Below are 115,343 nucleotides of genomic sequence, written 5' to 3'. Positions count from 1 at the left end.
CAGCAAGGAAATCGGCGGCTTTGCCAAGCCGGAGCTGATCCAATGGGCGCCGGCCTTGCCGAAAACCCGTTCAGGCAAGATCATGCGGCGTATCCTGCGCAAGATCGCCTGCAACGAACTGGACAGCCTGGGCGATACCTCGACCCTGGCCGATCCGAGCGTGGTCGACGGCCTGATCGACAAGCGCCTGAACCGATAGGAACCCCCAAGCCACCATGGAATTTCTGCGCAACCGTATCGAATCCCAACTGATGAGCCTGACGGGGCTGTCCCTGGGCAATCTGGACCTGGAAAGCCCCAAGGGCGACCCAGGGCTGTTCGGCCCGGACTCGGTGAGCTGGAAGGTCCATGGTGACTTCAGCAGCATGCTGATCGGGGGTATCAGCGCCTTGATGTTGCAGGCGCTTCATCCCCTGGCGCTGGCCGGTGTGTGGGACCATTCGAATTTTCGCCAGGACATGCTTGGGCGTTTGCGCCGCACTTCGCAGTTTATTTCCGGTACTACGTTTGGCTCGCGCCGCGACGCGTTATGGCTGATCGAAAAGGTGCGCACCATCCACCTGCAAGTGGTCGGGCACGCACCTGACGGGCGCCCCTACGCGGCCAGTGATCCTGAATTGCTGACCTGGGTTCACGTCGCCGAAGTCAGCAGCTTTCTGGCGGCGCATTTGCGCTACAAAAACCCGGATCTATCGCCCAGAGACCAGGATCGGTATTACAGCGAGATTGCCCTGGTCGCCGAACAACTGGGGGCTCGCCACGTGCCGCGTTCAAGGCAGGAAATTGCTGATTACCTGCAACGTATTCGCCCACAACTGCTGTGTGACGAACGCAGCCGCGAAGTACTGCGCCTGTTGCTCGATGCCCCGGCTCCCAGCGCCCTGGCCAAGCCGTTCGGGGCGCTGATGATGCAGGCCGGGATCGACCTGCTACCGGACTGGGCGGGTGACATGCTGGGTCAACAGCAAAGCCCGCTGCAACGCCAACTGATCCGCGCCGGGGTCAGGCGCAGCGCGCCGCTGCTGCGCTGGGCGATGCGCAATGGTTCGGTGCAACGGGCCCACAGGCGGATGGGCCTGCTGTAACGACACACACCCTGTGGCACCTGGCCTGCCCGCGATACTGATCGACCTGCACCCGCGCCATCGCCGGCAAGCCGACGCCCACAGGAGCTGTTAAACTTGCGCGCTTAAATTCCCCAGCAAGGCGCGCTCCATGTCGTCCCTGAATCAGGCGCTGCGCGCCGCCCTCGATCACCGCCAAGACCTGCTCGCCGAGCTGCATGCCCAAGGCACCGATTGCTATCGGCTGTTTCATGGCAGCCAGGAAGGCGCGGGGGGCCTGACCATCGACCGTTACGGCCCGCAATTGATGGTGCAGAGCTTTCACCAGTCCCTGGACAGCGATGCGCTCCTGCAATTGCACCTGACGATCAACCAGTACCTGGGCCTGGAGTTGCTGCTGGTCTATAACGACCGCTCCCGAGGCAACTCGCGTATCGACCGCGAAGACACGGTGTACCGCGCCGAACCTGCGGCCCTGGAAGACCTGGTTGGCCACGAATGGGGCCTGAACTATCGCGTGCGCGGTCGCCACCCGGGGCAGGACCCGCTGCTGTTCCTGGACCTGCGCAATACCCGCGGCTGGGTCAAGGCGCACAGTGCCGGCAAAAGCGTGCTGAACCTGTTTGCCTACACCTGCGGCGTCGGCCTCAGTGCAGCGGCCGGCGGGGCCCGCGAGGTGTGCAACCTGGACTTCGCCGAGGGCAACCTGGCAGTCGGTCGCGAAAACGGCGAGTTGAACCCGCAACTGCCAGCCATGACGTTTGTACAGTCCGATTACTTCCCGGCAATCCGCCAACTGGCCGGGCTGCCGATCACCCAGCGTCGCGGGCAAAAACTGCCGAGCTACCCGCGCCTGGAGCAACGTCAATATGACCTGGTGCTGCTCGACCCACCCGCCTGGGCCAAGAGCGCCTTTGGTACCGTGGACCTGATGCGTGACTACCAGAGCCTGCTCAAGCCGGCATTGCTGGCCACCGCGCAAAACGGTGTACTGATCTGCTGCAACAACCTGGCAAAGGTCAGCATGGATGACTGGCGCGAGCAGGTCTTGCGCTGTGCTGAAAAGGCCGGCCGCCCCGTACGCGACTGGACAGTGATGACACCCGGCGCTGACTTTCCCTCACAAGACCAGCAGCCGCCGCTGAAGACCCTGATCCTGCAGTTGTAGGATTGCCCTGAAAGAACCTGTCTGGCGTAATAAAGGCGCGGTTCTTCGGAACCGTAAACCCGTGCCATACTCCAAGGCACTCCTGATCGACATAGATGGCGTCACCCATGCCCAAAGGATTGATTCGCGCCACAGGCGCCTTGCTGACCGCCCTTGCACTCTACAGCTTGCTGGGCTTTTTGATTCTGCCCGGTATTGCGCTTCGCGTGGCCAACCAACAGTTGGCCAATTACGCTACCGTGCCGGCCCGTATCGAGCGTATCGAGCTCAACCCGTTCAGCCTGGAACTGACCCTCTGGGGCCTGAAAATCGGTGAGCCGGGCAAGGAACAGGTGGGCTTTGAACGCCTCTACGCCAACCTGCAGATCGACAGCCTCTGGACCCGCGCCCTGCACCTGGCCGATGTGCAGTTGGACAAGCCGAAGACCGAAATCCTCTTCGACAAGACCGGTACCCTCAACCTGGCACAACTGTTCAAGTTGCCGCCGAGCGAACCGACACCCGATGACCCCGAAAGCAAACCGTTCCCGCTGCGCATCGAACGCATCAAGCTGGCGAGCGGTTACGTGCACTTCGAAGACGTGCGCCCCAGCGAGCCTATCGAGTTCCTCTACGACAAACTCGACTTCGAGCTGAAAAACCTCAGCACCCTGCCCGAAGACAATGCCGACATGACCCTGGTCGCCGCAGGCCCCGAGGGCGGGCAGATCGACTGGACCGGCAATTTCAGCCTGGTGCCAATCGCCTCTGAGGGTAAGTTGAAGGTCACAGATGGCAAGATGAAAGTCTGGTGGCCCTATGTGCGGGACGCCGTGCCCCTGGTCTTGGAAGACGGCACCCTTAATTTCAGTACCGACTACAAGCTGAACCTGGCCAAAGAAACCGAACTGAACCTGACCAACGTCTCGGCGAGCATCGCGCCGTTCGCGATCAAGGCCCCGGATGGCCGGCCACTGGCCCGCCTGGAGCGCCTGGATGTCAGCGAAACCTCGATCGACCTGGCCAAGCAGCAAGTGATCGTGGGCAAAATCCGCAGTAACAAGCTCGAAACCTGGGCCGCCCGTGAAGCCGATGGCCAACTGGACTGGCAGAAACTGTTCGCCAGCCAGCCGAGCAAGCCAGCCACCAAGCCTGAACCAGCAAGCGCTCCCGCCGCGGCCGATTCGCCAAAACCCGAGTCGACAGCGCCGAGCAAGCCTTGGCAAGTGCTGCTCAAGGATGTGCAACTGCGTAACTATCAGGTGCACTTGGCTGATCGCCAGGTAAAACCTGCGGTGGCCCTGGAGCTGGGCCCGCTGAATGTCGGTGTACAAGACTTCGACAGCCTCAATCAAAGCCCCTTCACCCTCAAGATCGACAGTGGCCTGGGCAAGCAGGGCAAGATCCAGGCGAGCGGCCAGGTCAACCTGAACCCGGTCAGCGCCAAGTTGAAAGTCGACACCAAGGATATCGACCTGCGGGTTGCCCAGTCCTATATCAGCCCCTTTATCCGCCTGGAACTGCGCAGCGGCATGCTCGGCAGTAACCTCGATGTGAACCTCAAGAGCACCGAGCCCCTCGCGCTGCAGATCACCGGCCGCGCCCAAGTGGATCAGCTGCACACCCTGGACACGCTCAAGACCCGCGACTTCCTCAAGTGGCAGCGACTGGTGGTGGAAGGCTTGAACTACCAGCACGGCAACAGCCTGTCGATCGACAAGATCAACCTGCTGCAACCCTATGCGCGCTTTATGATCAACGATGATCGCACCACCAACGTCGATGACCTGCTGATCCCACAGCCTGCCGACAGTGGCGCCAAATCGACGGCCAAATCCAGCGCGAGCAATGAAAAACCCCTGGGCATCCGTATCGGGCAGATCGCGATCAATGACGGCTCGGCCAACTTTGCCGACTTCAGCCTGACGCCGAACTTTGCCACGGCGATCCAGCAACTCAATGGCCAGATCGGCACCATCGACAGCCGCCAGGCCAAACCGGCCAGCGTGGACATCAAGGGTAAGGTTGACCGCTATGCACCCGTGACGATCAAGGGCAGTGTCAACCCGTTTGACCCGATGGCCGCGCTGGATATCGCCACCAGCTTCAAACGCGTCGAGCTGACCACCCTGACACCGTACTCGGGCAAGTTTGCCGGGTTCCGTATCCGCAAGGGCCGACTCAACCTGGACCTGCACTACGTGATCACCAAGGGCCAGTTGAAGGCCGAGAACAAGGTGGTGGTGGAGCAACTGCAACTGGGCGAGAAAGTCGACAGCGCGGACGCGGTGGACCTGCCGATTCGCCTGGCAATTGCCCTGCTCAAGGACACCGACGGCAAGATCTCCATCGAGTTGCCGGTGACCGGCGACTTGAACAACCCGCAGTTCAGTGTGATGCCGATCGTCTGGCAGACCCTGCGCAACCTGGTAGTGCGCGCGGCAACGGCGCCGTTCAAGTTCATTGGCGGGCTGGTGACCGGTGGAGGCTCGCAAGACCTGGGCAACGTGTCGTTCGCCGCAGGCTCCAGCGCCCTGAGCAAAGACGCCGAGTCGGCCCTCAACAGCCTCGCCAAAGCCCTCAAGGAGCGCCCTGCCCTGCGCCTGGAAATCGAAGGCACTGCGGCAGCCAGCAGCGATGGTCCGTTCCTGGCCGCCGAGCGGCTTGAGCGTGAGTATCAGTACAACTACTACAAGATACTCCAGCGCCGTGGCGATAAAGTCCCGGCCCAGGCGTCATTGCTTGTAGTACCGGAAAAGGAAAAGGCGCCACTGCTCGAAGGCATCTATCGCACCCGCTTGAAGCAACAGCCACCGGCTGAGTGGAAAGACCTGGGCAGCGATGAGCGCTCGGCGAAGCTGCGCGACGGCGTGATCAAGTTCTGGAGCGGCAGTGATGTGCTGCTACGCAAACTGGGCCAGGACCGCGCGAGTGCAATCAAGGACTATCTGGTCGACAAGGGCCAGTTGGAAGACGATCGGGTGTACTTCATTGATGCCAGCCTCGGCCAGGCCGAGAAAGATGGCCGGGTAATTACGCCAATGCACCTGGATGCCGAGTAACTACCGGCACCATAAGTCCAAAGTGTGGGAGCTGGCTGCCTGCTCCCACACTTGATCTGCATAATCCGCAGACATGTATTCCCCGCCACAATAAAACGGGCCCCGACACAAGTGTCGGGGCCCGTAGTGACCACATCCCTGTGGTCGGTCGCATGAACCTGTAAGGTGCATTGAGCGGATATCTGCCTCGCTCGTGGCCGCCTTGCCTAAGTCCAGTCGAGTCGTTGCGCGTTACTCTGCTTTCAGGCCGTCGGCCGATACAGCTTTAACGCCTTTGATTTTCTTGGCGATGGCTACTGCCATTTCCTTTTGTGCATCAGTCACAGCAACAGTGGAGGACAGGGAGACCACACCTTTGTTGGTTTCGACTTTGATGTCGGTGCCAGGAATGCCTTTCTCGGTAACCAGGTCAGCTTTGACTTTAGTGGTGATCCAGGTATCGGTGGTCGCTTCTTTGGCCTTGTCCACTTCACCGGCGGCTACAACCATTGGAGCCTGGGAAGTTTGGGCGAACGCAACGTTAGCCATGGTCAGGGTCAGCGCGGTGGCAGTTGCAGCAGCGATAGCGAACTTCTTCATACGAGTAACTCCTGTTTTTTCGAAGGTCTGCAGCGTTTCAACGTTAATGCTGCAGGGTTACCAGTACTGTTGCAGGCGCTGTGCCAACTTTCGCATAAGAATAAAAACCTTTAAATTCAATAGCTTATGTTTTTTGTCGAAATTCAGAATCGTGCAACTTGCATGAAGCCCATCGTGCCTGCATGCAAGTTGCGGCTTTTGTCCTGGGCTAAACGGCTGATTTACCTTCACTTTCCTGCAGCCCAAAAAAAGGACTCCGAAGAGTCCTCTTTTTCAGCGTAAAGCCTGGGAGTAATTAAACGCCCGAAGCCTTGGCTGCTGCTACGTCCTTGATGGACAGCTTGATACGGCCGCGGTTGTCCACGTCCAGTACCAGCACTTCCACTTCCTGGCCTTCTTTCAGGATGTCGGTCACTTTCTCTACGCGAGCATCGCTCAGCATGGAGATGTGAACCAGACCGTCCTTGCCCGGCAGGATGTTGACGAACGCGCCGAAGTCGACGATGCGCTCAACCTTACCGACGTAGATCTTGCCGATCTCGGCTTCAGCGGTGATGCCCAGGACGCGCTGGCGTGCAGCTTCAGCCGCTTCCTTGGTTTCGCCGAAGATCTTGATCGAACCGTCGTCTTCGATGTCGATCGAAGCCTTGGTTTCTTCACAGATCGCACGGATGGTCGCGCCGCCTTTACCGATGACATCACGGATTTTGTCGGTGTCGATTTTCATCGCGATCATGGTCGGAGCATTTTCCGACAGCTCGGTGCGGGACTGACCAATGATCTGGTTCATCTGGCCGAGGATGTTCAGGCGCGCTTCCAGGGCTTGGCCCAGAGCGATTTCCATGATTTCTTCGGTGATGCCCTTGATTTTGATGTCCATCTGCAGCGCGGTAACACCTTTGGCGGTACCGGCTACTTTGAAGTCCATGTCGCCGAGGTGGTCTTCGTCACCCAGGATGTCGGTCAGGACGGCGAACTTCTCGCCTTCTTTAACCAGACCCATGGCGATACCGGCAACTGGCGCCTTCATCGGCACACCAGCGTCCATCAATGCCAGGGAAGCACCGCAAACGGAAGCCATGGAGCTGGAACCGTTGGACTCGGTGATTTCCGACACCACACGGATGGTGTACGGGAACACGTCGGCGGCAGGCAGCATGGCTGCAATCGAACGACGGGCCAGGCGGCCGTGACCGATTTCGCGGCGACCAGCACCCCCCATGCGACCACACTCACCTACCGAGAACGGAGGGAAGTTGTAGTGAAGCATGAACGGGTCTTTTTTCTCGCCTTCCAGGGTGTCCAGCAGTTGTGCGTCACGGGCAGTACCCAGAGTCGCGACTACCAGGGCCTGGGTTTCACCACGGGTGAACAGGGCCGAACCGTGGGTCTTCGGCAGAACGCCGACTTCAATATTCAGCGGACGTACGGTGCGGGTGTCGCGACCGTCAATACGTGGCTTGCCGTTAACGATATTTTCGCGAACGGTGCGGTATTCGATTTCGCCGAAGGCTGCTTTGACTTCGCTGGAAGAAGGCTGGCCTTCTTCACCGGACAGCTTGGCAACAACCTGATCCTTCAGTTCACCCAGGCGAGCGTAACGGTCGGCCTTGATGGTGATGGTGTAGGCGTCGGAGATCGCAGCACCGAACTCGGAGCGGATAGCGCCCAGCAGTTCAGTGGCTTCTGGCTGAGGAGCCCAGGTCCAGGTCGGCTTGGCGGCTTCGGCAGCCAGTTCTTTAACAGCGTTGATCACAACCTGGAACTCGTCGTGAGCAAACAGTACAGCGCCCAGCATCTGGTCTTCGGTCAGCTCTTTGGCTTCCGATTCAACCATCAACACGGCTTCCGAAGTACCGGCAACGACCATGTCCAGGCTCGAAGCTTTCTGTTGTTCGTAAGTTGGGTTCAGCAGGTAGCCGGTGCTTTCGTGGAAAGCAACGCGAGCTGCGCCGATCGGGCCATCGAAAGGAATACCGGAGATGGCCAGGGCAGCCGAGGTGCCGATCATCGCAGCGATGTCCGGATCGGTCTTCTTGCTGGTGGAAACGACGGTGCAGACAACCTGCACTTCGTTCATGAAGCCTTCTGGGAACAGCGGACGGATCGGACGGTCGATCAGTCGGGAAGTCAGGGTTTCTTTCTCGGAAGGACGGCCTTCGCGCTTGAAGAAACCACCAGGGATCTTACCGGCAGCGTAAGTCTTTTCCTGGTAGTGAACGGAAAGAGGGAAGAAGCCTTTGCTTGGGTCAGCGGTCTTGGCGCCTACAACGGTTACCAATACGGTAACGTCGTCGTCAACGGTGACCAGCACTGCGCCGGAGGCTTGACGGGCAATACGGCCTGTCTCGAGGGTAACGGTCGACTGACCGAACTGGAATTTTTTGATTACCGGGTTCACGGTGTCCTACCTTCTTTGTGGCTCTTGGGGAACTTGTCTTCTTGCGAAATTCTTGGGCAATGTCGGGAATCGGCCCAACCCTTGTCCAGGGTAAAACGTGTATCCAGATAAAACTTGAGGCTGGGAGCCTGCCATGGGCCAGCGGGAAACCCACTGACACACGGCAAACAACCAACCTCTAGCGCAATCGCTGATTAGCGACGCAGACCCAGGCGACCGATCAGAGCCTGGTAACGGCCCAGATCCTTGCCTTTCAGGTAGTCCAGCAACTTACGGCGCTGGTTTACCATGCGGATCAGACCACGACGGGAGTGGTGATCTTTACCGTTGGCCTTGAAGTGACCCTGCAGCTTGTTGATGTTGTGGGTCAGCAGTGCAACTTGCACTTCTGGCGAACCAGTGTCACCAACAGCTTGCTGATAGTCAGCTACGATTTGTGCTTTTTCTTGAACGTCGAGAGCCATGAGGCAATCCTTTTTTCAGGAAACCACCCAAAGGGCAGTTTCAACAGGCCAGGGACAAATCCCTGTATCTAAAAATGAGTGTTGACCGTGCCTGTTAACAGCCACACTCGTTCGGTCATTCTGACCGAATCAGCCGACGCGGCGCGATGCGCCCGTCTTCGCTCACTTCACCGATACCGATAAAGCGACCGTTATGATCTTGTACCCGCACCATGCCGAACTTCGGAGCATCCGGTGCGCGGACCGGCTGGCCGTTGAGCCAGTAGAACGCGCTGTGTTCCGAGAAGTGCAGCAATGGCCAATCCAGCAAACCGCTGTCCGATGGCATCAGGAAGCGATCAACTGCTTCATTGCCGCCTTCGGCATGTACAGCTTCCAACTCTTCCAACGTGACCGTCTGGGCCAGGGTGAAAGGGCCAGCCTGGGTGCGTCGCAGTTCTGCAACGTACGCGCCGCAACCGAGCTGTTCACCAATATCTTCCACCAGGGTACGGATATAGGTGCCTTTGCTGCAGTCCACGGCCAAGCGGGCGGTGTCGCCTTCACAGGCGAGCAATTCCAAGCGCGCAATAGTAACAGAACGCGGTTCACGCTCCACTACTTCGCCCGCACGTGCCAGCTTGTAAAGAGGCTGGCCATCACGCTTGAGAGCCGAGTACATCGGCGGTATCTGACTGATTTGCCCACGAAAAGCGGGTAAGGCAGCCTCGATATCTGCACGACCAACGGTCACGTCGCGAACCTGCAGAACATCACCTTCGGCGTCTGCCGTGGTGGTGGTCTTGCCCAGCTGCATAAGGGTTTCGTAACCCTTGTCCGAATCGAGCAGGTATTGCGAGAACTTGGTGGCCTCGCCAAAGCACAATGGCAACACGCCAGTAGCCAGGGGGTCGAGGCTACCAGTGTGCCCGGCCTTTTCGGCATTGAGCAGCCAGCGGACCTTCTGCAACGCCGCATTGGAGGTAAAACCAATGGGCTTGTCGAGCAGGATGATGCCGCTGACGTTACGACGGATACGTTTGACCTGAGCCACCGCTTACTCCTTGGCGTCTTCAGGTGTGGACGGATGCTGATTGTCTTCAGCCACGGCGCGCTCGATCAGGGCCGACAGGTGCGCACCACGCACGACGCTTTCGTCGTAGTGGAAGTGCAACTGGGGCACGCTGCGCAGCTTCATCTCACGGGCCAACTGCATACGCAGGAAACCTGCAGCGGAGTTGAGCACCTTGATGCTTTGCGCGATTTCTTCGCTGTTGTCCTGACCCATCACGGTGATGAAGATCTTGGCGTGACCGACGTCACGGCTCACTTCAACAGCGGTGATGGTGACCAGGCCAACGCGCGGGTCTTTGACTTCGCGACGGATCAGTTGGGCCAGCTCGCGCTGCATCTGATCGCCGATACGTTGGGTACGGCTGTATTCTTTTGCCATGTCTTGTTACCTGTTACTGCCACACGGTGAAACCCGTGGGGTCTGAAAGCGGCAAACGCCCGGCCTGACAAAAGCCAGACCGGGCGTTGCGTTTAGAGTCCGGACACTGCGCGGGGCATTTGCATGCCCACACGCGGCGTGGCTCCTGAAGTGCGCGAGTTAGAGGCTGCGAGCAACCTGAACCTTCTCGTAGACTTCGATCTTGTCGCCAGGCTTGACGTCGTTGTAGCTCTTGACGCCAATACCGCACTCCATGCCGGCACGTACTTCGGAAGCGTCATCCTTGAAGCGGCGCAGGGATTCCAGCTCGCCTTCGAAGATAACGATGTCTTCACGCAGTACACGGATTGGACGGTTACGGTGCACAGTACCTTCGATAACCATGCAACCGGCGATCGCGCCAAACTTCGGCGAACGGAACACGTCACGGACTTCGGCGACACCCAGGATATTTTCCCGAACGTCACTGCCAAGCATGCCGGTGAGGGCTTTCTTGACGTCTTCGATGATGTCGTAGATGACGTTGTAGTAACGCATGTCCAGGCCTTCCTGCTCGACGATCTTCCGTGCGCCAGCATCGGCACGCACGTTGAAGCCGAACAGTACAGCGTTGGAAGCCAGTGCCAGGTTGGCGTCGGATTCGGTGATACCACCGACACCGCCACCGACAACACGCACTTGCACTTCGTCGTTACCCAGGCCATTCAAGGCGCCGTTCAACGCTTCGAGGGAACCACGGACGTCAGATTTGAGGACGATGTTAAGCGTCTTCTTCTCTTCCTGGCCCATGTTCTCGAAGATGTTTTCCAGCTTGCCGGCGTGAGCACGGGCCAGCTTGACTTCGCGGAACTTGCCTTGACGGAACAGAGCCACTTCACGGGCTTTCTTCTCGTCAGCAACTACGCTCATCTCGTCGCCAGCGTCCGGGGTACCGTCCAGGCCGAGAATCTCGACAGGGATGGCTGGACCGGCTTCCTTGATTGGCTTGCCGTTCTCGTCGAGCATGGCACGTACACGGCCGTAGTTCGAACCGACCAGCACCATGTCGCCTTGGCGCAGGGTACCGTCTTGAACCAGAACGGTCGCAACCGGGCCACGGCCCTTGTCGAGGCGGGATTCAACCACAACACCACGGCCAGGAGCCGATGGGGTAGCGGTCAGTTCCAGGACCTCGGCTTGCAACAGGACTGCTTCGAGCAGTTCGTCAACGCCGGTACCCATCTTCGCCGAGACCGGTACGAATGGAGTGTCGCCACCCCACTCTTCGGAAGTCACGCCATGAACCGACAGTTCGCTACGGATGCGATCGAGATCAGCGCCCGGCTTGTCGATTTTGTTCACGGCAACCACCAGCGGCACGCCAGCTGCTTTAGCATGCTGAACGGCTTCGATGGTTTGCGGCATCACGCCGTCGTCCGCTGCAACCACCAGGATCACGATGTCGGTCGCCTTGGCACCACGGGCACGCATGGCGGTAAACGCGGCGTGACCAGGGGTGTCGAGGAACGTCACCATGCCACGGTCGGTTTCAACGTGGTAGGCACCGATGTGCTGGGTAATGCCGCCGGCTTCGCCCGCTGCAACCTTGGCACGACGGATGTAGTCGAGCAGGGAAGTCTTACCGTGGTCAACGTGGCCCATGACGGTCACGACTGGAGCACGGGAAACCGCTTCACCTTCAAACTTCAGGGACTCGGCCAGGGAATCTTCCAGGGCGGTGTCGCTGACAAGGGTCACTTTGTGGCCCAGCTCTTCAGCAACCAGTTGGGCAGTTTCCTGGTCCAGTACCTGGTTGATGGTGGCTGGAGTACCCAGCTTGAACATGAACTTGATGATTTCAGCAGCCTTGACCGACATCTGCTGAGCGAGATCGCCAACAGTGATGGTCTCGCCGATCTTCACTTCACGCACGACAGGGCCGGTTGGGCTCTGGAAACCGTGGGCGTTGCGTTTCTTCAGCTTGGCCTTGCCGCGACCACCACGACGGAAGCCATCGCTTTCTTCGTCGGTAGTACGTGGGGCAACGCGCGGAGCAGGCGCTTTCTCTTTGACCGAAGCACGATGTGGAGCGTTTTTACGCTCGCCATCGCCACCGCCGCTACGACGATTGTTATCGTCGGCACGTGGTTTGTCCGGACGACGAGGTTCGTCGCGCTTGCGAGCGTCAGCAGCAGGCGCTGGTGCAGCGGCAACCGGAGCGGCCTCACGCACAGCTTCTACAGGCGCGCTAGGCGCAGCGACTGCGTCAGTACCAGCAGGTTGCGCAGCAGCAGGCTGGCGACGCGCTTCTTCTTCGGCGCGACGCTTGGCTTCTTCTTCAGCCTTCTGACGTGCAGCATTTTCTACTGCGCGACGTTCGTCCATCTCGCGTTTGCGCTCGGCTTCGATTTCTTCCGGGCTGCGCTGTACGAAGACTTTCTTCTTACGCACTTCAACGCTGATGCTCTTGCTACCAGCCACCCGCAGGGTGCTGGTTGTTTTGCGCTGCAATGTAATCTTGCGCGGTTCTTCCACTTTCGCCTTGTGGCTGCTTTTCAAGTGAGTCAGCAACGATTGCTTCTCACTGTCGCTCACATGTTCCTCGGCGGCGGTGTGCGGCAGACCTGCCTCACGCATCTGCTGCAACAGGCGCTCTACCGGTGTTTTGACCTCATCGGCCAGTTGTTTCACCGTGACTTGCGTCATGCACTTCTCTCCTCAGGCCGCGCCTAATTACTCGAACCAATGGGCTCGGGCGGCCATGATCAACTTGCCGGCACGATCATCGTCAATGCCGTCGATGTCGAGCAGGTCGTCAATAGACTGCTCGGCCAGGTCTTCGCGGGTAATTACGCCGCGCACCGCCAGTTCCATCGCCAAATCCTTGTCCATACCCTCAAGCGAGAGCAGGTCTTCGGCCGGATGGGCGTCTGCCAGCTTTTCCTCAGTAGCGATGGCTTTAGTCAACAAGCGATCCTTGGCCCGAGCGCGAAGCTCGTTGACGGTGTCTTCGTCAAAGCCGTCGATGTTGAGCATTTCCTCCACCGGTACGTAGGCAATCTCTTCCAGGCTGGTAAAGCCTTCATCTACCAGCACCTGTGCCAGATCTTCGTCGACTTCCAGCTCGTCGATGAAGTTGCGCAGGATGTCGCCGGTTTCTGCTTGCTGCTTAGCCTGGATGTCCGATTCGGTCATGACGTTCAGGGTCCAGCCAGTCAACTGGCTGGCCAGACGCACGTTCTGACCACCGCGACCGATGGCCTGGGCCAGATTGTCTGCGCCAACGGCGATGTCCATTGCATGGGCATCCTCGTCAACAATAATTGCCGCGACTTCAGCCGGGGACATGGCGTTGATCACGAACTGCGCCGGGTTATCGTCCCACAGCACGATATCCACACGCTCACCGCCCAATTCGCCCGACACTGCCTGGACGCGCGAACCGCGCATACCAATGCAAGCACCCTGCGGGTCGATGCGTTTGTCCTTGGAGCGGACCGCGATCTTGGCGCGCGAACCCGGGTCGCGGGACGCAGCCATGACTTCGATCAGGCCTTCGGCAATTTCCGGCACTTCGATACGGAACAGCTCGATCAACATTTCCGGCGCGGTACGCGACAGGATCAGTTGAGGGCCACGGTTCTCAGTGCGGATTTCCTTGAGCAGCGCACGCAAACGCACGCCGACACGGAAGGTTTCGCGGGAAATGATGTCTTCACGGGCCAGCAACGCTTCAGCATTGTTACCCAGATCGACGATCACGTTGTCGCGGGTCACTTTCTTCACGGTGCCGGAGATGATTTCCCCCAGGCGCTCGCGATAGGCGTCAACGACTTGAGCGCGCTCGGCTTCACGGACCTTTTGCACAATGACTTGCTTGGCAGTCTGTGCAGCGATGCGGCCGAACTCGATGGACTCGATCTTTTCCTCGACGACGTCACCCACCTGGGCGCCCGGATGCGTTTGCGCAACCTTGCTTGGCCAGGTTTCGATGGCCGGATCATCAAGATCGGCTTCTTCAACGACTGTCCAGCGACGGAAAGTCTCATAAGCTCCGGTATGGCGATTGATTTCCACACGCAGATCAACTTCGTCTTCAAAACGCTTTTTGGTAGCAGTGGCCAGGGCCAACTCCAGCGCTTCAAAAATCACGTTAGCCGGTACGCCCTTTTCATTGGATACCGACTCAACAACCAGCAGTACTTCTTTGCTCATCGTACGCCTCGCCTTTCGCAAGCCATTGGATCCGCGGGATCCGCAGTTTCTGGCACGTCTCAGTCAAAACTGGGAATAATGTTGGCCTTGTCGATCATATCGATCGGCAACAGGAACTCGTGGTCTTCTACCTGCACCACTACATCCTGTTCTTCTACACCGCGCAGAAGGCCCTGAAAGTTGCGTCGCCCTTCGAAAGGGGATCGCAGCTTGATCTTCACTTGTTCACCGACATATTTAGCAAACTGCTCAATAGTGAACAGTGGGCGTTCCATGCCTGGCGAGGAAACTTCGAGGGTGTATTCAACGGCGATCGGATCTTCAACATCCAGGACACCGCTGATCTGACGGCTGACGATGGCACAATCGTCCACCAGCACACCGCCCTCTTTATCGATATAAACGCGCAACATTGAGTGGCGACCTTGAGCCGAAAACTCAATACCCCAGCATTCATAGCCTAGGGCCACGACCACCGGGGCCAGCAAGGCCTGCAACTCTTCTAGCTTGCTCGACACCTGAACCCCCTCGTGCATGTATGTGCATGCTGTGCAAAATAAAAAAATGGGCGAAACGCCCATCCTTGAAACGCCGTCGAACAGCGGCGTTGAAAGTGTCCAGCTAACAAAAAGCCCCTTAAAAGGGGCTCCGCTAAAACTGGTTGCGGGGGCCGGATTTGAACCGACGACCTTCGGGTTATGAGCCCGACGAGCTACCAGACTGCTCCACCCCGCGACAAAGCTGGGGCGGAAGTATACGACCGATCCCTTACAGGGTCAATGTAACCTTCCACCTACAAGAAAGCCCGCAACAGCGGGCTCTCCTGATAATTGGTACCGAGAAGGGGACTCGAACCCCTACACCCTATGGGCACAACCACCTCAAGGTTGCGTGTCTACCAATTCCACCACCTCGGCAATACAGCGTTTACAACCTTCTTACTTCTGCTCTTGAGCTGGAGGCACGTCAGTCGCTGGAGTAGCCGACTTTTGCTCTTGAAGCACCGGGACATCATCAGAAGCCGGTTTTGCTTTTGGAACTTCCAACACTGCTGGATCTGGCAAACCTGCTTGAGTCAGCACATGAGCTTTCTCTTTAGCAAAGTAACCTAACCCCAGGCTGGTTATGAAGAAACCGGCGGCAAGTATAGCAGTAAACTTACTAAGAAAGGTAGAGGAACCTTGGCTTCCGAACACAGTATTTGAAGCACCTGCCCCGAAAGACGCACCAGCGTCCGCACCTTTACCCTGTTGCAGCAATACCAGGGCAACAACGCCCAGTGCACCCAACAGATGAAAAACGACTACGACTGTTTCCAGCATTTTCTCAGTTTCCCGCGGCGCGACAAATCGCACCGAACTCATCTGCATTCAGGGAAGCTCCACCAATGAGCCCCCCATCGATATCCGGCATGCCGAACAGTTCGACCGCATTGGCCGCCTTCACGCTGCCGCCGTATAGAAGCCGCACACCTTGTGCGACCTCAGAATTCTCTGCCGCCAACTGCGCGCGAATGGCTGCGTGCACATCCTGCGCCTGTTGCGGTGTAGCAGTCAGCCCGGTGCCAATGGCCCAGACCGGCTCGTAAGCAATCACTGCCTTTGCAAACGCACCAACACCCAACTCCTCGATGATGCTGCCCAGCTGACGCGAGACAACTTCAAGAGTCTTGCCCGATTCACGCTGCTCAAGGGTCTCCCCTATGCACAACACCGGAATCAGGCCACAAGCCTGTGCTGCTGCGAACTTGCGATTGAGTATCCCATCACGTTCGCCCATCATCTGACGGCGCTCGGAGTGCCCAACAAGCACATAGGAACAACCCGCATCCACCAGCTGACTCGGTGCAATCTCACCGGTCAACGCACCCTGCATGGCTTCCACCGCAGAATTCTGCGCGCCGACCTGGATCGACTTGCCTTTCAAGCCATCAACCACTTGGTTGATATGCAAGCAAGGCGGGAATACCGCGATATCAACACCGCTCGGCAGGGCCAGGTGACGAAGGCCATTGACCAGCTCAGCGACACTGGCGCGGGTACCGTGCATCTTCCAGTTACCAGCTACCATAGTGCGACGCATGCTGTACCTCGTCGGTCAAAGTGGGCGCAGATGTTACCCAACCACATCAACACTGGCAAGCCGAATTCAGGCGCAAACTTCAGTTACCAGTTTTGCCAGCTCTTCGGCGTAGCCGCGAACCTGTGTTTCATCATCGCCTTCGACCATCACACGCACCAAAGGCTCGGTCCCCGACTTGCGCAACAAGACCCGACCACGCCCCGCCATAGCGACGGTAACGCGCTCACAGGCTTCCTTGATCGCCGGGTGCTCGATAGGGTTTTCGCCACCCGAAAAGCGCACATTGAGCAGCACCTGCGGGCACTTGCGCAGCGCCTGGCGCGCCAGGGCCAGGCTTTCGTCACGCCGACGCAGGGCCAACAGCACCTGCAGCGCCGCAATGATCGCATCCCCGGTCGTGGTGTGCTGGAAGCACACGACATGCCCCGAATTCTCGCCACCTACCAGCCAGTTGCGCTCCAGCAGCTCGGCAATCACGTAGCGGTCGCCCACATTGGCCCGCACGAACGGGATCCCCAGGTCTGCCAGGGCCAGCTCCAGCCCCAGATTACTCATCAGGGTACCGACCACGCCACCTTGCAGCTTGTTACGCTCATGCAGGTCGCGGGCAATGATGAACAGCAGGTCGTCACCGTCGACGATGGCGCCGGTATGATCGACCATCAACACGCGGTCACCGTCGCCATCGAAGGCAATACCCAGGTCCGCGTGCTCGGCCAATACCGCTGCCTGCAATTGACCCATATGGGTCGAACCACAGTTATCGTTGATGTTCAGGCCGTTGGGCTGGGCCGACAGCACTGTAACCTCGGCACCCAACTCCTTGAATACACTCGGAGCAACCTTGTAGGTTGCACCATGGGCACAGTCGATGACCACCTTGAGCCCGGCAAAATTAGTGCTGGTAGGCACGCTGCTTTTGCAGAATTCGATATAACGGCCAGACGCATCGTTAATCCGTGAGACCTTGCCCAGCTTGCTCGATTCGACGACGGTCATCGGCGCATCCAGCAACTCTTCAATCATGTGCTCGATCGCGTCCGGCAGCTTGGTGCCCTGGCCCGAGAAGAATTTGATGCCATTGTCATCATGGGGATTGTGCGAGGCACTGATCACAATACCGGCTTCAGCGTGAAAGGTACGCGTCAGGTAAGCGATCGCCGGCGTAGGCATCGGCCCCAGCAACATCACATCTGCCCCGGCGGCAGACAGGCCCGCCTCCAGCGCAGACTCGAACATATAGCCAGAAATCCGCGTGTCCTTACCCACCAGGATGCGGCATGCCCCCATGCTGCGGAAGGCCATCCCGGCCGCCCAGCCCAGCTTGAGCATAAAGTCCGGAGTGATCGGGAATTCGCCGACCCGACCACGAATACCGTCGGTGCCAAAATATTTCTTTGTCATAAGTGCTCCATCATTCTTATTCGGCTGATTCTACTGCTTCGATCATCCGTACAACATCAACTGTCTCGGCCACATCGTGTACCCGCAGAATACGCGCACCCTTGGCCACGGCAAGCGCCGCCAGGGCCAGGCCACCGTACAGACGCTCACCCACAGGGCGATTCAGGGCCATGCCTATCATGCTCTTGCGCGACACCCCAACCAACAGGGGGCGACCAAGGGCATGAAGGGATTCCATATGTTTGAACAGGCTCAGATTGTGCTGCAGGGTTTTGGCAAAACCAAACCCGGGATCGAGAATGATCCGCTCAGGGGCAATTCCCACAGCGGCGCATTGGGCAATGCGATCGCCAAGAAATTCCGTCACTTCTGCGACCAGGTGATCATAGTGCGGCGCGTCCTGCATCGTCCCGGGCTCGCCGAGCATATGCATCAGGCAGACAGGCAACCCGGTGGCCGCCGCCGCATCCAGCGCGCCGTCGCGCTGCAGCGAGCGCACGTCATTGATCAGCCCGGCCCCAAGCCGCGCGGTTTCGCGCATGACCGCCGGGGTCGAGGTGTCTACCGAAATGATGACATCCAGTTCGCGGTGAATACGCTCGACAATCGGCGCAACACGCTCCATTTCCTCCACAGGGGAAACAGCACGCGCGCCAGGCCGGGTCGATTCGCCCCCCACATCAATAATGGTCGCACCTGCAGCTACCATTGCCGCCGCATGGCGCAACGCCGCATCCAACTGGCTGAAGCGACCACCATCGGAAAAGGAATCAGGGGTTACATTGAGAATGCCCATTACATGCGTATGGGCCAAATCAAGAACCCGGTTGCCGCAAGGCAACCGGGCGGAGGACAACACAGAAGTCATTTCAAGCCTTAAAGGTCGGCAGCCGGGCCGCCGATTGGGTTTTCCGGGCGTTCGTTCTGTACCACTGGCGGTGTGCCTGAAGTACCCGAACCACCTTCCCAATCACGAGGCTCGCGAGGCGTACGACCAGCCATGATGTCGTCGATCTGCTCGGCATCAATGGTCTCGTACTTCATCAGGGCATCGGCCATGGCGTCGAGCTTGTCACGGTTATCGGTGAGGATCTGCTTGGCCGTGCCGTAGCACTGGTCAATGATGCTGCGCACTTCAGAGTCGATCAGCTTGGCAGTCTCGCCGGAGAAGCTGGCACTTTGACCGCCACCACCACGACCCAGGAACACTTCGCCTTCTTCCTCGGCATACATCAGCGGGCCGAGTTTTTCGGACAGGCCCCACTTGGTAACCATATTCCGGGCAATCTGGCTGGCACGCATGATGTCGTTGGAAGCGCCGGTGGTCACACCGTCAAAGCCCAAGGTCATCTCTTCAGCGATACGACCGCCGTACAGCGAGCAGATCTGACTGATCAGAGCGCGCTTGGAGAGGCTGTAACGATCCTCTTCCGGCAGGAACATGGTGACACCCAGTGCCCGGCCGCGAGGAATGATCGACACTTTGTAGACCGGGTCGTGCTCAGGCACAACGCGACCGACAATGGCGTGACCAGCCTCGTGATAAGCGGTGTTCTGCTTCTCTTTCTCGGACATGACCATGGATTTGCGCTCGGCACCCATCATGATCTTGTCTTTGGCCAGCTCGAATTCTTTCATCTCGACAATGCGCTTGCCGGTACGGGCAGCGAACAGCGAGGCCTCGTTCACCAGGTTGGCCAGGTCGGCACCGGAGAAACCAGGGGTACCGCGAGCAATCACGCCTGGAGCGACGTCGTCGCCCATTGGCACTTTGCGCATGTGGACCTTGAGAATCTGCTCGCGGCCACGGATATCTGGCAAGCCAACCACAACCTGACGGTCGAAACGGCCCGGACGCAGCAGCGCCGGGTCAAGTACGTCAGGACGGTTGGTGGCGGCAATCACGATGATGCCGTCATTCATTTCAAAGCCGTCCATCTCGACCAGCAACTGGTTGAGGGTCTGCTCACGCTCGTCATGACCACCGCCCATGCCGGCACCACGATGGCGACCGACAGCGTCGATTTCGTCGATGAAGATGATGCATGGCGCGTGCTTCTTGGCCTGCTCGAACATGTCACGCACACGGCTGGCGCCCACACCGACGAACATCTCGACGAAGTCGGAACCGGAAATGGTGAAGAACGGCACCTTGGCTTCGCCGGCAATCGCCTTGGCGAGCAGGGTTTTACCGGTACCCGGAGGACCGACCATCAGTACACCGCGAGGAATACGGCCACCCAGGCGCTGGAATTTGCCCGGATCGCGCAGGAACTCGACCAACTCGCCAACTTCTTCCTTGGCTTCGTCGCAACCGGCAACGTCAGCCAGGGTGGTTTTTACCTGGTCTTCGGAAAGCAGGCGGGCCTTGCTCTTGCCGAAGCTCATCGGTCCGCCCTTGCCCCCTGCGCCGCCTTGCATCTGGCGCATGAAGAACATGAACACGGCGATAATCACCAGGATCGGGAAGCTGGCCACCAGGAGCTGGGTCCAGATGCTCTGCTGCTCAGGCTGCTTGCCCTCAACGACCACCTTGTTGTCCACCAGGTCGCCGATCAGACCATTGTCCTGGATCGCCGGACGGATGGTCTTGAAGCTGTCGCCATCGTTGCGCTTGCCAGTGATCACGTAGCCATCAACCGCTACGCGCTCGACCTTGCCATCCTTAACTTGCTGGATGAAGTCGGAATAGTTGAGGGTCTGCGGCTCGTTAGGGCTGGAGAAGTTGTTCATCACCGTCACCAGGACAGCCGCGATGATCAACCACAGGATCAGATTCTTTGCCATATCGTTCAATTAACTACCCTCTGAAGCAAGCTCCGCTACTGGCGCGCGCTTCGCATGATATTCACCGGCCTAACTTACTACATTACCTACAACTCTGGCAGGCGCCGTCTGTAACCCTTTGTGAAACTTTGACTACACAATATTCGTAAAGCTTCGTGACGAAAGCGATATAAAAAAACCTATCGACTCCCTTAAAACCTTTAAAGACGCTCATCACTGGCAGCGCCTTCGACACCGCGATAGCCGCGGCCCAGCAAATACTGCTCGCGAGACCTGTCCCTCGAGGAGTCAGGCTTGCGGGTCTGCACCTTGTCGAACAGCTTGCGCATGTTCTTGTGGTACTCGTCAAAACCTTCCCCAAGGAAGACCTTGACCAGAAAATCACCACCCGGACGCAGAACCCTTCCTGCCAGATCCAGTGCCAATTCGCACAGGAACATGGCGCGTGGCATATCCACGGCTGGTAATCCACTCATATTGGGGGCCATATCCGAAATCACAAGGTCTACCTGCGAATTTCCGACAGCCTCGAGGATCTGTGCCAGTACATCATCACGGGTAAAGTCGCCATGCACGAAGGTCACATCAGGGATGCTATCCATTTCCAGGATATCGGAAGCGATCAAACGGCCTTGCCCACCAATCAGACGACTGGTCACCTGGGACCAGCCACCGGGGGCTGCGCCGAGATCAATTACGCTCATGCCGGGACGGATCAACCGGTCCTTTTCCTGGATTTCCAGCAGCTTGTAGCTGGCCCGGGAACGGTAGCCATCCTTTTGCGCCTTTTTGACGTAAGGATCGTTGAAATGCTCTTTAAGCCAATTAAGGCTAGTTTTGGAACGGGCCACGGGCCACCTCGAAAATAAAACGGGTCGTGATTAACTGGGCGGTCCCGGACTCGCTCGGGTAAACTGGCCGCCGCTTTTTACAAGATCAGACGCAGGGGTCAGATTATGCCGCTCACTCAAGAGCAGAAGAAACAGTACAAATCCATTGGCCACCATCTGAAACCAGTTTTGATTGTGGCCGACAACGGTTTGACTGAAGGTGTGTTAGCCGAACTTGAACGCGCATTAGGCGATCACGAGCTGATCAAGATCAAGGTCAACATCCTTGATCGCGAAGCGCGCCTGGCCGCCATTGCAGAACTGTGCAAGGTGGGCAAAGCGGACCTGGTTCAGGTCATCGGCAAGATGGCGCTGCTGTATCGCAAGAATTTCAGCGCCAACAAGCAACTGTCGAACGTTCATCGCTTCAAATGATGCAAGGGTCACGGGCGCGCTTCGCGCGCCCTGCCACTCCATCCCGGCGCAGGCTGTACCACCAGCACCAAGCCAGAAAACCCTAGCACAAGATAGCTGAACAGCTGCCAGCGCAACGCTTCCGGCAGCAATATGCGCACCACGCAATACATTGCGCACGCATACAGCGCCATCAACAGCAGTTGCCCGCGCATATCCCGCCACAAACTCCCCAAGCCCTCGGCCTTGACCAGCACCAATGCCTGGAGAATCACGCACGCCGCCGCAAATCCCACCAGCAGCGCACTCAATAATCCGCCGATCTCATCGATCAGCAACGGCGCCAGGCCAATCATGCCCAGCACCGGCAATACACCAAGATGCAGCAGCCATAGCCCGCCAACCCAAAGCATCTGGGCCAACTGCCAAAGCATGGCGCCCGCTCGAAGCGGGCGCCGTTTTTCAGATGTGACGAACTTCGACAATCTCGTACTCGATCACGCCACCGGGCGTCTTGACGGCCACCACATCACCCTCTTCCTTGGCAATCAAGGCGCGGGCCAGGGGCGAACCGACGGAGATCTTGCCGAGCTTGAAGTCAGCCTCGTCCTCACCCACGATGTGGTAAGTCACGCTTTCATCCGTCTCGACGTTGGCGATTTCTACAGTCGTGCCGAAAATCACCTTGCCGGTCTTGGGAATAGTCGTGACATCAATGATGACCGCATTCTGCATGCGCCCTTCGATATCACGGATCCGCGCCTCGACCATCCCCTGCTGCTCACGGGCAGCATGGTATTCGGCGTTTTCCTTCAAGTCGCCCAGCTCACGGGCCGTACCGATGTCCTGGCTCAGCTTTGGACGTACGACCTTGGTCAGATGGGCGTGCTCCTCTTCCAGGGCCTTGGCGCCCTGGACAGTCATTGGGTATTTGATCATGCCTTCAATCCTGCGTGTAGATCCTGCAAGCGACGCACGGTCTTTTCCGGACCGAACTTGAGCGCTTCACAGATGGCTTCGCCAGCAGCAATGGTGGTGGTGCAGTAGATCTTGTGCTGCAAGGCGTTACGACGAATGGAGTAGGAATCCGCGATCGACTGGCGACCTTCGGTGGTGTTGATGATCAGGGTGACTTCGTCATTCTTGATCATATCGACCACGTGCGGACGACCTTCCGTTACCTTGTTCACGCGACGCACTTTCAGGCCAGCGGCTTCAATCAGCTTGGCGGTCCCGGCGGTGGCCACGACTTCGAAGCCCAAGTTGATCAGATCACGGGCCACGCCTGCAACCAGCGGCTTGTCATCATCACGCACGCTGATAAACGCAGTACCGCCGGTCGGCAGCACTTCGCTGGCGCCCATCTGGGCCTTGGCGAATGCTTCGCCGAAGGTATCGCCCACGCCCATCACTTCACCGGTGGACTTCATCTCTGGGCCCAGGATCGGGTCCACACCAGGGAATTTGGCGAATGGGAATACCGCCTCTTTCACGCTGTAGAAGTTCGGAATGATTTCCTTGGTGAAGCCGATTTCCTTCAAGGTCTTACCGGCCATGACACGGGCGGCAATCATCGCCAGGGACACACCGATGCACTTGGAAACAAACGGCACGGTACGCGAAGCACGCGGGTTGACTTCGATGACGTAGATGTCTTCGCCTTGCAGCGCCAACTGTACGTTCATCAGGCCGACCACGCCCAGCTCCAGGGCCATTTTCTTGACCTGCTCGCGCATCTCGTCCTGGATGTGCAGCGGCAGCGAGTACGGCGGCAGGGAGCACGCGGAGTCACCGGAGTGAACACCCGCCTGCTCGATGTGCTGCATGATCGCGCCGATCACCACGTCGGTACCGTCGCAGACCGCATCCACGTCCATCTCGATGGCGCAGTTGAGGAAGTGGTCCAGCAGCACCGGGCTGTCGTTGGACACTTTCACCGCATCACGCAGGTAACGCTTGAGTTCTTCTTCTTCGTAGACGATTTCCATCGCCCGGCCGCCCAGCACGTAGGACGGACGCACCACCAACGGGTAGCCGATCTTGCTGGCTGCACGGATGGCTTCGTCTTCGCTGCGCACGGTCGCGTTTGGCGGCTGGCGCAGGTTCAGGCGCTCGACCATTTGCTGGAAGCGCTCACGGTCTTCGGCACGGTCGATGGCGTCAGGGCTGGTACCGATGATCGGCACGCCAGCCGCTTCCAGGGCACGCGCCAGTTTCAGCGGGGTTTGCCCGCCATACTGCACGATCACGCCTTTTGGCTTCTCGACGCGACAGATTTCCAGCACGTCTTCCAGCGTTACCGGCTCGAAGTACAGGCGGTCGGAAGTGTCGTAGTCAGTGGAAACAGTTTCCGGGTTGCAGTTGACCATGATGGTCTCGTACCCGTCTTCGCGCAGGGCGAGGGCGGCGTGTACGCAGCAGTAGTCGAACTCGATGCCCTGACCGATACGGTTTGGACCGCCGCCCAGGATGATGATCTTGTCGCGGCCCGACGGCGCGGCTTCGCACTCTTCCTCGTAGGTGGAGTACAGGTACGCGGTGTCGGTGGCGAACTCTGCGGCGCACGTGTCAACACGCTTGTAGACCGGGAAGATGTCCAGTTTGTGGCGGTGGGTGCGCAGGTTTTTCTCGGTCACGCCCAGCAGTTTGGCCAGACGCTGGTCGGAGAAGCCTTTGCGCTTGAGACGGAACATCAGGTCGCGATCGATAGAGGAAAGACCCAGGGTCTTGACCTTCTCTTCTTCCTTGATCAGATCCTCGATCTGCACCAGGAACCACGGATCAATCATGTTCATGCCGAAGATGTCTTCGACGGTCATGCCCGCGCGGAAGGCGTCAGCCACATACCAGATACGCTCGGCGCCCGGCACGGTCAGCTCGCGCTTGAGGATGCTCATGCTTTCCGGGTTGCTCAGGTCGAGCTTCTCATCCAGGCCGCAAACGCCCACTTCCAGGCCACGCAGGGCTTTCTGCAGGGACTCCTGGAATGTCCGGCCAATGGCCATGACTTCACCGACCGACTTCATCTGGGTGGTCAGGCGGGCGTCGGCTTTCGGGAACTTCTCGAAAGCGAAGCGTGGCAGCTTAGTAACTACGTAGTCGATCGACGGCTCAAAGGACGCCGGCGTAGCGCCGCCAGTGATTTCGTTTTGCAGCTCGTCCAAGGTGTAACCGATCGCCAGCTTGGCAGCGATGCGCGCAATCGGGAACCCGGTAGCTTTTGATGCCAGCGCCGAAGAACGCGACACACGCGGGTTCATCTCGATCACGACCATACGGCCTGTGTTCGGGCAAATACCGAACTGAACGTTGGAACCACCGGTTTCAACGCCGATCTCACGCAGTACCGCCAACGAGGCGTTACGCATGATCTGGTATTCCTTGTCCGTCAGGGTTTGCGCAGGAGCAACGGTGATCGAGTCACCGGTATGCACACCCATCGGGTCGAAGTTTTCGATCGAGCAGACGATGATGCAGTTGTCCTTTTTATCGCGGACAACTTCCATCTCGTACTCTTTCCAGCCGATCAGGGATTCGTCGATCAGCAGCTCTTTGGTCGGCGACAGATCCAGGCCGCGGGCGCAGATTTCTTCGAACTCTTCACGGTTGTAAGCGATACCGCCGCCGGTGCCGCCCATGGTGAAGGACGGCCGGATAATGCACGGGAAGCCGAGCTTTTCGAGAACCGCGTTGGCCTCTTCCATGCTGTGGGCGATACCCGAGCGCGGGCAATCAAGACCGATAGACTTCATGGCCTTGTCGAAACGCGAACGGTCTTCAGCCTTGTCGATGGTGTCGGCATTGGCGCCGATCATCTCTACGCCGAACTTTTCCAGGACGCCTTCGCGCTCCAGGTCCAGGGCGCAGTTCAGTGCAGTCTGGCCACCCATGGTCGGCAGCAGTGCGTCCGGACGCTCTTTCTCGATGATCTTGGCAACGGTCTGCCACTTGATCGGTTCGATGTAGGTGGCGTCGGCCATGTCCGGGTCGGTCATGATGGTGGCCGGGTTGGAGTTCACCAGGATGACGCGGTAACCCTCTTCGCGCAGGGCCTTGCAGGCCTGGGCGCCGGAGTAGTCGAATTCGCAGGCCTGGCCGATCACGATCGGGCCAGCGCCGAGAATCAGGATGCTTTTTATGTCTGTACGTTTTGGCATGGGTTTGTCACTCAAATCCGCAGGTCAGTCGGCAAGCCGTCTTGAACAATCTTTGAAGAGCCTGCGGGGGCCACCGAGAGTCGGGGCCGCCCGCAAGCCACTCAGTCAGCGTCGCTTGGCCATCTCATTGATGAAACGGTCGAACAGCGGCGCTACGTCGTTCGGGCCCGGGCTCGCTTCAGGGTGGCCCTGGAAGCTGAACGCGCTCTTGTCGGTGCGCTCGATACCCTGCAGGGAACCGTCGAACAGCGACTTGTGAATGGCACGCACGTTGGCCGGCAAGGTGGCTTCATCCACCGCAAAACCGTGGTTCTGGCTGGTGATCATCACGACACCGGTGTCCAGGTCTTGTACCGGGTGGTTGGCACCGTGATGGCCGTGGCCCATTTTCAGGGTCTTGGCGCCGGAGGCCAGGGCCAACAGCTGGTGGCCGAGGCAGATACCGAATACCGGGATCTCGGTGTCCAGCACTTCCTTGATGGCCTTGATCGCGTAGTCGCATGGCTCAGGGTCACCCGGGCCGTTGGACAGGAACACGCCATCCGGTTGCAGGGCCAGCACATCGCTGGCCGGGGTCTGGGCCGGGACCACGGTCACACGGCAACCGCGCTCGACCAGCATGCGCAGAATGTTGTACTTGATGCCGTAGTCGTAGGCCACGACGTGATACGGCAGCTCAGCCGCTTCGATGGTCGCGTGACTGTCGGTCTTCAAGTCCCAGACAGTGGAGCGCCACTCGTACTTCTCTTTGGTGCTGACGACTTTCGCCAGGTCCATGCCTTTGAGGCCAGGGAAGCCCTGCGCTGCAGCAATTGCCGCTTCTTCGGAAATATTGTCACCGGCCATGATGCAGCCGTTCTGCGAGCCTTTTTCACGCAGGATGCGTGTCAGGCGGCGCGTATCGATACCGGCGATCGCCACAACATTGTTGGCTTTCAGGTAATCGGACAGCGACATCGTGTTACGCCAGTTGCTCGCAACCAGTGGCAGGTCACGAATCACCAGACCGGCCGACCAGACACGATCAGACTCGACGTCTTCCGGTGTAGTACCGGTGTTGCCGATATGTGGATAAGTCAGGGTAACGATCTGTTGGGCGTAGGAAGGATCGGTAAGGATTTCCTGATAGCCGGTCATGGCGGTGTTGAACACCACCTCTCCAACGGTCTGACCGTCGGCTCCAATGGCTTCGCCGCGAAAAATGCTGCCATCAGCAAGGGCGAGTATGGCTGGCTTAGTCAAGAAGACCTCCCGTAAATAAAGCCTGAAAGGGCGATCGCAGGTTGCAAAAAAGCGGAGTGACGTATGGACACGTCACCCCGCTTCTTCACTGAATTATTCTGCGCGCTTTTAGTGGACACACTAAAGCTGTAGCTTACAGAAAAAGGCTTTTTGGGTCCACCGCTAATGAGCCGAAAAGGCAGGAGAATGCGACAGGACGTCGCTTAGCGGGTAAAAACGGGGCCCTAGAGTAATCCTCCGGGCCCGTTTTTGCTACTGATTAACGCAGATCCAGCACGTCTTGCATGTCGTAGAGACCCGCTTCGCGACCTTCCAGCCACAATGCGGCACGCACCGCGCCCTTGGCGAAGGTCATGCGACTGGAAGCCTTGTGGGTAATTTCCAGGCGCTCACCTTCGGCAGCAAACAGCACCGTATGGTCACCCACCACATCACCACCGCGCACGGTGGCAAAGCCAATGGTTTCACGCTCGCGCGCCCCGGTATGACCTTCGCGACCATATACCGCAACCTTCGACAGATCACGCCCCAAGGCATCGGCAATCACTTCGCCCATGCGCATGGCAGTGCCCGATGGCGCATCGACCTTGTGCCGGTGATGCGCCTCGATGATCTCGATATCCGCGTCATCACCCAACACCCTTGCCGCCATGTCGAGCAACTTCAGCGACAGGTTGACGCCTACACTGAAGTTGGCGGCAAACACGATAGGAATGTCCTTGCCTGCCGCGACGAGCAATTGCTTTTGCTCGGCATTCAGGCCCGTGGTACCGATAACCATGGCTTTGCCCGCCTTGCGGCAGAACGCCAGGTTTTTCAGCATCACTTCGGGCAGGGTGAAGTCGATCAATACATCGAACTCATCAGCCACCTGCTCCAGGCTGCCGGACAATGACACACCGATCCGCCCCAGGGAGGCCAGCTCGCCAACATCGGCGCCGATCAGCGTACTGCCCGGGCGCACGATCGCCGCAGTCAGCCCCGACAGAGGCGAGCGCTGCTGCACCGCCTCCACCAGGTTCTTGCCCATGCGCCCGGCGGCGCCCATCACTGCTATACGTCGCATATCCACGTCCTTACAGGTCGCCGAAGAAGCGCTTCACGCCTTCGAACCAGCCAGCGGTCTTGGGCGAATGGGAGCCATCACCGGCCAGCGAACCGCGCAGCTCTTCGAGCAACTCACGCTGACGACGATCCAGGTTGACCGGCGTCTCGACAGCCACACGGCACATCAAGTCGCCCGCACCACCACCACGCACCGGCGCTACACCTTTGCCACGGATCCGGAACTGCTTGCCGGTCTGAGTCCCCTCGGGGATCTTCAGCTTGACCCGCCCTTCGAGGGTCGGAATCTCCAGCTCGCCACCCAGGGCCGCATCGACAAAACTGATCGGCACTTCGCAGAACAGGTGCTTGCCGTCACGCTGGAAGATCGCGTGCTCGCGCACATTGATCACCACGTACAGGTCGCCCGTCGGGCCACCCTGCGCGCCCGCCTCGCCCTCGCCCGACAACCGGATACGGTCGCCAGTATCAACACCGGCCGGCACTTTCACCGACAGGGTCTTGTACTCTTCGACGCGCCCTTCGCCGTGGCAAGAATCGCACGGATCGGAAATGATCTTGCCCTGGCCATGGCAGCGCGGGCAGGTTTGCTGCACCGAGAAGAAACCCTGCTGCATGCGCACCTGGCCAATACCGCCACAGGTTGGGCAGGTGATCGGCGAGGAGCCTTTCTTGGCGCCCGAACCGTCACACGGCTTGCAATTGACCAGCGTCGGCACGCGGATATTGACGCTGGTGCCGCGTACGGCTTCTTCCAGGTTCAGTTCCAGGGTGTAGCGCAAGTCGCTGCCACGCTGGGCACCGCCGCGCTGACCACCACGACCGCCGCCGAAGAAGTCGCTGAATACATCACCGAAAATATCGGAGAAGTTCTGCCCGCCAAAGCCGGCACCGCCGCCGCCCATGCTTGGATCGACACCGGCATGGCCATACTGGTCGTAGGCTGCACGCTTGTTCGGATCACACAGGCATTCGTAGGCCTCATTGGCCTCTTTAAACAATTCTTCGGATTCTTTGTTATCCGGATTACGGTCCGGGTGGTGCTTCATCGCCAGGCGACGGTAAGCCTTCTTCAGGTCCGCCTCGCTGGAACCGCGCTCCACACCCAATACTTCGTAATAGTCACGCTTTGCCATAAGTCTTTGCACTCTTAAGGACGTCCGGCAAAACCCTCCTGAGCCTGCCAAACTCGTTGAGCCCCAATACAGGCCCGGACCCAACTCACGTCAAATTCAACGATCCTGGTCTTTACTGCTTTCAGCCGAGACCCAGCCAAAAACGCGGTGCCTGTCGATCGCAAAGCAGGAGCATTCCCGATCACACCGCCAACATCCGAACCTTGTCGCATGCTGTAAAAATTCGCGTACCCCAGACACGCCAACGCGGGAGCAAGCTCCCGCGCGGCGACATCCTACCAGTCACCGCTTGATAGCGGTCAACCGGGCGACCAAGTTACTTCTTCTGGTCTTCTTTTACTTCTTCGAACTCGGCATCGACAACGTCGTCGTGCTTGGCTTCAGGTTCTGCCTGTTGCGCAGCACCGTCACCTTGCGGAGCCTGCTCGGCGTACATCTTCTGAGCGACCGGCGCGGAGACTTTCGACAACTCCTCAACCTTGGCTTCGATGGTGGCCTTGTCGTCGCCTTTAACAGCGGCTTCCAGGGCAACCACGGCGGCTTCGATTGCGGTCTTCTCTTCAGCAGTCACTTTGTCGCCAGCATCCGCGATCATTTTGCGAGTCGAGTGAACCAGTGCATCACCCTGGTTGCGGGCAGCGGCCAGTTCTTCGAACTTGCGATCTTCCTCGGCGTTCTTTTCAGCATCGTTGATCATCTGCTGAATTTCTTCCTCGGACAGACCGGAGTTGGCCTTGATCACGATCGACTGAGTCTTGCCAGTAGCCTTGTCCTTGGCGCCTACGTGCAGAATGCCGTTGGCGTCGATGTCGAAGGTCACTTCAATTTGTGGCACGCCACGTGGAGCGGGTGGAATCTCGGCCAGGTCGAACTTGCCCAGGGACTTGTTCTGCGCAGCCTGCTTACGCTCACCTTGCAGCACGTGAATGGTCACAGCGCCCTGGTTGTCATCGGCAGTCGAGAACACTTGCGATTTCTTGGTAGGAATCGTGGTGTTTTTCTCGATCAGCGCGGTCATCACGCCACCCATGGTTTCGATACCCAGAGTCAGCGGGCTGACGTCCAGCAGCAGCACGTCTTTCACGTCGCCGGCCAGTACCGCACCCTGGATGGCAGCACCCATGGCAACGGCTTCGTCCGGGTTCACGTCTTTACGTGCTTCTTTACCGAAGAACTCGGTGACCTTCTGCTGTACCAGTGGCATACGGGTCTGACCGCCAACCAGGATCACGTCGTTGATCGAACCAACGTCGATACCCGAATCTTTCAGGGCGATGCGGCAAGGTTCGATAGTGCGCTGAACCAGATCTTCAACCAGCGATTCCAGCTTGGCGCGCGAGATCTTCACGTTCAAGTGCTTAGGACCGGTGGCATCTGCAGTGATGTACGGCAGGTTCACGTCGGTCGAATTGCTCGAAGACAGTTCGATCTTGGCTTTTTCAGCAGCTTCTTTCAGGCGCTGCATCGCCAGCGGGTCACCCTTGAGGTTCATGCCGCTTTCTTTCTTGAATTCGTCAACGAGGTAGTCGATCAGACGAATGTCAAAGTCTTCACCGCCCAGGAACGTGTCACCGTTGGTCGCCAACACTTCGAACTGGTGCTCGCCATCGACTTCAGCGATTTCGATCACGGAAACGTCGAAAGTACCGCCACCCAGGTCATAAACGATCACGGTGTGGTCGCCCTTGGCCTTGTCCATGCCGTAGGCCAGAGCGGCCGCGGTAGGTTCGTTGATGATACGTTTTACGTCCAGGCCCGCGATGCGGCCGGCGTCTTTGGTCGCCTGGCGCTGGCTGTCGTTGAAGTAGGCCGGAACGGTGATCACCGCTTCAGTCACTGCTTCACCGAGGTAGTCTTCGGCAGTCTTCTTCATCTTTTTCAAGATTTCAGCCGAGATTTGCGGTGGCGACATTTTCTGGCCGTTCACTTCAACCCAGGCGTCACCGTTGTCAGCCTTGGCGATTTTGTACGGCACCATCTTGATGTCTTTCTGTACGACTTCTTCGTCGAACTTACGACCGATCAAACGCTTCACCGCGTACAGGGTGTTATGCGGATTGGTCACAGCCTGACGCTTGGCGGACTGGCCTACCAGGATCTCGCCGTCATTGGCGTAAGCCACGATGGACGGAGTGGTACGCGCGCCTTCTGCGTTTTCAATAACCTTGGATACGCCGTTTTCCAGCACGGAGACGCAGGAGTTGGTAGTCCCCAGGTCGATACCGATAATTTTGCCCATGATTCACTCTCCCGAAACTTTGGATTTGGTTGCCGCAGCAGTGGTGGCTAACTGCGGTAGCACTTAAACGCTTGACTTATAAATGGGGTCGTTACGAACGATTTCAAGCCTGCTCGTCAATCGACGGCGAAACCAGTGCGGGAGCCTTGCTCACCACCACCATCGCCGGGCGCAACAGGCGACCATTAAGCTGGTAGCCCTTCTGGAACACCTTCAACACGCTATTAGGCTCAAGGTCAGCATTTTCCTGCATGGCCATGGCCTGGTGATGCTCCGCGTTGAACGGCTCGCCGCCTTGCGGATCGATTGCTTCCAACTGATAACGCTTCAGGGTGTCCTGGAACATTTTCAGGGTCAGTTCGATCCCTTCGCGCATGGCACGGATGTTTTCGTCGTCCGGACTGGACAGCTCCAGGCCACGCTCCAGGCTGTCGATGATCGGCAACAGATCACCGGCAAACTTCTCCAGCGCAAACTTGTGGGCTTTCTCTACATCCTGCTCGGCGCGGCGGCGGACGTTCTGCAGATCGGCAGCAACACGCAAAGCCTGATCCTGAGCGCCTGCCAGTTGCTCTTCGAGCACTTGCACACGAGCCGCCAGGTCTTCACCCGCTGCCTGCGAGGCCTGGTTGGCGTCTGGGTTTTGCGTATCCAGCGTCTGTTCGTCAGCCATAGTTTTCTCCTTTCGAAATCCTGCGCGAACTCAACTCGCGCTTCTGTTCCGGTATATGGGGCCACAATTTCCAGGTTCAAGGGCGGACATACCCCGACTCACACTTTCCCGCACATTCCACATAGAGCTAAAAAAACCCTTTATCCAAGCAAATTGAGCTAAGTCGCAGGATTGTCAGCGCCAAACAAAACACTGTATAAATAACCAGACCTAAAGCCTGGGAGCGGCCACTATGCTGGTTCACCTGTCCGTACATAACTACGCCATCGTTGAGCATCTGGATCTTGAACTGGATCGCGGGATGAGCGTAATCACAGGCGAAACCGGCGCCGGCAAGTCGATCATGCTCGACGCCCTGGGCCTGACCCTGGGTGATCGCGCCGACAGCGGCGTGGTTCGCCCCGGCGCAGACAAGGCCGATATTCTGGCGACCTTTGACCTGGCAGATATTCCGGAAGCCAGCGCCTGGCTGGCCGAGCGCGACCTTGACAGCGATAGCCCGTGCATTCTGCGCCGGGTGATTACCGCCGAAGGCCGCTCGCGGGGCTACATCAATGGCACGCCCTGCCCCCTCGGCGACCTGAAGGCCCTCGGCGAGTTGCTGATCGACATCCACAGCCAGCACGAACATCAATCCCTGCTGAAAACCGATACCCATCGCCGACTGCTGGATGAATACGCCGGCGCCACCGACCTCGCCCGCCAGGTGCAATTGGCTGCACAACGCTGGCGCCAGACCCGCCTGGAACTGGAGCGCCTGTCCAATTCCGGCGACGAGCAACGCGCCCGCCACCAACTCCTCAGCTATCAGTTGGAAGAACTGGAAAGTCTGGGCCTGGGCGAAACCGAGCTGGAACAGCTGGAGCAGGAGCACAAGAACCTGACCAATGCCGAAACCCTGCTGGGCATCTGCCGCCAGGTTGTCGAGCAATGCAGCGAAAGTGACTCCGGCAATGTACTGAACGCACTGACGGCAAGCCTTAACCGCCTGTCGAGCGTAAACAGTGGCTCTGGCTCCCTGAATGAAGCCACTACCCTGCTGACCAGTGCGCAGATTCAGGTCGAAGAGGCCGTTGGTGAACTGAACCGCTTCCTTGACCACTTCGATGCTGACCCGGCCCGCCTGCAAGAGATCGAAGAGCGCCTCGACACTATTTATACCCTGGCGCGCAAACATCGGATCCAGCCGACCGAAGTGGCGGCCATGCAGCAAAAGCTGCTGGACGAGATCGAAACCCTGAATGCCAATGATGAATCCATCGAGCGCCTGGGCGATGAACTGGCTTCCTTTGCCCGTCATTACCAGGAAAAGGCCCGGGAACTGAGCGACCTGCGGCACCAGGCCGCAACCGGACTGGCCTGCGCCGTTGAGCAGGAGATCCAACGCCTGGGCATGCCGGGCGGACGCTTTACCATCGAGTTGCACGCCAACAGTGGCAACGAACTACAGCCCAATGGCCTGGAACAGGTCGAATTGCTGGTAAGCGCCAACCCGGGGCAACCCCTGAAGGCTCTGGCCAAAGTCGCCTCCGGCGGTGAACTGTCACGGATCAGCCTGGCAATCCAGGTTATTACCGCCCAGACCTCGCGCGTACCGACCCTGGTCTTCGACGAAGTGGATGTGGGGATTGGCGGGCCGACCGCTGAAATTGTCGGCCAATTGCTGCGCCGCCTGGGGGAGCGCGGACAAGTGCTGACCGTTACCCACTTGCCACAAGTTGCAGCCCAAGGGCATCAGCATCTATTTGTGCACAAGGTACGGGGCAGCGACGCGACACATACCGCCGTGTCCAAGCTGAACAAGACCGAACGGGTGGAAGAAGTCGCGCGCATGCTTGGCGGCATCGACCTGACCAAGGAGTCCCTGGCCCACGCGAAGAAAATGGTGGTAACGGCGAAGGTTTGAATCCTTTTTTATCGGATTTTCTCTGGCGGCAGATAGCATGAAGGCGACCCTAGGGTCGCCTTCGATCGTTGCGCAGAGCGAATCTGCAGCGCTTTTTTACTTTTTCTTACGGATGTACAACACAAGATTGTGGTCAACCAAATCGAATCCATGCTCCTCAGCGATTTCGTGCTGAAGCTTTTCGATTGCCGGGCTGGTGAACTCGATAACCTCATTGGTATCCAGGTCAACCATGTGGTCGTGATGACCACCGTCAGCCAATTCAAACACCGCATGACCGCCGTCGAAATTATGACGAACCACCAGCCCTGCGGCTTCGAACTGGGTCAGTACACGGTAAACCGTGGCCAGGCCGACGTCCTCGTTAGACTCCATCAGCGCCTTGTAAACATCCTCGGCACTCATGTGGCGCTGCTCGGCGGAATCGAGCATTTGTAGAATCTTGACTCGTGGCAGAGTCACTTTAAGACCGGCTTTGCGTAGTTCGCTATTTTCAACCATGGTTAGCTTTCTCGCGGATGCTGCTTCGCAGCTTCTCTTAATACGGGTATGATCGGCGTTTACGTTGTCCCAGCCAAGATAGTGGAAGTCGCCCACCGATGCAAAACACCAAGCTCTTGCTAACCAGTTTCACCCTTGTGGGACTGCTCGCACTCGCCGGTTGTTCATTCCCCGGGGTTTACAAAATCGACATCCAGCAGGGCAATGTCGTCACGCAGGACATGATAGACCAGTTACGCCCGGGAATGACCCGACGGCAAGTACGGTTTATTATGGGCAATCCCCTGCTGACCGACACATTCCATGCCGATCGCTGGGATTATCTCTATAGCCTGCAGCCTGGAGGCGGAGAGCGCCAACAGGAGCGCGTCAGTGTCATCTTTAATGGCAACGACCAACTGGTCAGCCTTTCCGGTGACTTCATGCCCGGCGTGAGCCGTGATGAAGCCCTGTTGGGCAAGGACAGCGGGACCAGCGTCACTGCGCCAGCGCAGAATGCTGAAAAACCCAAGTCCGAGCTGCCGGCCAAGCCTGGCTCCTTGCTGGATACCATCCAGAAAGACATCGACAGCGTGGAAACCGTTCCGGTGCCAACGCCAGAACCTCTGGATACAACCCCGCAATAATTTGTATCGTTCAACAAAAAGCCCGGCATGCCGGGCTTTTTGTTGCCTGCTATTTCACAGGTTATGAATTTTGCCGCCGGGCTTCAGCCGCTTTAGCTGCTCGCAGGCGCCTGACCTCTCTGGGATCCGCCAGCAAGGGGCGATAAATCTCGATGCGATCGCCGACCTGGACATTACGGGTTTCAGCGTCGGCCACAACCTTGCCGAAAATCCCCAAGGGGCAAGCGGCGATATCCAGCTCGGGAAACTGTGCCGCAATGCCCGACGCCAGCACCGCAGCCCTCAGGCTCGTACCCGGCGCAACCGCCAGGCTCAACAACCGTTGCCGGTCTACCGCAGCGTAGACCACCTCAATTTCGATCAACGACTCAGCCATGCAGTTGCTTGGCCCGCTGGCAAAACGCATCCACCAGGGTATTCGCCGCCTGATTGAACAGCGGCCCCAAGGTCGCCCGCACAATGGAGCCCGCGTAATCAAACGTCAGGTCCAGGCTGATCTTGCATGCCTTCTCTCCCAGCGGCTTGAACACCCAGACGCCGTGCAGTTGAGTGAACGGCCCTTCTTCCAGATTCATCTCAATCGACTGACCGGGAACCAGCACATTACTCGTCACAAACTTCTGACCAAGCCCGCCCTTGGATACCTCCAGGCTCGCGCGCATATGCTCATCGCTGCTCTCCAGCACCGTGGATGAGGAGCACCAGGGCAGGAAATCCGGGTAGCTCGCCACGTCATTGACCAGGTCATAGAGCGCTTGCGCCGGGTAAGGCAGCAGGGCCGAGCGTTGAATATGCGTCGTCATGGGAGCGTTATTTCCGAAGCTGAGCGGCAAACATCGCGAAAAGACTGCCCGATTCGCGAGAGAAAAAAACCAGAAAACTGGCGGTATTGTCCGGGATTCATCCAACACGCTCAAGCACGCAGGTTGACCGTAGCCGACACGCTCGCAACTGCCTATAATGCCGCCCCTATGGCTAAACAAAAGAAACACCCAACAGGGACCATCGCGCAGAACAAAAAGGCGCGACACGATTACTTCATCGAACATCGGTTCGAGGCTGGTCTGGTCCTGGCCGGCTGGGAAGTAAAAAGTCTGCGCGCCAGCAAGTTGCAACTGGTCGACAGTTACGTGCTGCTCAAGGATGGCGAGGCCTGGCTGCTCGGCAGTCATATCACGCCGTTGATGACCGCCAGTACCCACGTTATTGCCGACCCGGTGCGCACACGCAAGCTGCTGCTCAATGCCCGCGAACTGGAAAAGCTCGCTGCTGCGGTCCAGCAGAAGGGTTATGCCTGCGTCTGCCTGTCGTGGTACTGGAGCAAGCACCTGGTCAAGTGCGAGATCGCACTGGGCAAGGGCAAGAAGGAATACGACAAGCGTGATACCGAGCGCGAACGCGACTCCAATCGGGAATTGCAGCGCGCCGTACGCAACAAGGGCAAGGAAGACTGATCTTCCCCGCCTCTTGAAGCGAGCCGATGTGGCCAGGGAGCCTGCTCCCTGCGCCGCAATTGCAGGCTATATCCCCTTGCGCCGCTCTGCCCGAGCCATACGCTGCACTTCCTGACGCACCTCTTCCAACACTTCCTGCACGTACAGCAGGTGACGTGTTGAGACCTCGCGCGCCTGTTCCGCCCGCCCCTCGATAATCGCCAGATACAAATCCCGATGCTGGTTGATCAGCATATCCCGGGTTTCGGTGCGTTGCTGGTACATGCCGCCGATATTGGTCACCACGTTACGCTTGAGCAAATCAAACAAGCCCCGGATGGTGTGCAGCAATACCGCGTTATGGCTGGCTTCGGCGATAGCCAAGTGAAACCTGGCGTCGGCCGCGCCTTCCTCAATGCGACTCACCTCATCATCCCGTGCATAGCAATCCTGCAAGGCGTCAAAGGCGGCAGTCAGCCGTTCGCGATCCACTTCCGTGGCACGCAAGGCGGCGTAATAAGCGCAAGACGCTTCAAGCGTCTGACGAAATTCCAACAGATCACGCTGGGCTTCGGGGTTGCTTTCCAGCAGATGCAACAATGGATCGCTGAAGGTTGAACCCAGCGTCTCCACCACATAATTGCCGCCGCCCTGGCGACTGACCAGCAGCCCCTTGGCCGCCAGCTTCTGGATCGCCTCGCGCAATGACGGACGCGACACACCGAACTGTTCAGCCAGTGCGCGCTCGGCAGGCAATCGCTCACCCGACTTCAACGTGCCCTCAAGGATCATCCCCTCAAGCTGCTCGACAATATCGTCGGACAAACGGCGCTGACGCACCTGATCAAACGCCATAACTGACTCTCCACGATCCCGGCCACTCGCCGGGCCCTCTATTCTGGCCTATTGCGGCGGCGTCGGCACCTATCAGAACCCCTTTGATTGCACCGATCAGACCCCGCCCCGCCGACATACGACCAAAGTTTCTCAAGCGGCAAATTGACACGCCACCCCGAAGGCTCTTAACCTAGCCCACAGCGATTGTAAATTGGTCTTACCAATTATCCAAATCAGCTGAGCATGCATGACCAACAACAATTAGGGGCCACCCCATATGCAAACCTGGCAACAGCTCTACAGCCCACTCGGCAGCCTTGGCCTGTCCGCACTGGCCGCCGTTATCCCGATCATATTTTTCTTCCTGGCCCTGGCGGTGTTTCGCCTTAAAGGCCATGTTGCCGGGAGCATCACCCTGGCGCTGTCGATCCTGGTGGCGATATTTGCCTTCCAGATGCCGGTCGATATGGCATTCGCCGCTGCCGGCTATGGCTTTGCCTACGGCCTGTGGCCAATCGCCTGGATCATCGTCGCCGCGGTATTCCTCTACAAACTGACGGTCAAGAGTGGCCAGTTCGAAGTGATCCGCAGCTCGGTGCTGTCGATTACCGATGACCAGCGCCTGCAAGTGCTGCTGATCGGCTTCTGCTTCGGCGCATTCCTGGAAGGTGCCGCCGGTTTCGGCGCCCCCGTGGCGATTACGGCCGCGCTGCTGGTCGGCCTGGGGTTCAACCCACTGTACGCCGCCGGCCTGTGCCTGATTGCCAACACCGCGCCAGTGGCTTTCGGCGCCCTGGGGATCCCGATCATCGTGGCCGGCCAGGTCACCGGCATCGACGCCTTCAAGATCGGCGCCATGACCGGTCGCCAGCTGCCGCTGCTGTCGCTGTTCGTGCCGTTCTGGCTGGTGTTCATGATGGACGGCCTGCGCGGCGTCAAGGAAACCTGGCCTGCGGCACTGGTGGCCGGCTTGAGCTTTGCCATCACCCAGTACTTCACCTCCAACTTCATCGGCCCGGAACTGCCGGATATCACCTCGGCCCTGGCCAGCCTGATCTCCCTGACTCTGTTCCTGAAAGTCTGGCAGCCCAAGCGTACAGCGGGCGCACAGATTGCTGGTGCCACCTCCAGCGTTTCGGTTACCGGCAGCGTCGGCGGTTTCGGCCAGCCGCGCACTTCCGTGGCTTCGCCTTACAGCCTGATGGAGATTTTCAAAGCCTGGTCGCCGTTCCTGATCCTGACCGTGCTGGTGACCATCTGGACCCTCAAACCGTTCAAGGCGATGTTCGCCGCCGGCGGCTCGATGTACAGCTGGGTGTTCAACTTTGCGATTCCGCACCTGGACCAGATGGTGATCAAGGTTGCACCCATCGTCACCAACGCGACGGCCATTCCAGCAGTGTTCAAGCTGGACCCGATTTCCGCCACCGGCACGGCGATCTTCTTCTCCGCACTGATCTCCATGCTGGTGCTGAAGATCAATTTCAAAACTGGTCTGACCACTTTGAAAGAGACCTTCTACGAGTTGCGCTGGCCGATCCTGTCCATCGGCATGGTGCTGGCGTTCGCATTCGTGACCAACTACTCCGGCATGTCTTCGACCATGGCTCTGGTACTGGCCGGCACCGGCGCGGCATTCCCGTTCTTCTCGCCGTTCCTCGGCTGGCTGGGTGTGTTCCTCACGGGTTCCGATACCTCGTCCAACGCCCTGTTCAGCTCCCTGCAAGCTACCACCGCACACCAGATCGGCGTCAGCGACACCCTGCTGGTAGCGGCAAACACCAGTGGCGGCGTAACCGGCAAGATGATCTCGCCACAGTCGATCGCCGTGGCCTGTGCCGCGACCGGCCTGGTCGGCAAGGAATCCGACCTGTTCCGCTTTACCCTCAAGCACAGCCTGTTTTTCGCCACGATTGTCGGCCTGATCACCTACGCCCAGGCGTACTGGTTCACCGGCATGCTGGTGCATTAAGACCACAGGCAATACCGTAAGAACCGACGCCGCAACCGCTTTGCGGCGTCAGCTATTCACAACCCAGTCTGCAGGACCGTGGCGCCAAGGCTCCCCAGACTGGGTGCTGCTGATCCTGGAGGCCCCATGAGTCTGCCCATCGCGTTCCTGGATGCCGTCGCACGACTGATCCCGAAAGATCGACGCTTCGACGATCCTCTTTCCACCCTGGCTTTCGGCACCGACGCCAGTTTTTACCGACTGATCCCACAACTGGTGGTGCGCGTCGAATCGGAAGATGAAGTGGTCGAGTTGCTGCAACTGGCGCAACGTGACCGCGTGCCAGTGACCTTTCGCGCAGCCGGCACCAGCCTCTCCGGCCAGGCCATCAGCGATTCGGTGCTGATCGTGCTCGGCGATAACTGGAACGGGCGTGAGATTCGTGGCCAAGGTACGCAAATCCGCCTGCAGCCCGGCGTCATTGGGGCCCAGGCCAATGCCTGGCTTGCGCCGTTCGGGCGCAAGATCGGTCCGGATCCGGCGTCAATCAACGCCTGCAAGATCGGTGGGATTGTCGCCAACAATGCCAGCGGCATGTGCTGCGGCACCGCCCAGAACACCTACCACACCCTGGCCGGGATTCGCCTGGTGCTGGCCGACGGCAGCCGCCTCGATACCGAGGACGCCACCAGCGTCGCAGCGTTCCGCCAACAACACAGCCAGTTGCTTGAGCGCCTGGCCACCCTGGGCCGCGAGACCCGGGCCAATCCTGAATTGGCGGCAAAAATTCGCCATAAATACCGTCTGAAAAACACCACCGGGCTGTCACTCAATGCCCTGGTGGATTTCGACGAGCCACTGGATATCCTCAGCCATCTGCTGGTGGGTTCCGAAGGCACCCTGGGCTTTATCAGCGCAGTGACCTACGACACCGTCATTGATCACCCGAGCAAAGCTTCGGCGCTGATCGTATTCCCGGATGTAGAAACCTGCTGCAACGCCGTAACCGTGCTGAAAACCCAGCCGGTGTCAGCGGTTGAGCTGCTGGACCGACGCAGCATGCGCTCGGTGCAGGACAAACCCGGCATGCCCGCTTTCGTACAACAACTATCGGAAAGTGCCTGCGCGCTATTGATCGAATCCCGCGCCGCCTCGTCCACATTGCTGCATGAGCAACTGGCGCTGATCATGGCCTCGCTGGCCGACTTCCCGGTCGAGAAGCAAGTCGACTTCACCGAAGACCCGTTGGAAAACGCACGCCTGTGGGCGATCCGCAAGGACACCTTCCCCGCCGTCGGCGCCGTACGCAAGACCGGCACCACGGTAATCATCGAAGACGTGACCTTCCCGGTGGAGCAACTGGCCATTGGTGTGAACCGTTTGATCGAGCTGTTCGACAAACATCACTACGACGAAGCCATCCTTTTCGGACACGCCCTGGAAGGCAATCTGCACTTTGTGTTCACCCAAGGCTTCAACAGCGCCGAAGAAGTCACACGCTATCAAGCGTTCATGGATGACGTGGCACAACTGGTGGCCGTGGAGTTCGGCGGCTCGCTGAAAGCCGAGCACGGCACCGGTCGTAACATGGCGCCCTTCGTCGAACTGGAATGGGGCAGCGATGCCTATCAGTTGATGTGGCAACTCAAGCGCCTGCTCGATCCCAACGGCATTCTCAACCCAGACGTGGTGCTCAGCGAAGATCCGCAAATCCACCTTAAAAACCTCAAGCCCCTGCCCGCCGCCGATGAGATTGTGGATAAGTGCATCGAGTGCGGTTTCTGCGAGCCGGTATGCCCCTCCAAGGGCCTGACCCTGAGCCCGCGCCAACGCATCGTGATCTGGCGTGATATCCAGGCGCGCAAACGCGCCGGCATCGACACCACCGAGCTGGAAGCGGCGTATCACTATCAAGGCATCGACACCTGTGCCGCCACCGGGCTGTGTGCCCAGCGCTGCCCGGTAGGCATCAATACCGGCGACCTGGTGAAAAAACTGCGCAGCCGTGAAGCAGGCAGTACGAAAACCGCCGAGTGGCTGGCCAGCCACTTCTCTACCGCACTGCAAGGCGCACGCTTCACCCTGCATGTGGCCAACGGCGCCCGCATGCTACTGGGCGCGCCACGCCTGGCGAAACTCTCGGCCTCCATGACCAAGCTGTCCAAGGGGCAAATCCCGCAGTGGACCAGCGCCATGCCACAGCCGGAAAAAGCCATCCGCTTCAGCCCCGCCGTCAACGATGAACGCCCACGGGTGGTCTACCTCGCGGCCTGTGTATCGCGGGCAATGGGCCCGGCGGCCGGGGACAAAGAGCAAATGTCGCTGTACGACAAAACCCGTGGCCTGCTGGAAAAAGCCGGTTACCAGGTGGTCATCCCGGACAACCCGGACAGCCTCTGCTGCGGCCAGCCCTTCGCCTCCAAAGGCTACGCCGAACAGGCCGAACACAAACGCCAGGAACTGATCGGCGCCCTGCTCCACGCCAGCCGTGGCGGTCTCGACCCGATCTACTGCGACACCAGCCCCTGCACCCTGCGCCTGGTCCAGGACCTGGGGCAAACGCGCCTGGACCTCTACGACCCGGTCCGGTTTATCCGCACCCACCTGATGGACCGCCTGGACTTCACACCCCAGGATGCACCGATTGCCGTGCATGTGACCTGCAGCACCCAGCACCTGGGCGAAAGCCAGGCCCTGATCGACCTGGCGCGGCGTTGCAGCAACAACGTGGTAGTCCCCGAAGGCATCCACTGCTGCGGGTTTGCCGGCGACAAAGGCTTCACCACCCCGGAACTCAACGCCCACTCCCTGCGCTCCCTCAAGGACGCCGTGCAGTACTGCAGCGAAGGCATCTCCACCAGCCGCACCTGTGAGATCGGTCTGACCCAGCACGGTGGGATTGATTACCACGGCCTGGTCTACCTGGTTGACCGGGTAACCCAGGCCCGCGCAATAAAAACGAACCCCTGCGAACTGGCGTAGTCACTTGCTTAAGCCCCGGGCAACCGGGGCCGACCCATGACCTCGCCGGCTGCCCGCACGTACCGCGCAGCATCGAGACCTCTTTGCACAAGGAGATACCCATGAAGCGTTCCGTACTGGCTGGTGTATTCGTTACCGCTGCGATGCTGGCCTCCCCCGTGTTTGCCGCAGGCAACGAAGCAGATCTGTGCCAGATCAACCTGGATAAAATCAACAACGGCAAAGCACTGCTCGCCACGGACACCAGTGGCAAAAGCGGCGAGATCGACACGGCCGTCTCCCAAGCCAAAGCAGCCCACGCGGCCGGTGATGAGAAGAAGTGTATCGAGATCACCTCCAAAGCCCTGCAAGACCTGCAGAACCTGGACAAAGGCGGCAACCCATAACCCGCCAACCGCTCAAGGCCAACCTTTCGGGTTGGCCTTCTGTGACCGATTGACGTACACTGCACAGGCTTGTCGCTCACGATCACATCGAGCAACAAGCACGGGGCCGTTTAGGATTCGACGCCGGTTGCGAACCTTTAGGTGCATGCCGAGTTGGTAACAGAACTCGTAAATCCACTGTTGCAACTTTCTATAGTTGCCAATGACGAAACCTACGGGGAATACGCTCTCGCTGCGTAAGCAGCCTTAGCCCTTCCCTCCTGGTACCTTCGGGTCCAGCAATCACCAGGGGATGTCTGTAAACCCAAAGTGATTGTCATATAGAACAGAATCGCCGTGCAGTACGTTGTGGACGAAGCGGCTAAAACTTACACAACTCGCCCAAAGCACCCTGCCCTTCGGGTCGCTGAGGGTTAACTTAATAGAAACGGCTACGCATGTAGTACCGACAGCAGAGTACTGGCGGACGGGGGTTCAAATCCCCCCGGCTCCACCACTTCATCATCTAAAGACGTCCACGGACGTCTTTTTTTGTGCCTGCGATCCAGTAAATACGCGGCCTCCAGCGCTTTTGCGGTCTTCTGAGATTTTTTCAGTTCTAGCCATTCGGGTATTCCAAAGGGTATTCCAACCCATTCGGTGCTAACCTTTGGAATACCAAATCAGTGCCTGAGGAAAATCTCATGCCTGCTCCAGCCCTCCGCCTATCTGATCGACAGCTCAAGGGAGTCAAACCCGCGTCCAAGGATTACGTCCTCACCGACGGTGACGGTTTGCAACTCCGTGTACGCAGCAACGGCTCTCTGCTGTGGAATTTCAATTACCGTGAACCGGTGACCAAGAACCGCATCAACATGGGCTTGGGCACCTACCCAGAGCTCTCGCTGGCGAACGCCCGAAAGATGGCGGTCGAAGCACGCGAGCTGCTCGCCCAAGGCATCGATCCGAAGGTGCAGCGCGATACGCTGAATGAGGCCAAGCGCGCAGAAACGGAACACACCTTCGAGAACGTGGCCACCGCCTGGTTCGAGCTCAAGAAAGACTCAGTCACCCCGGCCTACGCCGAGGACATCTGGCGGTCGCTCACGCTGCACGTGTTCCCCGATTTGAAGACGACACCACTCACCAAAATCACCGCGCCGATGGTGATCGGACTGCTTCGCCCAATTGAAGCGAAAGGCAGCCTGGAGACGGTCAAGCGTCTTAGCCAGCGGCTAAACGAGATCATGACCTACGGGGTGAACTCCGGTCTGATCTTCGCCAACCCGCTCAGCGGTATACGAGCGGTATTCAAGAAGCCCAAGAAAGAGAACATGGCCGCGCTTCCACCCGAAGAGCTCCCCGAGCTCATGCTGGAAATCGCGAACGCCAGCATCAAACGTACCACCCGCTGCCTGATCGAATGGCAGTTGCACACGATGACTCGCCCCGCCGAGGCGGCGACTACTCGCTGGGCAGACATCGACTTTGAAAGGCGTGTCTGGACTATCCCACCGGAGCGGATGAAGAAGCGCCGTCCACACAGCATCCCGTTGAGTGATCACGCTGTCGCACTGCTGGTGTCACTGAAGACTCACAGCGGCCATCGCGAATACGTCTTCCCGGCAGACAGAAATCCACGCACCCACGCCAATAGCCAAACGGCCAACATGGCGTTGAAACGCATGGGCTTCCAGGATCGCTTGGTCAGCCACGGCATGCGCTCGATGGCGAGCACCATCTTGAATGAACATGGGTGGGACCCGGAGCTCATTGAGGTCGCACTCGCGCACGTCGACAAGGATGAGGTGAGGAGCGCCTACAACCGAGCCGACTACATCGAGCGTCGGCGTCCCATGATGGCCTGGTGGAGTGAGTACATCCAGAAAGCCGCCACTGGTAGCCTGCTTGCCTCAGCGTACGGCCAAGTCAGAGACAAGAACGTGGTGCCGATTCGCTAGCGCTGTACTGGCGCAAGAACTGCAGCAACAACTGAACGTTCAAGATTCGGGGCAAGCAGCCTCACTTATCCGCTTCTAAGCGCGGGTCCATCCAAACAGGGCTGCAAAGCCGCCCTGTTTGGATGGACCTTACTTTGAAGAGCTAAAAGCGACCACGTTGTCCAGGATTTACCACGGAATTCCATCGGTGGATAACCGTTCTTCAAGTCCAGAGTGGCGCTGAATTTCGAACCTTGACCGGGTTTATCCACAGGCGTAGAACTGGCCGTGCAAGCGCTGTCGATGACAGCAACCCAGGTGGCCCGAACCTTGAAGGTCACGCCGCTCCCGCGGTGGTTCCCCCCAGAAGGCGATTCGCATCCGGCAGCTCGCCCGGTCACCTCCCCGGTGATGGATGCTCTCTAATCTCATGGCCCTCGTGCGCCAGCTACACCGTACTGTGCTGCCCTGCAGCAACCTATCCGCTTGGCCGAATTTTGCGCCAACCTGTGCCCGTCTCTTTCTTCTGGAAAGAGACGGGCGCTCCTACCACTGCTGCAGCCTACCTCGTACAAGGCATTGCGGCATTTCCCCTCGTGACAATCGGCGTGACAAACACCGAAGTCACCAGCAACAGCGATGCAGATGATGGTGCCGCAGCCTAAGGAATGGACTGCACCTGACTGACAGTCAGGCACGCCCCGGTCATCGCTTCACTGCCTTCACCCGACTCAGGATCTCGCGGCGCTGGTCTCGTCCGCCAGCGCAGCCTCCACCCGCCCACTTCCTCGCAAGTGTTAAGGAGGCCAGATCATGAGATGCCCAAGCTCCCGGTCGTAAGGAGCCGCCAGTCCCGCGTTAGTGGACAACCCTCACAGGTCGCAGGGGCCTTGATCCCTGATAACACTCAACATTCTTGGCGGGATGACGTGGGGGAAGGTTTTAAGAGTTTGGCTTCGAGAGGAATGTGATCATGGCGTTGGTCGGTAGACGGGATGGGCGCAATTTTGGCTATGGTCGGCAGCTGAGCTATGCCGGGTCGCAAGCGCTAAAAGATCTGTTTGGTGGCGGGCATTACGGTACGGTCAAAGCGCACAGTGATCGGTGGCAGGCATTCGTCAAATGGTGCCGTTCCGAACAGGGGCCAGGAATCAATGATGCGCGCCAGATTGATCGGAAGGTGTTGGCCGTCTATGCGGCGTATCTGCGCGACGTGGTTGGGCGCGGTGACCTCGCCGTCAGCACCGCACAAAACCGGTTATCCAGCGTTAACAGGACCATGGCGGCGCTTCGCGGTGATCAGTATGTGAAAGTACCGAGTCCGAGCAAGGCGTTGGGTATGCAGCGCACCAGGGTTCGACATTCAGTGCCGCAGGGCCAAGACCGCGAACAGGTTAAGCAAATCGTCGATGCGCTTTGCAGCCAACACCAACTACGGGCCGCCGCGATTGTTTTGTTGGCGCGAGCCACCGGCATGCGCTTGCGTGAGGCCATCTTGGCTGACCTACCACGACTATGCCGCGAGGCTAACGACTTAGGCAGGATAAACATTCAGGATGGCACCAAGGGTGGGCGCGCCGGCGCCTCGGCGCCACGTTGAATTACGGTGGATGATCATGTTCGGGGGGCACTTGAATTTGCACGACAGGTTTCGCCTGTGGGTAGCCGCAACCTGATCGCACCCCACCAAACCTACCTGAATGTCCTGCGAGAAATCATCCGCCCTGCGAGAGACATCATGCATGCACTCAACCTCAAAGGCTTCCATGAGCTACGAGCGGCATACGCATGTGGGCGCTATGAGCAAATCACCCAACTTTACGCGCCTATCAACGGCGGCCAATGTTGCCAGGTAGATAGAGACCTTGATCGTGAGGCCCGGAGACAAATCAGTTATGAACTGGGGCACAGTAGGATCGACGTGGTCGCCGCGTACATTGGAGGGCGGTCATGAGTAAGCCATTCCACATGGAGCTGTTCTTGTCTGCGGTGTTGACGGGCTCGCACGCAACTCGACAACGCCATATACGACAGGCGAAAATCATCCAGGCTGAGATTGCAGAACGCTGGCAGCGAGAAACGCCTTGGGCTTGGCAGCGGAAGCATGTGATTTGGTTCCTTGAAAAGCGCCTAGCCCGACGCAGCAACGCAACGCGTTATTACTACCTCCTAACCCTGCGACTGCTCGCTCGTCGCTTAGAAAAGTCATGGGTATGAATATGCTAGGCAGCGCGTTGAGATCAGCAATTTAGCTCACTAAGGCAAAGTGCAGTCGCTGAGCTACTACGTTGGACTAAGCCTCTCATCAGGAATAGAAAGAGCCATGTCAGTCCCGACCTACGACCAGTTCATAGAGCCCATCCTACGTTTTCTCGCCACACATCCTGACGGTTCCACCGCGAGCGAGGCTCACGAAGCCGCCGCCATGACGCTTGGCCTGAGCGAGTCGCAGCGGCAGGAGACCATCGCTAGTGGCCAGGCCACCTACAAGAATCGATCAGGCTGGGCGCATGATCGGCTAAAGCGTGCTGGCTACTCCAGCAGCGCCAAGCGTGGCTACTGGCAGTTGACCGACACCGGCCGCGCATTCGCCCAAGCCAACCCGACCCCGTTGAGCCCAGAGCAAGTCGAGCACCTAGCTGTGAACTTCATGAGCGTGAAGCTGAAGACAGCACCGGATGCCGCCTCGCTGGATGAAAGCAGCGACACGTCAGAGCCTATTGCCAAGACCGACCTCGCCACTAGCAGCCCGCAGGAGCGCCTAAACCAAGCCATCCTCGAGCTGCGCACCAGCGTCGCGGGCGACCTGCTGGACAACTTGCTGCAAGCCAGCCCGACGCGCTTCGAGCACATCGTACTCGACGTGCTGCACAGCCTGGGCTACGGCGCGAACCGGCAGGCGCTGCAACAAGTCGGCGGCAGTGGCGACGGCGGCATCGACGGCGTGATCTCGCTGGACGCACTGGGGCTGGAAAAGGTTTACGTGCAGGCCAAGCGCTGGCAGAACACCGTCGGGCGTCCCGACCTGCAAGCGTTTTATGGCGCCCTGGCCGGGCAGAAAGCCAAACGCGGTGTATTCATTACCACCTCTGGCTTCACCGCCCAGGCCGTTGACTTCGCGCGCTCGGTCGAGGGGCTGGCACTGGTCGACGGTAAACGCCTGGTAAACTTGATGCTCGACCACGAGGTGGGGGTCAGCTCGCAGCTTTACAAAGTGCCCAGGCTCGACAGTGACTACTTCGACGAATCGCTCGGCTGAGCCGACGCTCGACAGCCCAATTCCATTTCGCCACTATGGCCTCGACAAGCTCGCAGGCCGTCGGCGTCCTGCGCCTGTCGAACGCCCATCCAATGCCAGTGAGGCCCTATGAACGCCCGAGAAGCCAACCTCATCGCCAAACGCTACCAAGCACGTAAACAAGCGTTCGACGATTTGCACGCGCTATTGCTGCCTTTCTTCCGCCGCACTTACCTGGCGGACAGCATGAAAGAGATCAGTGAGTGCGTCTCCGAAGCCCTGCATGCCAATACCTTGTGCGGCTGGCTGTCGGATTACGGCGATTTCGATGAGCTGGATGCTCTGATTGGCGAGATACGCCGGGACGGAGGACGCAAGCGTTTTACCAGCCTGAACGACATCCCCGCCTCCCTGCGGGAGCACTTCGACGAGACCGACGCGGACTTTATCGAATTCGCCAACGAAATGCGCGAAGAGTGCCGCGAGGGTTATGACTCATTGCTCGAACAGCAAGAAATGCTAGACGAACAGTTGGAGTTCGCCCGATTCGATGAGGTGTTCGCGTTCAATGAAGACTACCTGGAAGTTGAAACCATAAGGCTGTTTAACCAGGTGTTCGACCACCTGCGCACTCAATGGGTTGCATACGAAAAGCTGGCTCGCAGCCTCGTCGGCATGGCCCACCTCTTCGATGAACCGGACCCTGACAAGGGGCTAACCGAGGCGCTGCTGTTCGATTAGCCTCGTGTCACACTAACGACCTAGACAGGATTAACATTCAGGATGGCACCAAAGGCGGTCGCCCCGGCCTCGGTACCACGTTGGACTGTGGTGGACGAACATGCTCGAGGTGCACTTGAGTTTGCACGGCAAGTGTCGCCTGCGGGTAGCCGCGATCCTTTCACCAAACGCCAGGGTGCTTATCGCCCCCTAGCAGCGCAAACACAGCATCATGTCTAACGAATTTTCACCATAGTCCTAGCCCCTGGTAACGCTGCCGTTTCGCCACCAACTCGACAGAGTTATTTGATATGCGCAATGCGTGCTTTAAATACCCTACCGCGGCGGGGTAGTCACGCACTTGCTCACAAACCTGGATCAAGCGGATTAAAACGTGAGGCTTACTTGGGCACTTTCTATTGATTCTCTCAAGCGCTTCGCGCGCCTCGGAAAAATTAGCCTCCAAGCCAAACAAGGTCGCACGCAAAAAATCAAGCTCTAACGATTCTCCATCCTGTCTCGCGGCATCTTGAATGAGACCTTTCGCAAAATTTGTTTTACGAAGCGTAAGGAATGCCTTAATGCCAAGCAACCGGATCAGCTTTTGATCGTCGTCATGCAAGTCGCCTTTGTACTCTCGATGGAATACTTCTTCAAACTCGAAAAGCCTGTTTGCGCGATAGAGGGCATTAAGCTGTTGCAGCAACGCAGCGGAATCGTGGGTACGGGCGAACTCCTCTTCCGCAACTCTTGCCGCCTTTAGGTAGTCTTTTGTCTCCAGAGACTCGACAACTGCCGTCGACCAATCAACCGAAGCCTGCCCGCCAAATGGCGTTATGGAATACTGAGGCGCGTCTAATTGTTGCTGCCTCGCCAGCTCAAAAGCACTGCGAAGCGAAGCAATATCGTGATATCGAGCGGAGGGGACCTTTTCCATGCACCTAAGGATTAAGGCGTCAACCATGGGTACGATGTTGGCGTTGATTTCGCTGGGGCGCTTAAATGGCGCATGACGACGCACTTGAGATGGCGTGTCGTGAGGGAGCTGTCCCGTTAGCAGTTGGTACAAGAGAACGCCGAGACTGTAGATGTCGCCTCTTAGCAAGTCATCAAAAGTCCCCTTACGTGAAACACTGTCGGAAAACTCTGGCGCAGCGTACAGAACAGTGCCACCGTTCTCTCTAGTTCGAACATAAATTTCTTCGGGCAGCGCGGAGCTCCCGAAATCAGTCAACTTCACCAAATCTCCCGCACCCACGAGAATATTGTGCGGCTTGATATCGCCGTGTGAGATAGGTGTCGTCAAGGTCGCCAAAAAACCAACAGCGTCGAGCACCTGCTCGTAGATGTCGAACAGGCGCTCAAACGTGTTTCCAAAATTCTGACTTCTCTGCTCAAGCTTTTGGGCAAGACTTTGGCTCGGGAAGTATTCCATTTCGATGAAGAACCATTCGTTCTCCGGTGGAATCCTCCCCATATCGCAAATCCGAACAATATTGGGATGTGGATCTATTGCTAGTAACTCTTTCCCTTCAGCCAGCAGACGATCATCCTTTGTCAGATCTTTAGGAATCTTCACTGCGACGATGGTACTGTCCGATAGCCTCTCCGCCCGCCAAACCCAACCATGACTGCCGTCACCGAGGCATTCAAGCAAGAGATACCTATCCCCTAAGCGCTTATTAGTTCCCGGCAGAAAGTGTGCGGATTTTATATTCACAACAACCTCTCACAGCGCATCTGTTTTAGAAGCAGCGTTCCACTGCACTCAATCTCAAAAATAAACCGGCTGAAAAGAACTGCTGTATTTCTAAGTGGCGGCACCTGCGCACCAACCGACGATTTGAAACCTTGCCGACATCGCTGTGCAAACACTTCTTTATTTGGCGCGGAAACAACTCCTTTGTTCCATGCCGAAAGGATTAGCACAGAAGGGGCATCACCCCATCTCATCGAGGCCTCCAGTAAATTACAAAGCTTCTCGTCAATCTTCTTTTGTCCCCGATCGGTACCATCAAACCGTTCAAACTCAATCAAGACATCAGGTGTGCGTTGCGTTCGACTAAACCAAGTTGAGTCAGCCCGAATGTCTGCCCCATGCGTCATCGGCACCGGACATTCCGACACCGCCATAAAGCCAAGCTTAGATCCAAGCTCATTCCAGGCACTGCAACCCAAGCTGTGCACCATTACATCCTCGTCACGAACGCCCCAACCCGACAGCATGGGATAGCTGCGATCGACAAACTCCAGAGTGGACATTGCAGAACAAATGCGCTCTGGAAGGTCAGTCACCAAAACTCCCCCAAACGCGCAGCACTTCAGGAGACTCACCACCGTGTATCAGTGCCTTGCCACCAACTTTAACTAGTAGAGATGCCGGAATAGATCGGCCACAGACCAAGGCCTCACCCGTTGATAAGTTTGGCAACTCATCCAGGTCGGCCTTACTTACCATGTCAGATGCTTTTGCAATAAATCGCTGGTCATCCGGGTTCTTCAGACGCATGGTGATCAAGGTATTGCACTGCGACGTCACGTCAGCATCGAGCTTCGATGGGCGCTGGCTAACGATGGCGAAACCAACACCGAACTTGCGACCTTCGCCGGCAATTTTCTTGATGATTCGATGGCTGACGGCATTTCCACCCGCTGGCGCGAAATTATGTCCTTCCTCATAAACCAGGAAACAAGGGCGTAGAGGATCTGTTTTGCTGGAGGCTGCGCGCAAGATTTCACTGGAAAGCAGTGCGCAGATTACCTGTTTGGCCGTATCACTCAGTCCTTGCAGATCGATCACAACGAGTCGCCCTTGCTTATTCGAAGGACGCCCGATCATTTTGTAGATGTCGGTTGGAGCGGACATGGCAGCAGAGTAAAAGCTTTGCGCTTCGTTGAGCACCCGCGACAGCTTCATCGATGTCACAGCGGCACTGCGTCCATTCAATGCTTTGCCTTCTGCCTCGGAAAGGTCATCCCACTCACGCAACTCTTCGATACCATCTCCGAGAAGATGTCGAAGGCGATTGATGTCCCGCGGCTCGGTCTTGTCAGCTGTCCGCCAATAGCGCAACGCAACATCAAGCACCCTCTGTTGGGGTTCGGTCAGCCCGGGCAGAATTTCTGCCACATCATCCATTTCAAAGTGATCGAACTGCAGCGCAAGCTGGACGTTTTTGCCTGCGTACTTGTGTTTGAACGATTCATTTTGTGGCGTGTAAACATGGATGCCTGCACCGGCTTCCTGCAATCGTTCCAAGGTATCGCGAATTTTGGGTAGTGCCGCACGATCGCGTCCGTCTTCGCTCTCCGCTAGACCTCCCGAGAAATTCAATTGCCCCTTCGCCAAGGCCTTTCCATACTCACCATGCGGATCAAAAACAACTACGGTTCCGTTGTTCAACGCTACCAATCGTTCAATGATGCGGCCAACGGTGTAGGACTTTCCCGATCCCGTCATCGCGAGTACGGCCATATGCTCAGTGACCAGTTTGTTTACGTCTAAAAAGACCGGCACCGTGTTATCGCCGCGCTCATAGCCAACCAGATTACCCAGGTGCAAACTGGTGTGTTCGTTAAACTCGTAGAAGTCGCTTAGAAATTGGAAATCCACTGTTTCAACGGCAGCACCTGGGTCTAGCGGGCGGCGTGGAATTTTTATCTGGCGAGAAACCGGATCGCGATAGCCGACCAGTTCGACATTTGCGTATAGGTTCTCGCCTGTGACACTGGCCCCGGGGAGCAACTCAAGTTCAGTTACTCCATCACCAAATCCAGCGTTGAACAGTATATTGGTCCGGGAAATCCTGGTGACTCGTCCAAGCACCGGCACCACGCTTTCATCCGCGCGCTCCTGATGCATGATGCGGACAAACTCTCCACGACGAACGGAAAAGGAATTCTGAACCACCATAGTCAGCTGTGCCGCGTCGCCGGTGTTACCGACCAGCTTTCCAAGTACCTTGTGTTTCATGATTCAAACCCCTCATCGAGACCGGATAACCACGTGCTTTCCACGTCGTTACTCCGCAATGCTTCATTTAGCCCCTGCCGGTAGTAGGCAGAGAACTTTTCGAGAATATTGAGTTGCTGCCGACTGAGTAGCTGCGGTAGTGGCATGGCTTTTTTCTGACTTTGCATGTCCAAAATCATCAGCCGAGATGCCACAGTATCTAACAAGGCGGAATCCCAGTCCGACTCTTCGCCGGCCAATTGAGCCATCTTTATTTGACTTGCACGCGCACTGCGGAAGTGAAAGCCGATAACGCCTTGGCTTACTTCACTAGCAGGTTCCATCCGAGAGCGATTTTCAGTCATCCGAAAAGCAATAGTTCGGGTGAAGTTGCCCAATATTCCATTAATAAAACGCGTATCACCAATGCCGCTCAGTCGAGCCTCTAGGCCTTCGAGCATGGCGGCCGATTCCGGTGCAAAACCATCGTTGATCAAAATGTGCTTGCGGCCGTCTTCAGTTCGTAAGTCCTGACGAGCGATACTGACAATGGCAGAGAATCGCTCAGCCAGAATGCTAACGAGCACAGGACCTTCCGGATTCCATGGAAATAAAGCTTTCCGGTTTTTCTGCCAAAATTGTTCAATTACATCTCTGGTCTTTTCAAACTCGGCCCAGTGCCGTGCATTCCGCTTCAGAGGCACCATTTCCCGGTCAATGAACAACGGGGTGTCGATCAAAATCAAGTTGGCAAAACCACCCTGTTTTAACAGTCGCTCGACAAGGGCATAGCAGTGCCTCATCTCCACCAAGTCCAAGCGCTTTCTCTGAGCTTCGAAATCTATGTCGTCTAACTCTGATACTGAATCGGACCCAGCTGTGCCGACCTTATTGTCCTGGATGGTGAGATCTGTCCGCACAGCTGCGGATGCGTAGATAAATCCCCCCAGAGCACGGTGAATGCATGAGTGACTCGCAATGCCTGAAACTGTGAGGTTGACGACAGCTGGCCGCTTGACCCCCTTAATTAAGCCGGCATCCCGAAACATGGGAGCCACATGTTCAATATCACGAATCTGTTTGAGCAAACGCCCAGCACTGCCCGGCAATCCCAGCTGACTATCAATAGCCAATGCTTGCGCAAGAGTTTTTGCTTTCATTGGCTAGGCCTCATTTCTCAAGCTTTCGGCAAATGCCCAGTATCTACACCCCATCAGATAGACCAATCCCTGCTCAGTTAATCCATGGTCATTGATCAGCCCGGCATTTTTAAGGCGAACCATGCTTTCCGGAAAATCGAAGCTGGCCAAGTTCAACAGCGGCACGGCATATGCCTTCAACCTGCTTAGCACGCCCTCGGCTGTCGCGACATTGAATCCGTAGCAGCATACCAACACGGTGACATCCTCCGGGGGTATCGCATCAGTTCCTTGGGGCTTTATTTCTTCGGCACTAACAGAGGGCAGCCCACAATGCCGCTCAATATTGGCCAGAAAGTCATGAACCAACGACGCCTGATCCAACAAACTGATGGACCAAAGCGGTAGCGTTGTGGCAGCGATCAGGCCGCTATTTGAATGCGCCTTCCAATAGCGTGTATGACCGGTCAGCTCCCCCGGCGTCATCTCCCCTGTAAAAGCGCCATCTATCCCGCGCAGATTGAACGCCACCTCGCCCTCTAGCATGCTCGTAAGCGATGCCTGTTTGGCCGCTAGTGAATTGGACCGTGCCAACTCAACCACCCAGTCCAGAAAATGAAAAATACTCCCTTCCTTGTATGGCGGGAGCAGCAGCAACGAACAACCGGGTTGGCGTACCCAGGCAGCACACTCCTCCTGAGTCTCTCTTGATGCTTGCAAAGCTTCGCCTGTCATCAACACAAAACCGGTCTTCGGTAAGCCAAGCTGAGACGACTGGGAGATTCCCAGCAAGCTGGCCAAGAAACGCCCTCTGCGGTGTGCCTGCAATTCCGGAGTCAAATAAAGCTTCACGAATTTCCCCCGAAATAGAGCTTCATTTTCAGGATGCCCTTGGCTACCAAAGCCTCTTGAGCGACTTGTGACAGTACCGGGCTTTTGCCCTCGGCTATCGCCTTCACCAAATCTTTCCAGCCCGCGAAGTCAAGGCCTGTCCCGCTTAGCAACTGAGTCGCTTTGGCTTCCCACTGCGATTGCTGCACATCTATCGTCACATGCAGGTCATGCAAGGAAAGTGGAGATACGTAGCTCAGGCTAATTGCCGCTGGTGCAGCTTCGTTGCAAGCACTGAACAATGGCATCAGCACTGGAAGGAAGCGCTCATTGGTCTGACTAACCAAGGTTTCGCGATGCAGCAGGATCGTGTTTTCAATCTTAGTGATGGCACCGCCAATAACATTCAATTGAGTTTGAATTGGATTCAATAAACGATCCGGAACATCACGGATGGTGCTGAACTGACCCTTGCGTGCTTGCTCCCGAAACTTCTCACGTTCACTTTTGGCCATCTCGGCCAAGTCTTCAAACGCATCGCCAATCAAAATCAATTTTTGTGCAAGTGTTGCAAGGTCTTGGGCGTTTTCTGGCGTTGCATAGTCTGCTGGCATGGGCTCCAAAACACGTGCAGCCGCTACACATCGTGTTTGCAATTCCGCGAGGTACCCGGTGATCTCAACAAATTTTTTCTTGCCCGCTCGATAGCTACTGGCAATGCAGCCAAGGTTATCGGCCAGTCCCAAAGCCGTTCCATTGTCGATATTGACGCCCGCTTCCTCGGCGAGCAGGCGCAGGCGATCCGCCGCCTTGTCCAGTTGAAGTGAGCGCAGGTAATGAAGCAAGGTGTCTGAGCTCGCAGTACCCTCTGCCGCCGCAGTGCCGCTGGCGTTGTGTTGCTGCAAAGCCCCATCAAGAATGTTGGTCACCGTCTGTAGCGACAGGGTGAATAAGCTACGCGGGAACAAAGCCAGATGCTTAGCCTCAGCTTCGATGTCGGTGATCAGATGATCGATGCCTTGTTTGATTTGGGATGCCGCCTTCTCCACGTAATCTGCGAACAGCCGGGCCTTTTCGATGCGCTGATAGAGCGATTTGCTCTTATCGTCGAGGCGCAGGGTATTGATATTGCCCAAGGTGATATCGGGCACGTGCTCCGGTTTAACACCCGCAACGCGCTGCAGCACTTCAAAGCGCCCGGCAAGCAAAGTGGGCATCTTGCGAGCAATAGCAGACAAATCATCGGTGCCTTGCAAAGCGAGCGCTTCTTCGCCGAGCTTCAGCGCGTCAAAGGCGGAGCGGGCCGCTTTGAGCAATTCGTGCGCTTCGACCGTTTCAGTGCCGGTGGGTGACTTGCCCAAGGGTGCGAAGAGCCCAGGGATGCGGTCATAGCCGAAAACACGTTCCAACTTGGCAACCACAGCCTTGTAGCCGTCAGCACCGTTGCCGTTAAACCAGTTCTGCGCCTCGTTGATGGCGTTATCCAGCTTGGCCCGTGGCAGACTTTCCCATTTGGCTGTTGCGGCCGTGGCATCTTGCAGCTGCAACAAATGCAACTCCCCGCACCACCACATCCAGTCATCGAACACGTTCTTGGCAGTTACGTTGGCATGTTGCAAGTAGCCCCAGTACCAGTCGCGCTTGGCCTTCTCCAGTGTCCATTCCTGTGTGCTGGCAGGGTTTGCTATATGTGCCAAGAAGAAGGGGAACTTGGCTTGCGCCTGCTGAGGGTTGGCCAAATCGCTAAACAAGCCTGCGTGCTCATCCTTCGTAAAACCCAGGCTGAGCAGCTTGCTTGGCAAGGCCAGGCGCTGCATCAGCGATGCCACTTCTTCGGCATCAATGCCGTGCGTGGTTTCCAGATCATTCAGACCAGAAAGGGTCGGCTCCTTGAACCCAAACAAAGTCCAGGACTGCAGCAGCAGATCGCGATCTTGCGCGTTGATCTTGCCGGTTGGCTTGAGCGGCCAAGCAATCAAGCCGCGCTCATTCAAGCGGGCACGCCATTGATGGATCGCTTGATAGGCAAAGTCACGCAGGGCGTTGAGCTTGTTCTTGAACTTGCTGGTCAGTCGCGCCTCATCCAGTACCAAGCCCTTGCACTGCTCGGCCAACAGGCCGATGCGCTCCAACTGGTCCACTTCGCTAGGGTTCAGGTAATAAAGCAATAGATCGTCTTTGAGCTCTTCTTCTACATCGCCCCGGTTGTACTGCTCCATCAAGTGGGTGGAAGCCGTGAAAGCCATCACCGGGAAGCGCCCTTCATCGGTATGGCGCATTGCCGCCAAATGATGCAGGCGCTCAAGCTCCTCACGGTTGTTCACCCAGGCAAACCACGCCAGATTATCCGGGTGCAGCTTCAACCCCTCGCAATACAACAAGCCACCACGCTGACCTGCGCCTTGCCCACGCGGGCTAGTTTGAATGTAGAGATTCTCTTTGTTGGAGCGGCCGGTCTGTGCGTACTGCCAGTTCTTGTCCAGTAAACGCATCAAACCCATCAGACGTGCCGTCCAGCGCAGGCCCGGGTTGTGGCCGCTGGCCTGTAAGAAGGTCTTCACCGCGGCTTCGTGCACAGCCGCATCCGCCGGGTCTCGGAAGATCATCGAATTGTGTTGCTGGTTGCGGTAGCGCAAGTCCAATCGCAGCAACATGGCCACGCTAGGACCAATATGCGTGGCCTCTTCATTCGGAATGAACTGGTCCCCACCAATCAGCTTTTGCCACAGCGCGTCGGCGGCAAATTCCACCGCAGGGTGGTCGTAGAGCAAACTCAATAGATGCTTGAACTCCCCGCGCGACAGCGGCATCAGCAGCACATCCTTCTCGGCCTCATTGATGGCAAAGGTACGCAGGTTTTGCAGCAAGGCAGTGAGGCTGAGTGCCTGCTCGACAGCGGGGTACAGCCATTCGTCCTTTTCTCGTTTGAACTTGGCCTCTTCCAGCGCCTGGCGGCATTGGAACGCGTCAAAAGGCATCTTGCGATACAGGCTGGCGACTGGTTCGCCATCCTCATTGGTCAGCTGCAACAGCTCTTTGCAGCGCACGGATGAGGCATCCAGTGATACAGGCAGTTGGCCGTACAGCAACGACTGCGCGATGGCGCGCAGATCGTGATCACCAGTCTTGATGCCCTCGATGGCGTGCTTGTCCAGCACATGTTCAGCGACACGGCCAGAGCTATCTACCACCGCATCGAACAGCACGCCCATATCGGTGACTTGCTTACCCACTGCCGCGTACTGAGCCAACACCGCATCCACATTGGCCATGATCACGTTGAACCAACCAAAGTTGGCTCCGCTCATGGCATAGGCGGCTTCAACCAGCCCTGTAGGGTAGTCGTGTGCCAACTTGCGCTCGACCTTAAGCTGGGCCACATAGTCAGACACATCGGCAAAGGCGTTGTGCTCCAGCTCCACCAGCTCAAAACGGCGAGCGACGGATTGAATCTCCCGCAACTGCTGGCCCAGCAAGGGCGAGCACAAAGCCACATAACGCAGCCAAGGCAGCTTGCGTCGCGGGTCCTCCTCCTTGATGGCTTTGCCAATCAGGCGGATGGCTTGGCCATCGAGGCGCTTGGCGTCGTCTTGCTCCAATCCAAAGGTGGCCGCCTCGGCCACGGTTTCCAGCTCGTCCAGCACTACCAGCACATAGCCGATGCCAAATTTTTCCAGATAGCTGTAGGCAGCCTGCACCAGGCGCACGACCAAGCCTTCTTCCTCGTAGAGTGCCTCCTCAGAATGGGCCTGATCCAACTCCAGGCATTGCGCCAGCTGCTGCGGGTCGAAGCCTGCCGGATTCAAACGATGCAGCGCCTGCTCGGCAATCTTGCTTTGAATCGAACCATCAAACTTGCCGGTCGCCAGCGGCAACAGCGCCCTGTAAAGCCCAAAACCAAACCAGTTGTCTGAGTTCTGGTAGTCGGAAGCCACTTGCGAATAGCGGATATACAGTGCCAGGTACTTATCTTGCGTGGCCTGATCAAACAGCTTTTTATCTTCCAACTGCGCGCCGTCTTCGCGCACAAACCAGCCTTTGGAGCAATCATTGATCTGGGCGATCAGCTCATGCCCCAGGCGCGATTTACCGCGCCCCCATTCCGCCTCCACCGCAAAAACATGGGCAAAGTTGTCCGCCTCCTGATCCACAGTGTGGATGAAGGTGCGATAGCGTTTGAAGAAGCGACTCTGGCCAACCAAGGGATCACGCGGCGGATAATCGGAAACACCGGTGGCTGCCCAGCTATGGAGACGGGCCAGGTCGACAATATCGGCGGCGGTAAGCTGATCGTTTTTATTCATGCAATAGGTTCCCCCTGAACCAAGTACGCCGCCTCCGGTTCGCGGACGGAACGGTGTTGATAGACCTGTTTGTGCTCCTGATACAGTGCCTCGGCAGCCAGGCGTGCGGCCTGCCATAGCAACTTGCCGGTACGATTGAACACACGGCTCGCGGGCAGGCTATAGCACTGATCAGAGAACTGCGGATGAATCTGGTACTGGCCCAATTGGCTACTGGCCCCATCCTGATAACGCCAGATCGCGTACCTGAGCAACAAACCCACCAGCGGCGAAAGTTGCGCATTCAACTCTGCTGCTGTGGACTGCTGCGGAAAGCACGCAACTCCCAACCTTGCCAGCATGCCCAGCAGCAGGTCGGCCAGTGTGCCACAGCGCACCTCGTCGCCCTCAGTGCCAATCACCGTGACGGCAATTTCAGCGGGAGCAAATGCGTTCTGGCCTGCTGGTAGTTCCAGCAGCAAACCACCACGGCTCTCAGCCCGCCAGGCATCCTGCGCAAAGGCGAGCATGGCCAGCAGCAGCGCCCAGGGCTGGGCTAACACCCAGCGCATCACGGTCTGGCCTTCGATGATGACGCGCGAAATGCCACCCGCCAAAAGCACTTGCTCGGCGGCCTTTGTGGTTGCGGTTTCAGGTTTTTGATCGTGCGTGGTAGCCTCAAGCACAAAGGGCAAAGCCAACAGCCTTCCCTTGACCCAGTTCTGCTGCGCATCGACGCCACTGGCATCCACCTTGGGCAAGGGAGGGAGCGCATCCTGGAACGCAGCCAACTGAGCGGCGACAGCCAGAGTCCGCACCAGTGCCGGCGTTGCAGCCGCCTGCTCAAAGCCCACGCCCAGCAATTCCCGCTCAATCGCAGCGTAGGGGCTGGCAGTGAGTAGCGCGCTTTCCAAGGCCGCTTCCACCCAAGTAGCGGCTGGCCCCAGGCCGGATATCAACTCGACCAGCGGTGCAGTGTTGTTGCCCTGAGCTGCCGATTGACTAGCCATCTGCCCCGCCTCTTTACAGCGTGCAGCGGCAATCACCAACCACGCATGGCGCAGCTCGATGTGCTGCGCCAACAAGGCACAGAGCAGCTCAGCGTCAGACGCCAAGGCAGGGCGCACGGCCAGTAGGCGCCGGCTGATGATCCAACCTGCGCTGGTCCCTAGACGACCCTGCATCCCCTTTCCATTGCTTTGGTCGCCAGCGTCTTCCGCCGCTAGCGGATGGGCCAGGTTGCTCAACAGCGCCGAGTCGTCACGCTCATTGGCAACGGCAGCCATGAAGCCTGTCGTGAGCAAGGCTCGCAAACGTGGGATCAAGGCAACTAACCTGGCATGGGGGCTTGCCATCAATCCCCCTCAGCTTGCACGAGCAAGCAGTACAGCTCGTCCAGATCGTTAAACAGTGTAGACCCTTGGCCATCGATACCATTAGTATTCAATCGGCTCAGAATAAAGCGATCCAGTCGGTCGTTGCCCGCTTGCAGTGCCTTTTCGGCGGTGAGCAATTCAGCTTCGGTGAGTTGGCCTTCGATCAGGGCTTCGACGAGAAGTTTGGCGGCAACTGTAAGTTCACTAGCTAAGAAATAGGCTGATTGGGCTATTTCGAGCGCTTGCCCAAGAGTTTCTTGCTCGTCTAAGACGGGCACAACCAAGTCATACACGTCGTACTGATCAATACGGGGATGTGTTGCCCCGGTTGCCAATGGGCGAAGCTGCTTTAAGGCTAGCTCTGATTTTAATACGCCGTAGAGATACCATCCCGAATAGTGGTCTCGTGGCGTAATACATAAAAGCTCCGTAGAGCCAACAGCCCCTACGAAGCGCTTAGGAATGTAGGAAATCTTGTTCAAATATGGACGTAATTTGGAAATTACAGGTCCCTCACCCAATAAACGGCAGGTACCCGATATTTCAGCCTTTTCCACCGTTGATGGTTTGAGCTGACAGGTAGCAGATGATATTGCGTCCAGTCCGATGTAGGTCGCATCTGGTTTATAACTACTTGATGTTGGGCCAGAAATGTCCGCCAGTTTGCTAAAGCGCTTCCCGCCAAGACCCAAAAGGTAATGCTGAACCCGTAGGCGTTCCTCGTCGAAGGCTCCTGGATTGAGCGTATAGGAAATATCGGCAACCGGCGCTCTAGAGTACTTCTTGCCTGCCCCCTTATTCTCAAAAGCCTCTGACACCGCCTTCTTAAGGTTTAATTCAAACTTCGCCTCAAGCGCCTTCGCCCAAGCCCGAAGCCGCTCCGCTTGGCGGATTTTGTCCCCGATGTATTTTTGTGCAAGCTCAGCTGGCGTGTATAACGTAATACCTTTGATGTGCTCATTCGATAGATTGAGCTGCCCCGTCGATCCTGAAACGCCTGCCTCGAGAAGGCGATGCCCCCAATAGGTATTGAGGAACGCGCAAGTGTAATGACTATCGACGGCATCCGTTCGGACAATGAACAAATGGTCGTTGGTGTAAACCTCTTTTTCGGACAGGAAAATTGAGGCACGGCCAATTGTTCCTGAGCCAGATCGGGTGATAACAATATCGCCCATTTGTAGCCGTTGTCCGGCGACTTCGTCTTTGCTCGCCTGTTTGATGTAACTCAGTTCCTCCAATGAAACGATCATCTCATTGGTGTTCTTCGGCTTAATGCAAAGTAGTCCCGCATCTTCCGCGTAGGAAGGTGATTTACCTTGTCTGATTGGTCGTTTACAAACGCTTTGCAGGAATACCCAGGGTAGTGATTTTATCTTTTCTTTAGCCTCCGTGATTCCTGGGCGATATGTTTGTGCCGTCAGAAAATCCTGGATCTTGTCTGGAGCAACCCGGTTTATATGAAAGGTTTCTCGCAAGGTATCAACAGACATCACTCACCCCGCTTATAAGCGCCAACAATCTTGTCGAGGTCATTTGGCACGCCCACAGAGTAATCTTCGATATTGTTCTTCACCACATAGCCCAGCGTTTCTGCCACCGCCATGAATACATCGCCTTGCGGCTCAGGTAGGAACTGCTCGGGGCGCTCCTTGCTGGCGTGGCGTTTCTGAAGGTACAGCACGGAGGTCTTGGCACCGGTGCCGGAGAGTTTGAAGGTGTCCGCCGGGAGGGAGAGCACCGCTTTGACGATGGCCTTGCCGCCCACAAACTGGCCAGTTTTTTCGTCCTTGGTCCCCATGATGTATTCGCGGACATAGCGGTCGCCGGAGTTACACAGCACACCATCTGGCAACACGATTAGCAGGCGGCCACCGGGGCGTAGCAGCTGCAGACAACGGTCGATAAAGAGCACGGCAGGGTCGATGGTGGCGCCCACCGGCTTCCAGTTGCCTTTGCCATCGGGCTTGCTGCCTAGCGCCAAACCGCTGGTGGTGGGGACCAGATTGTAGACGGCCTTTTTACCGGTGGAAAAATTGCGCAAGTCGGTGCGATAGCCTGGCCACTTGGGGCTGCCATCTTTGTCCAGGTAGAGACCGCCTGTGTCTTGCCAGGTTTTTTTGATGTAATCGTAATAAGCAACGTACTCGGATTCGAGTTCAGCGGGTCGGAAGCCACCAAGGATCTGTTCCATTTCTGCTTCATAGTGCTGCTTGGCCTCCTGCTCCTTGGCGCCAAATTTTGGTGTGCCAAACGGTGGGTTGGTGCAAATCAGGTCGAAGCTATTGGGTTTGAGAAGCTTGGTCGTGAGCGAGTTGGCCCAGAAAATCTTGGCTTTTGGTGCGCCTTGTAATGCCATATTGACGCGTGCCAGCGTCACCATGTTTTCTGCTGAGTCAGAACCGACGAAGCTGTTGGCCAGCAATTCCTCGATCATCTGATCTTTTTGACTGTCTGAAACACCACCCAACCTGCTGATCAAATTCTTGAGATGGCTGAGTGCAACAGAGCCAAAGCCATAGGAACCGCAGGTAGGGTCGCAGTAGCGAAACTGCCCGGAGGTTAGTCTCTCCATGATCTCGTTGTCATTGGCAATGTCATGCATGGCTATTTCGAGCATGGCTTGCTTGACAGGGTTAGGCGTCAGGTACTGGCCCAGCCCACCTTTCGACTCGAATTTAGCGCGTAGGAAAACATCGAACACACGCCCCAGCAGATCCCCTGGCATATCCCGCAAAGATCCACACTCTTTGACGACCTGGCCTTGGTTGTTAGTGACTTGGCCAAGATCTTGAAAAACTCGCAGCAAGGTTTCGTAGTTTTTCCAGTTGCTCAGATGCAGGTCTTTGTTTTTACCAACAAAAATTGGCTCTTGCGTCCCGTCCTCCAACGTTATGACGTAGTCTGGATGGTCACGAAACTCTGCAAACGCAGATTTGATCTGTTCAACTGCCAAGTCCTGATGCTTGGCGACATAGGAATAATTGAAAACCTCCTGAAAGCTCAGGTTTTTTCCTTCGTGCTTAAACGTAAGGGCTGGGTCATGACGCACCCGAAAGGTTTCAAGGAAAAGGATTTTTGAGACTTCGGAGATGATGTCGTTCTTGTTGCCAATACCTCGATCTTTATCAATCTGATAGACACGCTCGTGGAAGTTATCCAAGCCCTTCATGAGGCGGGTATAGGTCTTCATTGCCCAACGGAAGGTCGGGACCTTTTCCAGCTGTTTGTGCTCCCTGATCAACTCTAGTGGTGGCACCGAGTCGACCGAGTGGGTACCTGCGCCACCAAACAAACTGAAGTGAGCGACATTACTGTCATCTTGAAGATGCGCAAAAATCGGCCACTCGTCCCCATTGACACTTGCAAGTAGGTCATAGGCAAGCAGATCAAGTTCGTCCTCTTTGGAATAATTCCAATGGCCTTTATCAAGAGCTATCAACAAGATTGACGGTGTTCGATTACCTTCCACTGAGCCCCAGATCAAGCCTGCTTTCACGAAATCGTGATCGCTATTCAGCGGGGTGTGCTCGGTGTAATCGTTGTATTTGGTGCGAATGGCTTGGTAGCGTTGATCCAGTGTTTGTTCGGTTGCCATGGGTTCTTCTGTCCTGTGTATCCGTTAAGCCAGCTTGAGTAGCGGGCCTTTTAATTCGATTCGAGCATCTTGTTGTGCTGCACTGCGCAGCATCGGCTCGGTGACCACCCAGCCTGTCGAAAATTTGCTGATGAGCTGGGCCAAGGGCATGGGGCGGTCGGCCTTTTGCAATAGCGCCACCATTTCGTCGGCCAGGCTGGAGGCGGCATCGCCTGGGCCAGCATTGAGAGACCACGCTAGTTCACCACTGGGCAATTCACAGCGTTGCAAGGACGGCGTACAGGCCAGCCATAGACTCAACTGCGCACGACTCCATCCCAGCTGATGCCATTGCGTGCCATGGTCCACCCACAACTGGTCCAGTGTGACAGGGCCGGATTTCATGCCCTGCCGAACGACGCCTAAAAGATCAAAGCGAGTCATGCAGCCCCTCCGCCGATTGGGTGGGATGTCGGGGCTCGATAACCTGGGGCAAGCGTTGCATTTGCAACGCCATAAAGCGCCAGATGGTCCTTTAGCCAGAGCCGGTACTCATGCCCACGCAGACTGTGGTCAGGAGAGCAGTCCACACTCCATCTACGCAGAATGTATCCGGCTGTTGCGGCACGCAGCTTCATCCGCAGAACGCCGCCCTGCATGCTGTAGTCCATCTCGGTGATTTCTGGTCGAGGTTGATCCGGGTGTGGTACCAACTCCAGCTCGACGACTCGAGTCCATTGAATGTCTTGGTCGTTTCTCTCGTGCGGTGCTACCGACAGTCCCTTGAGCACGGCAGGGCTTTTGATACGGGTTATGACGAAATCCCGGAACTCCTGAGATTTTCGGTCGAAGGCGCGAACGTGCCAGCGGAGGCCGTTATCGATCAATGCGAACGGGATAATCTCTCGCTCAGTGTGGCCACTGGAGATGGAGTGGTACTCAATGCCAAGCGGGCATTGCTGGTGAATTGCCCGGGTCACGCTCGCCAGCACATCCAGATCTGGGTAGGTGAGGCAAGACGGACGCTCGCTGATCACCCAGGCGCTGATATGCATGGGCTCGCCGTCGCCGAAACCTTGAGTCAGCCACGACATTACTCGCCCTGGGGGAAAATCAAAGACCGGCCGGAAAGTCGTGCCCAGACCGTAAGCCTTTGCTTTGGTGTCGTAGTCGATGTTGCCGGGAGCGATCTCTTTGTACAGAGCCAAGTCCCGTGTGGCGGCGGCAGATTGGATGCCAAACCGCGACACTAAGCCCTGACGGCGAATCTCCCCGATGAAGCGTATGCTCAACTCCACAAACGCGAGACGGTCGCGTTGCGGTTGGGTCAAGTCGGCAAGTTGTGTTATTGACATCCTGACTAGCTCATCCAGCTCGGCAATTGTTGGTTCAGCTTAGTGCGAAGGCATGTTAGTCACCCAATGGATCTAGTGTCGAGTCTTAATAATGCATATATTCGATGCATTGTGATTACCATTGCGTGACTGGAATAGGCTAGATCATCCTCTTGCGGGGAGCCTGGGAGACGCGGTGAGTACCAGTCAGGGACAGGATGGGGAAAGAAATGGATCAATTGGCCAGACCGCACATCAGCGGCTCGTACACCGCGAACCTGCTTGGAAACATCAGAAGCCACCTGGCGGGACTTCAAGGCTATGACGTCATGGCCCTTGAACTCATTCAGAACGCAGACGACGCGAAAGCGGAGTCGGTGGTTTTTGACGTCACCGATCAGGGACTCGTTGTATTCAATAGCGGTCAGTTCACCTACTGTGGCGGCCTGGACAGGCCGTGCGCCTTTCTTGCCGAAGGTAGCTATAAGTGTGACTACCACCGAATCACGGATGTCGGCAGCGGTGGAAAGCTCACTCGTGGTGAGAACATTGGCCGCTTTGGTATCGGCTTCGTCTCGACCTATCAGGTCACGGACCACCCAGAGATCCGATCCGCTGGGATCAAACTGACATTGCACCCCGAAAAAGGGCAATGGTTCATCGAACCACTCCAGCAGCCCGAGGGCACCACTTTCTTCTTGCCCTGGGCAGACGACCCGAATACTGATGCACGCTTGGCGCTCGGGGTGTCACACGTCAGCACCGCACACATTGATCAACTCGTAGACGATTTTCAAAAGGTCCTGCGCAAAAGCTTGCTGTTCCTGAGGCATGTTCGGACTGCAGAGCTGCGGCGAAATGGCGAACTGCTGTTGGCTTGCGATCTGGAGCGCGGGGACGGGTCTGATCTGATCATTAGTTTTCGCCCGAGTGGTGAGGTGGAGCAGTGGCACATCTTGCGGGCTGATGCTGCGGAGTCTGCGGCTCGTCTGTATGCCTCACACCCCCGACTTGAGTCCCTTGGTCGAGGCACCAAGATCAGCATTGGCTTGAGGATCGATCCCGAGCCGCTCGCCGAGGGACTGCTCTACGCGTTCCTGCCAACCGAACAGTCGACCGGTCTGCCTCTGCATATCAATGCAGACTTCTTTCCAGAGTCTGATCGAAAGGCCGTGATTTTTGCTGGGCACCAGCATGAACAGGCCTGGAATGAGATGCTCATTGATGTCGCGGCAACAGAGCTGGCCAGAGACCCCGAGGGTCTTCTCAGGATGCTCGGCGACGTTCAGTGTTGGCAGATCATGGCGCGAACGTTTGATTTGTCGAGACCGTCAAATCACCCGGCTTGCTTCAAGCGGTTTTGGGAGCGGATGCTGGCCACAGCCACTCAAGCTCGCATTGCTCCTGCACAGGATGGGGGGGTTCACGTTCCCAGCGGCGTATTCTTCCCTGATAAAGCACTGAACTCTGCTCAAGTCAGTGTATTGAAGGAAGTTGGCGGGCAAGTCATCACCGAGGATTTGCGGCCGTTCAGAACGGCAGTCAATCAGTTGGGCGCCCCATTTCTGACGTTTGAACGCCTTGTTGGGCTGCTTGAACAAGCCATGTCACCACAGGCGGCTGGCGCACTACAGGTGGAAGAAGAACGCCTTGGGGGCTTCTATCGTCCGCTATGGGGAATGATTAACGAGTTGTTCCCAGAGGCAATAACGCCCCCTCCAGCTACGAAGGCAGCCATTCAGCGGTTGCAGGCAATTCCCTTTGTTGTCACGGAAGACCTGTACGCCGTTACAATCACTCAATCCTTTGTCGCGCCCGCTGCGCTGGAAGTTGGGCGGGTAGCGTCGCTACTGCCAAGGCTGGCTATTGCATCGCGCCACGTCTTCGGATTCCCCAAGATCGCACGACAAATTCGACAACTTGAGCTCGGTGCCGTTGTCCGCCACATCGGCTCATTGTGCGCCACCGATGCCATCGAGGATGTCATCGGCGTTGAGCAAGAAGAGTTGCGTGACCTGTATGCGATGTTTGCTGATCTGGATCGCTACGGCGATGTTGACGCAGCGGTGTATCAGTCTCTTCGAAATCTGCCAATCTGGTTTTCAAGCCGAGGTCTGATCAAAGCGTCACAAGCGCTATTGCCGGGGAATTTCACCGATCCTACTGGCCAGGCCGATCTTCTAGAAACCTCTGTTCTATCTGCTTCCGCGAGAGAGTTCGTGTCGAGCAAACTCGGCGTTCAGACGCAGACTATTGAAGCGTTCGTACAAAATGTCTTGCCGAGATTCTTCAATGAGAAAGGACCTCTGGATGCATCTAAATACGCCCGCCTTATTGGCGAAATAGCCAACTATCCGGCGCTCGTGAATGATGAAAGAATCCGCCGGCTATTGGGGGCACTGCCGATCATTCCCACGCAGGACGGGAATTGGTCACACCCCACGAAAACCTACAGACGCACCGATGATTTGGTGAAGGTTCTTGGCGATGCTACGAGTCTTTGGGTCGACACCAGTCGTGTGCCAAACACCCGGTCGGTCCATTCTTTCATTGAGAGCATTGGACTTCGTCGCTCCCCCATGGCAGAGCATCTGGTTGAGCGGATGCTTTTCATCGCAGAAAAATTCCTGCCGACCGAAGATGCAAAAAGAGCCAGCAGCGAGGCCTTCTATGTCCTGTGCGACCGGTTCGATGAATGGAAGGAACAGTCGTTTTTTCAGGACGCCATAAACAGTCTCAAAAGATCGGCATGCTTCCCCGCGATTGATGACGGCGAGGACTGGTATTCCGCGAACTCTCTGTATGCGCCTTACCGTGCCGAAGCCTTCTCATCACAAGCGTCAGTGCTCGATTTTCGGAATATGGCAAGACTCAATCGGGACTTGCTGAAGAAACTGAACGTTGCGCTGGAGCCAGAAACTTCGCTGGTCATCAATCACCTTCGGCATTGCGTAGCAAAAAAATCACCAGCACCTTTCACCACGTATCAGATACTCAACGAGAGATCGAAAGACGAAGGCTCTTCCATTTCGACGCTGTCTGGGGAACCGTTCATCTACATCGAAAGCCAGAAGAGCTATGTGAGATCCAATCAGCTTTTCTGGATGCCTCAGCAGCTTGGGCGCTATGCGTTCACCATTCCAGGCAACCTCGAAGCGTTCAAGCCCTTGTTCAATGCGATAGGGGTAAAGAATGCCCCCGAAGGTCGGGACTACGTCGACATCCTGCTGGACATCGTTGCTGAGTATTTCGAGCAATCGAAGCCCGTTACAGGGGTAGATCGATCTGTTTACGAAGCCTGCCTTATCGGCATCGCAGCCTCAGATGAGCGCGAAGAACTGGGCGCCTTGGACATTCAAAGGCTGCAAGACGCGCCGACGATACTTAACTTAATCGGACAGCCAACGCACCCTGACGAGGTGCTTCTTCAAGACAGTGAGTGGCACGCAGGTTTCTTCAACGGGGAGCTTGACCTGACACTGTGCAAACCTGCTCCCGAGCTGTGGCCAATCCTTGAGAAGATCGGCGTTAGGCGGCTCAGTGAGAGCGCTGAGGTCGCACTTGAGTTCGTTGATGGTCAAAAGGCAGAGGAGCCGCAGCTTGCCGAGAAGCTGATGGAGCGTATCGGCATCCTTACCCGATTGCTTCACGACAAACCGACCACAGTCCAGAAGAAGATTCGAGAAGCAATTTGGAAGCTGAAAGCCATAAGCCACGAAGTTGTCCGTGTTCAATCGTCTGTTCGCGTCGTTGGGGATGGAAACGCAGCTCCGCCTAGATTGTCAGAACCTAAACGCACCCAAGCGTTTTATGACATAGAGAAGCAGCAGTTAATCGTAGAGCGGCCAGTTGTTGATCGGAGTTGGCCGCATGTTTTGAATGCCATCTTCCACCAGTTGATGCCGGAAGAGTCAGGCAATGAAATACTCAAACTCACCGGCATGGCGGGACCACGCATGCGGATGTCAGTCGAGGAGGCTCATCAAGATCTAACAGACTCGGGTTTTCCGCATCTCGAAGCAGAGGAGGACTCCAGCCCAGAAGATGATTTGACCTCGTCGAGTTTGGATGATTTGGGAGGCACGACAGAGCCGGGGGGCCAGCCAGAGAGCAAACCGGATGGCGCGTCAGTTGATGTGACAAAAGGTGGAGAGCGCGCACCGAATCGGCCTGGTACGAGTCAGCCGACAGGTGATCCGAATGCTCCTCCCAAGAATGTGCCGCCGCCCAATAAAAGGCGGCCTCAGACCGGTTCTAACGGCGCACGAGAAATGGATGTACCTGATGGTGACCGGGCTAATGGGCACGACCACAGAACCGATTCGCCGATTGGCAGCGCCGAGCGTGCTAAGAGACCGCGTCCAAAGCACAAGGAGCAATGGGATCGACGACTGCTTTCTTATGTTCGAAGAAGGCATGTGGATTTTCCCGATGCGGACGAGCAGGAAGGTTCGTCTGAACACAACCTTGCAGTTGAAGTTGTAGCTCGAGCAGCTGTCTGCGCCTATGAGAGGTCCCGGGGACGCGTCGCTGAACAGATGGCCCAAACCCACCCGGGCTACGACATCATCAGCCGAAATCCATTGACAGGCGAAGACCGTTTCATCGAGGTAAAGGGCGTCAACGGCGAGTGGAATCAGACAGGCGTGGGTTTGTCCAGGCTGCAGTTCAGCAACGCCCAAGACTACGGTGATCGCTACTGGTTGTACGTGGTTGAGTTTGTTTCTGACCCTGAGCACACCCGCGTTCACGCCATTCGTAGTCCTGCCACGCAGGTGACATCGTTCATGTTCGACGGCAACTGGCGCGATGCTGTTGCAGAGGAGCGCGATGACCCAGCACTTGCATTTATCGCGGGAGCAAGGGTCAAACACCAGCACTTTGGCATTGGGCGAATTGAATCAATGGATTTACGAGGTTCAACTCGTGTGATGTCCATTGAGTTTGAGACCAGCGGTCGACGCACGGTCACTTTAAATCTGCAGACGATGACGGTGGTTGAAGATACCGATGACAATGATAATTCCTGAGCTGACCGACGCCCAATTGGCGGAATTGCCATCCCAGGCGGAGGCGAAGGTCTATCGCGCGCTCAGGGACGGGCTTTCTCGAGACTTTGTTGTCTTCTTCCAGGTAGGGTGGATCTTGCGCCGAGAGGAAGAGCAAACGAAAGATGGCGAAACCGACTTCGTCATCTGCCACCCGGATCTCGGGTACGTTTGCGTTGAAGTTAAGGGCGGCGGTGTCGGGTTCGATTCCAGCAGCGGGGACTGGTTTTCCGTTGACAGGCACCGTCATAAACACGCAATCAACAACCCAGTCAGTCAAGCGCTGAAAGCCAAGTATTCGATCCGGTCCAAGCTGAGTGAACATCAGCGATGGCGGGATCTGTCCCTCGCCAACGTCCTCAGAGGCCATGCGGTGTTCTTTCCAGATGTTGGCGATGCGAATGCGCTCAGTCGCCCCGATATGCCAACCGCGCTGATCGGATGCGCCAAAGATCTTCATGACGCCAAAGCTTGGGTCGATGCCGTGTTTGCCTATTGGGGCAACAACGCATCGGGATTCACCCCCATGGGCAGGCGCGGTGTTGATGTCTTCCGCGAAGTGTTCGCTCGATCATTCGAGGTCGCTCCGCTGATGTCTTCTCAATTAGCCGACCAGGAAGCGCGACGACTGATTCTCACGAAGGACCAGATTCGCGTGCTCGACTTCTTGCGTTCCCACCGAAGAGTTTCCGTTAGCGGTGGCGCGGGTACGGGCAAGACCGTCTTGGCGCTTGAAAAGGCACGTCGCCTTGCGTCCGAGGGGTTCAGAACGCTGCTCACTTGTTATAACCGGCAGCTCGCAGATCATCTTTCAAGCCTTTGCTCGGGTACCCAAAACCTCGATGTGATGAGTTTCCATCAGCTGTGCCACCGTCAAGTCGAGACAGCCAACCGTGCATCTGGACGAGACCTTGTTGCTGAGGCAAAGGTCACCTATCCGGGCAAGGATCTCTACGAGGTACAACTACCTAATGCGCTCGGATACTCCCTCGAAATTCTTCCGGATCGGTACGATGCCATCGTCTGCGATGAGGGTCAGGATTTCCGTGAGGAATTCTGGGTGCCGCTTGAGCTGCTTCTAACTGACTACGACACTAGTCCGCTGTATGTGTTCTACGACGACAACCAGAATTTGTATGCCCGCGCAGGGACTTTTCCAATCCGCGAGGAAGCATTCTCACTGACCACGAATTGCCGCAACACGGCACCTATTCACGAAGCTGCCTACAAGCACTACAAGGGCATTCCGGTGAGTCCACCTGATATCCAGGGTGACGATGTTCAGTTTGATGAGTCGCCAAACCGAGACGCTCAAGCTGGGAAGATCAATGCCCGCATCGTCGACTTGATAGCGAGGCAGGGCATCTCGCCAAGTGATATCACGGTGTTGGTGGCTGACGCCTTGCACAAAGCCGAGTACTACGCGGCCTTGCGAAGACTTCCGTTGCCAAAGCTGGCAACTTGGCTTGAAGAGGGCGTCAGAGGCAAGACCACGGTCCTGATCGACACCATTCAACGGTTCAAGGGACTCGAGTCGCCGATCGTTATCTTGTGGGGTTTGGACACCATCGATTTGTCACAGCGAAAAGAGCTGCTGTATGTGGGGATGAGTCGTGCCAAATCGTTGCTGTTAATCGTAGGGCGGAATACAACGTGCGTAGCGCTCAAAGCAGTGATAAATAGTTAATAGAGCAACCTACCCTCGCGAAAAATGAAACAGACCTTATAATCAAAAATACATACCAAACCCTGATAACACGCGGGATGAAGGGTTGCTATCTGTACTGCACCGACAAAGAGACTGCGCAATACTTCGAGAGTCGGCTTAAGCCAACACAAAATTATTTATGGTATCGTTTGCGGGAGTCCCTGAGCCTGCGATTGGAGAGATCGTACGCGCAGGGGTAAAAACCAGCTCGACCATTTGCTTGATAGTTTCGACCCTGATTCGTCTCGGGGGCGGAGCTCAAAAAGCACCGTCCATCGGAATCCAGACCAGACAGCGTTCCAACTGGTATTCCAAGCAGTTTGACCAATCAGTTATTAACCAGCAAAAACAGATAGATACCGACTTGTTTCAGATTACCCCGGCCCACCAATTGAAACACCAGAGAAGCCCGCCCAGTGCGGGCTTCGCTGTATCTGGAGTACCGAATATTGCTGAAAATCGCTGTGGATGAATGCCGATATTGGCGCGTCTCAGCAGCTTTTCAGCAACATCCATCTACGGCGTTCTGCCGACCGAACTCAATCCCTACTCCCCAAGCCCATCATAAGCCCGCTCACACGTCACTCCCCTACCTCGGCTTGGGTCCGCGCGCTTGAGCACGTCAGCAAACACCATGCCGGCGCGGGTAGGCGATCGCACGCAGGTTCTGCTGCCGCGCATTGTTCGTGCGCCTTCCCTCCGCTATTTCGACCGCAGGTCAGTCCTGCCCGCCCTCCTCCCTCTTGTGCTTACGGTAACGGGAGAGCGAAATCCCCGTTTGGCGCTTGAAGTAGCGACACAAGTAAGATGCGTCGGCGAAGTTCAGTTCGTCGGCCACACGGCCAATAGCCAAGTCACTGTATGAAAGGAGAGCCTTGATTTCCAAGGTTACCTGCCGATCGATCAGGCCCTTGGGGGTGTCATTGAAAAACGCTTTGGTCAACTGCGACAGGTAGAACGGTGTGATACTCAGTGCGTCGGCGTAGAACTTCACATCTCGGTGGCGGATGCAGTGTTTGCCTATCAATTCCCAGAAGCGCCAACTGAGCATTTCCTTCCTGCTGAATCCCCTGTTCTCTATTTGGTTGGCTGGAAGTTGCTCGGCTATTTTCAAAAAGAGGTTCTGCAGTTGATTGCGCAACATGATGCGTTGGTAGGTGGGGCAGGTCTGCGCAATGTTCCGCATCTGCGTCACCCACCCCTCTATCAGCGGCATGTCGTCCTTGGATGGGACGCAATGAGGATGGTCATGCAGAAATACGAACAAGGTATTTGGCAGTGGGTAGGCAACCTCCGCTGCAAAGTTTTTCGGCATAAGGCAGAAAAACACCTTGAAGCGGCGCGAGCGACGTTTGAGCAGGGCAATCGTGTCTTCAGCCAGCAGCATCACACCACCGCGCCTGACCGCATGCTCTTTGAAGTTGAGAGTGAAGTGGGCGCTACCGCAGAGGCATACCAGCAGCGTCAAGTAAGCATGACCGAAGGAAAGCGGTAAACCTAGCCCTTGCGCGAGCGTGGTTTCTCCCATCCGCATCGATTCGTCAGGAGCGGAAAGTTTCGAAATGTGATGCATAGTGCCCCAGCGCTACAACAAACAAGTGCCACAATCGTATCAGCGCCTGGTGAAACTGTTTTGAAAAGTACCGAAAAAGCCGAGGTACTAGCGTGTACCGATGGTCTGTCTCCCAATACTCTGTCCCGAACGCACCAATCCATTACGAGTACAGGCCATGACACTTAAAACAGAACGCCTCTTGCTGCGTCCCTGGCAGGACACGGACGCCGCCGATCTATACGAATATGCCAAAGACACCCGAGTCGGCCCCATCGCTGGCTGGCCTCCGCACACCAGTGTGGAGAACAGTGCCGACATCATCCGCACAGTCTTCAATCACCCAGAGGTGTACGCGGTCGAATTGAAAGAAAATCGCCGTGCTGTTGGTTGTGTGGGCATTCTCATAGGTAGCAACAGCAATTTTGAAATCAGTGAGCAGGAAGGTGAAATAGCCTACTGGATCGGCGTGCCTTACTGGGGCAAAGGCCTGATTCCGGAAGCAGTGCGTGAAGTGATGCGACACGCTTTTGAAAACCTGAACCTCAAAGCACTTTGGTGTGGTTACTTCGCCGACAACATCCAATCCCATGCTGCTCAATCGAAGTGTGGCTTTCGCTTTCATCACACCGAAGAAAACAAATATAACCAGTTCCTCCAAGACTATCGGACGGAACACATCAGCCGCATCACCTACCAAGAATGGCTGGAACAGAAAATGACTGGGTCTGAAGTAACAAGAAACTCTGCCTACCCTGACCCCGCAGCCAAGCACACCATTGCTCGCTGACATCCACATGACATCGAAACACCCCCATTTCGTCATATTTCTGCAATGAAACCATGCGAGTTTTGTCGGCGGAAATAGGACATAACAGTATGCTTTAGCACGCTAATACGCTGTTTTAATTATGGAAAATGGATTCTAAGGAAAGTCGATGTCGATGTTTTGTCAGATCATGGATAAATCTGAGAGTGGTGGGTGCGGGTGCAAGATCCCATCCAGTGTGTTAACGAAGATTCTGTCGCAAACTGCAGCAGCCAATACGGTTTCGGATGACAAGGTGGTGTTGGGCTTTGAGTCTTCTGACGATTGCGCCGTCTATGACGCAGGTGAAAAATATCTGTTATTCACCACCGATTTTTTCTCTCCGATAGTCAACGATCCTTATATCTTCGGCCAATTGGCAGCCAGCAATGCTGTAAGCGATATCTTTGCTTCAGGCGGGAGTCCGCTTATTGCCAACTCGATCATGGCGTTCGACCCGGAACAGGTTTCGGTCGAGCAAGTTACGCAGATGATCCTTGGCGCCCAGTCGGTGATGAACAGGTTCAATGTCAGCATCGTCGGTGGTCATACGATCAAGAACAGCCAGCCCTTGTACGGCTTCTCGATCATTGGCGAGGTGGAAAAACACCGTTTGAAGAAAAACAACACGGCCAGGGCCGGTGATTTGCTGGTCATGACGCGTCCGATCGGTGTCGGCATCCTCGCCAATGCCCTGAAGAGCGGAGTGATTGAACAAAAGGATATTGCTGCGTCGACGCTTGCCCAGATTACCGGCAACAACGCGTTTGGCCGCACGCTGAGCGAAAGCCCTGAGGTGAGCAGTTTGACTGATATCACGGGGTTCGGTTTGATCGGCCATATCAGTGAGATGGTCGGGCTGGGGCAACTGGATGTTGACCTGGATACAAGCAGTCTGGTTTTTTATGACGGCACAGAGTCATTGGCAGTGGCGGTGACTTCAGCTGACAGCGGTATTTTCTCTAACATTAAAAAGTACGCGCAGAACGTGGAGTACCTGACTGATCCTCCATTAGCTAGAAAGTTTCTGTTGCATGATCCGCAAACGAATGGCGGTTTGCTGTTCACGGTGAGTGCCGAAGGGTTTGAAAAGAACCATCAGAAGTGGCAGGCGCTTTGCCCTGATCTGATTGTTATCGGTCGGATGACGGAAGGGACCGGCAAGATCAAGGTCTGCTGAGATGGTAGCCGTGACAATCTACCCGGTTATGGTCGGTGTGGGCATGGTGGCTGGTTTCATGTCAGGTCTGTTCGGTATCGGTGGGGGCATCATCGTGACGCCCCTGTTGGTGCTGATTTACCCGATCTTGTCCGGTCAGAAACTGCCGATTGAAGTCGTGACGGGACTTTCTTCCGCACAAGGCTTCTTTTCGTCCCTCGTGTCGTTCGCGCTGCACCGCATCAAGTTTCAGCCGGATTGGCGAGTGATCAGAAGCTTTGCTGTACCGATGGCTGTCGCCAACTTTTTTGCCTCTCTCCATGCTGATGCATTCAGCGAAAACTTCATCCTGTTCGTCTTCGGGCTGCTGGGGTTGATGTCGCTGTTGGTGACGCATCTGTTCCATAGACCGGTGGCCCTGTTGTGCAACCATCAATCGCTGTCGTTGCCACTGATAGGGCTGGTGCTTGGCGTATTGTGCGGGCTGGTCGGCCAGGGCGGCGGGTTCATCTACCTGCCTGTACTGATCAGCTTGTTTGGTCTGCAGATAAAGCAGGCCATTTCGACCTCGGCGCTGATCGGAATCATCGGAGCAAGTGGGGCTTTACTCGGCAGAGTGGGCTCCACCATGGACTTTCTCGGCTACACCGGTGAATTGGTACTGGGGATAGTGGTGGGTGGTTTCCTCGGAGCCATGCTTTCTCATCGGCTGGACTCAGGGCATCTGAAACAGGCACTGAATGCTTTCGTTTTGCTGTGCTCGATCCAGCTCATGCTGCGCCTTATTGTTTGACCCGTGAGTCTCTGTTCGCATTATGCGAGCAGCATCCTGAATGACATAAAACAGAAAACTGGAAGTGTTTGATATGGATATTGCTGTGGATGCAGTTTATGCCGACGTCTGTGGTTCGGCACCGGTTTCAATGGCTGTCAGCAACATGCTTCAGGCGTTGTTCTCGACCCGCCAATGCGCCAACCCCAACGCCAATCACGCCCTCGGCGTTCAATTGCTCGAACGAGTCGAACGGGCGCGTGGCCGCATCGCCAGCCTTTTGAAAGTGGACGCCGACTGCCTGATTTTCAACAGCGGCTCCAGTGAGGGCTGTAGCCAGGTGTTTCATGATTTTTTCGAACGCTACAAACATGAGCAACCCTTGGTGCTGTACTCAGCGATCGAACACTCCTGCACCCTGCAGAACATAAACCGCTACGGTCTGGAAGGTCTGCAATCCATAGCGATCGGGCATCAAATGAACGGACTGCTCGACACTGCACAATTGGAACAGCTGCTCCGCACCCATGCAGGTCGCCCGACATTGGTTTGCGTTATGGCGGTGCATAACGAAACCGGCGTGATTCAACCGATCGAAGCAATCGCCCGACAAGTGAAGGCTGGGGGTGGTTTGCTATTTTCGGACATGACCCAGGCCATCGGCAAAATCCCTGTGGATCTGCACGCATCCGGCGTTGATTTCGCTATTGCGTCAGGACACAAGTTCGGAGCGTTGCCCGGTGCCGGTTTTCTATACGCCAGAAACCGCTACGGTTTGTCGCCATTAATTGTTGGCGGTGGCCAGGAAGGCGGGTTGCGCGGTGGTACTCAGAACTATCCGGGCATTCTTTCGATTGAAACTGCGTTGCAGGAGAAACAGCACAAATACGGCAACGGTAAAGTCGCGGTACAACAGAGCCGGGAAACATTTGAATCTAAGCTGCAAGCGATGCTGGGCGAAGTGGTCGTGATCGGTCAGCAAGCACCGCGTGTACCGTGTGTGAGCTTTATTGCATTGCCGGGCGTCAATACAAAAAAACTGCAGCTTGCCTTGAACAGGCAGTCGATCTACATAACCGGTGGGTCGGCATGCTCGGACAAGACACTCAGCCTGTCCAACACGGTTACACAACTGGGATATTCCGAGCAGATCGCCGGGGCCACGGTGCGCATTTCCATCGACGAAGAACATTGTCAATTCGCGTATGAGCGGATTCTGGAGGGGATCGCTCAAGCGCTGAAGCTGTCTTCAACTGTCTCGGCAGCTCACGCTGTGGCCCACGTGTTATGAGGGTGGTGACCTCAGGCTCGGCGTACCTGGACATCGATGCGTATGCCTGCTGCATTGCGTACGCCGAGCTGTTGAATCGCCAAGGCATTGAGGCTCGGGCCGTCAGTAGCGCCCCGCTCAATGCCAGCATCTCCAGGACTGTGCTCGGATGGCAGTCATCTCTGGATGACTATCTGCCGAGAGCGGGTGATGAGTTCGTGTTGGTGGATGTCTCCGACTACCACTATTTCGACCCGGTGGTGGTTCCTGAACAGGTGGTGGAAGTCATTGACCATCACCCAGGCTTTGAAAACTATTGGGCGCAGAAGCTCGGTTCTGCGGCAGACATCCTGCCAATCGGCGCAGCGGCGACCCTGATTTTTCAGCGTTGGGAAGCGTTGGAGCTGTTGCCGCTAATAAGCGAAAAAAGTGCTGCGTTGCTGGCCACGGCTATTCTGGACAATACCCTGAATTTCACCGGGCAGTTGACCACCCAATCGGATATCCGGGCTTATGAAGTCCTCGCACGGCGGGCGAAACTGGATGCGGGCTGGCCCGAGCGGTACTTGCGCGAGTGTCAAGCCACTATCGAGTCAGACTTGATTGGCGCGTTGGCGGTTGATATGAAGCGGCTGAAAGCCGATAGCAACCTGCCGCAGGTTTTCGCGCAGATGGCGGTGTGGGATGCCAGTGCGCTGATCCAAACGCATCGGTCAACGCTCGCCCACTGGATGGCCGCGCAGGGTGAAGACTGGCTGTTGAACGTCATCAGTATCAGCGAGTGCAAAAGCTACTTTCTGGCTGAGCCCTTGGCCAGCCAACAAAAGTTGAGCCATTTGCTGTCGATCCAATGGCAGGCCGGAATGGCTGTCCTTGAGTGCCCGCTACTGCGTAAGGAGCTGTTGAAGTTGGGGTTGGCGCGCACCTGCGTTGTTCCAACAAGCCTTCGCGGCAGTTAAAGAGGCTGCCGTGGCTGGGGATCATGCGCAATTTCATTGACGCCGCTGACGGTGCACCCCGTCAGGGCCAGGGCAATACATCCTCCTGTAATGACCTGACAATTACGCAGGCGCCGCGCATTGTCATGCAATCGGCCGCCCCTGGCCATAAGTGAACAGGCGTCAGCTAGCGCCTGACGAATCATCGTTTGTCCCCGCCATAGGCCTGAAATCTAATCCATCGCAAACAACTAACAATAACTGCGATGGAGCAGACCCACCCATGTCCCCTACCTTTTCTCTATTGATCCTTGGCGCGTCCATTCTGTTGATTGTCGTGCTGATCGGTAAATGCCGTGTGCATCCGTTCCTGGCCCTGATCGCCGCCAGTCTGCTGGTGGGGGTCGGCACGGGCATGACTCCCACCGCGATTGTCTCGGCATTTGAGAAGGGCATGGGCAGCACGCTCGGGTTTCTTGCCGGCATCATTGGGTTGGGCAGTATCCTCGGCAAGTTGCTGGAGGAGTCTGGCGGCGCCAAGCGCATTGCGACCACGCTGCTGCGGCTGCTGGGTGAGCAGAACGCCGCGTGGGCGATGATGCTGGTGGGCTTTATCGCCGGGATTCCGGTGTTCTTCGAGGTGGGATTTGTGCTGCTGATCCCGCTGATTTATGTGGTTGCCCGTCAGACTCGGATTAACCTGTTGTACCTGGGTGTACCGCTGGCGACTTCGCTGATGGTGGTGCATTGCATCCTGCCGCCGCACCCCGCCGCCACGGCCATTACCGGCATGCTCAATGCCGATATCGGCAAGGTGATTTTGTACGGGCTGATCGTCGGCTTGCCCACTGCCGTGATCGCCGGGCCGATCTGGGTCAAGCTGACTTGTGCGCGGCAGGCCCCGGCCAACCAGGCGCAGTTTTTGGCTGAGCGTGGTGAGGGGAGCATCGACGACAGCCAGGCCCCCAGTTTCGCGATGGCGATGATCACCGTGCTGTTGCCCTTGGCGCTGATGGTCGGCAAAACCCTGGCCATCCCCTTGCTGGCCAAAGGCTCGATGGCGTTTGAGTGGGTGTCTTTCATAGGTAACCCGCTGATTGCCCTGGCGCTGTCGATTTGCTTTGCCTACTGGTCCCTGGGCCTGCGCCGTGGGCTGGGCATGGGCGATTTGCTCGACCTGACCCACCGCTGCTTCCCGCCGCTGGCCGGTATTCTGCTGGTGATCGGCGCCGGCGGGGCGTTCAACGACATGCTGGTCGGCAGCGGCATCGGCAAAGTCCTGGCGGACGTGCTGGGCCAGTCCAACATCAACCCGATCATCCTCGCGTGGTTGATCGCCGGGCTGATGCACTTCGCCGTGGGCTCGGCCACCGTGGCCATGATCAGCACCGCCGGCATGGTGTTGCCGATCCTCGGGCAGAACCCGCAATACAGCCCCGAGATCCTGGTGATCGCCATCGGTGCCGGCGCCATCGGCTGGACCCACGTGACCGACTCGGCGTTCTGGGTCGTAAAAGAGTACCTGGGGATTTCCCTCTCCGAAGCCCTCAAGAAATTCACCGGCGCCACCGTGCTCGCCTCGGTGGCAGCCCTGGTCTTTACCCTCATCCTTTCCCGGTTTGTGTGATGAACCCCACTCCAAAGGCAGTTCCCATGATTCAAGGCAAAACCCTAGACGCCTGGTATGCAAGCCATCCCGTTATCCAGCAATTGGTCGCACTGGAGCCGCTCAGTTGGTTCAACCCCGCGATCGCCCCGGCCGCTGTAGCGCTTGAGGATGTCGGCCTGACCCTGGAGGATGTACAAGACGCCAGCGCGCGCCTGCTTCGCTTCGCGCCCTACCTCGCCAAGGTGTTCCCGGAGACGGCGGCGGCGGGTGGCATCATCGAGTCCGCGATCCAGCCGCTGAAGGCCATGCAGCACGCGCTGTTGAGCGAAGCCGCCCTCCCCGACTGCGGCGCGCTGTGGCTGAAGAAAGACTGCGACTTGCCGATCTCCGGCTCGATCAAGGCCCGTGGCGGTATTCATGAAGTGCTCAAGCACGCTGAAGACCTGGCCCTGCAGGCAGGCTTGATTACCCTCGACGATAACTACGCAACCTTGGCCGACGAGCGCGCACTGAGGTTTTTCAGCCAGTACAAAATCGCCGTGGGCTCCACCGGCAACCTTGGCCTGTCCATCGGCATCATCAGCGCCAAGCTGGGTTTCCAGGCGACGGTGCACATGTCCTCGGATGCGCGCCAATGGAAGAAGGACAAACTGCGCGCCAGCGGCGTGACGGTGGTGGAATACGCCTCCGACTACAGTGTTGCCGTGGAAAACGGCCGCCAACAGGCGCAAAACGATCCGGCCTGCTATTTCATCGACGATGAAAACTCGCCCCACCTGTTCCTTGGCTATGCCGTGGCCGCCGAGCGCCTGGCCCGGCAATTTGAAGTGGCCGGGGTGCGGGTGGACGCCGAGCATCCGCTGTTCGTGTATCTGCCCTGTGGTGTTGGCGGCGGCCCTGGTGGCGTGGCGTTTGGCTTGAAGCTGGCGTTTGGCGATGCCGTGCACTGTGTGTTTGCCGAACCGACCCACTCGCCGTGCATGCTGCTCGGTGTGTATACCGGGCTGCATGACCAGGTGAGCGTGCAGGACTTCGGCATTGACAATGTCACCGCGGCTGACGGCCTGGCAGTGGGCCGCCCCTCCGGCTTCGTCGGCAAGGCAATGCAGCGCCTGGTCGATGGCTACTACACCGTCACCGACGAAGAACTCTACCGCCTGATGTTCCTCGCCCACGAGCTTGAAGGGGTAAAACTCGAACCTTCGGCCCTGGCCGGCGCGCCAGGCATTGTGCGGGTGCTCAAGGACGCGCAGTATTTGCAGCGCATTGGCGTCTCGGCGGCACAGTTGGCCAGCGCCACGCACTTGATCTGGGGCACCGGCGGCAGCATGGTTCCCGCCGAAGAGTTCGCCACCTACCTGGATAAGGGGCGCGCTCTGCAAACCACAATCCATCGTTGATCGCCGGCGGTTGACGCGAAGAGGGACACCCACATGGCAGCACTTGGCCTGGGCAAAGCGCCGAAGCTCACCGGCGCCCACCTGTCCAATCTGCATACCTTCCTGGTCGCCGCCCGCCACCTCAGCTTTGCCCGCGCCGCTGACGAGCTGTGCCTGACCGCCAGTGCGGTCAGTCACCGCATAGCGCGCCTGGAAGAAGAACTGTCGCTCAAGCTGTTCCATCGCTTGCCGCGCAAGGTCGACCTGACCGATGACGGCGAGCGGATTTTCAAGGTCATGCAGCACACCATGGACACCCTGTCCGAGGCCGTGCAAGAACGCTCCGACAGCCAGATCGAAGGCCAGCTGTGCTTTTACGCACGGCCCTCCGTCGCGCAATGCTGGCTGGTCCCCAGGCTGGCCGATTTCACCGCCCGCTACCCTGGGATTCAACTGGATGTGCGGGTCGGCAACGAACCGATCGACTACCGCACCCGGCGCATCGACCTGGTGCTGTGCTACTCCAACGGCGAGCATCCGGGCCTGGAAAGCCTGCGCCTGATGCCCGAGCGGATTGCCCCGGTGTGCAGCCCGCAATATGCCCAGGCCCATGGCTTGATCGGGCATCCGGAACGCCTGGCACAGTGCACGGTGCTGCACGATGTGGCGGCATGGGACAACATTTCATTCGATGCAGAATGGCGCTTATGGCTGGATGCGGTGGGCGACAGCAGTGAGTTGCCAAGCCGCTTCATGACCTTTGACCGCTCCGACTTGAGCACCCTCGCGGCGATCAACCATGCCGGCGTGGCCATTGGCCGTGAGCAACTGGTGCGCAAGCGTGTGCAAGATGGCGAACTGGTGCTGCCGTTCGGCGGGTTCAGGGAGGCGTTCAACTATGGCTACTATCTGGTCCACCCCGCGCACGAAACCCTGCCCAGACGGCTCAAGGCGTTGATTGATTGGCTGGTCGAGCAAGCCCGGGGTTGAGGTGTGCCAAGGCAGCTAAACCCGAGAACAACGCGCGCGCCATCGAGGTGATTTCAGGCTGACAGCTAACGGCAAGCGTCCATGCCAAGCCCCTTATTAGAGGCCCGGCGATGCTTATACTCCTGCGCTGTACCTGTCACGCTTACGCCCTTTTGTTATGCATGGAAGCCATTTGAATTGAGAAGACCGCTGACCTCTACACGCCTGCTCGTCGGTCTGGGCGTACTACTTTTCGTGGCAACAATCGGGTTATGGGTGTTCTGGCTCGACCGCATCGTGTACTTCAATACGTTGAGCGTGATGATCTGCCTGGTGACATCGCCCCTTTTGGCTGCGGTGGCATTTGTGCTGGGGGTGCGGCGCTGGAATCCGCGCCTCAAATTTACAATAATGGACTCGCTGGAAGAGGCGATCTCGGCGCTCGCCGTTATCGCCGTGGCAGAATTTTTCGTGTTGTCATTGCTTGTGTTTTTTTCCAGCACAAGACCGGGTGACTACATCGCCCGCTACGAATACACCTCCGGCGGCAAGGGGTGCAGCGGGTTACAGGTCTACGATCGAGAACTCGAAAAACATATAAAAATCTGCCACCCGGATGCGCTTGGGGCGGGTGGCAAGGTCAGGGTCGAAAAGCTCAGTGGCCCGTTGGGTATCACGGTGAAGCGCGCCGAACTCCTTTAGCCCGCCGCACGCGTCTCAACCCGGCGCCCACCGTGAATCACCCCATGCACCAGCAACCCCGCCACCAGCCCCCAGAACGCGCCGCCAATGCCCAGCAACGTGACATTGGCCGCCGTTGCCAAAAAGGTGATCAACGCGGTTTCCCGGGTGCGTGTATCGGCCATCGCATTGGCCAGGCTTGAACCGATGGCGCCGAGCAGCGCCAGGCCCGCCAAGGTGGTGATAAACGCGCGGGGCAGGACCATAAACAAGGTTGCCAACGTCACGCCAAACACCCCGACCAGGATGTACAGCGCCCCACACACCAACCCGGCGATGTAGCGTTTGGACGGGTCCTGATGGGTATCGCGCCCGGTGCAGATCGCCGCCGTAATCGCTGCGACATTGAACGCGTGGGCGCCGAACGGTGCCATCAACAAAGACCCCAGGCCGGTGACGGTGATGATCGGGTTGGCGCTGGTCTTGAACCCGTCGTTGCGCAGCACCAGCATGCCGGGGATGTATTGCCCGGTCAGGGTAATCACGAACAGCGGCAAGGCCACGCCAAAAAACGCCGCGATGGAAAAGTGCGGCATTTCAAACACCGGGGCGGCCAGTTGCAGCTCCAGGCTGTGCAGGTCAAGGCGCTGCTGGGCGAGCAGCAGCCCCAGGCCAATCAACAGAATCCCGACCATCGCATACCGTGAAGTGAAGCGGCGCAGCACCGCGTAGGACACCACCAGAACAATCACCAGCAGCGGGTCCGCACTGGCGCCACCAAAGGCCGCCACACCAAACTGCAGGAGAATCCCCGCCAGCAAACCCGCCGCAATGCCACCGGGGATCAGCCGCACCAAGCGCTCAAACGCACCACTCAGGCCCAGCACGATAAAACCGAGGGCACACATCACATAGGCACCGATCACTTCGGCATACGGTGTAAACGGCATGACCGTCGCCAGAAAGGCCACCCCCGGCGTCGACCACGCCGTGATGATCGGCTCGCGGTAGCGGTAGCTCAACCACGCGCCGGTCACGCCCACGCCGATACTCACCGACCAGACCCAGGAAGCGGTTTGCGCCGCGCTCAACTGCGCCAGGTGGGCAGCCTGGAACACCAGGACAAAGGTGCCCGCGTAATTGACGATGACCGAAATCAGCGCGCTGATGCTGGGGGACAGGTAGTCGGCGAGGCGTAGGCGTGGGGCGGGTCGGTTCATGGCGCGTTCCTTGTGTTGAGGCCGCACAGGCTAACAAGCACCGGCCCGCCCTTTCAGTCCACTTCGCCGCCTTGCGCCAGACCACTCTTGAGCACCTTGGCCAACTGCCGGCAGGCACTCTCGATTTCACTGGGCGTCAGCGCCGAGAACCCCAGCAGCCAGCCGCCCCGTGCCGGTGGCCGGGCATAAAGCCGCGTCAGGCCCGGCAACTGGATACCCACCCGCGCCGCCTGGCGAATCGTCTCCAGCTCCGACCATCCCTCATGCAGCACACAAGGCAACTGTAAGCCCCCGGGCGGCAAGCTGGCGGTGACCACATGGCTCAAGTGGCGCTCCACCGCCTCGGCCATGGCATCACGTCGCTCGCCGTAGATTTTGCGCATTGCGCGGATATGGCTGCCGAAATGCCCGTCGTTCATAAACCGCGCCAGGGTCAGTTGGGCGATTTGCGGGGTATGGCCGTCAAGGATGCTGCGGGCGTAGGTCATGGGTTTGACCAACTCCCGGGGCAGCACCATAAAGCCCATGCGCAAGCCGGGGTACAGGGATTTGCTGAAGGTGCCGAGGTAGATCGTGCGCTGGGAGCTGTCCAGGCCCTGCACACAGGCGGTCGGCAAACCTTCATAGTGAAACTGGCTGTCGTAGTCGTCCTCGATAATCCAGCCTTGGCGCTGTTCGGCCCAGGCGATCAGGTCCAGGCGCCGCTCCAGCGCCAGGGTGGCGCCTGTGGGGTATTGATGGGACGGCGTGACATACACGGCGTTGGCGCCGCTGCGGTCGGCGCGCAGGGCGTCGATACACAGGCCTTTGGCGTCCACCGCAACCGGTACCACCTTGAGCTGGGACATTTCAAACGCCTTGCGGGCGCCGAAGTAACCGGGGTCTTCCATCAGGATCGGCTGGCCTTCATCCACCAGCACCTGCGCGCACAAATACAGGGCCTGACGCGTGCTCGACAGCACCAGCACCTGATCCGGCGTGACCCGCGCCCCGCGTTCCAGGTTCAGGTAGTCGGCGATGGCCTGGCGCAGGGGTTCGGCGCCTTGCGGGTCGCCATGCAACAGCAGGTTCGGGCGGTAATCCTTCAATGCCTGGCGGTGCAGGCGCTCCCAGATGCCCACGGGGAAGGTGCGCGTTTCCGGCAGCCCTGTGGCAAACGCCTTGACCACCTGCTGGTCGGTCACCCCGCCGCTGGCAAGGATCTGCGCGCCCCTGGCACTCAGCGCCGCAACCTGGTTCGCCACCACTGGCTGGCGCTTGCGTGCGCCCAGCAAGCTCGGCCCGATCTTCTCGGAAACGTAGCTACCCGAACCTTCACGCCGGCACAGGTAACCGTCCAGTTGCAGTTGGACGTAGGCCATTTCTACGGTATCCCGGGAAATGCCCAGTGACTTGCCCAACGTACGCGTGGCGGGCAACCGACTGCCGGGCGCAAGAATGCCCTCCAGGATCAGCTGACGCAGCACGCGCTGCACCCGCACACGCAAATCCAGGGAGGCCAGCTTGGGGTCCGTCAGGCGGATCTTCAGCGTGTCCAGTTCAAGGTTGTGGGTCATTGACTTGGCCAAGGGGTAAAAAAGCATGCATCTTTGTGCGATGCCGCCGATATGTCCACGAGCAATATCGGCGAGCTTTGCCGTCGGGTGTTACAGAGCCATCCGATACTCAATGCAGCCCGAGTCCTCGGCGATCCAGTTGTAGAGTTTCTGCGCACGCTTGTTGGTCTGCTGGGTATGCCAGTACAACCGGGCGCAGCCGTGGTGTTGCGCATAGCGCTGGACCCATTCGATCAACAGTTTGCCGGTACCGCCGCCGCGTACCGTGGGGGCCACGTACAGGTCTTCGAGGTAGCAGAAGTCGGCGACCGCCCAGGTCGAACGATGCAACAGCGCATGCACCAGCCCCACCAACTCATCGCCATGCACCGCCACGGCACAGGCCATGGCTTCATTGGTATCGAGCAAGCGGCTGAAGGCAGTGCGGGTGGTGGCCTCATCCAGGCTGACTTGATAAAAGTCCTGGTAGGCCAGCCACAGTTGCAGCCATTGCTCATAGTCTTCAGGTTGCACTGCCCTGACCACGATTGCCTGTGGATCGTTACTCATCGCGTTCTCCTATCGGGAAGCCCGTTCCGGGATGGATCGGGACCCGGCAATGGTAGGTTTCCAAGGCGGCGGCGAACCGACCACTTCCAGACCACCTGGCAGGCCAATCCGCAACGGGCACTCCGTTCACAATTCGTTAAGGATTGCCTTCGTATACTCCAACGCTGCCCCCTAGCATCCGGTAACTCACCCCATGACACGCCCTGCCCCGCTGTTGCTGCTGCTTGCCGGTCTGCTGTTCTTCGTGGCCCTGGGCAATCACGAGTTGCAAGGCTCCACCGAAGCCCGAGTGGCCGGGATTGCCATGGCCATGCACCTGGACAATGACTGGGTGGTGCCGCGCCTGTTCGGTGAACCCTTCCTGGAAAAACCACCCCTGAGCCTATGGCTGGATGCCGGGGCGATCCGCCTGTTTGGCGCCAGCACCGGCGCGGTACGACTGGCCTCGGCGTTTGCCGGGTTGTTCAGTGTGATGCTGCTGTACGGCATGCTGCGCCGCTTCGGCCGGCCTACGTCCCTGGCGTTTGGCGCCGCGCTAGTGCTGGCGACCATGGCCAGTTACTGGAGCAACGTGCGCGGCGTGGGTGAGGATGCGTTGCTCAGCCTCGGCGTGACCCTGGCGCTGCTCGCCTTCTACCAGGCCACCCGCCCGGAGTCCCAGCCCGGCGCCAATATCGGCACATGGCTGCTGTTTACCTTGGGGATGGCCATCGCCACCTTGAGCAAAGGCGTGCTGGGCCTGGCGATGCCGGGCATTGTGATTTTTGCCTACCTGGCCTGCACCAGCCTGTTGGACAAGCGCGTGCGGCCCGGCCAATGGCTGCGCCCGGGCATGTTCACTCTACTGGCGCTGGTGCCGCTGTTTATCTGGCTGGGGTTTCTGTATCAACGGGGTGGGATGCAGGCGGTCGGTGAGGTGTTGTGGACCAACAGCGTCGGACGTTTCAGCGGCTCCTTCGTCGAAGCCGGGCATTACGAGCCGATCTACTACTACCTGGCCAAACTGCCCGAGGCCTTTTTGCCGTGGAATATCCTGGTGTACCTGGGCCTGTGGCACTTTCGCAAAAGCCTGGCGAGCAATCGGTACCTGCTGTTTTTCAGCCTGTGGCTGGTCGCGCAATTTACCCTGCTGACCTTCGCCTCGAGCAAACGCATCGTGTATCTGATGGCCCTGACCCCGGCGGCGGCGGTCCTCGCGGCCGAATATGGCGCGGTTCTGCTCAGCCGCGTGCCCGCCTATCGCCGTGGCTTGATCAGCGGCGTGTTTGCCGTGCTGATTGCCTGCTACCTGGGCGCTGCTCTCTGGTATGCGCCCAAGGCCGACCGGCGTGAGTCCTTTGTACCGCTGACCCGCCAAATCCAGGCATTTCAGGCCCAAGGCCACACGGTGGTGCTGTACCAGCCCAACGAGCGTGTGGCCGGCGCCACCGTGTTTTACACCCAGAACAACTTGCCGATCCTGCAGACCGAGGCACAACTGCGTGCCTATCTCGATGCCAGGCCGGGCAACCTGGCGTTGCTGGACCGTATCGAGCAACTGACCACCCCGGTCACCGCTCTCAAGCAGATCACCGTGGGCAGCCGGCCCTACTCCTTTGTCGAGCAGTAAGGCCTACCAAAGCGCCAAATCGTACGTCAGGTAGACCCGGTAGTTATCGCGGTCACTGGCATAGGTGGAACGGTAGGTGGCCTTGCGCAACTCCACGCCCAGGCCTTTGAGGGTGCTGTCCTGGATCAAGTAGCGCAGGTGGGTGTCGGACTCCCACTCGCGGGCTTCGCGGCCCTTGAAGTCGCCGTTCTGGCCCTTGTAGTAACGGGTCATAAAGCTCAGGCCCGGCAGCACGGCGGCAAAGTCGTAGTCATAGCGCAGCATCCAGGTTTGCTCACCAGCCTGGATGAACTTGCCGACCCCGGCGTTGCTGAACGAGTACACCGTGGACACGCTGGCATAGGGCAGCGCGGTGTCGCCACTGACCTTTTGGTAGCCCACACCCAACGCCTGCGGCCCCAGCCGATAGGTGAACAGACCACTGAACATGTCGCTGTCGACCTTGCCGTTACGCGCCTCGCCGGCCTCATTGCTGATGAAGTAGCGCAAGTCACTGGTCAGGCTCCCCGCGCCCAACGGCTGCTTATGCACCAGGCCGAGGAATTGCTGGCGATAGAACTCGCGCATTTCCCCGTAGTACCAGGTGCCACTGAGCGTAGGCGTGAAGGCATAAGTGGCGCCGGCGAAATCGAAGTCGCTGCCCTTTTTGCCGCTGTAGCCCTGTGGATAAATATCCACGCTGTCGCTGGAGTTACGCAGTTTGAATTGATCCAGGTGCCCGCTGTGCAGGTACAGGTTGCGGATGCCCGTGTATTCGACCTGGGTGCCGCGAAATGTCTGGGGTAGCAGGCGCCCGTCGTTATGCACCAGTACCGGGATCTTGGGCAGCAAGGTGCCGGTTTTCACCACGGCCGCGCCGATGCGCATTTTTGCGGTCACGCCGAGGCTGGAGAATTCATTGGCGGCGCGCCCATCATCGTGGACCGGCAACAAACCGGTGCCGGCGTGGGTGCGGCTGGAGTCGAGCTTGATCCCCGACAGCCCCTGGGCATCCAGGCCAAAGCCGACGGTGCCCTCGGTGTAGCCCGACTGCAGGTTGAGCAAAAAGCCTTGCGCCCATTCCTTGCGGTCCTCGCCACCGTCGCGATAGCCGTCGTTGAAATAGTAATTGCGCAGGGTCAGCTTGCCATGGGAATCCTCCCAGAACCCCTGGGCCATCAGCGACGGCGACAGACTCGCCAGCACCCCGACGGTGACCACGCCACCCCTGGTGAAAAGCTCACGCATAACTGTTTCCTCAATGCCGTATTGTCGATTTTTATGGGCAGTTGCTCCGTGTGCCAGGCTGGACGCCAGGTCACATTGGGGCGGACACTAACGGCTTGCCGAACGCCCCACAACGTTATGCGAGAAGCGCATGACGCTATGCGCAAAGCCGCCCTTCGACAGGAAATCCACGGTGAATCTCAAACAACTCGAAGCCTTCAAGGCGATCATGTCCACCGGCTCGACCATCGGCGCAGCCACCCGTATGGGCTTGTCGCAGTCTGCGGTCAGCCGCCTGTTGAGCCAGTTGGAAGACGCCCTGGGGTTTGCCCTGTTCCTGCGCAAAAAGGGCCGGTTGATGGCCACGCCAGAGGCCGAGGAACTGCTCACCGAAGTTGCCGGCCTGGTGGACGGCATGCAGCGGATCCAGCGTCTGGCGGACGAAATGCGCGTCGGCCGCTCGCGCAAAAGCCTGCTTAAAGTCGGCGTGCCCACCAGCATGACCCAGGAATTGTTGCCGCGTATTGTTGCGGACTTTCTCAAGGACCATGACGACACTGTGGTCGAGCTGCTGACCGGTTCCTACGACATGATCGAGCGCGCCGTGCTGGACCGCTCCGCCGACCTGGGTTTTGTACGCCTGCCCACCGAGATCCCCGACTTTGATATCGAGCCGGTACTGCACACCGAAGGCGTGTGCGTGATGCCGGCCGACCATCCACTGAGCCGCCACCCGTTCATCGAGGTGCAGCATCTGCGCAATGTGCCGTTGGTGATGCTGGGCCGGCAACGGGCGGTGCGTACCGAGTTGAACCAGATGTTCCGCGCCGCCAACCTGACACCCCAGGTACGGGTCGAAGTGCACTCGGTGGGCGCCGCCTGCAGCTTTGTCGCCGAAGGCCTGGGGGTGTCGATCGTCAATGGTTTGCTGGCCAGCCACTTCATGCACCTGCCGATTGTCAGCCGACCGTTTCGCCCGGCATTGCCCTATGAATTTGGCCTGGCATTTCGTGCCGACGAGCCGCGCCCGCAGTTGGTAACGGCATTTGCCGAGCACCTCAAGCAGCGCCTGAATTCCATTGCGAAAATCCCGTAACCCTCTGCGCGGTCGGAGACCAGAATCCCCTCTCGGTATCCCGAGCGCTGCGTAAAACGCATACCCCAACCCGCCCCACGCATAACGTTGTGGGCCTGCGCGCGATGCCCTAGTGTCCGCCCAACCAAGCGTCACTACCCACAACAATAACAGCGCACGCACCCCGCTCAGACGGGGGCCGCGCCGGGGCCGCCAGCATGACCGAACCGCAGATCCTCCGTACCCCGTCGCCCACCGAGGCGGCCGCAGACAAACCCGTGCAACGCAAGCAAATCAACCCGGCGATCATTCTGCTGAGTATCGTCCTGCTCGCCGTCGCCTTCACCTACGCGGTGAATGCCGGCAAGTTCCAGCGTCAGAATGGCCTGGTGGTGCCGGGCTCGTATCAGGTGCTGGAAAAGCAGGATTCCTTCAGCCAACTGTTCTCCCTGGAACCCCGCAAGGCCGGCGACACAACGGCCCGCCCGGTATCGTTGGTGGAAGGTTTCATGGCCATTCCCCAAGGCATCGAAAAGCGTGCGGCGCTGATTTTCATGGTGCTGTTCATCGGCGGCATGTTCGGCGTGCTGAACAAGGCCGGGGTGATCGACGCCGGGCTGGAGCGCCTGCTAGGTATGACACGAGGCAATATCTACGTGCTGGTGCCGAGCCTGATGCTGGTGTTTTCCGCTGGCAGTACCTTTATGGGGTTGGCCAAGGAATTCATCCTGATCGTGCCGTTGATGGTGGCCATGGCCAACCGCCTGGGGCTGTCGAACCTGATTGGCCTGGCCATCGTCACCATCTCGGTGAAGATCGGCTACCTGGCATCCATCTCCAACCCGGTGGCCTTGTCCGTGGCCCAGCCGATGGTCGGCCTGCCGATCTTCAGCGGCTTGAGCATGCGCGTCGCGGCCTATTGCACCTTCCTGCTGGTGGGTATCGCGTTTGTGCTGTGGAGCATTCGCAAGCACGGCTTTGATGCCAGCGCGCAGATCACCTTCGAAAGCAAACCCCTGCCGATTCGCCACCTGCTGAACCTGCTGGTGCTGGGTGGCGGTATCGGCTTCCTGGTGTATGCCTCGAACCGCTGGGGCTGGAAATACCATGAGCTGTCGGCGTTCTACCTGCTGCTGACCGTGGCCTTCGCTGTGATCGCCGGCCTGGCCGCGAGCACTGCTGCCAGCGCGTTTGTCGATGGGATGAAGAAGGTGCTGATCGCCGGCGTCCTGATCGGCCTGGCGACCGCCGTGGAAATCATCCTCAGCACCGGCCAGGTGCTGGACACCATCGTCAACAGCCTGGCCAACCTGGTGGGCGACCACGGGCCGGTGGTCTCGGCCTACGGCATGTTCTTCGCACAACTGGGGCTGGACGTGCTGATCCCCTCCACCTCCGGCCAGGCCGCGGTGACCATGCCGATCTTCGGGCCACTGGGCCAGTTGTCCGGGGTCAGCCCGCAAACCACGGTGTTTGCCTTTTTGATGGGCAACGGCCTGACCAACATGATCACCCCGACCTCCAGTGGCCTGCTGGTGCTGCTGGCCACCGCCAACGTCGGCTGGGGCCAATGGGCGCGCTACATCCTGCCGCTGTTCCTGATCTATGCGGTACTGGCGATGGTGCTGCTGGCCATTGCCGTGCAAACCGGATACTGAGTCGATGAGTGTTTTACCTATGCAAACCCTGCACAACCAGATGATCGCCATGCGCGACGGCATCCACCTGGCCACCGATATCTACCTGCCGGCGGGCGGCGAAGGGCCGTATCCGGTGGTGATCGAACGTACGCCCTATGACAAGTGCAAACCGTCGCGCTCGGAAAAACAGCTCGACGGCCAGCACATCTCCCGCGAGCAAATGGCGGCGCGTTTTACCGCCCAGGGGTTTGTCGCGATCTTCCAGGATTGTCGCGGGCGCTACGCCTCCGAAGGGGTGTTCACCAAGTACACCGCCGAGGGCGAAGACGGTTTCGACACCCTGGCCTGGATCGTTCGCCAGCCATGGTGCAACGGCAAGATCGGCAGCATGGGCCTGTCTTACGCGGCCCACACCCAACTGGCGATGGCCTGCCTGCACCCGCCGGGCCTGAGCAGCATGGTGCTCGACAGCGGCGGCTTCGCCAACGCCTACCAATGCGGGATTCGCCAGGGCGGTGCGTTTGAACTCAAGCAGGCCACCTGGGCGTTTCGCCAGGCCAAAGAAAGCCCGCTCGCCCTGGCCGACCCGCAGGTGCGCCAGGCGCTGGAAGACGAAGACATCCATGAATGGTTCCGCCGCATGCCCTGGCAGGCGGGCCAATCGCCGTTGCGTCATGTGCCCGAGTACGAAGCCTATCTGCTGGAGCAGTGGGCCCAGGGCACCTTCGGCCCCTACTGGCAGAAATCGGGAATTTATGCCGAAGGTCACTACGGGCGCTTGCCGGATATTCCGGTGCTGTTCATGTCCAGTTGGTACGACGCTTATGTCAGCTCGACCCTGGCCAACTACACCGCCTTCAACCGCGCCAGCAGCGCGCCGCAACGGTTGATCATGGGGCCGTGGTTGCACGGTGACCGCAATATCAGCCATAGCGGCGATGTGGAGTTCGGTGCCCAGGCCGCGTTTGACGGCCAGGTGGCGCAGGATTGGTTGAGTTGTCGCCTGCAATGGTTCGAGCAATCCCTCAAGCCCGGGACGCAGCCACCGCCGGCCCAGGTGCAGGTGTTCTTGATGGGCGGTGGCAGCGGTTTGCCGGATGAGCAGGGCCGCCTGCAACATGGCGGTCGCTGGCTGCAGGGCGAGCAATGGCCACTGCCTGGCACCCAGTCGCTGACCTTGTACCTGGATGCGCAACGGCAACTGACCGAGGTTGCGCCCAGCGCTGACGAAGCTGTGTTGGGTTACTACGCCGACCCGGCCAACCCGGTGCCGACCGTGGGCGGTGCGTTGACATCCGGCGCGCCGATTTTTGTCGGCGGCGCCTTCGACCAGCGTGAACGCCCGGACTTTTTTGGCACCCGGGGTGACAATCGCCCCCTGTGCGAGCGCGACGATGTGCTGAGCTTTCAGACCGCGCCCCTGAGCGAAGACCTGATCGTCGCCGGGACGGTGCAGATCGAGCTGTGGATCGACAGCGACGCGCCGGACACCGACTTCACCGCCAAGCTGGTGGATGTCTACCCGCCGAGCGCCGCTTACCCGGAAGGCTTTGCGATGAACATCACCGACGGCATCCGCCGCTGCCGCTATCGTGACGATTGGGAGCAGCCCAGACCGCTGACACCCGGTGAGCGGGTGAAGGTGAACATCGAGCCATTTGCCACCTGCAATCTGTTCAAACAGGGCCATCGCCTGCGCTTGGACATTTCCAGTAGCAATTTCCCGCGCTTCGACGTCAACCCCAACAGCGGCGAGAACGAGGGCCAGGCCAGCCATCCGCGCATCGCGCACAATCGCCTGCACCTGAGCCGGGATGCAGCGTCGTGCCTGGTCCTGAGCATCCTGCCCAAAAGCTGATCCCCCTATCCCCCTGACCAGCGGCCGTGTTGTGCCGAGCGGGCTTGTTGTGCCGAGCGGGCTTGTTGTGGCGAGCGGGCTTGCCCGCGTTGGACTGCGCAGCAGTCCCCTCTCCTGGGTAGGGCGCTACGCCCCCCAACGCGGGCAAGCCCGCTCGCCACAAAGGGAAGTCCGCTTTTTAAAAGTGACCACTCATCCACGAATCCCACATTGATTAAAAAACCGTTTCAGCTCTCGCCCTGCCTGCCGATATCCCCAGACTATCCATCGGCTGGGCGACCTTCCAGCAACTGATGTACACGCAATCTGTTCCTGGAGGAATTCGATGAATACATGGTTTGGCAACATCAGCGTCAACTTGAAACTGGGCCTGGGCTTTGGCCTGGTGCTCGTGCTCACCTCGATCCTCGCACTCACCGGCTGGACCAGCCTGGGCAGCCTGATCGACCGCAGCAACTGGATGAGCGACATCACCCAGCTCAATGCATCGCTGACCAAACTGCGCATCGTGCGCCTGCAGTACATGCTCGCCAACGGCGACGAAGCCGTGGCGCAGAATGTGCAGACCACCCTCGACAGTTTTGCCGCGCAGCAGCAACAGTTGGTCAACAGCTTCAAGAGCCCGGAAAACCTCAAGCTGCTCAACGAGCAGAAAGACACCATCACCGCCTACCGGCAGTCGCTGAACAAAATGCGCGAGGCCTACCGCAACGGTAACGCCGCACGCCAGACCATGGGCGAGCGCGCCGACGCCGCCGGCCTGGTGATTGCAGCCCTGGACCGCAGCGTGCGGCAGATGCCAGAAAGCAGTGAGCGCTTCGCCCAGTACGAAGCCGTCAACCACGCCAAGCAAGAGTTCCAGGTGGCGCGCTATGAAGTGCGCGGCTACACCGGCAACGTCAACCCAGACACCGAAGCCCGTGCAGAAGCGCAAATCGAATCGGCGATCAATGGCCTCAAAGGCTTGAAGAACGTGTTCGGTGAAGCCCAGCAAACCGAGCTGACCGCCCTGGAAAATGCCCTGGGCGCCTACCGCACTGCGCTGCAGGCGTATAAAGCCGCCAACGCCAATATCGTTCTCGCCCGCCAGGAAATGACTGTGCAGGGCGCCGATATCGTGTCGCACAGCGAAGCGCTGTATAACATCCAACTGCAACGCCGCGACGCCGAAAGCGTCCAGGCTCGCAGCCTGCAACTGATCAGCACCGTGCTCGCCCTGTTGGTGGGGATTATCGCCGCGCTGGTCATCACCCGGCAGATCACCCGCCCGCTGCAGGAAACCCTGGCAGTGGTCGAGCGCATCGCTTCCGGCGACCTGAGCCACAACATCCAGGTGACCCGTCGCGATGAGCTGGGCGTGCTGCAACAAGGCATCCAGCGCATGGGCAGCACCTTGCGCGAGCTGATTTCCGGTATCCGCGACGGCGTCACGCAGATCGCCAGCGCTGCCGAAGAGCTGTCGGCCGTGACCGAGCAGACCAGCGCCGGGGTCAACAGCCAGAAGATCGAGACCGATCAAGTGGCCACCGCGATGCATGAGATGACCGCCACCGTGCAGGAAGTGGCGCGCAACGCCGAACAGGCTTCCCAGGCCGCATCCACCGCCGATGGCCAGGCCCGCGAAGGCGACAAGGTGGTGGCCGAAGCCATCGCCCAGATCGAACGCCTGGCCGACGAAGTGGCGCGTTCCACCGACGCCATGGCGCACCTGCAACAAGAGAGCAACAAGATCGGCAGTGTGATGGACGTGATCAAGGCCGTGGCCGAACAGACCAACCTGCTGGCGCTCAACGCCGCCATCGAAGCCGCACGTGCCGGTGAAGCCGGCCGTGGGTTTGCCGTGGTCGCCGACGAGGTCCGCGGCCTGGCCCAGCGCACGCAGAAGTCCACCGAAGAAATCGAAGGCCTGGTCGCCGGTTTGCAGAACGGCACCCAGCAAGTGGCCACGGTGATGAACAACAGCCGCAGCCTGACCGACAGCAGCGTCGAACTGACCCGCAAGGCCGGCGTCTCCCTGGAGAACATCACCCGCACGGTGTCGAACATCCAGTCGATGAACCAACAGATCGCCGCCGCCGCCGAACAGCAAAGCGCCGTGGCCGAAGAAATCAGCCGCAGCATCGTCAATGTGCGTGATGTGTCGGAGCAGACCGCAACGGCCAGCGACGAGACCGCCAAGTCCAGCGTCGAACTGGCACGACTGGGCAGCCAGTTGCAGCAGATGGTCAGCCATTTCCGGGTGTAAACAAAAAGCCGCCCCGGCCGAAACCGGGGCGGCTCCACTTCTCAGGCCTTGACGGTCATTGAAGCTGTCTCGCAGGAATCGCCAGACGTGCTAAACACGCAGGCCATTCACCACGAGGTGTGACAAACAGCGGCTGATGCCCCTGCCATTTGTCGATCAGGCCTGGCCTTCCTCGACAAACACCAGCCGATTACCAAACGGGTCCTTGATGCTCATCTCCCGCGAGTCCCAGGGTGTTTCCTCGACGCCCGGCTTGGCAAAGCGATAATTCTTGGCCTGCAATTGCTGCTGGAACCCATCCACCCCTGGTGCCTGGATCCGCACCGCCGCGCCCGGCGAGGCGTCGCCATGGTGCTCGGATAGATGCAGCACGCACTCGCCCAGCGACACTTGCAGGTACAACGGAAAATTCGCTTCGAACCGATGCTGCCAATCCACCTTGAACCCCAGGAAGTCGACGTAGAACTCCAGCGCCTTGGCCTCGTCGAAAATCCGCAGGATGGGGGTGACTTTTCCTAACTGCATAAGGCTCTCCAAATCCACAAAACGTCCTGTTGTCAGGCCACCACCCTACCCCAAGGCGAGCGTGCTGTGAACGCCAGTCGAGGCAGGATTCAACCGTGGGCAATCCGGGTGATCCGCGCACTCGACAGATCGTCGTTGGCCACATGCACCTCATCGAACTTATAGGCACTCTGCGCAAACTCATCCAGGCGATTCTCCTTGCGCATCAGCTCAAGGGTGCCTGGGCCTTGCCGGCAGTGCCATAGCGCTGTGCCGAAAAGAAATCGCTGGCGACCGCCTCGGTGAGGGTCATGGAGGACTCGGGCGTGCCGCTATGCGCCCAGCCGGTCACCGCGCCACTGCTGTGCGTGCTGTTGGCGGACGAGAATTTATGCAGGTAGACCTTGTCAGGGTCGATCCATTGATGGGTCAGGCTCCAGACTTTTTCCTGGATCCAGCCTTTGATCGTATCCCGGGGAAAAGGAAAGGTGGCCAGCGTGTTGGCGGCTGGCACATTAGCTTCGCCCGTATGGTCACCGACGCGCACCGAGGCAGTGAAGATAGATGGGTTACCGAAATGACTGACGCTATCATATTGATTGTGCATACAGGCTCTCCGTAAGAAGTCCCGTCCATCTTAGATAGCGCTCCCACAGCCACAACCTGCGTTTTGTAAGCCCTCATTGAGCACAATCTGACAGACCTCATGGCCTGTCACACCAGGGCAAAACCCCGCCGCAAATCACCACTGCGCGCCAGGAAGCGCCCCGCCCGCTGGCCGTTCGCCTGCCCGTAGCAGTAGCTCAACACACCATTGACCCACACCCCATCAATGCCCTCGGCGGCACGTTGCGGGTCCTTGAAGTCCGCCACATCCCTTACCCGCAACGGGTCGAACAGCACCAGGTCGGCCCAATGCCCCTCGCGGATTTCCCCGCGCCCGGCCAGGCCAAAGCGCGCGGCCGACAAGCCGGTCATTTTGTGTACAGCTGTGTGCAGCGGGAAAAGTCCCAGGTCACGGCTGAAATGTCCAAGTACCCGCGGGAATGCGCCCCACAAGCGCGGATGGGGGAACGGGTCTTCCGGCAAGCCATCGGAACCCACCATCGACAGCGGATGGGCGAGGATGCGTTGCACGTCGGCCTCATCCATTCCGTAGTACACCGCCCCCGCCGGTTGCAGGCGACGGGCAGCGTCCAGCAGGGATACACCCCACTCGGCGGCGATGTCCTGCAAGTCACGCCCGCCCACTTCCGGGTGCGGCGTGGACCAGGTGATGGTGATGCGGAAGGCATCGGTGACTTGCTTGAGGTCCAGGGTCGAGGAGCTGGCGGCATAGGGATAACAATCGCAGCCCACCGGATGGGACTTCGCCGCCTGCTCCAGGGATGCCAGCAATTGCGGGCTGCGCCCCCAGTTGCCGGCGCCGGCACATTTGAGGTGGGAAATAATCACCGGTGCCTGGGCATGGCGGCCGATCAGAAACGCCTCGTCCATGGCCTCCAGCACCGGCTCGAATTCACTGCGCAGATGGGTGGTGTACACCGCGCCAAACGCCGTCAGTTCTTCACTCAATTGCAGCACTTCGTCGGTGTCGGCGTTGAACGCGCTGGCGTAGGCCAGGCCGGTGGACAAGCCGAGGGCGCCCGCTTCGAGGCTTTCCTGCAGTTGCTCGCGCATCGCCGCGATTTCGGTGGCGGTGGCGGTGCGGTGCAGGTCGTCCATATGGTTGCTGCGCAAAGCGGTATGGCCAATCAATGCCGCGACGTTGAGGGCCGGGTGAGCGTTTTCCACCGCCGCGCGGTAATCGAGGAAACGCGGATAGGCAAACGCCTCGGCATTGCCCAGCAGGTTCATCGGGTCTGGCGGATCGCCACGCAAGCTGACCGGCGAGGCGCTGATGCCGCAGTTGCCGACGATCACCGTGGTCACGCCCTGGCTGAGCTTGGGCAGCATCTGCGGCTGGCGGATCACCACCGTGTCATCGTGGGTGTGGACGTCGATAAAACCCGGTGCCAGTACACGGCCATCGGCTTGGATTTCATGCTCGCCCTGGGCCGCCGACAAGTCGCCGATCTTCTCGATACGCCCCGCGCGCAGCCCCACGTCAGCGAGATACCCCGGCGTGTTGCTGCCATCAATGATCAGCGCCTGGCGAATCAGCGTGTGGTACTTCATCTCAATCTCCAAGCGGCAGGCTGTCAGGGCCGCCGCGATAGTCGTCCAGGGCCAGCTTGATCCGGCGCAGGCGCTCCTGGTTGTCGTCCGGCATGGCCAGGGCCAGTTCAGTGGCGAGCAAATCAATGGCCAGCAGCATGCCGTAGCGCGCCGCCGTGGGTTTGTAGATAAAACTGGTTTCGGCCGGTTGCAGCGGCAGCAGCACGTCGGCCAACTGTGCCAGCGGCGAGTCGGCCAGGGTGATGGCGACAATCCGTGCGCCATAGTTGCGGGCCAGTTCCACCACGCCCAGCAGCTCGGGTGTGAGGCCGGTCAGGGAGCAGACAATCAGGGCGTGCTCGGCACTCAATGTGGCGGCCGTGACCCGCATCATCACCGGATCGCGGCAGGCAGCAATCGAATAGCCCAGGCGCACCAGACGCACTTGCAACTCTTCACTGCACAGGCTCGAGGGGCCGCCCATGCCAAAGGCGTGGATCATCCGCGCCTTGCCCAGCAGGTTCACCGCATCGACAAAACCAGCCTGATTGAAGCCGGACAGGTGCTGGCGCAGCGTCCCTTCGATATCGCCGAGGATCTGCCGATGAAACGCCGACTGCTCGGGCAACCCCGCCGGGTCGAGGAAGCGACTGCCCACACCGCTGGCCTGGGCCAGTTGCAGGCGCAGGTCGCGCAAATCACGGCAGCCGACGCTGCGGGCAAATCGCGACAAGGTCGCGGTGCTGACCTCGGCCCGCTGGGACAACTCTTCCAGGCTGGCGGATGCGGCAAAACCCACATCATCGAGCATCAGCCGGGCGATACGCCCTTCGCCAGCGCTGAAGGAATCCTGGCGGGCGCGGATCTGGTAGAGGATGTCCATGGGGTCTCCGGGTTACAGGATGAGGCTCATAAAACAAGAGACAGGCCGTAGGTCAGACCGAAGGCAACCAGCGAAATCAAAGTCTCCAGCACGGTCCAGGTCTTGAAGGTCTGGATCACCGTCATATTGAAGTATTCCTTGATCAGCCAGAAGCCGCCGTCGTTGACGTGGGAAAAGATCACCGAACCGGCACCGGTCGCCAGCACCAGCAATTCCGGGTGTGGATAACCCAGGCCCAGGGCCACCGGGGCGACAACGCCCGACGCGGTGGTCATGGCCACGGTGGCCGAGCCGGTGGCGATGCGCATCAGCGCGGCAAACAACCAGCCCATCACCAGTGGCGACAGGTTGAAGGCGTTGGCCATGCCGAGGATTTCATGGGTCACGCCGGCGTCCACCAGGATCCGGTTCAAGCCGCCGCCCGCGCCCACCAGCAGGGTGATGCTGGCGGTGGGCGCCAGGCACTCGTTGGTGAACTTGAGGATCGACTCGCGGTTGAAGCCCTGGGCCAGGCCCAGGGTCCAGAAACTGACCAGGGTCGCCAACAGCAAGGCGATCACCGAGTTCCCGATAAACAACAGGAACTGGTTGAAGCCGCTGCCGGGCGTGGAGATCAGGTTGGCCCAACCGCCGATCATCATCAGCACCACTGGCAACAGGATGGTGCCCATGGTCAGGCCGAAGCTCGGCAGGCGGGTGCGCGGTTCGCGCTCGATAAACTGGCGTTCCAGCGGGTTTTCGGCGGGCAGGTGGATGCGCGGCACGATGAACTTGGCGTACACCGGGCCGGCGATGATCGCGGTGGGGATGCCGATCAAAATCGCATACAACACGGTCTGCCCGACCGAGGCGTTATACGCCAGCACCGCCATCATTGCCGCCGGGTGTGGCGGCACCAGGGCATGCACCACCGACAGGCCGGCGACCATCGGCAAACCGACCATCAGGATCGACACGCCCACGCGCCGGGCCACGGTAAAGGCAATCGGCACCAGCAATACAAAACCGACCTCGAAAAACAGCGGCAGCCCCACCAGGAAGGCAATGCACACCATGGCCCAATGGGCATTGCGCTCGCCGAAACGGTTGATCAGGGTACGCGCCACCTGCTCGGCGCCGCCGGACTCGGCCATCATCTTGCCGAGCATGGTGCCCAGGGCCACCACCAGCGCGATATGCCCCAGGGTCTTGCCGACCCCCGCCTCGTAGGAACCCATGATCGTATCCGCCGGCATCCCGGCCAGCAGCGCCAGGCCGATGGACACCAGGGTGATGACGATAAACGGGTTGAGCCGGTAACGTGCAATCAGCACGATCAATGCAATGATGGCGATGGCAGCGTATGCCAACAGCCAGACGCCCGGTGATGCGGCCATGCGGTACTCCTCGGAAAGGGTCACGTCGAATTGGTTGTGAAACTCATAAATCATTACCGAGGAGCATTTTCAAATTTTATGAAAGTAATTTTCGCCCACAGATAAGCGCTGTCGCTTTGGGATATGCCCGCAGACTCAGGATGAAAATCAGGGGATCGTTCTTACATGCAGGCCGGGCCCAATGCGGGAAACTCAACGGCCACTGTCCGGTCTCAGATTGCACACCGAATCATCTTCAGGAAGCCCGTCATGAACCGTAGAACCCTTACCCTCAGCGCGTTACTGCTGGCCTTGTCCGGCACCGCAACGGCCGCCGACAGCAGCCCGGCCCTGCAAAAGTGCCTGGACGCCGCCAACACCACGGCCGCGATGGTCGGCTGCAACGCCCAGGAAACCAAGGTGCAGGACAAGCGCCTGAACAGCGCCTACCAAACCGCACTGCAGGCCCAGCAAGGCCCGCGCAAGCAGCAACTGCAAGATGTACAGCGCCTGTGGATCAAATACCGGGATGCCAATTGCGCCTTCGCCGGCTCCGCGACCGGCGGCAGTATTGACCAGGTCAACGGCTCGGGTTGTGTGCTGGACATGACCCAGACCCGCGCCGATGAACTGGAAAACCTCGTCGGCCCATAACTCCCTCGCCTACACCAGCAGGATCAGTCGTGCTGCACTCGCGCGCGCTTGAGCAGCTTCTTGCAGCGCTCCGACAAATGCAGCACCCGCAGGTGCTTGCCGGCCTTGCTGTAGCGTTCGCGCAGGGTCATCAGCGCGGCAATCGCTGAATAGTCGACAAAACTCAGGTGACGGCAATCCAGCGTTACCTGGGCCGGATCGTTGGCCGGGTCGAACTGGTTCAGAAAGGGTGTGGTCGAGGCAAAGAACAGGGTGCCGTGCAGCCGGTAGAGCTTGCTGCCATCGGCCTCCAGATGTTCATCGGCGTACAACTCCCGCGCCTGCTGCCAGGCAAAGTTGAGCGCGGCAATCACAATCCCGCACAGCACCGCCGTGGCCAGGTCGGTGAACACCGTGATCACCGTCACCGCGATGATCACCAGCACATCATTGAGCGGCACTTTGTTGATCACCCGCAGCGACGCCCAGGCAAAGGTCTGCTGGGACACCACAAACATCACCCCCACCAGCGCCGCCAGGGGAATGCGCTCGATCAGCGGCGATAGGAACAAAATAAACAGCAGGATCATCACCCCGGCAAACACCCCGGAGAAACGCCCGCGCCCGCCCGAGCTGAGGTTGATCACCGTCTGCCCGATCATCGCGCAGCCGCCCATGCCGCCAAACACCCCGCTGACCATATTCGCCGCGCCCAGGGCCACGCTTTCGCGGTCGGGGTAACCACGGGTCTCGGTGATTTCGTCGGTGAGGTTGAGGGTCAACAGGGTTTCCAGCAGCCCGACCATGGCCATCAGGAAAGCGTAAGGCGCGATGATGCCCAGGGTTTCCAGGGTCCAGGGGATCTGCGGCAGGGCAAAAGTCGGCAGGCCGCCGGCGATATGGGCCATATCGCCCAGCGTGCGGGTGGGCAAGCCCAGCAGGTACACCGCCAGCCCCACACCGAGAATCGCCACCAGCGCCGGCGGCACCGCGCGGGTCAGGCGGGGCAGCAGGTAGACGATGGCCATGGTCGCCACCACCAACCCCGTCATCACATACAACGGCGTGCCGCTGAGCCAGGTCTCACCGCTCTTGAAATGCTCCAGTTGCGCCAGGGCGATGATGATCGCCAGGCCGTTGACGAAACCGAGCATCACCGGGTGCGGCACCATGCGCACCAGCTTGCCCAGGCGCAGCAGGCCGAAGGCAATCATGATCAGACCGCCGAGCAACACCGTCGCCAGCAGGTACTCCACGCCGTGTTGCACCACCAGCGCGACGATCACCACCGCCATCGACCCCGCCGCCCCCGAGACCATCCCCGGCCGGCCGCCGAACAACGCGGTCAGGGTGCAGATGATAAAAGCGCCATACAGGCCCATCAGCGGGTTGAGGTGGGCCACCAGGGCAAAGGCGATGCATTCGGGCAACAAGGCAAAAGACGTGGTGAGTCCGGCCAGGGCGTCGGCGCGCAGACGAGAGAGTTTCATAGGTTTACCGGGGGCGTTGCAGGAAATGAGGGGGCGATGGTACGGAAAACCACCACCCGGGACCAGTAGGAGCCGGTCAACAGGCGTAGCGCGCGAGCTTTGCCTGGATAAAGTCCAAAAAGCACTGGATACGCAGGGCCAACTGCGAGTTGCGGTAATACACCGCGTTGATCGGTTGGCGATAGCCACTGTTGAACGGCGCCAGGATCGACTGCAGGCGGCCGGCGTTGATGTCTTCGATGGTCATGAAGTGCGACAGGCAGGCAATCCCCTGCCCCTCCAACGCCAGTTGGCGCAGGGTTTCCCCGCTGGACGCGGCAATGCCCGGCTCGATCTGCCAGCGGTCGCCCTGCACATGGCGCAACGGCCAGTGGTTGAGGGTTTCGGTCTGGGTAAAGCCGAGCAAGGTGTGATTGGCCAGGTCCGCCACTGTGGTTGGCGTGCCGTGCTGCTCAAGGTACGCCGGGCTGGCGAGGATATGCAGCGGGCTGCAGCCCAGGGAGCGAGCATGCAGGGTCGAGTCCGCCAGGGCACCGATGCGGATAGCAATGTCGGTGCTCTGTTCCAGCAAGTCGATGATCAGGTCGTTGCTGTTGAGCTCCAGCTGGATATCCGGGTACAGACGGCGGAACTCGGCGACGTACGGCACGATGGCATGCAGCATGAACGGCGAGGCGGCGTTGATCCGCAAGCGCCCGGACGGGGTTTTCTGCCGTGACGACAGGCGCTCTTCCAGCTCGTCCATCTGCTCCAGGATCAGCTTGGCCTGCTCGAAGAAGTACTTGCCCTCTTCGGTCAGGTCCATGCGCCGCGTGGTGCGGTTGATCAGGGTGGTGTCGAGCTTGGCTTCGAGCCGCGACAAAGTGCGGCTGACCGCCGAAGGCGTCTGCCCGACTTGTTCGGCGGCAGCGGAAATCGAACCGCATTCAATCACGCAGACGAAGATCTGGAGCTCATCGGATCGGGCTTTCAACGTGAATCCTCGTGAATACGGCTGCGTGGATACTAGCCGTATTACAGCGTCAGGTTAAACACCTGGGCCAGATGCTGCTCATAGCGCAGCACATCAGCCTCGATGGAGGGGCGCTTCATCACGTCCACACACAGGAACGTCGGCAGGCCACTCATACCGAGGAACTGGTTGGCCTTGTGGAACGGGAAGTACACCGCATCCACGCCCTTGGCTTCGAAGAAGTCGCTCGGGTCATCGAATGCTGCCTGTGGTGCATTCCAGGTCAGCGACAACATGTACTGCTTGCCCTGGATCAGGCCGCCGCTGCCGTACTTCTGCGACGCGTCGGAACGGGTGCGGCCATCGCTGGCGTACAGGCTGCCGTGGCCTTCGGTGAAGACTTCGTCGATGTACTTCTTGACGATCCATGGGGCGCCCATCCACCAGCCGGGCATCTGGTAGATGATCACGTCGGCCCAGAGGAACTTGGCGACTTCTTCGGCCACGTCGTAGCCGGCGTCGATATGGGTGACTTTCACGTCAAGCCCACCCCGGTCCAGCACGGCCAGCGCCGCATCATGCAGGGTGTTGTTATAGCGGCCATCGGAGTGGGCGAATTTCTTGCCGCCGTTGAGCAACAGAACTTTTTTCATGGGGTTGTACCTGAAGGTTGAAAATGGATGAGCGCAGGCTACGGGCAACACCTCGGGTGAGTAAGCCACGGACCGGCAAAACACTTTTGACCTTCAGGCACGAGTAACCATCTGATTATTGCGTCAAGCACCCATCAGCAGGTGCCCGCCCAGGGCCGCCATGCCCATAAAAAACACGCGTTTGAACAGCACAGCACTGATGCACTGGCGCAGCTTTTGCCCCAGCCACATGCCCAGCAGCGCCGGCACCAACGCCAGCAGCGAGGCATTCAGTTCGCCGGCCCCGAGGTTGCCGCGCCAGAACAGCCCGGCGGCCAGGGCCAGGGTGGACACGCTGAAGGACAGGCCCAGCGCCTGCACCAGTTGGTCCCGATGCAAGCCCAGTGCCTGCAAGTAGGGCACGGCCGGGATCACGAAGACGCCGGTGGCCGAAGTGACGATCCCCGTCAGCAGACCACACAGCGGGCCCAGCCAACGCTCGCTGCCGGCGGGCACCCGCAACGTCGGCAGCAACAGCCCGCACAGCGCATACACCAGCAACGCCCCGCCCAAGGCCCGCACCACCCAGGGACCGCCGTCCATGCCCAGCCACAGCGAACCGAGCCCGGTCCCCAGAAAAATCAGCAGCAGCATGGGCCACAGGCGTTTGCTCAGTGCGCCCAAGTGCCCACCGAAGCTCAGTTGCCAGAGGTTGGTGATGGTCGAAGGAATGATCAGCAGGGCCGCAGCCTGCGCCGGCAACATAGCCAGACCGAGCAGGCCCATGGCGACGGTGGGCAGGCCCAGGCCAATCACGCCCTTGACGGTGCCGGCCAGCAGGAAGGTGCCGATCACCAGTAGGGTCAGGGCTGGGCCGAGGTGTTGGTAGAACGCGAGGAAGGTTGTCATGGGGGGGAGTTTGCGGGTTTGGCGTGGGGTTGGAAATTCGCCATATACTGAGGCAGCCTCTTGTTTTGCGTGAGGCTGAGACCGCTATCGCAGGCAAGCCAGCTCCCACATTCTGAATGTGATCACCCCTCCAAATGTGGGAGCTGGCTTGCCTGCGATAAGGCCCGTCCAGGCACCCGAGAACCCCGGCCATGCACTTTGACCTGATCGACCTGCGCCTCTACCTGCACATCCTCGACACCGGCAACATCACCGCCGGCGCCGCCCGCAGCCACCTATCCCTGGCCGCCGCCAGTGCGCGCATTCGCGCAATGGAGGCTTCACTGGGCGTCGAGTTCCTGCAGCGCGGCCGCCGAGGCGTGACCCCGACGGCCGCCGGCAACGCCCTGGCCCGCCACGCACGCCTGCTGTTGCAACAGGCCGAACGTCTGCAACAGGAGCTGGCGGAGTACGCCAACGGCGTCAAAGGCCAGGTGCGCCTGCTGTGCAACACCACCGCCCTCAGCGAATACCTGCCGGAGTTGCTGGCGGATTTTCTCTGCACCCACCCCAACCTCGATATCGACCTGCAGGAACTGCCCAGCCTGCGCATCACCCATGCCTTGCGCCAGGGCGCGGCGGACCTGGGGATTATTTCCGATGCAGTGGACAGCCACGGCTTGCAGACCCGGCCGTTTCGCGACGACCCGTTGGTGCTGATCCTGCCGACAGGCCACCCACTGACGGCCGGCGCAGTGAGTTTTATCGACAGCCTGCCCTACGACTATGTAGGCCTGGCCGCCGACAGCGCGTTGGCGGTGTACCTGGAGGAACAGGCGCTGCACGCGGGTTTTCGCTTGCAGACCCGGGTGCGGGCCGATGGCTTTGATGGGGTGATGCGCATGGTCGCCCGTGGCGCGGGCCTGGGAATCGTGCCGCTGGCCGCGTTACAACGCTGGCCCCACGCGCAGCCATTCCAGGCCCAGCCGCTGACGGAAGACTGGGCCTGTCGCAGACTGCTGTTGTGCGCGCGTTCGTTCGAGCAATTGCCGGCTTACGCCAAGGCCTTGCTCGATGCCTTGTCCGTGCCTTTACGGAAAAACACGTAATACACCACCGAGAGAATCAGCAGGAACGGCACGCCAAACACCAGGGTCATCTTGAACGCCTCGGTGAAGTACGTGGTGATCATCACCGCGCCCATCAGCACCAGCCCCAGCAGCGTGCTGTAGGGAAACAGCCGCAGTTGGAAGGACAACTTCGGCCCGCCGTGGCGCTTGCGGTAGCGGCGGAAGAACAGGTGCGTGAGGAAGATCATGAACCAGGTGAAGATCGCGCCAAACATCGAGATGGCCATCATCAAGGTGAAGGAGCTTTCCGGGTACACCACGTTGAGCAGGGTCGCCAAGGCGATGCCCGAACTGGACAGCAACAGGGCATTGAGCGGGATCCCGCTCTTGCTCAGGGCGCCCATGGATTTTGGCGCAAAGCCGGCGCGGGACAGGCTGAACATCATGCGCGTGGTGATGTAGAGCTGGCTGTTCATGGCCGACAGCGCGGCAATCAGGATCACGAAGTTCATCACCCCGGTGGCGCCGGGAATGCCGATGGTCTGCATCACCGTGACAAACGGGCTCTGGCTCTGCCCGGATTGGTTCCACGGCACGATGGCCAGCATCAGCGCCAGGGTCAGCAGGTAGAACACCACCAGCCGCACAATCGTCGCGCGGAAGGCTTTTTTCACCGCCTGCTCCGGGTCGGCCGCTTCACCCGCCGCCACCGCGATCATCTCCACGCTCAGGTAGCTGAAGATCGACACAATCACCGCGATCCACATGCCACTCAGGCCATTGGGGAAAAACCCGCCGTGGGCCGTGTAGTTCTGCACCCCGTAATCCGGGTTGCCAGAGCCGAACACCACATACACCGCGAGGATGATAAAGCCGACAATCGCGCTGATCTTGATCGTCGAAAACCAGTATTCGAAGTTGCCGAAGGTCTTGACGCTGATGGCGTTAAGCACGATCAGCACGCTGGAGAACGAGACGATCCACACCCATTCCGGCACGTTGGCGAACCAGTACTTCATGTACATCGCCACCGCGGTGACCTCGGCGCCCACCGCCAGCACAATCGCCGCCCAGTAGGCATAGCGCACCAGAAACCCGGCCAGGGGGCTGATATAGAACTCGGCATAGGCGCCAAAAGAGCCGGAGGTGGAATGGGCCACCGTCATTTCCGCCAGGCAGCCCATCAACAGCAGGGTGATCAACGCGCCGATGGCGTAGCTGACCAGCACGCTGGGCCCGGCATAGCCGATGGCATAGGCGCTGCCCATAAACAGCCCGGTGCCGATGGCGCCACCGATGGCGATCATGCTCATCTGCCCGGAAGTGAGCTGGCGCCGCAGGCCCAGTTCGCGGTTGGTGATTGCTGCAAAGCCGTTGTCTGGCGTGGTCACGTGCGTGCCCCTTTTATTATTGTGATTGTTACTGCTGGCCAAGCACCTGTGGAAGCTGGCTTGCCTGCGATGCAGACACCTCGGTAGGTCAGTGCGACCGAGGCGATTTCATCGCAGGCAAGCCAGCTCCTACGGGGGTTTTGTGGTGTTTTCAGGTGACGCTGTGGCGCACTTTGAATTGCGGCTGGTCCCAGGATTTCTCATCGAGGATTTCACCAAGGATTTCTACCGCATCCCACACCTCGGTGAAGCTGGTGTACAGCGGGGTGAAGCCAAAGCGCATGATCTTCGGCTCACGGTAATCACCAATCACGCCACGGGCGATCAGGGCCTGGACAATGGCGTAGCCTTCGGGGTGTTCAAAGCTCACATGACTGCCGCGCTTGGCATGCTCGAGCGGGGTGATCAACGTCAGGTCATGGGCGGCGCAGCGGCTTTGTACCAGCTCGATAAACAGGTCGGTGAGCGCCAGGGATTTGCGGCGCAGGCTGGCCATGTCGGTCTGGGCGAAGATATCCAGCCCGCACTCGACCATCGCCAGCGAGGTGATCGGCTGGGTGCCGCACAGGTAGCGGGTGATGCCCTTGCCGGCCACGTAGTTGGACTCCATGGCGAACTGGCGGCTATGGCCGAACCAGCCCGACAACGGCTGCGTCACCAACTCCACCAGCGCCGGGTTGACCCAGACAAACGCCTGGGAACCCGGGCCGCCGTTGAGGTATTTATAGGTGCAGCCAATGGCGTAGTCGGCGCCGGCCTGGTGCAGGTCAATCGGCACCGCGCCCGCCGAGTGCGCCAGGTCCCAGATCGCCAGCGCGCCGCACTCATGGCTCAGGGCGGTCAGCGCTTGCATGTCGTGCATGTAGCCGGTCTTGTAGTTGACGTGGGTGATCATCACCACGGCAGTGTCCTGGTCGATGGCCGCCGGCAGTTCGTCGGGGCTGTTCACCAGGCGCAGGCTGTAGCCCTGTTGCAGCAGCGCCGCCAGGCCTTCGGCGATGTACAGGTCGGTGGGGAAGTTGCTTGCCTCGCTGACAATCACCTTGCGCTGCGGCTGGCGTTGGCGCTGCACGCTCAAGGCGGCGCTGAGCACCTTGAACAGGTTGATCGAGGTGGTATCGGTAATCACCACTTCAGCCTCACCCGCGCCGATCAGCGGCGCCAGGCGGTTGCCCAGGCGCTGGGACAGGTCCGCCCAGCCGGCGCTGTTCCAGCTGCGGATCAACCCATTGCCCCACTCCTCGGCAATCACCGCTTGTGCCCGCGCAAGCGCCGCCACCGGACGGGCGCCGAGGGAGTTGCCATCGAGGTAGATCACCCCTTCCGGCAGGGCGAATTGATCGCGCAGGGGCGCCAGCGGGTCTTGGGCGTCGAGGGTCTGGCAATGAGTTCGGCTGGTCATGGAAAGTCCTGTTTTTATAGATGACGATGGACCAAATAATGAACGAAGATTTGCAGAATTTTCGTGCAAAGTGCGCTACAACTGGCTTAATAAGCTGTAGGAAATTCGAATTTAACCTCTAAATACGCGGATTAATTCTAAGCATGATTCTCGACGCCACCGACCTGCGCCTCCTGCATTTCCTGCAACAGGATGGCCGTATCAGCAACCAGGAACTGGCGGAGAAAGTCGCCCTGTCGCCATCCGCCTGCCTGCGCCGCTTGCGCCTGCTGGAGAGTGAGGGGGTGATCAGCGGGTATCGCGCGGTGCTCAATGCCGAGCAATTGGGGATCGAACTGGAAGCCATCGTCCACCTGTCGTTGCGCCAGGACATGGAGGACTGGCACGAGACCTTTATCAAGAAGGTCCAGGGCTGGCCGGAAGTGGCCAGTGCCTATGTGATCACCGGCGCCAGCAACTACGTGCTGCGGGTGCAGGCGCGCAACCTCAAGCACTTTTCCGACTTTATCGTGAACCACCTCAACCGCACGGCGGGGGTGATGGATATCCGTTCGGAGATCGTGTTGCAGAAGATCAAGGACCGGGATGAGGTGCTGGACCTGGTCGTACGCAAATAGGCAAAGCACTGCTGATCAACTGTGGGCGCTGGCTTTTGTGGGAGCCGGGCTTGCCCGCGATACAGACCCCTCGGTTTATCTGCACTACCGAGGCGAGGCTATCGCAGGCAAGCCAGCTCCCACAAAAGCCAGCGCCCACATTTTTGACCGTATTCAGTCTTCGAGGGCGCGCACGCGTTGCATGCGTTTTTGCTCGACCGGTGCCACCGCTGGCTGCAACTCGAAGTCAAAGTCGATCTGCGCAAACTTGCCCTCCACGCAAAACTCCCGCGCCAGTTGCGGGTCTTCGCTGAAGCGAATTTCGGCAATCAGCTCATCCCGAGTAGCGTAGGCAAAGTCATCATGCAGGTACGGATCATCCGACAGGTTGATCTGCGTGGTCAGGTGCCGATGCCCCGGTGCCGAGATAAAGAAGTGGATATGCGCCGGCCGCTGGCCGTGACGCCCCAGTTGATCGAGCAACTGCTGGGTCGGGCCGGTCGGTGGGCAGCCGTAGCCAGACGGCACGATGCTACGGAAACGATAATTGCCCTGGGCGTCGGTCTCGATCCGGCGACGCAGGTTGAACTCCGATTGCGATGGGTCGAACCAGGAGTAAGTGCCGCCGGTATTGGCCTGCCACACATCCACAATCGCCCCGGCCAGCGGCTTGCCGTTGATGTCGCGCACTTGCCCGCGCATAAACAGCGGCACGGCCGCATCCAGGCCATCGTCCAGGCGTGCTTCGTATTTGGACAGCGGCGCACCCGCCACGTACAGCGGCCCTTCGATGGTGCGCGGGGTGCCGCCGGACTTGCCGGCTTCCTCGTCGGCGGCGTCCATCAACAGGTCCAGGTAATGCTCCAGGCCCAGGCCCGCGGCCAGCAGCCCGGCTTCCTGGTTTTTGCCCAGTTCGTTGAGGTAGTTGACCGCCTTCCAGAACTCTTCCGGGGTCACTTCCAGGTCTTCGATGATATTCACCGTATCGCGCAGGATCCGGTAGATCAGCGCCTTGGCCCGTGGGTTGCCGGCGTCATTGAGGTTGCCGCTGGCTTCTTCGAGGAAGCGCTGGGCGTGGGCAGTCTGGGACAGTCGAATGGACATGGTGCAATCCTCATCTTGTAATTATTAGGGGGCTAGACAGGCTCAGCGGTCATCCTCATGGATCGACGACGGATGCCGGCACAGGGCATTCACTTCAATGGCCATGTAGGGATAGAGCGGCAGTTGCATCAGCAGGTCATGCAGTTCCTGCACGCTGTCGACATCAAACACGCTGTAGTTGGCGTACAGTCCGGCGATGCGCCACAGGTGGCGCCACTTGCCTTGCGCCTGCAGGCGTTGGGCCAGGGCTTTTTCGTCGGCCTTGAGGGCCGCTGCGCGCTCGGGGTTCATATCGACAGGCAGGTTTACGGTCATCTTTACGTGGAACAACATCGCAGGCGTCCTCTTAATGTTTGTCGCGACGGAAGAACGCCAGGCGCTCCTCATCAATGGCCAGGCCCAGGCCCGGGGCGGTCGAGACATGCAGGTGGAAATCGCGATACAGCAGCGGCTCGGTAAGAATGTCTTCGGTGAGCAGCAGCGGCCCGAACAGCTCGGTGTCCCACGCCAGTTTATTGAGGGTGAGAAACGCGTGGGCCGAGGCCAGGGTGCCGATACCGCCTTCAAGCATGGTGCCGCCATACAGGCCAATACCCGCCGCCTCGGCAATCGCCGCCGTGCGCAGTACGGCACGCGGGCCGCCGTTTTTCGCGATCTTCAAGGCGAACACCGAGGCCGCACCTTCGCGGGCCAGGTTGAAGGCATCTTCGACACACTCGATGGACTCGTCGGCCATGATCGGCGCCGGGCTCGAGAGGTTGAGCCGGGCCATGCCGCCACGGTTATTGCGCGAGATCGGCTGTTCGATCAGGTCGATAGCGTTATCGCCCAACACCTTGCAAGCGCGTAGGGCCACGGCTTCGTCCCAGGCCTGGTTGACGTCGACGCGCACGCTGGCGCGCTCGCCCAGGGCTTTTTTGATCGCAATCACATGGGCCAGGTCCTGGCTGACTTCACCGGCGCCGATCTTCAACTTGAAGATGCGGTGGCGGCGCAGGTCGAGCATCTTCTCGGCTTCGTCGATGTCCTTTTGCGTATTGCCGCTGGCCAACGTCCAGGCCACCGGCAGGGCATCGCGCACTCGGCCGCCGAGCAGCTCGCTGACCGGCAGGTTCAGGCGCTTGCCGAGGGCATCGAGCAAGGCGCTTTCGATGCCGGACTTGGCAAACGTGTTGCCACGGATGCTGCGTTCCAGGCGCAACATGGCGGCGTTGATGTTGCTGGCATCCTGGCCAATCAACAGTGGCGCAAAGTGTTGGTCGATATTGATCTTGATGCTGTCGGGGCTTTCGTTGCCGTAGCTCAGGCCACCGATGGTGGTGGACTCACCGATCCCTTCGATACCGTCGGCGCACCGCACGCGGATGATCACCAGGGTCTGGTTTTGCATGGTGTGCATCGCCAGCTTGTGCGGGCGAATGGTGGGGAGATCGACGATGATGGTCTCGATCGACTCGATGGCGCAAATCGGCATGGCAATACCCGTTGGGTTCTTTATAGGTCTTGCCCGATTCTGTCGCCCATTGTTGCTGGCTTCCAATATAGAATTGGTCTCAAACAATACCCTCAAGGTATGAGAGGAATCCGTATGGAACTGCGCCACCTGCGTTACTTCCAGGTGCTGGGGGAAACCCTGAACTTCACCCGCGCCGCCGAACGCCTGCACATCGCCCAGCCGCCGTTGAGCCGGCAGATCCAGCAATTGGAAGATGAGTTGGGTGTGGTGCTGCTGGAGCGTGGCCGGCCGTTGCGGCTGACCGAGGCCGGGCGGTACTTCTATGAACACGCCAATGTGCTGCTGGAGCAGTTGGCCAAGACCTGCGACAACACCCGGCGCATCGGCTTGGGGCAGAAGACCTGGCTGGGCATCGGCTTTGCCCCCTCGACCCTGTATGGCGTGCTGCCGGAACTGATCCGCCGCCTGCGCAGCCATGACGCGCTGGAGCTGGAGCTGGGGCTGTCGGAGATGACCACCCTGCAACAGGTCGAAGCGCTCAAGGCCGGGCGCATTGATGTGGGCTTCGGGCGGATTCGCATTGATGACCCGGCCATTGTCCAGCGGGTGTTGGTCGAGGATCGGCTGGTGGCGGTGTTGCCGGCCGGGCACCCGCTGCTGGGCGCACCGGTGACCCTTGCGCAGTTGGCCGCCGAACCGCTGGTGCTGTACCCCGGCAACCCGCGCCCCAGCTATGCCGACCACGTGATCGCACTGTTCGACACCCATGGCCTGGCGATCAAGGTCGCGCAATGGACCAATGAGTTGCAGACCGCCATCGGCCTGGTCGGGGCCGGCATGGGGGTGACGCTGGTGCCGGCGTCGGTGCAGATACTGCATCGGGCGGATATCGGCTATACGCCGATTGTCGAGGTTACGGCGACCTCGCCGATCATTCTCAGCCGGCGGATCAATGATCAGTCGCCGGGGCTGGGTCATTGCCTGCAACTGGTAGAAGAACTGATCTGAAATCTCCCAGTCACCTCCAATACCCTGTGGGAGCTGCATTGTGTTCAGGCACCCCGCATGCGCCGCGCATCGTTGCGCTGCAGCGTCTGGCTGGGGGATTCGTCGAACAGCTTGCGGTACTCCGCCGAAAACCTTCCCAGGTGGGTAAAGCCCCAGCCCAGGGCGATTTCGGAGATGGTGCGGGTGGCGCCATGCTCGAGAATTTCCTGGCGCACCGCGCTCAAGCGGTACTTCTTCAAGTAGGCCATGGGCGACAGCGCGAAGTATTTGCGAAACGCATCGAACAGCTTGAACCGCGACACCCCGGTGGCCGCCTCGAGGTCTTCCAGGTGCAGCGCTTCGCGGGCGTTGGCGTGGATGTACTGGCGGGCGCGGATCAGGTAGTGGGGCAGCTTGACCCCCAGCACGTCGCGCAGTTCTTCGGAATAGTTGTTCGGCTGGGCCAGGATCAGGCCCTTGATCAGCGAGCTTTCCAGGTCGCGGGTAAACGCGGCCTGGTCATACAGTTCGCTGCTGTGCTCCAGCTCCGCGATGAAGTGCCTTGCCATACGCCACCACGCCGCCGGCGCGCCCTGCACCGCATCCATCACCGACTCAAAGCGCAGCGGCGCATCAATCGGCCGCTGCAACAAGCCCTCCAGGGTTTCGCTCATCGCCGCACGGGTGATCACCACTTGCAGCTTGCGGCAGTCGCCGGAGATCGCCAGCACCTGGTGTTCATTGGGCGAAATGATCACGCCCTGGTCGCGATTGGAACTCAGGCGCTGGCCACCCTTGCTCAGCTCCTGCTCGCCCACCAGCGGCAGGCTCAGACTGTAGCTGCTGAAGTGCTCGGCGTCTTCGATGTCGATGGTCACGTCGGTGCCGTATTCGATCACCCCCAGGGTGGTGGCGCGGGACTTGAACACATTGGCACTGTGGTGGAAGCGCAGGCGCTCCGGGGTGGCGGTTTCCAGCCGGTGGGGCCCGCAGATGCCGGACATCCAGCTGCGGGCGCCTTCAAGGTCGAAACGTTCAATACGGATATCGCGTGTATGGCTACTCATCAGGGTGCACTCACGGCGGTTGTGGCCAGCGCGCTCTGACGGCGCGTCCGGTGGATCAAGGCAAGTTCTGCGCCACGTCGCGCACTTGGCCACTGGGTGGATAGTGAGCGTCGACTATGTGGATAAGAAGCCGGCTTTTTCGACAATTGCCTAGCCTGACAGTAGCGCATTCCCCGGCGTCGTTGCACGGATGTGGGTATTTGCGCCCCAACTATGCGGCCCATCTTCCCCCATTAAGCGGATAGCTGGCCGCCCCCCTGCCCGCCTCTAATGAACCACCGATTAGCTACCCAATAAAAGGTGCCTCCCATGAGTGGTGCAAGAAGCGTCGAGCAATGGAAAACGTTTATCGAAAGCTGCCTGGATTTCCGTCCGGCCGAGGGTGTGTTCCGCATCGCCCGGGACATGTTCACCGAACCTGAGCTGTTCGACCTGGAGATGGAACTGATCTTCGAAAAGAACTGGATCTACGCCTGCCACGAAAGCGAACTGGCCAATAACCACGACTTCGTAACCATGCGCGCCGGGCGCCAGCCGATGATCATCACCCGTGACGGTGAAG

At 58.7% G+C, this 115,343-nt stretch carries 93 protein-coding genes, 2 tRNA genes, 1 other RNA gene and 4 pseudogenes (2 of these 100 only partly in view); 41 read left to right on the top strand and 59 right to left on the bottom strand.

The window, feature by feature from the left end; translation table 11 throughout:
* The 4 genes from acs to HU773_RS04710 all read left to right on the top strand — a co-directional run.
* Window positions 1-199, top strand: partial view of an acetate--CoA ligase gene (gene acs / locus HU773_RS04725; RefSeq protein ID WP_186625359.1) — the 3' portion only. It extends 1,739 nt beyond the left edge of the window; only the last 199 of its 1,938 coding nucleotides appear in the window; its start codon lies beyond the left edge, outside the window; it ends in the stop codon at window positions 197-199.
* Between the two features lie 16 nt (window positions 200-215).
* On the top strand, window positions 216-1,085 hold the full coding sequence (locus HU773_RS04720) for an oxygenase MpaB family protein (RefSeq protein ID WP_057440165.1): 870 nt from the start codon (window positions 216-218) through the stop codon (window positions 1,083-1,085).
* A 130-nt stretch (window positions 1,086-1,215) separates the two neighbouring features.
* Window positions 1,216-2,232 carry a class I SAM-dependent rRNA methyltransferase gene (locus tag HU773_RS04715; RefSeq protein WP_057960653.1) on the top strand — a complete coding sequence of 339 codons (1,017 nt, stop codon included), beginning with the start codon at window positions 1,216-1,218 and terminating at the stop codon, window positions 2,230-2,232.
* 107 nt (window positions 2,233-2,339) lie between these two features.
* A complete protein-coding gene (locus tag HU773_RS04710; protein ID WP_186625357.1) occupies window positions 2,340-5,273 on the top strand; it encodes a DUF748 domain-containing protein in 2,934 nt (977 codons plus the stop codon).
* Between the two features lie 231 nt (window positions 5,274-5,504).
* Here HU773_RS04710 and HU773_RS04705 read toward each other — a convergent pair whose 3' ends face one another.
* The 16 genes from HU773_RS04705 to rlmE all read right to left on the bottom strand — a co-directional run bounded on the left by HU773_RS04705 (window position 5,505) and on the right by rlmE (window position 21,467).
* The gene (locus HU773_RS04705) at window positions 5,505-5,852 is read right to left on the bottom strand and encodes a BON domain-containing protein (protein WP_057960655.1); all 348 of its coding nucleotides are present in this window, start codon (window positions 5,850-5,852) and stop codon (window positions 5,505-5,507) included.
* 295 nt (window positions 5,853-6,147) lie between these two features.
* Entirely contained in the window at window positions 6,148-8,253 is a 2,106-nt protein-coding gene (gene pnp / locus HU773_RS04700; RefSeq protein ID WP_057960656.1) for a polyribonucleotide nucleotidyltransferase, read from the bottom strand.
* 194 nt (window positions 8,254-8,447) lie between these two features.
* The gene (gene rpsO / locus HU773_RS04695; RefSeq protein ID WP_003176135.1) at window positions 8,448-8,717 is read right to left on the bottom strand and encodes a 30S ribosomal protein S15; all 270 of its coding nucleotides are present in this window, start codon (window positions 8,715-8,717) and stop codon (window positions 8,448-8,450) included.
* A gap of 115 nt (window positions 8,718-8,832) precedes the next feature.
* On the bottom strand, window positions 8,833-9,750 hold the full coding sequence (gene truB / locus HU773_RS04690; protein ID WP_003176136.1) for a tRNA pseudouridine(55) synthase TruB: 918 nt from the start codon (window positions 9,748-9,750) through the stop codon (window positions 8,833-8,835).
* 3 nt (window positions 9,751-9,753) lie between these two features.
* A complete protein-coding gene (rbfA, locus tag HU773_RS04685) occupies window positions 9,754-10,149 on the bottom strand; it encodes a 30S ribosome-binding factor RbfA (protein WP_029298974.1) in 396 nt (131 codons plus the stop codon).
* Between the two features lie 159 nt (window positions 10,150-10,308).
* Entirely contained in the window at window positions 10,309-12,834 is a 2,526-nt protein-coding gene (gene infB, locus HU773_RS04680; protein WP_057440169.1) for a translation initiation factor IF-2, read from the bottom strand.
* Window positions 12,835-12,861: 27 nt separating this feature from the next.
* On the bottom strand, window positions 12,862-14,343 hold the full coding sequence (nusA, locus tag HU773_RS04675) for a transcription termination factor NusA (RefSeq protein WP_038445977.1): 1,482 nt from the start codon (window positions 14,341-14,343) through the stop codon (window positions 12,862-12,864).
* A gap of 59 nt (window positions 14,344-14,402) precedes the next feature.
* A complete protein-coding gene (gene rimP / locus HU773_RS04670) occupies window positions 14,403-14,861 on the bottom strand; it encodes a ribosome maturation factor RimP (protein ID WP_032862957.1) in 459 nt (152 codons plus the stop codon).
* Between the two features lie 140 nt (window positions 14,862-15,001).
* Window positions 15,002-15,078: transfer RNA gene (locus HU773_RS04665), tRNA-Met, on the bottom strand.
* A gap of 96 nt (window positions 15,079-15,174) precedes the next feature.
* Window positions 15,175-15,260 (bottom strand) — tRNA-Leu (locus HU773_RS04660).
* Window positions 15,261-15,281: 21 nt separating this feature from the next.
* Window positions 15,282-15,665 (bottom strand): preprotein translocase subunit SecG, encoded by a 384-nt coding sequence (gene secG, locus HU773_RS04655; protein ID WP_029298979.1) that lies wholly within the window; start codon window positions 15,663-15,665, stop codon window positions 15,282-15,284.
* A gap of 4 nt (window positions 15,666-15,669) precedes the next feature.
* Window positions 15,670-16,425, bottom strand: coding sequence for a triose-phosphate isomerase (gene tpiA, locus HU773_RS04650; RefSeq protein WP_057960657.1), 756 nt, complete (start codon window positions 16,423-16,425; stop codon window positions 15,670-15,672).
* Window positions 16,426-16,491: 66 nt separating this feature from the next.
* Window positions 16,492-17,829 carry a phosphoglucosamine mutase gene (gene glmM / locus HU773_RS04645; RefSeq protein ID WP_057440170.1) on the bottom strand — a complete coding sequence of 446 codons (1,338 nt, stop codon included), beginning with the start codon at window positions 17,827-17,829 and terminating at the stop codon, window positions 16,492-16,494.
* Window positions 17,830-17,845: 16 nt separating this feature from the next.
* Window positions 17,846-18,697 (bottom strand): dihydropteroate synthase, encoded by an 852-nt coding sequence (gene folP / locus HU773_RS04640; RefSeq protein ID WP_186625355.1) that lies wholly within the window; start codon window positions 18,695-18,697, stop codon window positions 17,846-17,848.
* Window positions 18,698-18,705: 8 nt separating this feature from the next.
* The gene (gene ftsH, locus HU773_RS04635; RefSeq protein ID WP_029298988.1) at window positions 18,706-20,616 is read right to left on the bottom strand and encodes an ATP-dependent zinc metalloprotease FtsH; all 1,911 of its coding nucleotides are present in this window, start codon (window positions 20,614-20,616) and stop codon (window positions 18,706-18,708) included.
* 200 nt (window positions 20,617-20,816) lie between these two features.
* Window positions 20,817-21,467 carry a 23S rRNA (uridine(2552)-2'-O)-methyltransferase RlmE gene (gene rlmE, locus HU773_RS04630; protein ID WP_038445965.1) on the bottom strand — a complete coding sequence of 217 codons (651 nt, stop codon included), beginning with the start codon at window positions 21,465-21,467 and terminating at the stop codon, window positions 20,817-20,819.
* A gap of 105 nt (window positions 21,468-21,572) precedes the next feature.
* Between rlmE and HU773_RS04625 the strand changes: the two genes are divergently transcribed.
* Window positions 21,573-21,881, top strand: coding sequence for a YhbY family RNA-binding protein (locus HU773_RS04625; protein WP_029298992.1), 309 nt, complete (start codon window positions 21,573-21,575; stop codon window positions 21,879-21,881).
* A gap of 8 nt (window positions 21,882-21,889) precedes the next feature.
* Here the strand turns inward: HU773_RS04625 and HU773_RS04620 are convergent, their stop codons facing one another.
* The 8 genes from HU773_RS04620 to grpE all read right to left on the bottom strand — a co-directional run bounded on the left by HU773_RS04620 (window position 21,890) and on the right by grpE (window position 32,372).
* On the bottom strand, window positions 21,890-22,294 hold the full coding sequence (locus tag HU773_RS04620) for a hypothetical protein (RefSeq protein WP_057444151.1): 405 nt from the start codon (window positions 22,292-22,294) through the stop codon (window positions 21,890-21,892).
* A gap of 28 nt (window positions 22,295-22,322) precedes the next feature.
* Window positions 22,323-22,799 (bottom strand): transcription elongation factor GreA, encoded by a 477-nt coding sequence (greA, locus tag HU773_RS04615; RefSeq protein ID WP_032862903.1) that lies wholly within the window; start codon window positions 22,797-22,799, stop codon window positions 22,323-22,325.
* The gene (carB, locus tag HU773_RS04610) at window positions 22,796-26,017 is read right to left on the bottom strand and encodes a carbamoyl-phosphate synthase large subunit (RefSeq protein WP_057960660.1); all 3,222 of its coding nucleotides are present in this window, start codon (window positions 26,015-26,017) and stop codon (window positions 22,796-22,798) included. The genes greA and carB overlap by 4 nt, the downstream gene beginning before the upstream one ends.
* Window positions 26,018-26,122: 105 nt before the next feature.
* Window positions 26,123-27,259, bottom strand: a complete 1,137-nt coding sequence (gene carA, locus HU773_RS04605; protein ID WP_057440173.1) for a glutamine-hydrolyzing carbamoyl-phosphate synthase small subunit — start codon at window positions 27,257-27,259, stop codon at window positions 26,123-26,125.
* Between the two features lie 259 nt (window positions 27,260-27,518).
* Complete coding sequence (gene dapB, locus HU773_RS04600) at window positions 27,519-28,325, bottom strand: 4-hydroxy-tetrahydrodipicolinate reductase (RefSeq protein ID WP_057440174.1); 807 nt, start codon at window positions 28,323-28,325, stop codon at window positions 27,519-27,521.
* A 10-nt stretch (window positions 28,326-28,335) separates the two neighbouring features.
* A complete protein-coding gene (gene dnaJ / locus HU773_RS04595; RefSeq protein ID WP_057440175.1) occupies window positions 28,336-29,460 on the bottom strand; it encodes a molecular chaperone DnaJ in 1,125 nt (374 codons plus the stop codon).
* Between the two features lie 316 nt (window positions 29,461-29,776).
* A complete protein-coding gene (gene dnaK / locus HU773_RS04590; RefSeq protein ID WP_057960662.1) occupies window positions 29,777-31,699 on the bottom strand; it encodes a molecular chaperone DnaK in 1,923 nt (640 codons plus the stop codon).
* 103 nt (window positions 31,700-31,802) lie between these two features.
* Entirely contained in the window at window positions 31,803-32,372 is a 570-nt protein-coding gene (gene grpE / locus HU773_RS04585) for a nucleotide exchange factor GrpE (protein WP_186625353.1), read from the bottom strand.
* 232 nt (window positions 32,373-32,604) lie between these two features.
* Between grpE and recN the strand changes: the two genes are divergently transcribed.
* Window positions 32,605-34,278, top strand: a complete 1,674-nt coding sequence (gene recN / locus HU773_RS04580; RefSeq protein WP_128593140.1) for a DNA repair protein RecN — start codon at window positions 32,605-32,607, stop codon at window positions 34,276-34,278.
* Between the two features lie 96 nt (window positions 34,279-34,374).
* Here recN and fur read toward each other — a convergent pair whose 3' ends face one another.
* On the bottom strand, window positions 34,375-34,779 hold the full coding sequence (gene fur, locus HU773_RS04575; RefSeq protein ID WP_010562662.1) for a ferric iron uptake transcriptional regulator: 405 nt from the start codon (window positions 34,777-34,779) through the stop codon (window positions 34,375-34,377).
* 98 nt (window positions 34,780-34,877) lie between these two features.
* Between fur and HU773_RS04570 the strand changes: the two genes are divergently transcribed.
* Window positions 34,878-35,405: an outer membrane protein assembly factor BamE gene (locus HU773_RS04570; RefSeq protein WP_186625352.1), complete on the top strand. Its 528-nt coding sequence runs from the start codon at window positions 34,878-34,880 to the stop codon at window positions 35,403-35,405.
* Window positions 35,406-35,466: 61 nt separating this feature from the next.
* Here HU773_RS04570 and HU773_RS04565 read toward each other — a convergent pair whose 3' ends face one another.
* Together HU773_RS04565 and HU773_RS04560 are read right to left on the bottom strand one after the other, a co-directional pair.
* A complete protein-coding gene (locus HU773_RS04565; RefSeq protein WP_186625351.1) occupies window positions 35,467-35,781 on the bottom strand; it encodes an RnfH family protein in 315 nt (104 codons plus the stop codon).
* A complete protein-coding gene (locus tag HU773_RS04560; protein WP_057440179.1) occupies window positions 35,774-36,208 on the bottom strand; it encodes a type II toxin-antitoxin system RatA family toxin in 435 nt (144 codons plus the stop codon). The genes HU773_RS04565 and HU773_RS04560 overlap by 8 nt, the downstream gene beginning before the upstream one ends.
* 168 nt (window positions 36,209-36,376) lie before the next feature.
* Between HU773_RS04560 and smpB the strand changes: the two genes are divergently transcribed.
* Window positions 36,377-36,859 (top strand): SsrA-binding protein SmpB, encoded by a 483-nt coding sequence (gene smpB, locus HU773_RS04555; RefSeq protein WP_029299012.1) that lies wholly within the window; start codon window positions 36,377-36,379, stop codon window positions 36,857-36,859.
* Window positions 36,860-36,925: 66 nt separating this feature from the next.
* Here smpB and HU773_RS04550 read toward each other — a convergent pair whose 3' ends face one another.
* A complete protein-coding gene (locus HU773_RS04550; protein WP_057440180.1) occupies window positions 36,926-37,693 on the bottom strand; it encodes an FCD domain-containing protein in 768 nt (255 codons plus the stop codon).
* Window positions 37,694-37,952: 259 nt separating this feature from the next.
* Between HU773_RS04550 and HU773_RS04545 the strand changes: the two genes are divergently transcribed.
* The 10 genes and pseudogenes from HU773_RS04545 to HU773_RS27350 all read left to right on the top strand — a co-directional run.
* On the top strand, window positions 37,953-39,647 hold the full coding sequence (locus tag HU773_RS04545) for a lactate permease LctP family transporter (RefSeq protein WP_057440181.1): 1,695 nt from the start codon (window positions 37,953-37,955) through the stop codon (window positions 39,645-39,647).
* A 126-nt stretch (window positions 39,648-39,773) separates the two neighbouring features.
* The gene (locus HU773_RS04540) at window positions 39,774-42,608 is read left to right on the top strand and encodes an FAD-binding and (Fe-S)-binding domain-containing protein (protein WP_186625350.1); all 2,835 of its coding nucleotides are present in this window, start codon (window positions 39,774-39,776) and stop codon (window positions 42,606-42,608) included.
* A gap of 101 nt (window positions 42,609-42,709) precedes the next feature.
* Window positions 42,710-42,994, top strand: coding sequence for a PA2433 domain-containing protein (locus tag HU773_RS04535; protein WP_057440183.1), 285 nt, complete (start codon window positions 42,710-42,712; stop codon window positions 42,992-42,994).
* A 102-nt stretch (window positions 42,995-43,096) separates the two neighbouring features.
* Window positions 43,097-43,490: a transfer-messenger RNA gene (gene ssrA, locus HU773_RS04530) on the top strand.
* Between the two features lie 187 nt (window positions 43,491-43,677).
* Window positions 43,678-44,934 carry an integrase domain-containing protein gene (locus HU773_RS04525; RefSeq protein WP_186625349.1) on the top strand — a complete coding sequence of 419 codons (1,257 nt, stop codon included), beginning with the start codon at window positions 43,678-43,680 and terminating at the stop codon, window positions 44,932-44,934.
* Window positions 44,935-45,886: 952 nt separating this feature from the next.
* Window positions 45,887-46,867, top strand: a pseudogene (locus HU773_RS04520) (integrase domain-containing protein).
* A complete protein-coding gene (locus tag HU773_RS04515; protein WP_186625348.1) occupies window positions 46,864-47,130 on the top strand; it encodes a hypothetical protein in 267 nt (88 codons plus the stop codon). Before HU773_RS04520 ends, HU773_RS04515 begins: the two are co-directional and overlap by 4 nt.
* Window positions 47,131-47,236: 106 nt before the next feature.
* Window positions 47,237-48,172: a restriction endonuclease gene (locus HU773_RS04510; RefSeq protein ID WP_186625347.1), complete on the top strand. Its 936-nt coding sequence runs from the start codon at window positions 47,237-47,239 to the stop codon at window positions 48,170-48,172.
* Window positions 48,173-48,280: 108 nt separating this feature from the next.
* Window positions 48,281-48,892: a hypothetical protein gene (locus HU773_RS04505; RefSeq protein ID WP_186625345.1), complete on the top strand. Its 612-nt coding sequence runs from the start codon at window positions 48,281-48,283 to the stop codon at window positions 48,890-48,892.
* Between the two features lie 26 nt (window positions 48,893-48,918).
* A pseudogene (locus HU773_RS27350) lies at window positions 48,919-49,048 on the top strand (integrase domain-containing protein); the annotation flags it as partial.
* A 70-nt stretch (window positions 49,049-49,118) separates the two neighbouring features.
* Here HU773_RS27350 and HU773_RS04500 read toward each other — a convergent pair.
* The 11 genes from HU773_RS04500 to HU773_RS04450 form a co-directional block, all read right to left on the bottom strand.
* Entirely contained in the window at window positions 49,119-50,591 is a 1,473-nt protein-coding gene (locus tag HU773_RS04500) for a serine/threonine-protein kinase (RefSeq protein WP_186625343.1), read from the bottom strand.
* Window positions 50,588-51,166, bottom strand: coding sequence for a hypothetical protein (locus HU773_RS04495; protein WP_202883624.1), 579 nt, complete (start codon window positions 51,164-51,166; stop codon window positions 50,588-50,590). The genes HU773_RS04500 and HU773_RS04495 overlap by 4 nt, the downstream gene beginning before the upstream one ends.
* Window positions 51,159-52,844 carry an ATP-binding protein gene (locus HU773_RS04490; protein ID WP_186625341.1) on the bottom strand — a complete coding sequence of 562 codons (1,686 nt, stop codon included), beginning with the start codon at window positions 52,842-52,844 and terminating at the stop codon, window positions 51,159-51,161. Before HU773_RS04490 ends, HU773_RS04495 begins: the two co-directional genes overlap by 8 nt.
* On the bottom strand, window positions 52,841-53,983 hold the full coding sequence (locus HU773_RS04485; protein ID WP_186625339.1) for a hypothetical protein: 1,143 nt from the start codon (window positions 53,981-53,983) through the stop codon (window positions 52,841-52,843). The genes HU773_RS04490 and HU773_RS04485 overlap by 4 nt, the downstream gene beginning before the upstream one ends.
* A gap of 3 nt (window positions 53,984-53,986) precedes the next feature.
* Complete coding sequence (locus HU773_RS04480; RefSeq protein ID WP_186625337.1) at window positions 53,987-54,814, bottom strand: hypothetical protein; 828 nt, start codon at window positions 54,812-54,814, stop codon at window positions 53,987-53,989.
* Window positions 54,811-59,097, bottom strand: coding sequence for a hypothetical protein (locus tag HU773_RS04475; protein ID WP_186625335.1), 4,287 nt, complete (start codon window positions 59,095-59,097; stop codon window positions 54,811-54,813). Before HU773_RS04475 ends, HU773_RS04480 begins: the two co-directional genes overlap by 4 nt.
* Window positions 59,094-60,362, bottom strand: a complete 1,269-nt coding sequence (locus HU773_RS04470; RefSeq protein WP_186625333.1) for a hypothetical protein — start codon at window positions 60,360-60,362, stop codon at window positions 59,094-59,096. The genes HU773_RS04475 and HU773_RS04470 overlap by 4 nt, the downstream gene beginning before the upstream one ends.
* A 68-nt stretch (window positions 60,363-60,430) precedes the next feature.
* On the bottom strand, window positions 60,431-61,945 hold the full coding sequence (locus HU773_RS04465; RefSeq protein WP_186625331.1) for a restriction endonuclease subunit S domain-containing protein: 1,515 nt from the start codon (window positions 61,943-61,945) through the stop codon (window positions 60,431-60,433).
* Window positions 61,945-64,050 carry an HsdM family class I SAM-dependent methyltransferase gene (locus HU773_RS04460; RefSeq protein WP_186625329.1) on the bottom strand — a complete coding sequence of 702 codons (2,106 nt, stop codon included), beginning with the start codon at window positions 64,048-64,050 and terminating at the stop codon, window positions 61,945-61,947. Before HU773_RS04460 ends, HU773_RS04465 begins: the two co-directional genes overlap by 1 nt.
* Window positions 64,051-64,074: 24 nt before the next feature.
* On the bottom strand, window positions 64,075-64,473 hold the full coding sequence (locus tag HU773_RS04455; RefSeq protein ID WP_186625369.1) for a hypothetical protein: 399 nt from the start codon (window positions 64,471-64,473) through the stop codon (window positions 64,075-64,077).
* Complete coding sequence (locus tag HU773_RS04450) at window positions 64,470-65,384, bottom strand: WYL domain-containing protein (protein ID WP_186625328.1); 915 nt, start codon at window positions 65,382-65,384, stop codon at window positions 64,470-64,472. The genes HU773_RS04455 and HU773_RS04450 overlap by 4 nt, the downstream gene beginning before the upstream one ends.
* A 209-nt stretch (window positions 65,385-65,593) precedes the next feature.
* On the opposite strand from HU773_RS04450, the gene HU773_RS04445 reads away from it, so the two are divergent.
* The 3 genes and pseudogenes from HU773_RS04445 to HU773_RS04435 form a co-directional block, all read left to right on the top strand.
* The gene (locus HU773_RS04445; protein ID WP_225923838.1) at window positions 65,594-70,393 is read left to right on the top strand and encodes a protein NO VEIN domain-containing protein; all 4,800 of its coding nucleotides are present in this window, start codon (window positions 65,594-65,596) and stop codon (window positions 70,391-70,393) included.
* A complete protein-coding gene (locus tag HU773_RS04440; protein WP_186625324.1) occupies window positions 70,374-72,098 on the top strand; it encodes a DEAD/DEAH box helicase in 1,725 nt (574 codons plus the stop codon). Before HU773_RS04445 ends, HU773_RS04440 begins: the two co-directional genes overlap by 20 nt.
* A 2-nt stretch (window positions 72,099-72,100) precedes the next feature.
* Window positions 72,101-72,319: pseudogene (locus HU773_RS04435) on the top strand (DNA/RNA helicase domain-containing protein); the annotation flags it as partial.
* Window positions 72,320-72,837: 518 nt separating this feature from the next.
* Here the strand turns inward: HU773_RS04435 and HU773_RS04430 are convergent.
* Window positions 72,838-73,692 carry a helix-turn-helix domain-containing protein gene (locus HU773_RS04430; protein WP_186625322.1) on the bottom strand — a complete coding sequence of 285 codons (855 nt, stop codon included), beginning with the start codon at window positions 73,690-73,692 and terminating at the stop codon, window positions 72,838-72,840.
* A 157-nt stretch (window positions 73,693-73,849) separates the two neighbouring features.
* Here HU773_RS04430 and HU773_RS04425 point away from each other — a divergent pair, with 157 nt between their 5' ends.
* The 9 genes from HU773_RS04425 (at window position 73,850) to HU773_RS04385 (ending at window position 83,277) form a co-directional block, all read left to right on the top strand.
* Window positions 73,850-74,461 (top strand): GNAT family N-acetyltransferase, encoded by a 612-nt coding sequence (locus HU773_RS04425; protein WP_225923837.1) that lies wholly within the window; start codon window positions 73,850-73,852, stop codon window positions 74,459-74,461.
* A gap of 148 nt (window positions 74,462-74,609) precedes the next feature.
* A complete protein-coding gene (selD, locus tag HU773_RS04420) occupies window positions 74,610-75,659 on the top strand; it encodes a selenide, water dikinase SelD (protein ID WP_186625321.1) in 1,050 nt (349 codons plus the stop codon).
* A gap of 1 nt (window position 75,660) precedes the next feature.
* Window positions 75,661-76,431 carry a sulfite exporter TauE/SafE family protein gene (locus HU773_RS04415; protein ID WP_057960599.1) on the top strand — a complete coding sequence of 257 codons (771 nt, stop codon included), beginning with the start codon at window positions 75,661-75,663 and terminating at the stop codon, window positions 76,429-76,431.
* Between the two features lie 73 nt (window positions 76,432-76,504).
* Window positions 76,505-77,701: a cysteine desulfurase family protein gene (locus HU773_RS04410; protein WP_057960600.1), complete on the top strand. Its 1,197-nt coding sequence runs from the start codon at window positions 76,505-76,507 to the stop codon at window positions 77,699-77,701.
* Window positions 77,698-78,639: a DHH family phosphoesterase gene (locus tag HU773_RS04405; RefSeq protein WP_057960601.1), complete on the top strand. Its 942-nt coding sequence runs from the start codon at window positions 77,698-77,700 to the stop codon at window positions 78,637-78,639. Before HU773_RS04410 ends, HU773_RS04405 begins: the two co-directional genes overlap by 4 nt.
* 262 nt (window positions 78,640-78,901) lie before the next feature.
* Window positions 78,902-80,245, top strand: coding sequence for a GntT/GntP/DsdX family permease (locus HU773_RS04400; protein WP_186625320.1), 1,344 nt, complete (start codon window positions 78,902-78,904; stop codon window positions 80,243-80,245).
* Between the two features lie 26 nt (window positions 80,246-80,271).
* On the top strand, window positions 80,272-81,627 hold the full coding sequence (gene dsdA / locus HU773_RS04395; RefSeq protein WP_186625319.1) for a D-serine ammonia-lyase: 1,356 nt from the start codon (window positions 80,272-80,274) through the stop codon (window positions 81,625-81,627).
* Window positions 81,628-81,660: 33 nt separating this feature from the next.
* Window positions 81,661-82,596: a DNA-binding transcriptional regulator DsdC gene (dsdC, locus tag HU773_RS04390; protein ID WP_057960604.1), complete on the top strand. Its 936-nt coding sequence runs from the start codon at window positions 81,661-81,663 to the stop codon at window positions 82,594-82,596.
* Between the two features lie 177 nt (window positions 82,597-82,773).
* Complete coding sequence (locus HU773_RS04385; protein WP_186625318.1) at window positions 82,774-83,277, top strand: hypothetical protein; 504 nt, start codon at window positions 82,774-82,776, stop codon at window positions 83,275-83,277.
* Here the strand turns inward: HU773_RS04385 and HU773_RS04380 are convergent.
* From HU773_RS04380 to HU773_RS04370, 3 genes are all read right to left on the bottom strand, one after another.
* Window positions 83,274-84,476 (bottom strand): benzoate/H(+) symporter BenE family transporter, encoded by a 1,203-nt coding sequence (locus HU773_RS04380; protein ID WP_057960606.1) that lies wholly within the window; start codon window positions 84,474-84,476, stop codon window positions 83,274-83,276. The genes HU773_RS04385 and HU773_RS04380 overlap by 4 nt on opposite strands.
* A 53-nt stretch (window positions 84,477-84,529) precedes the next feature.
* Window positions 84,530-86,032, bottom strand: coding sequence for a MocR-like pyridoxine biosynthesis transcription factor PdxR (gene pdxR, locus HU773_RS04375; RefSeq protein WP_057960607.1), 1,503 nt, complete (start codon window positions 86,030-86,032; stop codon window positions 84,530-84,532).
* Window positions 86,033-86,122: 90 nt separating this feature from the next.
* Window positions 86,123-86,581, bottom strand: a complete 459-nt coding sequence (locus HU773_RS04370) for a GNAT family N-acetyltransferase (protein ID WP_128593725.1) — start codon at window positions 86,579-86,581, stop codon at window positions 86,123-86,125.
* A gap of 193 nt (window positions 86,582-86,774) precedes the next feature.
* Here HU773_RS04370 and HU773_RS04365 point away from each other — a divergent pair, with 193 nt between their 5' ends.
* Entirely contained in the window at window positions 86,775-88,190 is a 1,416-nt protein-coding gene (locus HU773_RS04365; RefSeq protein ID WP_186625317.1) for an ArnT family glycosyltransferase, read from the top strand.
* 3 nt (window positions 88,191-88,193) lie between these two features.
* On the opposite strand, the gene HU773_RS04360 is transcribed toward HU773_RS04365, so the two are convergent.
* Window positions 88,194-89,417: an OprD family porin gene (locus tag HU773_RS04360; RefSeq protein WP_186625315.1), complete on the bottom strand. Its 1,224-nt coding sequence runs from the start codon at window positions 89,415-89,417 to the stop codon at window positions 88,194-88,196.
* A gap of 172 nt (window positions 89,418-89,589) precedes the next feature.
* Between HU773_RS04360 and HU773_RS04355 the strand changes: the two genes are divergently transcribed.
* The 5 genes and pseudogenes from HU773_RS04355 (at window position 89,590) to HU773_RS27720 (ending at window position 96,214) form a co-directional block, all read left to right on the top strand.
* Entirely contained in the window at window positions 89,590-90,492 is a 903-nt protein-coding gene (locus tag HU773_RS04355) for a LysR family transcriptional regulator (RefSeq protein ID WP_057960609.1), read from the top strand.
* Between the two features lie 197 nt (window positions 90,493-90,689).
* A complete protein-coding gene (locus HU773_RS04350; RefSeq protein ID WP_057440207.1) occupies window positions 90,690-92,129 on the top strand; it encodes a YfcC family protein in 1,440 nt (479 codons plus the stop codon).
* 19 nt (window positions 92,130-92,148) lie between these two features.
* Window positions 92,149-93,969 (top strand): CocE/NonD family hydrolase, encoded by a 1,821-nt coding sequence (locus tag HU773_RS04345; RefSeq protein ID WP_169989898.1) that lies wholly within the window; start codon window positions 92,149-92,151, stop codon window positions 93,967-93,969.
* Window positions 93,970-94,294: 325 nt separating this feature from the next.
* A pseudogene (locus HU773_RS27725) lies at window positions 94,295-95,311 on the top strand (methyl-accepting chemotaxis protein); the annotation flags it as partial.
* Window positions 95,312-95,350: 39 nt separating this feature from the next.
* Entirely contained in the window at window positions 95,351-96,214 is an 864-nt protein-coding gene (locus HU773_RS27720) for a methyl-accepting chemotaxis protein (protein ID WP_370694600.1), read from the top strand.
* A 156-nt stretch (window positions 96,215-96,370) separates the two neighbouring features.
* Here HU773_RS27720 and HU773_RS04335 read toward each other — a convergent pair whose 3' ends face one another.
* The 5 genes from HU773_RS04335 to HU773_RS04315 form a co-directional block, all read right to left on the bottom strand.
* Window positions 96,371-96,739 carry a glyoxalase superfamily protein gene (locus HU773_RS04335; protein WP_186625314.1) on the bottom strand — a complete coding sequence of 123 codons (369 nt, stop codon included), beginning with the start codon at window positions 96,737-96,739 and terminating at the stop codon, window positions 96,371-96,373.
* A 205-nt stretch (window positions 96,740-96,944) separates the two neighbouring features.
* Complete coding sequence (locus HU773_RS04330) at window positions 96,945-97,325, bottom strand: dermonecrotic toxin domain-containing protein (protein ID WP_186625313.1); 381 nt, start codon at window positions 97,323-97,325, stop codon at window positions 96,945-96,947.
* A 107-nt stretch (window positions 97,326-97,432) separates the two neighbouring features.
* Window positions 97,433-98,896 (bottom strand): N-acyl-D-amino-acid deacylase family protein, encoded by a 1,464-nt coding sequence (locus tag HU773_RS04325; protein ID WP_186625312.1) that lies wholly within the window; start codon window positions 98,894-98,896, stop codon window positions 97,433-97,435.
* Window position 98,897: 1 nt separating this feature from the next.
* Window positions 98,898-99,758: a MurR/RpiR family transcriptional regulator gene (locus HU773_RS04320; protein WP_057960615.1), complete on the bottom strand. Its 861-nt coding sequence runs from the start codon at window positions 99,756-99,758 to the stop codon at window positions 98,898-98,900.
* Window positions 99,759-99,784: 26 nt separating this feature from the next.
* A complete protein-coding gene (locus tag HU773_RS04315; protein ID WP_057440211.1) occupies window positions 99,785-101,188 on the bottom strand; it encodes a GntT/GntP/DsdX family permease in 1,404 nt (467 codons plus the stop codon).
* 195 nt (window positions 101,189-101,383) lie between these two features.
* On the opposite strand from HU773_RS04315, the gene HU773_RS04310 reads away from it, so the two are divergent.
* Window positions 101,384-101,767, top strand: a complete 384-nt coding sequence (locus HU773_RS04310) for a lysozyme inhibitor LprI family protein (protein ID WP_057960616.1) — start codon at window positions 101,384-101,386, stop codon at window positions 101,765-101,767.
* A gap of 23 nt (window positions 101,768-101,790) precedes the next feature.
* Here the strand turns inward: HU773_RS04310 and HU773_RS04305 are convergent, their stop codons facing one another.
* The 4 genes from HU773_RS04305 to HU773_RS04290 all read right to left on the bottom strand — a co-directional run bounded on the left by HU773_RS04305 (window position 101,791) and on the right by HU773_RS04290 (window position 105,729).
* The gene (locus HU773_RS04305; protein ID WP_057960617.1) at window positions 101,791-103,236 is read right to left on the bottom strand and encodes a SulP family inorganic anion transporter; all 1,446 of its coding nucleotides are present in this window, start codon (window positions 103,234-103,236) and stop codon (window positions 101,791-101,793) included.
* Between the two features lie 76 nt (window positions 103,237-103,312).
* On the bottom strand, window positions 103,313-104,209 hold the full coding sequence (locus HU773_RS04300) for a LysR family transcriptional regulator (protein ID WP_057960618.1): 897 nt from the start codon (window positions 104,207-104,209) through the stop codon (window positions 103,313-103,315).
* Between the two features lie 41 nt (window positions 104,210-104,250).
* Window positions 104,251-104,841 (bottom strand): NADPH:quinone oxidoreductase MdaB, encoded by a 591-nt coding sequence (gene mdaB, locus HU773_RS04295; protein ID WP_115127335.1) that lies wholly within the window; start codon window positions 104,839-104,841, stop codon window positions 104,251-104,253.
* A gap of 123 nt (window positions 104,842-104,964) precedes the next feature.
* Window positions 104,965-105,729: a sulfite exporter TauE/SafE family protein gene (locus tag HU773_RS04290; protein ID WP_128593731.1), complete on the bottom strand. Its 765-nt coding sequence runs from the start codon at window positions 105,727-105,729 to the stop codon at window positions 104,965-104,967.
* Between the two features lie 191 nt (window positions 105,730-105,920).
* Here HU773_RS04290 and HU773_RS04285 point away from each other — a divergent pair, with 191 nt between their 5' ends.
* Complete coding sequence (locus HU773_RS04285; RefSeq protein WP_057960621.1) at window positions 105,921-106,817, top strand: LysR substrate-binding domain-containing protein; 897 nt, start codon at window positions 105,921-105,923, stop codon at window positions 106,815-106,817.
* Here HU773_RS04285 and HU773_RS04280 read toward each other — a convergent pair.
* Together HU773_RS04280 and kynU are read right to left on the bottom strand one after the other, a co-directional pair.
* The gene (locus HU773_RS04280; RefSeq protein ID WP_057439312.1) at window positions 106,763-108,169 is read right to left on the bottom strand and encodes an amino acid permease; all 1,407 of its coding nucleotides are present in this window, start codon (window positions 108,167-108,169) and stop codon (window positions 106,763-106,765) included. The genes HU773_RS04285 and HU773_RS04280 overlap by 55 nt on opposite strands.
* A 151-nt stretch (window positions 108,170-108,320) precedes the next feature.
* A complete protein-coding gene (gene kynU, locus HU773_RS04275; protein WP_169989847.1) occupies window positions 108,321-109,571 on the bottom strand; it encodes a kynureninase in 1,251 nt (416 codons plus the stop codon).
* A gap of 143 nt (window positions 109,572-109,714) precedes the next feature.
* Between kynU and HU773_RS04270 the strand changes: the two genes are divergently transcribed.
* On the top strand, window positions 109,715-110,188 hold the full coding sequence (locus tag HU773_RS04270) for an Lrp/AsnC family transcriptional regulator (RefSeq protein WP_029299899.1): 474 nt from the start codon (window positions 109,715-109,717) through the stop codon (window positions 110,186-110,188).
* Between the two features lie 153 nt (window positions 110,189-110,341).
* On the opposite strand, the gene catA is transcribed toward HU773_RS04270, so the two are convergent.
* Genes catA through HU773_RS04255 form a run of 3 tightly spaced genes read right to left on the bottom strand, consistent with a single transcriptional unit; the run spans window position 110,342 to window position 112,745 of the window.
* Window positions 110,342-111,271, bottom strand: a complete 930-nt coding sequence (gene catA, locus HU773_RS04265) for a catechol 1,2-dioxygenase (RefSeq protein WP_186625311.1) — start codon at window positions 111,269-111,271, stop codon at window positions 110,342-110,344.
* Window positions 111,272-111,313: 42 nt separating this feature from the next.
* Window positions 111,314-111,604, bottom strand: a complete 291-nt coding sequence (gene catC / locus HU773_RS04260) for a muconolactone Delta-isomerase (RefSeq protein WP_029299901.1) — start codon at window positions 111,602-111,604, stop codon at window positions 111,314-111,316.
* Window positions 111,605-111,617: 13 nt separating this feature from the next.
* Complete coding sequence (locus tag HU773_RS04255) at window positions 111,618-112,745, bottom strand: muconate cycloisomerase family protein (protein ID WP_057439315.1); 1,128 nt, start codon at window positions 112,743-112,745, stop codon at window positions 111,618-111,620.
* Between the two features lie 114 nt (window positions 112,746-112,859).
* Here HU773_RS04255 and HU773_RS04250 point away from each other — a divergent pair, with 114 nt between their 5' ends.
* On the top strand, window positions 112,860-113,735 hold the full coding sequence (locus HU773_RS04250; RefSeq protein ID WP_057960624.1) for a LysR family transcriptional regulator: 876 nt from the start codon (window positions 112,860-112,862) through the stop codon (window positions 113,733-113,735).
* Between the two features lie 44 nt (window positions 113,736-113,779).
* Here HU773_RS04250 and HU773_RS04245 read toward each other — a convergent pair whose 3' ends face one another.
* Complete coding sequence (locus tag HU773_RS04245) at window positions 113,780-114,781, bottom strand: AraC family transcriptional regulator (RefSeq protein ID WP_057439316.1); 1,002 nt, start codon at window positions 114,779-114,781, stop codon at window positions 113,780-113,782.
* A gap of 309 nt (window positions 114,782-115,090) precedes the next feature.
* Here HU773_RS04245 and antA point away from each other — a divergent pair, with 309 nt between their 5' ends.
* On the top strand, window positions 115,091-115,343 hold the 5' end (the start) of the coding sequence (gene antA / locus HU773_RS04240) for an anthranilate 1,2-dioxygenase large subunit (RefSeq protein WP_057960625.1). The gene runs 1,139 nt beyond the window's last position; the window shows 253 of its 1,392 coding nt (coding positions 1-253); the start codon lies at window positions 115,091-115,093; the stop codon falls past the right edge of the window.

It is taken from the genome of Pseudomonas shahriarae (genome assembly GCF_014268455.2).
GTDB lineage: Bacteria > Pseudomonadota > Gammaproteobacteria > Pseudomonadales > Pseudomonadaceae > Aquipseudomonas > Aquipseudomonas shahriarae.
Note: the sequence above shows the minus strand (reverse complement) of the source record. Positions and strands in the feature narration are given on the sequence as shown.

Excerpts from the sequence above, each read along its gene's own strand:
- HU773_RS04380 (WP_057960606.1), bottom strand. The coding sequence starts at position 84,476 with ATGAACCGACCCGCCCCACGCCTACGCCTCGCCGACTACCTGTCCCCC.
- HU773_RS04450 (WP_186625328.1), bottom strand. The coding sequence starts at position 65,384 with ATGTCAATAACACAACTTGCCGACTTGACCCAACCGCAACGCGACCGT.
- rbfA (WP_029298974.1), bottom strand. The coding sequence starts at position 10,149 with ATGGCAAAAGAATACAGCCGTACCCAACGTATCGGCGATCAGATGCAG.
- HU773_RS04400 (WP_186625320.1), top strand. The coding sequence starts at position 78,902 with ATGTCCCCTACCTTTTCTCTATTGATCCTTGGCGCGTCCATTCTGTTG.
- HU773_RS04350 (WP_057440207.1), top strand. The coding sequence starts at position 90,690 with ATGACCGAACCGCAGATCCTCCGTACCCCGTCGCCCACCGAGGCGGCC.
- folP (WP_186625355.1), bottom strand. The coding sequence starts at position 18,697 with ATGACTTCTGTGTTGTCCTCCGCCCGGTTGCCTTGCGGCAACCGGGTT.
- ftsH (WP_029298988.1), bottom strand. The coding sequence starts at position 20,616 with ATGGCAAAGAATCTGATCCTGTGGTTGATCATCGCGGCTGTCCTGGTG.
- dsdC (WP_057960604.1), top strand. The coding sequence starts at position 81,661 with ATGGCAGCACTTGGCCTGGGCAAAGCGCCGAAGCTCACCGGCGCCCAC.
- HU773_RS04305 (WP_057960617.1), bottom strand. The coding sequence starts at position 103,236 with ATGAAACTCTCTCGTCTGCGCGCCGACGCCCTGGCCGGACTCACCACG.
- HU773_RS04470 (WP_186625333.1), bottom strand. The coding sequence starts at position 60,362 with ATGGCTGCCGTTGCCAATGAGCGTGACGACTCGGCGCTGTTGAGCAAC.
- HU773_RS04540 (WP_186625350.1), top strand. The coding sequence starts at position 39,774 with ATGAGTCTGCCCATCGCGTTCCTGGATGCCGTCGCACGACTGATCCCG.
- catC (WP_029299901.1), bottom strand. The coding sequence starts at position 111,604 with ATGTTGTTCCACGTAAAGATGACCGTAAACCTGCCTGTCGATATGAAC.
- carB (WP_057960660.1), bottom strand. The coding sequence starts at position 26,017 with ATGCCAAAACGTACAGACATAAAAAGCATCCTGATTCTCGGCGCTGGC.
- mdaB (WP_115127335.1), bottom strand. The coding sequence starts at position 104,841 with ATGAAAAAAGTTCTGTTGCTCAACGGCGGCAAGAAATTCGCCCACTCC.
- HU773_RS04430 (WP_186625322.1), bottom strand. The coding sequence starts at position 73,692 with ATGCATCACATTTCGAAACTTTCCGCTCCTGACGAATCGATGCGGATG.
- HU773_RS04370 (WP_128593725.1), bottom strand. The coding sequence starts at position 86,581 with ATGAGTAACGATCCACAGGCAATCGTGGTCAGGGCAGTGCAACCTGAA.
- rpsO (WP_003176135.1), bottom strand. The coding sequence starts at position 8,717 with ATGGCTCTCGACGTTCAAGAAAAAGCACAAATCGTAGCTGACTATCAG.
- HU773_RS04485 (WP_186625339.1), bottom strand. The coding sequence starts at position 53,983 with ATGAAAGCAAAAACTCTTGCGCAAGCATTGGCTATTGATAGTCAGCTG.
- HU773_RS04445 (WP_225923838.1), top strand. The coding sequence starts at position 65,594 with ATGGATCAATTGGCCAGACCGCACATCAGCGGCTCGTACACCGCGAAC.
- fur (WP_010562662.1), bottom strand. The coding sequence starts at position 34,779 with ATGGTTGAAAATAGCGAACTACGCAAAGCCGGTCTTAAAGTGACTCTG.
- HU773_RS04405 (WP_057960601.1), top strand. The coding sequence starts at position 77,698 with ATGAGGGTGGTGACCTCAGGCTCGGCGTACCTGGACATCGATGCGTAT.
- HU773_RS27720 (WP_370694600.1), top strand. The coding sequence starts at position 95,351 with ATGGGCAGCACCTTGCGCGAGCTGATTTCCGGTATCCGCGACGGCGTC.
- HU773_RS04545 (WP_057440181.1), top strand. The coding sequence starts at position 37,953 with ATGCAAACCTGGCAACAGCTCTACAGCCCACTCGGCAGCCTTGGCCTG.
- HU773_RS04550 (WP_057440180.1), bottom strand. The coding sequence starts at position 37,693 with ATGGCGTTTGATCAGGTGCGTCAGCGCCGTTTGTCCGACGATATTGTC.
- HU773_RS04455 (WP_186625369.1), bottom strand. The coding sequence starts at position 64,473 with ATGACTCGCTTTGATCTTTTAGGCGTCGTTCGGCAGGGCATGAAATCC.
- HU773_RS04515 (WP_186625348.1), top strand. The coding sequence starts at position 46,864 with ATGAGTAAGCCATTCCACATGGAGCTGTTCTTGTCTGCGGTGTTGACG.
- HU773_RS04270 (WP_029299899.1), top strand. The coding sequence starts at position 109,715 with ATGATTCTCGACGCCACCGACCTGCGCCTCCTGCATTTCCTGCAACAG.
- recN (WP_128593140.1), top strand. The coding sequence starts at position 32,605 with ATGCTGGTTCACCTGTCCGTACATAACTACGCCATCGTTGAGCATCTG.
- HU773_RS04460 (WP_186625329.1), bottom strand. The coding sequence starts at position 64,050 with ATGGCAACCGAACAAACACTGGATCAACGCTACCAAGCCATTCGCACC.
- HU773_RS04320 (WP_057960615.1), bottom strand. The coding sequence starts at position 99,758 with ATGGACATCCTCTACCAGATCCGCGCCCGCCAGGATTCCTTCAGCGCT.
- grpE (WP_186625353.1), bottom strand. The coding sequence starts at position 32,372 with ATGGCTGACGAACAGACGCTGGATACGCAAAACCCAGACGCCAACCAG.
- selD (WP_186625321.1), top strand. The coding sequence starts at position 74,610 with ATGTCGATGTTTTGTCAGATCATGGATAAATCTGAGAGTGGTGGGTGC.
- HU773_RS04410 (WP_057960600.1), top strand. The coding sequence starts at position 76,505 with ATGGATATTGCTGTGGATGCAGTTTATGCCGACGTCTGTGGTTCGGCA.
- HU773_RS04360 (WP_186625315.1), bottom strand. The coding sequence starts at position 89,417 with ATGCGTGAGCTTTTCACCAGGGGTGGCGTGGTCACCGTCGGGGTGCTG.
- HU773_RS04325 (WP_186625312.1), bottom strand. The coding sequence starts at position 98,896 with ATGAAGTACCACACGCTGATTCGCCAGGCGCTGATCATTGATGGCAGC.
- HU773_RS04330 (WP_186625313.1), bottom strand. The coding sequence starts at position 97,325 with ATGCACAATCAATATGATAGCGTCAGTCATTTCGGTAACCCATCTATC.
- HU773_RS04490 (WP_186625341.1), bottom strand. The coding sequence starts at position 52,844 with ATGAAACACAAGGTACTTGGAAAGCTGGTCGGTAACACCGGCGACGCG.
- catA (WP_186625311.1), bottom strand. The coding sequence starts at position 111,271 with ATGTCCATTCGACTGTCCCAGACTGCCCACGCCCAGCGCTTCCTCGAA.
- greA (WP_032862903.1), bottom strand. The coding sequence starts at position 22,799 with ATGATCAAATACCCAATGACTGTCCAGGGCGCCAAGGCCCTGGAAGAG.
- nusA (WP_038445977.1), bottom strand. The coding sequence starts at position 14,343 with ATGAGCAAAGAAGTACTGCTGGTTGTTGAGTCGGTATCCAATGAAAAG.
- HU773_RS04505 (WP_186625345.1), top strand. The coding sequence starts at position 48,281 with ATGAACGCCCGAGAAGCCAACCTCATCGCCAAACGCTACCAAGCACGT.
- dapB (WP_057440174.1), bottom strand. The coding sequence starts at position 28,325 with ATGCGACGTATAGCAGTGATGGGCGCCGCCGGGCGCATGGGCAAGAAC.
- dnaK (WP_057960662.1), bottom strand. The coding sequence starts at position 31,699 with ATGGGCAAAATTATCGGTATCGACCTGGGGACTACCAACTCCTGCGTC.
- HU773_RS04620 (WP_057444151.1), bottom strand. The coding sequence starts at position 22,294 with ATGCTTTGGCAGTTGGCCCAGATGCTTTGGGTTGGCGGGCTATGGCTG.
- tpiA (WP_057960657.1), bottom strand. The coding sequence starts at position 16,425 with ATGCGTCGCACTATGGTAGCTGGTAACTGGAAGATGCACGGTACCCGC.
- HU773_RS04425 (WP_225923837.1), top strand. The coding sequence starts at position 73,850 with ATGACACTTAAAACAGAACGCCTCTTGCTGCGTCCCTGGCAGGACACG.
- HU773_RS04345 (WP_169989898.1), top strand. The coding sequence starts at position 92,149 with ATGCAAACCCTGCACAACCAGATGATCGCCATGCGCGACGGCATCCAC.
- HU773_RS04310 (WP_057960616.1), top strand. The coding sequence starts at position 101,384 with ATGAACCGTAGAACCCTTACCCTCAGCGCGTTACTGCTGGCCTTGTCC.
- smpB (WP_029299012.1), top strand. The coding sequence starts at position 36,377 with ATGGCTAAACAAAAGAAACACCCAACAGGGACCATCGCGCAGAACAAA.
- HU773_RS04570 (WP_186625352.1), top strand. The coding sequence starts at position 34,878 with ATGCAAAACACCAAGCTCTTGCTAACCAGTTTCACCCTTGTGGGACTG.
- HU773_RS04715 (WP_057960653.1), top strand. The coding sequence starts at position 1,216 with ATGTCGTCCCTGAATCAGGCGCTGCGCGCCGCCCTCGATCACCGCCAA.
- kynU (WP_169989847.1), bottom strand. The coding sequence starts at position 109,571 with ATGACCAGCCGAACTCATTGCCAGACCCTCGACGCCCAAGACCCGCTG.
- HU773_RS04720 (WP_057440165.1), top strand. The coding sequence starts at position 216 with ATGGAATTTCTGCGCAACCGTATCGAATCCCAACTGATGAGCCTGACG.
- HU773_RS04710 (WP_186625357.1), top strand. The coding sequence starts at position 2,340 with ATGCCCAAAGGATTGATTCGCGCCACAGGCGCCTTGCTGACCGCCCTT.
- HU773_RS04465 (WP_186625331.1), bottom strand. The coding sequence starts at position 61,945 with ATGTCTGTTGATACCTTGCGAGAAACCTTTCATATAAACCGGGTTGCT.
- dnaJ (WP_057440175.1), bottom strand. The coding sequence starts at position 29,460 with ATGGCAAAGCGTGACTATTACGAAGTATTGGGTGTGGAGCGCGGTTCC.
- HU773_RS04560 (WP_057440179.1), bottom strand. The coding sequence starts at position 36,208 with ATGACGACGCATATTCAACGCTCGGCCCTGCTGCCTTACCCGGCGCAA.
- HU773_RS04415 (WP_057960599.1), top strand. The coding sequence starts at position 75,661 with ATGGTAGCCGTGACAATCTACCCGGTTATGGTCGGTGTGGGCATGGTG.
- glmM (WP_057440170.1), bottom strand. The coding sequence starts at position 17,829 with ATGACAAAGAAATATTTTGGCACCGACGGTATTCGTGGTCGGGTCGGC.
- HU773_RS04335 (WP_186625314.1), bottom strand. The coding sequence starts at position 96,739 with ATGCAGTTAGGAAAAGTCACCCCCATCCTGCGGATTTTCGACGAGGCC.
- HU773_RS04285 (WP_057960621.1), top strand. The coding sequence starts at position 105,921 with ATGCACTTTGACCTGATCGACCTGCGCCTCTACCTGCACATCCTCGAC.
- HU773_RS04625 (WP_029298992.1), top strand. The coding sequence starts at position 21,573 with ATGCCGCTCACTCAAGAGCAGAAGAAACAGTACAAATCCATTGGCCAC.
- pdxR (WP_057960607.1), bottom strand. The coding sequence starts at position 86,032 with ATGACCCACAACCTTGAACTGGACACGCTGAAGATCCGCCTGACGGAC.
- HU773_RS04510 (WP_186625347.1), top strand. The coding sequence starts at position 47,237 with ATGTCAGTCCCGACCTACGACCAGTTCATAGAGCCCATCCTACGTTTT.
- HU773_RS04255 (WP_057439315.1), bottom strand. The coding sequence starts at position 112,745 with ATGCCGATTTGCGCCATCGAGTCGATCGAGACCATCATCGTCGATCTC.
- HU773_RS04250 (WP_057960624.1), top strand. The coding sequence starts at position 112,860 with ATGGAACTGCGCCACCTGCGTTACTTCCAGGTGCTGGGGGAAACCCTG.
- HU773_RS04475 (WP_186625335.1), bottom strand. The coding sequence starts at position 59,097 with ATGAATAAAAACGATCAGCTTACCGCCGCCGATATTGTCGACCTGGCC.
- HU773_RS04440 (WP_186625324.1), top strand. The coding sequence starts at position 70,374 with ATGACAATGATAATTCCTGAGCTGACCGACGCCCAATTGGCGGAATTG.
- secG (WP_029298979.1), bottom strand. The coding sequence starts at position 15,665 with ATGCTGGAAACAGTCGTAGTCGTTTTTCATCTGTTGGGTGCACTGGGC.
- HU773_RS04525 (WP_186625349.1), top strand. The coding sequence starts at position 43,678 with ATGCCTGCTCCAGCCCTCCGCCTATCTGATCGACAGCTCAAGGGAGTC.
- HU773_RS04535 (WP_057440183.1), top strand. The coding sequence starts at position 42,710 with ATGAAGCGTTCCGTACTGGCTGGTGTATTCGTTACCGCTGCGATGCTG.
- HU773_RS04290 (WP_128593731.1), bottom strand. The coding sequence starts at position 105,729 with ATGACAACCTTCCTCGCGTTCTACCAACACCTCGGCCCAGCCCTGACC.
- HU773_RS04705 (WP_057960655.1), bottom strand. The coding sequence starts at position 5,852 with ATGAAGAAGTTCGCTATCGCTGCTGCAACTGCCACCGCGCTGACCCTG.
- HU773_RS04245 (WP_057439316.1), bottom strand. The coding sequence starts at position 114,781 with ATGAGTAGCCATACACGCGATATCCGTATTGAACGTTTCGACCTTGAA.
- HU773_RS04315 (WP_057440211.1), bottom strand. The coding sequence starts at position 101,188 with ATGATTTATGAGTTTCACAACCAATTCGACGTGACCCTTTCCGAGGAG.
- infB (WP_057440169.1), bottom strand. The coding sequence starts at position 12,834 with ATGACGCAAGTCACGGTGAAACAACTGGCCGATGAGGTCAAAACACCG.
- dsdA (WP_186625319.1), top strand. The coding sequence starts at position 80,272 with ATGATTCAAGGCAAAACCCTAGACGCCTGGTATGCAAGCCATCCCGTT.
- HU773_RS04365 (WP_186625317.1), top strand. The coding sequence starts at position 86,775 with ATGACACGCCCTGCCCCGCTGTTGCTGCTGCTTGCCGGTCTGCTGTTC.
- HU773_RS04565 (WP_186625351.1), bottom strand. The coding sequence starts at position 35,781 with ATGGCTGAGTCGTTGATCGAAATTGAGGTGGTCTACGCTGCGGTAGAC.